Annotated in this window: 74 protein-coding genes, 1 tRNA gene and 2 pseudogenes (1 of these 77 only partly in view); 44 read left to right on the forward strand and 33 right to left on the reverse strand. The window is 63.8% G+C overall.

The genetic code is table 11. From position 1 onward, the window contains the following. Positions 1–898, reverse strand: partial view of a PEP/pyruvate-binding domain-containing protein gene (locus ACUXH0_RS02105; protein ID WP_182593544.1) — the 5' end (the start) only. It extends 1,631 nt beyond the left edge of the window; the window shows 898 of its 2,529 coding nt (coding positions 1–898); the start codon lies at positions 896–898; the stop codon falls past the left edge of the window. Further along, positions 898–1,527, reverse strand: coding sequence for a TetR/AcrR family transcriptional regulator (locus tag ACUXH0_RS02110; protein WP_024974439.1), 630 nt, complete (start codon positions 1,525–1,527; stop codon positions 898–900). The genes ACUXH0_RS02105 and ACUXH0_RS02110 overlap by 1 nt, the downstream gene beginning before the upstream one ends. A gap of 119 nt (positions 1,528–1,646) precedes the next feature. Between ACUXH0_RS02110 and pip the strand changes: the two genes are divergently transcribed. The 4 genes from pip to ACUXH0_RS02130 all read left to right on the forward strand — a co-directional run bounded on the left by pip (position 1,647) and on the right by ACUXH0_RS02130 (position 5,440). Beyond that, a complete protein-coding gene (gene pip, locus ACUXH0_RS02115) occupies positions 1,647–2,600 on the forward strand; it encodes a prolyl aminopeptidase (RefSeq protein ID WP_028866918.1) in 954 nt (317 codons plus the stop codon). A gap of 3 nt (positions 2,601–2,603) precedes the next feature. Further along, complete coding sequence (locus ACUXH0_RS02120) at positions 2,604–3,509, forward strand: LysR family transcriptional regulator (RefSeq protein ID WP_182593543.1); 906 nt, start codon at positions 2,604–2,606, stop codon at positions 3,507–3,509. Between the two features lie 103 nt (positions 3,510–3,612). Next, the gene (locus ACUXH0_RS02125) at positions 3,613–4,281 is read left to right on the forward strand and encodes an HAD-IA family hydrolase (RefSeq protein WP_028866920.1); all 669 of its coding nucleotides are present in this window, start codon (positions 3,613–3,615) and stop codon (positions 4,279–4,281) included. 10 nt (positions 4,282–4,291) lie between these two features. After that, positions 4,292–5,440, forward strand: a complete 1,149-nt coding sequence (locus ACUXH0_RS02130; protein ID WP_024974442.1) for a DSD1 family PLP-dependent enzyme — start codon at positions 4,292–4,294, stop codon at positions 5,438–5,440. A gap of 358 nt (positions 5,441–5,798) precedes the next feature. On the opposite strand, the gene ACUXH0_RS02135 is transcribed toward ACUXH0_RS02130, so the two are convergent. After that, a tRNA-Leu gene (locus ACUXH0_RS02135) sits at positions 5,799–5,883 on the reverse strand. Between the two features lie 173 nt (positions 5,884–6,056). Between ACUXH0_RS02135 and blaOXA the strand changes: the two genes are divergently transcribed. Next, complete coding sequence (gene blaOXA / locus ACUXH0_RS02140; protein ID WP_182593542.1) at positions 6,057–6,881, forward strand: OXA-22 family class D beta-lactamase; 825 nt, start codon at positions 6,057–6,059, stop codon at positions 6,879–6,881. Between the two features lie 75 nt (positions 6,882–6,956). On the opposite strand, the gene ACUXH0_RS02145 is transcribed toward blaOXA, so the two are convergent. After that, positions 6,957–7,406: a hypothetical protein gene (locus tag ACUXH0_RS02145; RefSeq protein WP_037042897.1), complete on the reverse strand. Its 450-nt coding sequence runs from the start codon at positions 7,404–7,406 to the stop codon at positions 6,957–6,959. A gap of 926 nt (positions 7,407–8,332) precedes the next feature. Here ACUXH0_RS02145 and ACUXH0_RS02150 point away from each other — a divergent pair. After that, positions 8,333–8,512, forward strand: a complete 180-nt coding sequence (locus tag ACUXH0_RS02150; protein WP_004632354.1) for a DUF3311 domain-containing protein — start codon at positions 8,333–8,335, stop codon at positions 8,510–8,512. Next, complete coding sequence (gene mctP / locus ACUXH0_RS02155) at positions 8,512–10,020, forward strand: monocarboxylate uptake permease MctP (protein ID WP_004632352.1); 1,509 nt, start codon at positions 8,512–8,514, stop codon at positions 10,018–10,020. The genes ACUXH0_RS02150 and mctP overlap by 1 nt, the downstream gene beginning before the upstream one ends. An 81-nt stretch (positions 10,021–10,101) precedes the next feature. Here the strand turns inward: mctP and ACUXH0_RS02160 are convergent, their stop codons facing one another. Next, positions 10,102–11,223 carry a sensor histidine kinase gene (locus ACUXH0_RS02160; protein ID WP_182593541.1) on the reverse strand — a complete coding sequence of 374 codons (1,122 nt, stop codon included), beginning with the start codon at positions 11,221–11,223 and terminating at the stop codon, positions 10,102–10,104. A gap of 265 nt (positions 11,224–11,488) precedes the next feature. Here ACUXH0_RS02160 and ACUXH0_RS02165 point away from each other — a divergent pair, with 265 nt between their 5' ends. Continuing rightward, on the forward strand, positions 11,489–13,876 hold the full coding sequence (locus tag ACUXH0_RS02165) for a hybrid sensor histidine kinase/response regulator (protein ID WP_182593540.1): 2,388 nt from the start codon (positions 11,489–11,491) through the stop codon (positions 13,874–13,876). Positions 13,877–14,132: 256 nt separating this feature from the next. Here ACUXH0_RS02165 and ACUXH0_RS02170 read toward each other — a convergent pair whose 3' ends face one another. Further along, positions 14,133–14,723, reverse strand: coding sequence for a flavodoxin family protein (locus tag ACUXH0_RS02170; RefSeq protein ID WP_027693584.1), 591 nt, complete (start codon positions 14,721–14,723; stop codon positions 14,133–14,135). Positions 14,724–14,841: 118 nt separating this feature from the next. Between ACUXH0_RS02170 and ACUXH0_RS02175 the strand changes: the two genes are divergently transcribed. Next, a complete protein-coding gene (locus tag ACUXH0_RS02175) occupies positions 14,842–15,747 on the forward strand; it encodes a LysR family transcriptional regulator (RefSeq protein WP_004632344.1) in 906 nt (301 codons plus the stop codon). 102 nt (positions 15,748–15,849) lie between these two features. On the opposite strand, the gene ACUXH0_RS02180 is transcribed toward ACUXH0_RS02175, so the two are convergent. Together ACUXH0_RS02180 and ACUXH0_RS02185 are read right to left on the reverse strand one after the other, a co-directional pair. Beyond that, positions 15,850–16,542: a DUF2076 domain-containing protein gene (locus ACUXH0_RS02180; RefSeq protein WP_028866775.1), complete on the reverse strand. Its 693-nt coding sequence runs from the start codon at positions 16,540–16,542 to the stop codon at positions 15,850–15,852. A 102-nt stretch (positions 16,543–16,644) separates the two neighbouring features. Further along, positions 16,645–17,616: a GlxA family transcriptional regulator gene (locus tag ACUXH0_RS02185; protein ID WP_024974456.1), complete on the reverse strand. Its 972-nt coding sequence runs from the start codon at positions 17,614–17,616 to the stop codon at positions 16,645–16,647. A gap of 97 nt (positions 17,617–17,713) precedes the next feature. Between ACUXH0_RS02185 and ACUXH0_RS02190 the strand changes: the two genes are divergently transcribed. The 11 genes from ACUXH0_RS02190 (at position 17,714) to ACUXH0_RS02240 (ending at position 28,876) form a co-directional block, all read left to right on the forward strand. Continuing rightward, positions 17,714–18,526 (forward strand): dienelactone hydrolase family protein, encoded by an 813-nt coding sequence (locus ACUXH0_RS02190; RefSeq protein ID WP_027693597.1) that lies wholly within the window; start codon positions 17,714–17,716, stop codon positions 18,524–18,526. Between the two features lie 136 nt (positions 18,527–18,662). Continuing rightward, on the forward strand, positions 18,663–21,026 hold the full coding sequence (locus ACUXH0_RS02195) for a bifunctional salicylyl-CoA 5-hydroxylase/oxidoreductase (RefSeq protein ID WP_024542593.1): 2,364 nt from the start codon (positions 18,663–18,665) through the stop codon (positions 21,024–21,026). Position 21,027: 1 nt separating this feature from the next. After that, positions 21,028–21,810, forward strand: a complete 783-nt coding sequence (locus ACUXH0_RS02200) for an SDR family NAD(P)-dependent oxidoreductase (RefSeq protein WP_024542594.1) — start codon at positions 21,028–21,030, stop codon at positions 21,808–21,810. Further along, on the forward strand, positions 21,807–22,391 hold the full coding sequence (locus ACUXH0_RS02205; RefSeq protein ID WP_024542595.1) for a MarR family winged helix-turn-helix transcriptional regulator: 585 nt from the start codon (positions 21,807–21,809) through the stop codon (positions 22,389–22,391). Before ACUXH0_RS02200 ends, ACUXH0_RS02205 begins: the two co-directional genes overlap by 4 nt. Positions 22,392–22,408: 17 nt before the next feature. Continuing rightward, positions 22,409–23,269: an enoyl-CoA hydratase family protein gene (locus tag ACUXH0_RS02210; protein WP_024542596.1), complete on the forward strand. Its 861-nt coding sequence runs from the start codon at positions 22,409–22,411 to the stop codon at positions 23,267–23,269. Between the two features lies 1 nt (position 23,270). Continuing rightward, the gene (locus ACUXH0_RS02215; RefSeq protein ID WP_024542597.1) at positions 23,271–24,446 is read left to right on the forward strand and encodes an acyl-CoA dehydrogenase family protein; all 1,176 of its coding nucleotides are present in this window, start codon (positions 23,271–23,273) and stop codon (positions 24,444–24,446) included. 31 nt (positions 24,447–24,477) lie between these two features. Next, entirely contained in the window at positions 24,478–26,094 is a 1,617-nt protein-coding gene (locus ACUXH0_RS02220; protein ID WP_024542598.1) for an AMP-binding protein, read from the forward strand. Continuing rightward, positions 26,091–26,516, forward strand: coding sequence for an acyl-CoA thioesterase (locus ACUXH0_RS02225; protein WP_024542599.1), 426 nt, complete (start codon positions 26,091–26,093; stop codon positions 26,514–26,516). Before ACUXH0_RS02220 ends, ACUXH0_RS02225 begins: the two co-directional genes overlap by 4 nt. Before the next feature lie 19 nt (positions 26,517–26,535). Beyond that, entirely contained in the window at positions 26,536–26,928 is a 393-nt protein-coding gene (locus ACUXH0_RS02230; RefSeq protein WP_004632330.1) for a RidA family protein, read from the forward strand. Between the two features lie 126 nt (positions 26,929–27,054). Then, on the forward strand, positions 27,055–28,062 hold the full coding sequence (locus ACUXH0_RS02235; protein ID WP_024542600.1) for a fatty acid desaturase: 1,008 nt from the start codon (positions 27,055–27,057) through the stop codon (positions 28,060–28,062). Continuing rightward, complete coding sequence (locus tag ACUXH0_RS02240) at positions 28,031–28,876, forward strand: phosphate/phosphite/phosphonate ABC transporter substrate-binding protein (protein ID WP_024542601.1); 846 nt, start codon at positions 28,031–28,033, stop codon at positions 28,874–28,876. Before ACUXH0_RS02235 ends, ACUXH0_RS02240 begins: the two co-directional genes overlap by 32 nt. Before the next feature lie 86 nt (positions 28,877–28,962). Here the strand turns inward: ACUXH0_RS02240 and tcuC are convergent, their stop codons facing one another. From tcuC to ACUXH0_RS02260, 4 genes are read right to left on the reverse strand one after another with little or no spacing between them, the layout of a single operon-like run. Next, complete coding sequence (tcuC, locus tag ACUXH0_RS02245) at positions 28,963–30,285, reverse strand: MFS transporter (protein ID WP_024542602.1); 1,323 nt, start codon at positions 30,283–30,285, stop codon at positions 28,963–28,965. A 58-nt stretch (positions 30,286–30,343) separates the two neighbouring features. Continuing rightward, complete coding sequence (gene tcuB / locus ACUXH0_RS02250; protein ID WP_081311572.1) at positions 30,344–31,555, reverse strand: tricarballylate utilization 4Fe-4S protein TcuB; 1,212 nt, start codon at positions 31,553–31,555, stop codon at positions 30,344–30,346. Between the two features lies 1 nt (position 31,556). Continuing rightward, on the reverse strand, positions 31,557–32,966 hold the full coding sequence (gene tcuA / locus ACUXH0_RS02255) for an FAD-dependent tricarballylate dehydrogenase TcuA (RefSeq protein WP_024542604.1): 1,410 nt from the start codon (positions 32,964–32,966) through the stop codon (positions 31,557–31,559). Positions 32,967–33,026: 60 nt separating this feature from the next. Beyond that, positions 33,027–33,980, reverse strand: coding sequence for a LysR family transcriptional regulator (locus ACUXH0_RS02260; RefSeq protein ID WP_024974468.1), 954 nt, complete (start codon positions 33,978–33,980; stop codon positions 33,027–33,029). 595 nt (positions 33,981–34,575) lie between these two features. On the opposite strand from ACUXH0_RS02260, the gene ACUXH0_RS02265 reads away from it, so the two are divergent. Continuing rightward, positions 34,576–34,944 (forward strand): hypothetical protein, encoded by a 369-nt coding sequence (locus tag ACUXH0_RS02265; RefSeq protein ID WP_024542270.1) that lies wholly within the window; start codon positions 34,576–34,578, stop codon positions 34,942–34,944. Positions 34,945–35,062: 118 nt separating this feature from the next. Here ACUXH0_RS02265 and ACUXH0_RS02270 read toward each other — a convergent pair whose 3' ends face one another. Further along, positions 35,063–35,311 carry a hypothetical protein gene (locus ACUXH0_RS02270; protein WP_024974470.1) on the reverse strand — a complete coding sequence of 83 codons (249 nt, stop codon included), beginning with the start codon at positions 35,309–35,311 and terminating at the stop codon, positions 35,063–35,065. 443 nt (positions 35,312–35,754) lie between these two features. On the opposite strand from ACUXH0_RS02270, the gene ACUXH0_RS02275 reads away from it, so the two are divergent. Then, positions 35,755–37,386, forward strand: coding sequence for a methyl-accepting chemotaxis protein (locus tag ACUXH0_RS02275; RefSeq protein ID WP_024542272.1), 1,632 nt, complete (start codon positions 35,755–35,757; stop codon positions 37,384–37,386). A 270-nt stretch (positions 37,387–37,656) separates the two neighbouring features. Next, positions 37,657–40,230 carry a 2-oxoglutarate dehydrogenase E1 component gene (locus tag ACUXH0_RS02280; protein WP_182593653.1) on the forward strand — a complete coding sequence of 858 codons (2,574 nt, stop codon included), beginning with the start codon at positions 37,657–37,659 and terminating at the stop codon, positions 40,228–40,230. Between the two features lie 94 nt (positions 40,231–40,324). Here the strand turns inward: ACUXH0_RS02280 and ACUXH0_RS02285 are convergent, their stop codons facing one another. From ACUXH0_RS02285 to ACUXH0_RS02300, 4 genes are all read right to left on the reverse strand, one after another. After that, a complete protein-coding gene (locus ACUXH0_RS02285; RefSeq protein WP_004632304.1) occupies positions 40,325–41,629 on the reverse strand; it encodes an MFS family transporter in 1,305 nt (434 codons plus the stop codon). A 199-nt stretch (positions 41,630–41,828) separates the two neighbouring features. Next, a complete protein-coding gene (locus ACUXH0_RS02290; RefSeq protein WP_182593539.1) occupies positions 41,829–43,052 on the reverse strand; it encodes an MFS transporter in 1,224 nt (407 codons plus the stop codon). A 99-nt stretch (positions 43,053–43,151) separates the two neighbouring features. Further along, positions 43,152–43,988 (reverse strand): GntR family transcriptional regulator, encoded by an 837-nt coding sequence (locus ACUXH0_RS02295; protein WP_004632300.1) that lies wholly within the window; start codon positions 43,986–43,988, stop codon positions 43,152–43,154. Between the two features lie 171 nt (positions 43,989–44,159). Continuing rightward, positions 44,160–44,702 carry a winged helix-turn-helix transcriptional regulator gene (locus ACUXH0_RS02300; protein WP_182593538.1) on the reverse strand — a complete coding sequence of 181 codons (543 nt, stop codon included), beginning with the start codon at positions 44,700–44,702 and terminating at the stop codon, positions 44,160–44,162. A gap of 134 nt (positions 44,703–44,836) precedes the next feature. Between ACUXH0_RS02300 and ACUXH0_RS02305 the strand changes: the two genes are divergently transcribed. The 4 genes from ACUXH0_RS02305 (at position 44,837) to modA (ending at position 47,901) form a co-directional block, all read left to right on the forward strand. Next, positions 44,837–45,415, forward strand: coding sequence for a GNAT family N-acetyltransferase (locus ACUXH0_RS02305; RefSeq protein WP_182593537.1), 579 nt, complete (start codon positions 44,837–44,839; stop codon positions 45,413–45,415). 241 nt (positions 45,416–45,656) lie between these two features. Next, on the forward strand, positions 45,657–46,091 hold the full coding sequence (locus ACUXH0_RS02310) for a VOC family protein (protein WP_182593536.1): 435 nt from the start codon (positions 45,657–45,659) through the stop codon (positions 46,089–46,091). Positions 46,092–46,141: 50 nt separating this feature from the next. Continuing rightward, on the forward strand, positions 46,142–47,020 hold the full coding sequence (locus ACUXH0_RS02315; RefSeq protein ID WP_182593535.1) for a LysR family transcriptional regulator: 879 nt from the start codon (positions 46,142–46,144) through the stop codon (positions 47,018–47,020). Between the two features lie 107 nt (positions 47,021–47,127). Next, complete coding sequence (gene modA / locus ACUXH0_RS02320; protein WP_182593534.1) at positions 47,128–47,901, forward strand: molybdate ABC transporter substrate-binding protein; 774 nt, start codon at positions 47,128–47,130, stop codon at positions 47,899–47,901. Here modA and ACUXH0_RS02325 read toward each other — a convergent pair whose 3' ends face one another. Next, on the reverse strand, positions 47,902–49,200 hold the full coding sequence (locus ACUXH0_RS02325) for an MFS transporter (protein ID WP_182593533.1): 1,299 nt from the start codon (positions 49,198–49,200) through the stop codon (positions 47,902–47,904). Positions 49,201–49,388: 188 nt separating this feature from the next. On the opposite strand from ACUXH0_RS02325, the gene ACUXH0_RS02330 reads away from it, so the two are divergent. From ACUXH0_RS02330 to ACUXH0_RS02355, 6 genes are all read left to right on the forward strand, one after another. Continuing rightward, a complete protein-coding gene (locus ACUXH0_RS02330; protein WP_182593532.1) occupies positions 49,389–50,057 on the forward strand; it encodes a TetR/AcrR family transcriptional regulator in 669 nt (222 codons plus the stop codon). A 93-nt stretch (positions 50,058–50,150) separates the two neighbouring features. Further along, on the forward strand, positions 50,151–51,113 hold the full coding sequence (locus tag ACUXH0_RS02335; protein ID WP_004632283.1) for an AAA family ATPase: 963 nt from the start codon (positions 50,151–50,153) through the stop codon (positions 51,111–51,113). 12 nt (positions 51,114–51,125) lie between these two features. Further along, on the forward strand, positions 51,126–52,208 hold the full coding sequence (locus tag ACUXH0_RS02340; protein ID WP_182593531.1) for a DUF58 domain-containing protein: 1,083 nt from the start codon (positions 51,126–51,128) through the stop codon (positions 52,206–52,208). After that, a complete protein-coding gene (locus tag ACUXH0_RS02345) occupies positions 52,205–54,238 on the forward strand; it encodes a transglutaminase TgpA family protein (protein ID WP_182593530.1) in 2,034 nt (677 codons plus the stop codon). Before ACUXH0_RS02340 ends, ACUXH0_RS02345 begins: the two co-directional genes overlap by 4 nt. Before the next feature lie 494 nt (positions 54,239–54,732). After that, a complete protein-coding gene (locus ACUXH0_RS02350; protein WP_182593529.1) occupies positions 54,733–55,869 on the forward strand; it encodes a collagen-like triple helix repeat-containing protein in 1,137 nt (378 codons plus the stop codon). A 162-nt stretch (positions 55,870–56,031) separates the two neighbouring features. Beyond that, on the forward strand, positions 56,032–56,340 hold the full coding sequence (locus ACUXH0_RS02355; protein ID WP_004632276.1) for a putative quinol monooxygenase: 309 nt from the start codon (positions 56,032–56,034) through the stop codon (positions 56,338–56,340). Between the two features lie 79 nt (positions 56,341–56,419). Here the strand turns inward: ACUXH0_RS02355 and prpF are convergent, their stop codons facing one another. From prpF to prpB, 4 genes are all read right to left on the reverse strand, one after another. After that, on the reverse strand, positions 56,420–57,604 hold the full coding sequence (gene prpF / locus ACUXH0_RS02360) for a 2-methylaconitate cis-trans isomerase PrpF (protein WP_182593528.1): 1,185 nt from the start codon (positions 57,602–57,604) through the stop codon (positions 56,420–56,422). Further along, complete coding sequence (gene acnD, locus ACUXH0_RS02365; RefSeq protein ID WP_182593527.1) at positions 57,601–60,198, reverse strand: Fe/S-dependent 2-methylisocitrate dehydratase AcnD; 2,598 nt, start codon at positions 60,196–60,198, stop codon at positions 57,601–57,603. Before acnD ends, prpF begins: the two co-directional genes overlap by 4 nt. A 259-nt stretch (positions 60,199–60,457) precedes the next feature. Then, on the reverse strand, positions 60,458–61,627 hold the full coding sequence (gene prpC, locus ACUXH0_RS02370; RefSeq protein WP_004632271.1) for a bifunctional 2-methylcitrate synthase/citrate synthase: 1,170 nt from the start codon (positions 61,625–61,627) through the stop codon (positions 60,458–60,460). 37 nt (positions 61,628–61,664) lie between these two features. Further along, positions 61,665–62,561, reverse strand: a complete 897-nt coding sequence (prpB, locus tag ACUXH0_RS02375) for a methylisocitrate lyase (RefSeq protein WP_004632269.1) — start codon at positions 62,559–62,561, stop codon at positions 61,665–61,667. A 193-nt stretch (positions 62,562–62,754) separates the two neighbouring features. Here prpB and prpR point away from each other — a divergent pair, with 193 nt between their 5' ends. Further along, positions 62,755–64,713: a propionate catabolism operon regulatory protein PrpR gene (prpR, locus tag ACUXH0_RS02380; protein ID WP_182593526.1), complete on the forward strand. Its 1,959-nt coding sequence runs from the start codon at positions 62,755–62,757 to the stop codon at positions 64,711–64,713. Between the two features lie 69 nt (positions 64,714–64,782). Here the strand turns inward: prpR and ACUXH0_RS02385 are convergent, their stop codons facing one another. The 4 genes from ACUXH0_RS02385 to ACUXH0_RS02400 form a co-directional block, all read right to left on the reverse strand. Next, positions 64,783–65,097, reverse strand: a complete 315-nt coding sequence (locus ACUXH0_RS02385; protein WP_004632265.1) for an AzlD domain-containing protein — start codon at positions 65,095–65,097, stop codon at positions 64,783–64,785. A 14-nt stretch (positions 65,098–65,111) separates the two neighbouring features. Beyond that, entirely contained in the window at positions 65,112–65,744 is a 633-nt protein-coding gene (locus ACUXH0_RS02390; RefSeq protein WP_259393643.1) for an AzlC family ABC transporter permease, read from the reverse strand. 64 nt (positions 65,745–65,808) lie between these two features. Beyond that, on the reverse strand, positions 65,809–66,267 hold the full coding sequence (locus ACUXH0_RS02395; RefSeq protein ID WP_004632260.1) for a DUF2000 family protein: 459 nt from the start codon (positions 66,265–66,267) through the stop codon (positions 65,809–65,811). A gap of 111 nt (positions 66,268–66,378) precedes the next feature. Then, positions 66,379–66,813, reverse strand: coding sequence for a hypothetical protein (locus tag ACUXH0_RS02400; RefSeq protein WP_259393641.1), 435 nt, complete (start codon positions 66,811–66,813; stop codon positions 66,379–66,381). 240 nt (positions 66,814–67,053) lie between these two features. On the opposite strand from ACUXH0_RS02400, the pseudogene ACUXH0_RS02405 reads away from it, so the two are divergent. From ACUXH0_RS02405 to ACUXH0_RS02415, 3 genes and pseudogenes are all read left to right on the forward strand, one after another. After that, positions 67,054–67,140: pseudogene (locus ACUXH0_RS02405) on the forward strand (helix-turn-helix domain-containing protein); the annotation flags it as partial. A gap of 113 nt (positions 67,141–67,253) precedes the next feature. Then, positions 67,254–67,949 (forward strand): HD-GYP domain-containing protein, encoded by a 696-nt coding sequence (locus ACUXH0_RS02410; protein WP_012430021.1) that lies wholly within the window; start codon positions 67,254–67,256, stop codon positions 67,947–67,949. A gap of 240 nt (positions 67,950–68,189) precedes the next feature. Next, complete coding sequence (locus ACUXH0_RS02415; protein WP_182593524.1) at positions 68,190–69,536, forward strand: GGDEF domain-containing protein; 1,347 nt, start codon at positions 68,190–68,192, stop codon at positions 69,534–69,536. 22 nt (positions 69,537–69,558) lie between these two features. Here ACUXH0_RS02415 and ACUXH0_RS02420 read toward each other — a convergent pair whose 3' ends face one another. Then, entirely contained in the window at positions 69,559–70,128 is a 570-nt protein-coding gene (locus tag ACUXH0_RS02420; protein WP_012430023.1) for a cysteine hydrolase family protein, read from the reverse strand. Between the two features lie 208 nt (positions 70,129–70,336). Between ACUXH0_RS02420 and ACUXH0_RS02425 the strand changes: the two genes are divergently transcribed. Next, positions 70,337–71,644 carry a chloride channel protein gene (locus ACUXH0_RS02425; RefSeq protein WP_024974490.1) on the forward strand — a complete coding sequence of 436 codons (1,308 nt, stop codon included), beginning with the start codon at positions 70,337–70,339 and terminating at the stop codon, positions 71,642–71,644. Between the two features lie 63 nt (positions 71,645–71,707). Here ACUXH0_RS02425 and ACUXH0_RS02430 read toward each other — a convergent pair whose 3' ends face one another. Beyond that, positions 71,708–72,187 (reverse strand): VOC family protein, encoded by a 480-nt coding sequence (locus ACUXH0_RS02430; protein ID WP_182593523.1) that lies wholly within the window; start codon positions 72,185–72,187, stop codon positions 71,708–71,710. Positions 72,188–72,427: 240 nt separating this feature from the next. On the opposite strand from ACUXH0_RS02430, the gene ACUXH0_RS02435 reads away from it, so the two are divergent. Next, the gene (locus tag ACUXH0_RS02435; RefSeq protein ID WP_170816400.1) at positions 72,428–72,586 is read left to right on the forward strand and encodes a hypothetical protein; all 159 of its coding nucleotides are present in this window, start codon (positions 72,428–72,430) and stop codon (positions 72,584–72,586) included. A 59-nt stretch (positions 72,587–72,645) separates the two neighbouring features. Here ACUXH0_RS02435 and ACUXH0_RS02440 read toward each other — a convergent pair whose 3' ends face one another. Further along, positions 72,646–73,500 (reverse strand): DUF2242 domain-containing protein, encoded by an 855-nt coding sequence (locus ACUXH0_RS02440; RefSeq protein ID WP_182593522.1) that lies wholly within the window; start codon positions 73,498–73,500, stop codon positions 72,646–72,648. 234 nt (positions 73,501–73,734) lie between these two features. Further along, positions 73,735–74,088 (reverse strand): annotated as a pseudogene (locus tag ACUXH0_RS02445) (metallophosphoesterase family protein); the annotation flags it as partial. Between the two features lie 309 nt (positions 74,089–74,397). Here ACUXH0_RS02445 and ACUXH0_RS02450 point away from each other — a divergent pair. The 4 genes from ACUXH0_RS02450 (at position 74,398) to ACUXH0_RS02465 (ending at position 81,094) form a co-directional block, all read left to right on the forward strand. Beyond that, positions 74,398–75,366 carry a restriction endonuclease gene (locus ACUXH0_RS02450; protein WP_182593521.1) on the forward strand — a complete coding sequence of 323 codons (969 nt, stop codon included), beginning with the start codon at positions 74,398–74,400 and terminating at the stop codon, positions 75,364–75,366. A gap of 66 nt (positions 75,367–75,432) precedes the next feature. After that, on the forward strand, positions 75,433–78,888 hold the full coding sequence (locus ACUXH0_RS02455) for an AAA domain-containing protein (RefSeq protein WP_182593520.1): 3,456 nt from the start codon (positions 75,433–75,435) through the stop codon (positions 78,886–78,888). Beyond that, the gene (locus ACUXH0_RS02460; protein ID WP_182593519.1) at positions 78,885–80,390 is read left to right on the forward strand and encodes a phospholipase D-like domain-containing protein; all 1,506 of its coding nucleotides are present in this window, start codon (positions 78,885–78,887) and stop codon (positions 80,388–80,390) included. The genes ACUXH0_RS02455 and ACUXH0_RS02460 overlap by 4 nt, the downstream gene beginning before the upstream one ends. A gap of 425 nt (positions 80,391–80,815) precedes the next feature. Next, positions 80,816–81,094, forward strand: coding sequence for a hypothetical protein (locus ACUXH0_RS02465; protein ID WP_024974496.1), 279 nt, complete (start codon positions 80,816–80,818; stop codon positions 81,092–81,094). A 353-nt stretch (positions 81,095–81,447) separates the two neighbouring features. Here ACUXH0_RS02465 and ACUXH0_RS02470 read toward each other — a convergent pair whose 3' ends face one another. Together ACUXH0_RS02470 and ACUXH0_RS02475 are read right to left on the reverse strand one after the other, a co-directional pair. Beyond that, a complete protein-coding gene (locus ACUXH0_RS02470; RefSeq protein ID WP_029738336.1) occupies positions 81,448–81,594 on the reverse strand; it encodes a LuxR C-terminal-related transcriptional regulator in 147 nt (48 codons plus the stop codon). Between the two features lie 240 nt (positions 81,595–81,834). Beyond that, entirely contained in the window at positions 81,835–82,905 is a 1,071-nt protein-coding gene (locus tag ACUXH0_RS02475) for an FUSC family protein (RefSeq protein WP_182593518.1), read from the reverse strand. A gap of 285 nt (positions 82,906–83,190) precedes the next feature. Between ACUXH0_RS02475 and ACUXH0_RS02480 the strand changes: the two genes are divergently transcribed. Beyond that, positions 83,191–85,362, forward strand: a complete 2,172-nt coding sequence (locus tag ACUXH0_RS02480) for a PTS sugar transporter subunit IIC/EAL domain-containing protein (RefSeq protein WP_182593517.1) — start codon at positions 83,191–83,193, stop codon at positions 85,360–85,362. Between the two features lie 15 nt (positions 85,363–85,377). Here ACUXH0_RS02480 and ACUXH0_RS02485 read toward each other — a convergent pair whose 3' ends face one another. Then, positions 85,378–85,977: a hypothetical protein gene (locus tag ACUXH0_RS02485; RefSeq protein ID WP_024974499.1), complete on the reverse strand. Its 600-nt coding sequence runs from the start codon at positions 85,975–85,977 to the stop codon at positions 85,378–85,380. Between the last annotated feature and the right edge of the window lie 535 nt (positions 85,978–86,512).

Raw genomic sequence — 86,512 nt, forward strand, 5'->3', positions numbered from 1 at the left:
GGGTCTGCAGGGCGGGGTAGGTGCAGCGGGCGGCCGTGGTGATCGGGCGCGCCTGCACGCTCCAGAAGCGCTGTCCGTCCCAGACCCATTCGATGTCGTAGCGGGGCTGGGCAAAGTCGAGCGCGCGGGCCGTGTCGCGTGCAACCGTGGCCAAGGCGATGAGCTGCGCGTCGTCCAGCACGGCACGGCGGGCGTCTTCGGTCGCGGTGTCGGCGAGTGCCGTGCCGCCTTCGGCCAGCGCGCGCGTCACGCGGCGCTTGGTGCCGATCTGGCGTTCGATCACGCGCAGCGTGTCGTCTTGCGGCGCCACTTCCAGCCGGTCGACGTCGCCATCGGCGTGGCCGCCCACCAGCGCTTCGCCCAGGCCCCAGTGCGCGTTGATGACGATGTGGTCATCGCGGCCGGTCAGCGGGTCGCCTGTGAACGCGATGCCTGCGGCCACCGCCGGCAACATCGGCATGATGACCACGGCCATCGCCAGGTCGGCGGTGTCGATGCCAAAGCGCTCGCGGTATGCCAACGCTTGCGGTGCGTGCGCCGAGTCCCACACGGCGCGTACCGCTTCTGCCAGCGCCTGCGCGCCGATGACGTTCAGGCGTGTTTCGTGGATGCCCGCGAACGAGCGTTGCGCGGAATCCTCCTGCGGCGCGGACGAGCGCACGGCCAGTGGCGCGTTCTGCCAGCCGCGCGCCGTCAGCGCTTCGGTGATGGCAGCCAGCACGGCGTCGGGCACGCCATCTCCGCGACTGCGCCCGCGGCTGGCATCTGCCACCAGCACAAAACCATCGGGCACCGGCACGCCGAGCATCGCCATCCGTCCAAGCTGCCAGCCTTTGCCGCCGGCCACTGCGGCGCCGGCCGCCGCCGCAGCCGGCCAATCGAGCACGAGCGTGTTCATCACGCCTCCTTGCGCGCCACGCCGTGCAGGAACAGATCGATGACCGCGGAGAAGCCCGCGTGCAGGTCGATGTCCGGACGCGCAAGCCAGCGCATCAGCGCACCGAGGTACAAGTACTCGAACAGCCCCGCGAGGTGCTCCGCATCGAGCCGCGTGTCGAGTTCGCCCGAGTGCTGCGCTGTGTCAATGAGTGCCATGAACACCGCTTCGAGCCCGCTGCGCTTGTCTGCGTCACGGTCGCGGGCAGCCAGGTCGGCGCTGGCAAAGCGGTAGCGGAAATACGCGGCCAGATAGGGCCGGCGCACGTTGCACCAGTCGGCCGAGGCGGACAGCAGCACCGCCAGGCGCGAGGCGAAATCCGGCTGTGCCTCGATCTGCCCACGCAATTGCGCGCCGCCTGCCGCCAGCTCGGCGTGGAACTGGTGCGCCAGCAGGGCTTCCTTGACTGGAAAGTGGTTGTACAGCGTGCCCTTGGACACATCGGCCTGCGCGGCAATCTGCTCCATCGTCACGGCGTCGTAACCGTGCTGCTCGAACAGGGAAAAGGCCGTGGCCGCCAGGTGGTCCAGCGTCTGGATGCGCTTGCGTTCGCGGCGGCCGGCTTCGATGGGGGACGGACTGGACGACATGGTGGGCTCGCTATTATTAAACGAGGTGCAATTTTATACGTCGTTCAAAAATATGTGCAAGCGGGAACCCGTCTGTAGAATCAGCCCATTCCCACGGCAACCTCTCGACAGGACCGACCATGTCTGCACTGCGCACGCTGTATCCGCCCATCGAACCGTATGAAACCGGCATGCTCGACGTGGGCGATGGCCACACGATCTACTACGAGCGCGTCGGCACGCCCGGCGCCAAGCCGGCGGTGTTCCTGCACGGCGGGCCGGGCGGCGGGGTTTCGGCAGACCACCGCCGCGTGTTCGATCCGGCACGCTACGACGTGATGCTGTTCGACCAGCGCGGCTGCGGGCGGTCAACGCCGCACGCGGGCCTGGAGGCGAACACCACTTGGCACCTTGTGGCCGATATCGAACGACTGCGCGCCATCGCCGGTGCGGACCGTTGGCTTGTCTTCGGCGGCTCGTGGGGCTCGACGTTGGCGCTCGCTTACGCGCAGAAGTCTCCGCAGCATGTGAGCGAACTGGTGCTGCGAGGCATCTACACCGTCACGCAGGCCGAGCTGCGCTGGTACTACCAGTACGGCGTGTCGGAGATGTTCCCCGAGAAATGGGCACGCTTTCAGGCACCGATTCCGGAGGCCGAGCGCGGCGACATGATTGCGGCCTATCGCAAAGTGCTGACCGGCAACGACACCGCCAAGCAGATCGAAGCTGCCCGCGCGTGGAGTGTGTGGGAAGGCGAGACCATCACACTGTTGCCCGACCCCGCCAACAGCGCCAAGCACGCCGACGACCATTTCGCGCTGGCTTTCGCGCGGCTGGAGAACCACTACTTTACGCACCAGTGCTGGCTGGAAGAGGGCCAGTTGCTGCGCGAGGCGCACAGGCTGGCAGGTATTCCCGGCGTGATCGTGCATGGACGCTACGACATGCCGTGCCCTGCGCGCTATGCGTATGCGCTGCATCAGGCGTGGCCGGATTCGGACTTCCACCTGATCGAAGGTGCCGGCCATGCGTGGTCCGAACCGGGCATCCTCGATCAGCTGCTGGCCGCAACGGACCGCTTTGCCGGCAAGTAACCCATGACGGATTCCGCCGACCTGCGCTTCCTGCTCGCCATCCGGGACAACGGCAGCCTGGTGGCGACGGCGCGGGCGCTGGACCTGACGCCATCGGCCGTGTCGCAGCGCCTGCAGCAGCTGGAGAAGAAGCTGGGCACACGGCTGATCGACCGCACCGCGCGCAGCCTGCGCTTTACGCAAGAGGGCGCGCTGCTGTGCGAGCGTGGAGCAGAGCTGATCCGCCAGCTCGATGCACTGTCGGAGGATTTGCACACGCGCCGGGGCGGCCTCGTGGGCACGCTCAAGGTGAATGCGCCGCTGGGGTTTGGGCGGCGCTACGTGGCGCCCATCATTGCGGATTTCCAGCAGCAGCATCCTGATGTCGACATCGAACTGGCGCTGTCCGATGCACCCCTTGTCGAGGCGGCGGACCGCTTTGATGTGGTGGTGCATATCGGCGCATTGCAGGTGTCGAATCTGGTCGGCCGTGCGATTGCGCCGAACGCACGCTTTGTCTGCGCGTCGCCCGCGTTTGTGAAGCGCTTCGGCCTGCCGGAAACGCCCGATGACCTTGCCGCGCTGCCTTGCATCGTGCTGCGCGAGAACAAGGAAGATGTGTCGCTCTGGCACTTCAGCAAGGGCCGCACGAGCCGCAGCGTGCGCGTGCCCAGGGCGCTCATCTGCAACGACGGCGATGTCATCCGCCAGTGGGCATGCGAGGGGCGCGGCGTGATTCTGCGCTCGGAATGGGATGTCGCCGACGACCTGCGCGCAAGCCGACTCGTGCGATTGCTGCCCGGCTGGAAGGCGCCGGACGCCAACGTGATCGCGCTCACGCACAACCGCGCGGGGTTGCCGCAACGCACGCGTCACTTCATGCAGGCGCTGCAAAGCCGTTTCAAGCCGCAGCCGCCGTGGCGCGCGTGATGTAGTGATACTGAATCTTAGATTCAAGCCAGCTTCACCAAAAGCCGGTGCGGGGTACCTACAATCGGCTGCACCGATCCCTACCGATTTGCAGGTGACCAGCGTGAACGTTTCCACCGCCTCCACCGTTTCTCCCGACACCGGCTATCCCAAGGCCATCCTGTTCGATCTCCTGACCGCGTTGCTCGATTCGTGGTCGCTCTGGAACCGCGCTGCCGGCTCCGCACAGGCAGGCCGCACGTGGCGCGCCGAGTATCTGCGGCTGACGTACGGCTGCGGCACGTACGTTCCTTATGAAGCGATGGTGCGGCAGGCCGCGCAGAACGTCGGCTTGCCGGCTTCCGCGCCCGAAGCGCTGGAAGCGAACTGGTTGCAGCTCGCACCGTGGAGTGGCGCTGCGCAAGCGCTGGCCCAGCTCCAGCCGCGCTGCAAGCTGGCCGTGGTCACCAACTGCTCGGAACGGCTGGGCCGGCAAGCCGCCGCGCTGTTGCCGATCACGTGGGATGTCGTCATCACGGCCGAGCAGGCGGGCGTGTACAAGCCCGACCCGAAGCCGTATCGCATGGCCCTCGAGCAACTTGGCGTAGACGCGGCCGACGCGGCATTTGTGGCGGGCTCCAGCTACGACATGTTCGGCACGGCGACCGTCGGCCTGCGCACGTATTGGCACAACCGGATCGGCCTGACGCCCGTGGAGGGCGCCCAGTTGCCGGAGATCACCTCGCCCACACTGGACGACCTGCTGCCTTGGGCCCGCCGTTTTGCCGCATGAGGATGCAGCCATGACCACCGACACACACGTGATTGACACCATCGACACGCCCGCAGCGTTGATCGACCTGCCGCGCATGCAGCACAACATCGCCCGCATGCAGCACCGCATGAACGCGCTGGGCGTGAAATTCCGCCCGCATGTGAAGACCACCAAGTGCCTCGACGTCGTGCGCGCACAGGTGGCGGCGGGCGCGCAGGGCATCACCGTATCGACGTTGAAGGAGGCCGAGGCCTTCTTTGCCGCCGGTATCAAGGACATCCTGTACGCCGTGGGCATTGTCGCCACCAAGCTGCCGCGTGCGATGGCGCTGCGCAAGCGTGGCTGCGATCTCAAGCTCGTGGTTGACAACGCCGAGGCCGCCCATGCGGTCGTCGACTACGCCCGCACACACGGCGAGCGCTGCGAAGTGTGGATCGAAGTCGATACCGATGGGCACCGCTCCGGCATCACGCCCGAGCAGGACGCGCTGCTGGAAGTCGGCCGCATCCTGAAAGACGGCGGCATCGACGTGGGCGGCGTGATGACGCACGCCGGCTCCAGCTACGATCTGAACGACCGCGCCGCGCTGGCTGCACTGGCCGAGCAGGAGCGCGCCGGTTGCGTGCGCGCGGCGCAGCGCTTGCGGGATGTTGGCGTGCCGTGTGCGGCGGTGAGCGTGGGCTCGACGCCCACCGCGTTGGCCACCGAACACCTCGAAGGTGTGACGGAGGTGCGTGCCGGCGTCTACGTATTCTTCGATCTCGTCATGCACAACGTGGGCGTGTGCGCGATGGACGAGATCGCACTGAGCGTGCTGACCACCGTGATCGGCCATCAGCCCGACAAAGGCTGGGTGATTGTCGACGCCGGATGGATGGCGATGAGCCGAGACCGCGGCACCGCCAAGCAGTCTCATGACTTTGGCTACGGGCAGCCGTGCACGCTCGACGGTACGCCGCTCGAAGGGCTCACGCTGATCGGCGCGAACCAGGAGCACGGCATTCTGGCGGCCAGCGATGGCTCGGCGCGTGAAGACCTCTTGGCACGCTTTCCTGTCGGCGCGAAGTTGCGTGTGCTGCCGAACCATGCGTGCGCCACGGGGGCGCAGTTCCCGGAGTACCAGGCGGTGTCGTCGCGGGGTGTGGTGCAGACGTGGGCGCGGTTCCACGGCTGGTGACCCGTCCGCACGGTGTGTCAATAACGCAAGCAGCGCCCATTACGGCGTCAGGTTGGCACGGCCAGGAAGGCTTGATGTATTCGGCGTTTGGTGACGACACCCCACGCAATCGTCGCTGCCGGGGGTGTTGTCGCGCTGTCGATGGCGGCGTTCTGAGCGGCGCTGCCGAATCGGAGCGGGGGCTGATCGCGCAAACCTGTCGATACATTGGCGGGAGCGGTGCCGTGGCTTTGCTGGCGATTCGCTGGTGCGGGGCGCAACCGCTTCGTCGCGCTGTATCCATCCGGACAACAAAAAACCCGCAAGGCTCATCGCCACGCGGGTTTTTTGTCGCCCCTGAACTGCTTGGGACTGTGTCTGGTGCCCAGGAGAGGACTCGAACCTCCACGGAGTTACCCGCTAGTACCTGAAACTAGTGCGTCTACCAATTCCGCCACCTGGGCTAGGTGAGCGGCGCATTTTACCGACCGCCGAAAAATTTGCAAGCCCCTCTTTTCTGGTTGGCAGTTGCGCCCGCGTTACAGCCGTTACGCGTGTGGCGGTCTGCAGGACGGCAACCTCGCTGCTACGCTGCCGCGCAGTTCTCTGCATTCCCCCAACATGAGGTTGATCGATAATGAAACGCTGCCACGCCGCCATCGGCGCCCTGCTTGCCGCGCTTGCAACCTTTGCCCGCGCCGAGCACCCGATCTGCACGATCGTGGCCGATGCCGCCACGGGCAAGGCCGTCTTGCACGAAGGCAAGTGCGACGAGCGCGTGACGCCCGCTTCCACGTTCAAGCTCGCGCTGGCCGTCATGGGCTTCGACCACGGCTTCCTCAAAGACGAGCACACCCCGGTTGAGTACTTCAAGCGCGGAGACCCCGACTGGGGCGGCGACGCCTGGCACCAGCCCATCGACCCGGCGCTGTGGCTCAAGTATTCGGTGGTCTGGTATTCGCAGCGCATTACGCATGCGATGGGCGCGCAGACCTTCCAGGCGTACGTGCGCAAGCTCGGCTACGGCAACATGGATGTGAGCGGCGATCCAGGCAAGAACAACGGTATGGACCGCTCGTGGATCACCTCGTCACTGAAGATTTCGCCGGAGGAGCAGGTCGGCTTTATGCGCAGGATCGTCAACCGGCAGTTGTCGGTGTCTGCGCGCACCTACGAGATGGTCGACCGTACCGTGCAGACCTGGCAGGTGCCAGGCGGCTGGGCGGTGCAGGGCAAGACGGGCACTGCCGGCCCTGCGCCGGGCAACACGTCGCCCGATGGCACGTGGGACCAGGCGCACGCTTACGGCTGGTTTGTCGGCTGGGCCAGGAAGGGCGACAAGACGTACGTGTTTGCCAACCTGATCCAGGACGATAAGGTTGAGCCGACGTCGGGCGGCATCCGCTCGCGCGATGCGCTGCTTGCCCGCCTGCCGGAAATGCTGGCCTTTGCCGGGCACTGATCGACGGCGTCATGCGTGACGGTGTTCGGCCTCGCTGCGCACCGTCGCCTCATCCACGCCCAGGCGCTGATGCAACTACTGCCAGCCCTTGGGCGTGACCAGCACCGCGCGTGAATCGCGTGCGCGCAGCATCCAGCCGACATCGCACAGCCGACGCAGGAACTGCACCCCGAGCGGTCCCGCCACGTGATGCGTGCGCTCGATCCAGTCCAGGCATTGCCGCGCCAGCCCCCGCCGTGTCGGGCGAATGGCGCGCACGTCGAGCCCCACATCGCCAAACCACGTGACGCCGGCGGGCGTGATCTCGTAGTGCTTGTCGGGCATCGACAGCAGATGGCCGCGTGATTGCAGCGCCTGCGTGACGGCCACGCCCACTTGCCCCGCAAGGTGGTCGTAGCAGCAGCGGCAGAAGCCGAGTTCGCGCGCCTTTGGGCTGGGTGTGGCGCGCCGCACGGCCGCTGCGGGGGTGATGGCCGTGAGGTGTTCCAGCGCCCCTGAGCGCTTTGCAATGTCCCCAGCGTTCACGACGGATTGCCGCAGACGAGGCCATCGGATGCACCGCCCAAAAAAAACCCGGCGAGGGGATTGCCGGGCTAAGTGGGATGTGAATGCGCACGATGGAACTACCTTACAAGTATTTTTTCAATCAGATTGAAAAAAAAATTCAAAACACCACACTTTTTTGAGTGTTTGCTCTAAAGAAACGGGTGCTTGAATAGATCCGTGTCCGGGTTTTTCCTTATGACCACGCCATTTGCGGGTTGCGGGCAAACGATTTCCTTTAGATGGAATACATACAAAAATCGCGGCCTAGAGACTAAAGAAAGGCGGGAAAAAAGCGAATAAAAAATCATTGATTGGTTTAATTCAATTTTGATAATTTAATCAAATCAATTCTGTCTTTAATTATTGATTCGATCGGATCGGTTGGCGTGAGGAGTCCCTCGGCACGCAGACCTTTGCACGAGCAGGCAATTGCATTTGCCGAATTTCGGGGCGCGTTTGCCCCCCCCGGAATTCGCAACGCGGCAGCGCTGCACCCGGCAGAAACCCTGGGCACGCCAGGGCTTATGCTGCGTCACAACAATCAACGGGGAGCCACTGCGGCTCCCCGTTGTGCTTGGTGCCATGCGGCACCGTGGTGGCCAGCGAGTTTTGCTCACGCATTCGGCGGCTGTCTGTCATGACAGGAATTCGTGAAAACCCTAGGAAACCCGCGCCCACCTTAGCGATTGGTTATTTCACGCGAAAAGTCTACGCTTACTACGTAGTACTACGTGTGGCTGCTGCGTACAGGTGCGGATGGTCTTCCAGAAGGCGCGCGATCACAGTGCGCCGGATAACAACAAAGGCGGAAAGCAATCCGTCAGACATCCGTCTGGTCACGCATCGGGCGTGGCACCTCACCTGTTCAAAACAACATCCGAAGTCCCCGAACCAGGAGACAACCCATGAAGTTCTTGCTCGCACTGCCTTTCATCGGCCTGCTGTGGGTGCCGTTCTACAACCAGGAAACGCCCGCGCTCTTCGGCTTTCCGTTCTTCTACTGGTACCAGTTCCTCTGGGTGCCGATCACCTCGCTGCTGATCTGGATCGTCTTCAAGAACGGCCAGAGCAAAGGAGAAGAATGATGGACGGACATATCAACTGGACTGCACTGGCGGTCTTCATCTTTTTCTTCGCGCTGGTCACGGTGCTGGGTTTCATCGCCTCGCGCTGGCAGCGCGGCAACTCCGACAAGGGCGCCCACATTGAAGAGTGGGGCCTGGGCGGCCGCAACTTCGGCACCTGGATCACGTGGTTCCTGGTGGGCGGCGATTTCTATACCGCCTACACCGTCATCGCCGTGCCGGCACTCGTGTATGCCGTGGGCGCGTACGGCTTCTTCGCGCTGCCGTACACGATCCTGGTGTACCCGATCGTCTTCCTGATCATGCCCAAGCTGTGGAAGGTGGCGCACGCCAACGGCCACGTCACGGCGGCCGATGCCGTGTACGGCCGCTACGGCTCGCGCTCGCTGGAGTTTGCGGTGGCGCTCACGGGCGTGGTGGCGACGATGCCCTACATCGCCCTGCAGCTCATCGGCATGGAAGTCGTGATCAAGGCGCTGGGCTTGACGGGCGAGCTGCCGCTGGCGGCCGCCTTCGTCATCCTGGCGCTGTACACGTACTCCGCTGGCCTGCGGGCGCCTGCGCTCATCGCCTTCGTCAAAGACATCATGATCTACATCGTGGTGCTGGTGGCGGTGGTGCTGGTGCCGGCCAAGCTCGGTGGCTACGGTGCGGTGTTTGCGAGCGCGCACGATGCGTTTGCCATCAAGGGCGGTGCTACGGGTCTGACGCTCAAGCCTGCGCAGTTCCTGCCGTTCGCCACGCTGGCGATTGGCTCGGCGCTGGCGGCGTTCATGTATCCGCATACGCTCACGGGCATCTTTGCCGCGCGCAGTGCAGACACGATCCGCAAGAACGCCGTCTTCCTGCCGGCCTACACGGTGCTGCTGGGCCTGATTGCGCTGCTGGGCTTCATGGCCTACGCCGCGGGCATCAAGGTCACCAACAACAACGACGTGGTGCCCGCGCTGTTCAACGCGCTGTTCCCGAGCTGGTTCACGGGCTTTGCGTTCTCGGCCATCGCCATTGGTGCGCTGGTGCCGGCGGCGGTCATGTCGATTGGTGCGGCCAACTTGTTCACCCGCAACTTCTGGAAGCCCTACGTGGCGCCGGACCTCTCGCACGCCGGTGAGGAAAAGGTTGCCAAGGTGATCTCGCTCATCGTCAAGGCGGGCGCGCTGGTGTTCATTCTGTTCCTGCCGACCAAGTTCGCGCTGGACCTGCAACTGCTGGGCGGCGTGTGGATCGTGCAGACGTTCCCGTCGGTGGTGTTCGGTCTGTTCAACATCTCGAACCGCTTCCGCGCACCGGCGCTGCTGGCCGGCTGGGCGGCGGGCATGATCGGTGGCAGCTGGCTGGCCTTCTCCGACGGCATCAAGCCCGTGCACACCTTTGTGATTGGCGGCGACAAGTACACCATCTACACCGGCCTGGCAGCACTGGCCTTCAACATCATTGTGGCGGTGGTGGTGCAGTTGCTGATGGGCAAGCGTGGGGAGGAAGCCGCTGCGCTGCGTCAGGCGGGCTGATCGACGCTGCGATTCGCCCAAAGAAGAGAAAGGGCCGGTACCTCAGGGTGCCGGCTTTTTTTTGCACGGCGACCGACAAGGTCAAGCAGCCACCGAAAAGGGAATCCGCACAGTGAAGGTCGTGCCGTGTTCCGACGATTGCACATCGATCGTCCCGCGATGCGCCTCCACAATGCAGCGGCAGATATACAGGCCAAGCCCGATGCCGGCGGCGCTCCCGCTGTGGTCCGGCCGTGTTGCGCGGGTCAGCGGATCGAACAGGGTTGGAAAAGCGGAGGGCGGTATGGGGTTGCCCTCGTTCGAAACGGCAATCGTCATCTGCCCGTCGCGCCCGGCGGCTTCGATGGCGACCCGCCCCGACCCGTAGCGCACCGCGTTGGCCAATAGATTGACCAGCAACTGGCCGATCTGGCTGCCGTCCCACTTGCCACGCAGTTCGCCCGCCAGGCGCAGGTCGATCTTCGCGTCGGGGTACGACGCGCACACTTCGTCGATGGCGTCGCTGCACAGTCGCCCCATATCCTGCGTGCTGAAACTCGTGGGCAGGAAATCGCCCAGGCGTGTGCGTGTGAAAACAAGAAGGTCGTCGATCATCTGCTGCACGCGCATCGCACCGCGCTGGATGAATGCGACCGCCCGAACGGTGCGCGAAGACAGGCCATCGTCGTGCAGCAGCGTTTCTGCGGACGCCAGGATCGCGCCGAGCGGCGAACGCAGGTCATGGGCAAGCACGCCGGCAAACAGGTCGCGCATGCGTTCGGTTTGCTGGGCATGCTGGCGCACCGATTCTGCAAGCATCTGGTCGATGGCCTCGTTGAACCGGATCATCTCCTGCAACGCCAGGGCGTGAGCCTGCGGATCTTGCTGCCACCGGCGCAGCACGCTGGCGCGCAACGCGCGGTATTCCGCCACCAGATCGTTGATGTCGAACCCGTGCGAGAGGCGGTCGTCGGCGTGCTCGTGGGCGGCTTCATTGAAGCCCGATTCCGAAGGTGCGCGGTCGCCCCACGATTTGGCGTGCTGTTGTGCAGACGTCTGCCCCTCGCGCATATCGGCAGCAATTCGCCGGAGAAGGTCGCGCGCCGAGTTGCGCAGCTGTTGATCGGAGAGACGGGAGCGGCCGCCATCGAGCTTGCGCGCGTATTCCGTCCAGTCGTCGATGAGGCCCGGGAGGTTTGCCTCGATGAAGTCGGATAGGTTCATGGGTTTCCTTGATGGTGGCGAAAGCCATGGTCGGGAAGCCGTCTCGTGCGCCGCGCCGCTGTCATCCCGATTGTTGCGGGAACGGCCAATGCTGCGCTTGTGGCTACAAGGTATGCAAACTGCGTTCCTCTGGCCAGACAGACCGGTTCGATGGAGTGGCGTTTCAGTCGCCCATCGCGCCGGTTTCGGTAAAGATGCGGGCGCGGTCCACTCATTGCTATGCGCTCCCGACACGCCTGCGGTTGCGCGCTGATCTGCCAATTCAATGAATCACGATCTCTTGTCTTCTGAGTCCGGTTTTGCGTGGCTGCGGTTGTGGGCCGAATCCACCTCGGATTTTTCCATCTTCGCGCTATCGCGCCCCGGCGTTGTCGCCACGTGGAACCCTGGCGGCGAACGGATGCAGGGCTATCGGCCGGACGAGATTATTGGTCAGCCACTCGCCCTTTTGTATCCGCCGGAGAGCCGGGCCTTGGGTGCGCCCGAAGCCGCGCTGCATGCTGCCGCCCAGACAGGGCGGCACGTCGAGGAGGGATGGCGCATCCGCAAGGACGGCACGCCCTTTTGGGCGAACGTCGCCATGACGGCGCTGCGCGACGGCAACAACGCGTTGATCGGGTTCGGTACCGTGATCAGCGACATGAGCGACAAGAAGGCCGCTCACGACGCTGTGCTCAAAAGCGAGCGGAATTTTCGGCTGCTGGTTCAGGGCGTGACGGACTACGCCATCTTCATGCTGTCGACCGACGGGCACATCACGAGCTGGAATGCCGGGGCACGACGCATCAAGGGCTATACCGAGGCCGAGATTATCGGTTCGCATTTTTCGCGTTTCTATACGCCCGAGGATGTTGCGGCCGGCGTGCCGTTCCGGGGCCTGGAGACGGCCCGGCGCGACGGGCGATTCGAAGCCGAAGGCTGGCGCGTACGGTGCGACGGAAGCCGCTTCTTCGCGCACGTCATCATCGATGCCATCTACGAAGACGGCGAACTGGTCGGCTTTGCAAAGGTCACGCGCGACATCACGGAACGACGACGCGCAGGCGAGCAGCTTGAGCAGACGCAAAGAGCGCTGTTCCAGGCTCAGAAGATGGAAGCACTGGGCAAGCTCACGGGCGGCGTTGCGCATGATTTCAACAACGTGTTGCAGGTGCTGCGGGGCAACCTCGAACTGCTCGAAAACCGGCATGGGCGCGATGCCTGGAGCGCCGAGCGGCTGAATAACGCCATCGATGCCGTCGACCGGGGTGCAAAGCTTGCCGCCCAGTTGCTGGCCTTCGGTCGCCAGCAGCCGCTTGCACCCGTTGTGATCAACCCTGCACGTCAACTGCGCGCCATGGACGATCTGCTGCGGCGCGCGCTGGGCGAGGCGATCGAGATCGAATCGGTGGTCGCGGGCGGACTGTGGAATACCGCGGTCGATCCGCATCAGCTGGAAAACGTCATCCTGAATCTGGCGATCAACGCGCGGGATGCGATGCCGGAAGGCGGCAAGCTCACGCTCGAACTCTCCAACGCCACGCTCGACGACGGCTATGTATCAGCGCTGCCCGATGTGCCGGCCGGGCAGTACGTCATGCTGGCCGTGACGGACACCGGCACGGGCATGAGCCCGGAAGTCATGGAGCGCGCCTTCGATCCGTTCTTCAGCACCAAGCGCGAAGGCGAGGGCACGGGCCTGGGGCTCAGCATGGCCTACGGTTTCGTCAAACAGAGCGGCGGCCATATTCGCCTCTACAGCGAGGTCGGAGAGGGCACGACGGTGCGCGTCTATCTGCCCCGCTCCACCGGTACGGCGGTCGAGCCCGCACGCGTCAAGGCTGGAGCGCTCAAGCACGGCAACGAGACGATCCTCGTTGTGGAAGACGACGCAAAGGTTCGCGAGACCGTCGTCGATCTGCTGAGCGGCCTCGGCTATGCCGTGCTCAAGGCCAACAATGCAGAGCAGGCGCTGGCCGTGGTCGAGAGCGGTGTGCATATCGACCTGCTCTTCACCGACGTAGTCATGCCGGGTGCCCTGCGCAGTACGGAGATGGTGCAGAGAGCAGTTCAGACACTGCCCGCGCTGAAGGTGCTTTACACCTCCGGCTACACGCAGAACGCCATCGTGCACGGTGGGCGGCTCGATCCGGGCGTCGAGCTGCTGAGCAAGCCGTACAGCCGCCAGCAGCTCGCCTTCAAGATTCGCCAGGTGCTCGGAAGCGACGCGGTGCAAGCGAGCGGACCCGAGGAAGGCGACACGCCGCCCGATCTCGACACGGGCGCGGTGTGGGAGCCGGCGCGCTTGCGCATCCTCGTGGTGGAGGACGACGCTTCATTGCGTGGCGCGGTGTGCGAGCTGTTGATGCTGATCGGGATCACGCCCCAGCAGGCGGCCAGCGGCGCGCAGGCGCTCGAAGCCCTGCAGGCGGAGGCGTTCGACGTTCTGTTTACGGACCTGATCATGCCGGACATGTCGGGGATTAAACTCGCGCAGCACGCGTTTGCGCTGCATCCGGAACTGCGGGTCGTCTTTGCCTCCGGCAACCCCATTCCCAACCACGATCGCTTTGCGTTCAGGTGGACGGCGCTTCGCAAGCCTTACACGCTCGATCAGTTGCAGCACGCCCTGCAATCGATGATGGCGCGACAGCGGGCGGCCACCGACACCTAGCCGAGCGTGGAGGTTTGAGGGCGGCATTCGGGCCTCAAGGGCCCGTGTTCCGCCGTGGGAGGCTCACGCACGGCACCCAAACTGTGCAATGCCGCTGTCTTCGCTCGAAAATCTCGACCTCCGAGAGTCGTGCGCCAGGGTCAGACTGCCGAGCGCGAGCCTCCAACCGTGGCGATCGACTGACTGAGGCTGGAGTGAGGCTCTCCGAGGTCGAAAATTTGAAGCTCGAAGTGGCGGCAGGTCCGCTTCGATCATTTCAACGTGCCTGAGCCCGCCCCGCGCGAAGCTGCGCTGCAACCTTCGCCACACGTGCGCCATAGCGGCGTGCGGTTTCCAAGTCTCCTGGCGACATTTCTTCCGGCGACGCATCGGCGGGCGTTTGCGCCATCGGCGCGATGTACGATCCCATGCGGTTCAGGTCGTCGCGCTTGGAGGCCTTTACGTTCGCAGGCTTGATATCCATGCTGACCCAGATGCCGCCGTGCTGCCCCGTGAGCAGAACGAAGTATTCGAGCGTGTTGAGCTTGTCGCCATTGATGCTGGCGCTGTTGGTAAAGCCGCCGAAGACCTTGTTCTGCCACGCGCCTTCAAACCAGGGCTTTGACGATGCGTCTGCAAATTTCTTGAATTGCCAGCTGGGTCCGCCCATGTAGGTGGGCGAGCCGAACAGGATGGCGTCGGCTCGGGCAAGCGTGGCCCAGGCGTCTTCGGCGATATTGCCCTCGGCGTCGATGGCGACGAGGTCCGCGCCGGCGCCTTCGGCAACAGCGCTTGCCATGCGGGCGGTGTGCCCGTAGCCGGAGTGATAGACGACGGCCGTTTTTGCTTGGGTGGTGATTTCAGTCATGGTGGCTTCCTGTCGTGAACGTGGTCCGCTGTGGACGACATGGGAGGCCACTTTAGCGAGCAGCGACGGCGTGATAAATGACGCCAATTTGAACGTTCTGTTCTTCCCCGGGTGAACAATGCAAAACCTCGACGCACTGTTGATCTTTGCCCGTGTGGCCGAAATGACGAGCTTTACGCGCGCGGCGGAAAGCCTCGGCATCCAGAAGGGACGCGTCTCAACGGTGATCCGCACGCTCGAACGGGATGTGGGTGTCGCGCTCCTGCATCGGACCACGCGCAGTGTGCAGCTGACTGAAGACGGCCGCGAATTCTATGCGCGCGCCCGCGACCTGCTGGCCGAAGCGCAGGAATTGCAATCGATGTTCCTGGCGAACGGCGGGCCGTTACGCGGCCGGCTGCGCGTCGATCTGCCGACCGAGTTGGCGCGCAGTGTCGTGGTTCCAGCGTTGCCGCAGCTGATGGCGGCGCACCCGGAGCTGCAACTGGAGCTTTCCAGCACGGACCGGCGCGTCGATCTCGTCCAGGAAGGCTTCGACTGCGTGATCCGGTTCGGGCCGATCACCGATGAAACCATGATTGCGCGGCCGCTCGGCAAGCTGCGCATGACCAATGCGGCAAGCCCCGCGTATCTGGCACGGTATGGCGTCCCGCATACGCTCCAAGACTTGCTCAGCCAGGGACATCAGATGGTGCATTACACGCTCACGCTTGGCGCCAGGCACGCGGGGTGGCAATACCCCGATGGCGATGGTTATGCGTGGCTTCCGTTGCCCGCCGCCATGCAGGTCAACAGCGTGCAGACGTATCACGCCGCCGGGCTCGCGGGCATTGGGTTGATCCAGGCGGGATACACCGCGCTCGCGCCACATATCGAGAGCGGTGCTCTGGTGGAAGTGCTGCCCGATCTGCGCCCTGAGCCGCTGCCTGCGTCGTTTGTCGTGGCCCATCGGCGCAACCTGTCGCCGCGCGTCCGGGTCTTCATGGCCTGGATCGAAGGGCTGTTGAAGCCCTATCTTGACTGAGTGCCGCTGGGGCGGCGCCATCATCCTTCTCTTGCGCAACATCAAGGGCGGGCCGCGTGGGGAGACCTTCCGGTCTGCCGATGCGCGGCGCGCCTTGCGCGACTAGCTCAACATCGAATCGTCATCCGAATAGTCACTACCGCCGAGGTCGCTGTCGTCGATCAGCCCGAGGCTGTCATCGCGCGACGCCGTGTTGGTCGTGCCGCTGTTGCCGTTGCTGTCGCTGTCGTAGTAGTTGTTGATGACCGTTTCCGTGGTGCCGCCCATCACCGGCTGCTGGCCGAAGAAACCGCCACCGCCGCTGTTGTGATGGAACATGTTCTCGATGCCCTGGAACAGGAGCGCGCCGCCAGCCACGCCGGCTGCCGTGGTGGCAACGCTGCCGAGCGTGCTGCCCAGGCCGCCGCTAAAGAAGCCTGAGCGCGAGGGTTGCGCCGGGGCCGTCTGGGGCTGTGGCGGCATCTGTACTGGGGCGGCTTGCTGCGGGGCGTAGGCGGGGTTGGGCGCCGGGCTGTTGGCGTGGCTGCCCCAGTTGTTGGCCGAGTCCATGAACGACGTGCTGCGGCCGGCTTGCGCGGTCTGCAACTGACTCTGCAGCGTGGCGATCTGCGCTTGCGCCGATGCCAGCGCCTGGTCGAGCAGCATGGCCCGCTGCACGAGCAGATAGGCCGCGTCCGGCTGGCGAGCCACGGCGTCCAGGATGCGGGCTTCGGCCTGCGGGTCCTTGGCCGCGGCGCGCGCCTGCGTCAGTTGGGCCAGGAAGTTTTCCAGCGCTTGCTGTTCTTGCGGGGACATGGTGTGTAGTCCTGTCTGGGTGGATGCGACGTGACCAAGTTAGGGGCCAAGTCTTAAACCAACATTAAGGCCCGGCAGCTTCTTGTGTAACCGCCTGTAACCCTAGGCTGCCGGGCGGTATTGGCTGGGGTTGGTGCCCGACACTTTGCGCATCAGGCGCCGCAGCGCGGTGGCGTCTTCGTAGCCTACGGCTTCGGCCACGCTGTCGATGGTCATGCGGCTCGATTCGATCAGCATGCGGGCGCGGTTCAGGCGCACGCTCTGCACCAGGGCGAGCGTGCTTCTGCCGGTCGCTTCCCGCACGTGCCGAGACAGCGTGCGTTGCGACATGGCCAGCTCGTCGGCCAGCGCCTGAACGCTGGGCGGGTTGGGCAGGGCGGCTTCAATGCGTGCCACCAGCCGGGCAATCAGCGCGTTGCCGTTGGCCAGCATGGCGGGCACCACAAACGGCGCTTGCGCGTGGCGGCCGTCGATCAGCAGCACACGCCCCACGGCGTCGGCCAGCGCCACGCCAAAGCGTGTGCGCAGCAGATGCAGCATCAGGTCGGTTTGCGCAAAGGCGGCGCCGGCAGTGGCGATCGGGCCGTCGGCGCACACCATGCGGTCTGCGTCGACCGTGCATGCGGGTTCCCACTGCTGCAGCGTCGGGGCCAGCCACCAAGACGTGGTGACGCAACGCCCGTGCAGCAAGCCGCCCGCCTGCAACAGAAACACCGCCGAGCACGATGCGGCCACCTGCCCGCCCGCTGCGACCTGCGCGGCCAGGGCGCGCGCTGCTCGCTGGGCATCATCCTGCGCCAGGCGCGTGGCAATCACGCCCGCATGATCCAGGCCCAGGCCCGGCACGATCCAGGTGCCCCCATCGGGGCGGGGGCGCTTTGGCAGGGCGGTGGCCTCCACTTGCATACCGTTGCTCAGTTGCGCGCTGGGCGCGTCGGCTGAGAGTACGCGCCAGGTTGGACGCGGGGCCTTCACACGCGGGGCGAGTGTCGACGCGGCCTGCAGGATGTCCAGTGTTGCCGCCACGCTGGTGGCGTAAGCGCCGGAGAGTACGAGGAGGGTGAAATCCGCCATGACCAAAGTTGCCCGAAAGATGTCGAAATCGACACTGCCAGTCTAGCGGCCCGAGGCGTTCAATGGGGGCATCTCCATTCCGCGCAAGGCCGACCGCATGACGCCCCCCATCCCGCAAGACGACCGCCTGGAAGACTTCACGCGCCGCCAGATCACCATGGATGGCATCACCAAGACCGTGTATGTGACCGGCACCGGGCCGGGCGTGATCGTCATGGCCGAAATGCCGGGCATCAGCCCGCACGTGGCGCGGTTTGCACGCTGGGTGCGCGATGCGGGGTTGACGGTCTACATACCGTCGTTGTTCGGGCGGGATGGCGCGGTGCCCGAGGCGGAGGCGGGTGCCGCGGTGTTCCGCCATGCGTGCGTGAGTGCGGAGTTCCGTGCCTTTGCGGCCAACCAGTCGAGCCCGGTCACGCAGTGGCTGCGCAGCTTGGCGCGGCTGGCCCATGCGGAGTGCGGTGGCCCCGGGGTGGGTGCCATCGGCATGTGTTTCACCGGCAATTTCGCGCTGACGATGATGCTGGAGCCGGCCATGCTGGCGCCCGTGCTGTGCCAGCCGTCCTTGCCATTGAACGCGCCGGGCGGGATCGAGATCGCGCCAGAGGAAGCGGCCGCCGTACGCCAGCGGCTGGAGCAGGAAGACCTGACCGTGCTGGCCTATCGGTTTGAGGGCGACCGCTTCTGCCGCGCCGAGCGCTTCGCTGCATATGCACAGGCGCTGGGCCCTCGCTTTGTGCCGCGCGTGCTGCCCGACAGCGCTGCGCACCCGAACCCGCCCTCGTTCTTTGCCCGGCATGTGCCTTGTCCGCACAGCGTGGTGACGGCCCACCTGATCGACGCGGCTGGCGAGCCAACGTTGGGGGCCCGCGACGAGATCCTGGCGTTCTTCCGGCAGCGCCTGTGCTGAGTGGGGACTCACATGCGGGTGTGAGCCTGGCGCCGCCCGGTTCGGTGTAAACCCCGGGGTGCCGGCTGAGCAAATTACTTTACAACTAAACTATTCATGACTAAGGTAATACCGCATCAAACGCGGAGCCGTTGTCATGAAGATTGTCTGTATTGGTGGTGGGCCGGCCGGCCTGTACTTTGCCCTGCTGATGAAGCTGCAGGACCCGTCGCACGACATCACCGTGGTGGAGCGCAACCGCCCGTATGACACGTTCGGCTGGGGCGTGGTGTTCTCTGACCAGACGCTGGGCAACCTGCAGCGTGCCGACGCCAAGAGCGCCGCGCAGATTCTCGACGCGTTCAATCACTGGGACGACATTGAAGTGCACATCCGCGGGCAGGTGGTGCGCTCGGGCGGCCATGGCTTTTGCGGCATCGGGCGCAAGCGCCTGCTGAACATCCTGCAGGCGCGCTGCGAGGAAGAGGGCGTCAAGCTCGTCTTTGAAACCGACGTGCAAGATGACACGGCCTACGCCGATGCCGACCTCATCATCGCCAGCGACGGCCTGAACAGCCGCATCCGCACCAAGTACGCCGCCACGTATCAACCCGATATCGACATGCGCCGCTGCCGCTTTGTCTGGCTGGGCACGCACAAGCTGTTCGAGGCCTTCACGTTTGCGTTTGAAGAAACCGAGCACGGCTGGTTTCAGGCGCATGCGTACCGCTTTGATGACGAAACCTCCACCTTCATTGTCGAGGCGCCTGAAGAGGTGTGGCGCGACGCCGGGTTGGAAACCATGGAGAAGGAAGACGCTATCGCCTATTGCGAGCGCCTCTTCGCCAAGTACCTCGACGGCAACAAGCTGATTTCCAATGCCACGCACCTGCGGGGCTCTGCGCAGTGGATCCGGTTTCCGCGCGTGGTTTGCAGGCATTGGGTGCACACCAACGCGCACGGCACGCCGGTGGTGCTGATGGGCGACGCCGCGCACACGGCGCATTTCTCGATCGGCTCCGGCACTAAGCTGGCGCTGGAAGATTCGATTGAACTGGCACGCAGCATCGGCCAGCACCCGGGCGATTTGCGTGCCGCGCTTGAACACTACGAGGCGGTGCGCAGCGTGGAAGTGCTGCGCATTCAGAACGCGGCGCGCAATTCGACCGAGTGGTTTGAAAACGTGGCCCGCTACGCCAGCCTGCCGACCGAGCAGTTTGCCTATTCGCTGCTCACGCGCAGCCAGCGCATCAGCCACGAAAACCTGCGCCAGCGCGACAAGCGCTATCTCGAACAGTTTGAAAACTGGATTGCCGAGCAGGCCGGCGCCCAGCGCGGGCCGCAGCACGGCCCGGTGCCACCGATGTTCACGCCGTTCACGGTGCGTGGCGTCACGCTCAAGAACCGCGTGGTGGTGTCACCCATGGCGCAGTACTCGTGCGAAGACGGCCAACCGGCGGACTACCACCTCGTGCACCTGGGCGCGCGCGCCATGGGCGGTGCCGGCCTGGTGATGGCCGAGATGACCTGTGTGTCGCCGGATGCGCGCATCACCCCCGGCTGCCCGGGTTTGTGGAACACCGAACACCGTGACGGCTGGGCGCGCATCGTGCAGTTCGTGCATGCCAACAGCGATGCAAAGCTCGGGATTCAGCTCGGCCATGCCGGTGCCAAGGGCTCGACGCGCGTGGCGTGGGAGGGCATCGATCTGCCGCTGGAAGACGGGCAGAACTGGCCGCTGATCTCCGCATCGCCCCAGCAGTATTTGGATGGCGTAAGCCAGTGGTCGTACGCCATGACGCGCGACGACATGGACCGCGTGCGTGACGACTTCGTCCATTCGGCGCGGCTGGCGGCCGAAGCCGGCTTCGACTGGCTGGAGCTGCACTGCGCGCACGGCTATCTGTTGTCGTCGTTCATCTCGCCGCTGACGAACCAGCGCAACGACGAATACGGCGGATCGCTGGACAACCGGCTGCGTTTTCCGCTCGAAGTCTTCCACGCGGTGCGTGAGGTGTGGCCGAGCAACAAGCCGATGTCGGTGCGCATTTCCGCGCACGACTGGGTGGAGGGTGGTATCACGCCGGACGATGCGGTCGAGATCGCGCGCATCTTCAAGGCCGCAGGCGCCGACATGATCGATTGCTCGTCGGGCCAGGTCAGCAAGAAGGAGCAGCCCGTGTACGGCCGCATGTTCCAAACGCCGTTTGCCGATCGCGTGCGCAACGAGGCGGGCATTGCCACCATCGCCGTGGGCGCCATCTCCGAGGCCGACCACGTCAACAGCATCATTGCGGCCGGCCGTGCCGACCTGTGTGCCGTGGCGCGCCCGCACCTCGCCAACGCGGCCTGGACGCTGAACGAAGCCGCCCGCATCGGTTATCTCGACATGCCGTGGCCCAAGCAATACCGCGCGGGCAAGCTGCAACTGGAGCGCAACCTGGAGCGCGAGCGCGCGATGGCGGCGCAGGCGGCGGGGCTGTCACCGCTGGAGCAGGCCAACCGCATGCAGGGGGTTTGAGATGGCGACCTCTGCAATGCTCGCCGGGCACCACGCCGTTGTTACCGGTGCAGGGCGCGGGATTGGCGCTGCGATTGCCGCGCAACTCGCGGCGCATGGCGCCACGCTCACGCTGATGGGCCGTAACGCCAACGTGCTGGAAGCCACCGCCAAGACGTTGCCCGATAGCGCACGCGCGCATGTCGTGACGTGCGATGTGACCGACGAGGCGAGTGTGTCGGCGGCGTTCGAATCCGCGCGCGCGGGGCTCGGCCCCATCTCCATCCTCGTCAACAACGCGGGGCAGGCGGAGAGTGCATCGTTTGCCAAGACCACGCTTTCTCAATGGCAGCGCATGCTGGCCGTCAACCTGACGGGCACGTTCCTGTGCACGCAGGCGGCGTTGGCCGATGTGCAGGCGTCGGGCCGCGGCCGCATCGTCAACATCGCCAGCACGGCCGGGCAGCGCGGTTATGCGTATGTGTCGGCGTATGTGGCCGCCAAGCACGGCGTGATCGGGCTCACGCGCTCGCTTGCGTTGGAGCTTGCCGCGAGCGGCGTCACGGTCAATGCAGTCTGCCCCGGCTATACGGAAACCAACATCGTGCGCGAGAGCATCGACCGCATCGTCGCCCGCACCGGCCGCAGCGCAGAAGAAGCGCGGGCCGAGCTGGTGAAGGGTAACCCGCAAGGCCGGCTCATCACGCCCGACGAAGTGGCGAACGCGGTCGTGTGGCTGTGCTCCGATGGCGCGTCGTCGGTCACGGGTCAGGCCATCTCGGTATCTGGCGGGGAGGTGATGTGAGCACCGAACGCACCCGGCGCAAAACCGCACTCGCCACGCGTGCCTCCGGCCATCACGCCGTCGTGCAGGCGCTGGGCGACGAACATATCGGGCTGGAAGCGCGCGCGCATGTGGACGACCACATGGACGTCAAAATCTGGCTGCGCCTGCTGGCCTGCAGCACGCAGATCGAGCAGCAGATCCGCCAGCGCCTGCGCACGCGCTTCAACACCACGCTGCCGCGCTTCGACTATCTGGCACAACTCGATCGTCACCCGGACGGGCTGCGCATGAACGTGCTGTCGCGCTACTTGATGGTGACGGGCGGCAACGTCACCGGCCTGACCGACCAGTTGGAGAAGGAAGGGCTTGTCAAACGCGAGGCGGATCCGGACGATCGCCGGTCCTTTCGCGTGCTGCTGACCGACGCCGGCCGCCGCCACTTTGCCGAGATGGCCGCCGAGCACGAACGCTGGCTGATCGAGATGTTCGACGGCCTTGGCGTCGCCAACAAAGACGCGCTGTATGCGCAGCTCGGCCACCTGCGCGTCCACCTCGCGCAGCGTGAGCAAGAGCTGGACGCCCGCGAAGATCAACCCTGAACGAACCCGACCCAATCATGACCGACCCGAATCACCCTGTGGACCCGGCCCTGCTGGCCGGCAACCGCCGCCCGCTGGCGGGCTATCAAGCCAAGCATTTCCTGTGGAGCGTGGAGGGCGGCGTGGCCACCATCACGCTCAACCGGCCCGAGCGCAAGAACCCGCTCACGTTTGATTCGTATGCCGAGCTGCGCGACCTGTTCCATCAGCTCAAGTGGGCGGATGACGTCAAGGCCGTCGTGCTGGCCGGCGCGGGCGACAACTTCTGCTCCGGCGGTGATGTGCACGAGATCATCGGCCCGCTCGTGCAACTGAGGGCGCCCGAGTTGCTGATGTTCACGCGCATGACGGGCGAGCTGGTCAAGGCGATGCGCGCGTGCCCGCAGCCGATCGTCGCTGCAATTGACGGCGTATGCGCCGGCGCAGGCGCCATCCTGGCGATGTCTTCCGACCTGCGTCTGGGCACGGCGCGCAGCAAGACGGCGTTCCTTTTCAATCGCGTTGGCTTGGCCGGCTGCGACATGGGCGCCTGCGCGATCCTGCCGCGCATCATCGGCCAGGGCCGCGCGAGCGAGTTGCTCTACACCGGCCGCTCGATGAGCGGTGAAGAGGGCGAGCGCTGGGGCTTTTTCAACCGCCTGTGCGAACCGGCCGAGGTGCTGAGCCAAGCGCAAGCCCTGGCCGCCGATCTGGCCGCCGGCCCGACGTTCGCCAACGGCATCACCAAGACGATGCTGCACCAGGAATGGACGATGACGATCGAGCAGGCGATCGAGGCCGAGGCGCAGGCGCAGGCCATCTGCATGCTGACCGAAGATTTTTCGCGGGCCTATCACGCGTTCGTCGCCAAGCAAAAACCGGTATTCGAGGGCAACTGAGATGAGCGACAAAGATTATTTGCAGTGGCCGTTCTTTGGCGACAAGCACCGCCAGCTCGAAACCGAACTCGATGCCTGGGCCACGAAGCACATCGCGCACGACCACGGCCCCGATGTGGATGCCGAATGCCGCGCGCTGGTCAAGTCGCTCGGGCAAGCCGGCTGGCTGCGCCACGCGGTGGGCGGCACGGCGCACGGCGGCGCGGCCGAGACCATCGACACGCGCGCCATCTGCCTGATCCGCGAGACGCTGGCACGCCATTCCGGCCTGGCCGACTTTGCCTTTGCGATGCAGGGGCTGGGCTCGGGCGCCATCTCGTTGCACGGCACGCCTGAGCAGCGCGAACGCTATCTGACGAAGGTGGCGCGCGGCGAGGCCATCGCTGCATTTGCGTTGTCCGAACCGGAGGCCGGCTCCGATGTAGCCGCCATGGCGTGCGCCGCGCGTGAAGACGGCACGGATTACGTGCTCGACGGCGAGAAGACATGGATTTCCAACGGCGGCATCGCCGACTTCTACGTCGTGTTTGCCCGCACCGGCGAGGCGCCGGGCTCGCGCGGCATCAGCGCGTTCATTGTCGAGGCCGGTACGTCGGGCTTTGACATTGCAGAGCGCATCAACGTGATTGCGCCGCACCCGCTCGCGCGCCTGCGTTTCACCAACTGCCGCATCCCGGCCAGCCAGCGCGTGGGCGCGGCAGGCGAGGGCTTCAAAGTGGCGATGCGCACGCTGGATGTGTTCCGCACGTCGGTGGCTGCAGCCGCGCTGGGTTTTGCGCGCCGCGCGCTGGACGAAGCGCTGGCGCGCGCCACCACCCGCAAGATGTTCAGCGGTGTGCTGGCTGATTTCCAGCTCACGCAGGCCAAGCTCGCACAAATGGCCACCGCCATCGACAGCGCCGCGCTGCTGACGTACCGCGCCGCGTGGCAGCGCGACCAGGGCCGCAACGTGACGCGCGAGGCTGCCATGGCCAAGTTGACCGCCACCGAGAACGCGCAGCAGGTGATCGACGCCGCGGTGCAGATGTGGGGCGGCCTGGGCGTGGTGAGCGAGCAGCCGGTGGAGCGCCTGTACCGCGAGATCCGCTCGCTGCGGATCTACGAAGGCGCGACGGAAGTGCAGCAACTCATCATCGCGCGCGAACTCCTGCGCGCGGCCACGCCGGCAGCGCACTGACACTGCCCAGCCCAGAGACGGAGAGCTCGCCATGCCCAGCGCCCATATCGACACCTTCGCCCGCGACCGGCTGCCCCCGGCGGAGCTGCAACCGGTGTATCGCTTTGATCTGCCGGCGCTGCAGTTTCCGCCGCAGTTGAACTGTGCGACCGAACTGCTCGACCGCCGCGTTGCCGCAGGCGAGGGCGGCCGCCTCTGCATCCAGGCGCCCGGCACCCGCTGGACATACGCCGATCTCCAGGAGCACGCCAACCGCATCGCCAATGTACTGGTCAACGAGATGGGCGTCGTGCCGGGCAACCGCGTGCTGCTGCGCTCGCCCAACAGCCCGATGCTGGCCGCCTGCTGGTTTGCCGTGATGAAAGTGGGCGCCATTGCGGTGACGACCATGCCGCTGCTGCGCGCCAAAGAGCTGGGTCAGATCCTGGGCAAGGGCGAGATCGGTTTCGCGCTGTGCGACGCGCGGCTCGTCGACGAGTTGCGCGATGCCGTGGCGCAAGCGGCCAAGCCGGTGCAGATGCTGTGTTTTCACGATGACACGCCGGAAGGGCTGGAGGCCGCCATGGCACGCCAGCCGGCCGCCTTCGCCAACGTCGATACGGCGGCGGATGACACGTGCCTGCTTGCCTTTACGTCGGGCACGACAGGCGTACCGAAAGCCACGATGCATTTTCATCGCGACATCCTCGCCATTTGCGCGTGTTGGCCGCCGCACGTGCTGCAGCCGCGCGCGGACGACATCTTCATCGGCAGCCCGCCGATGGCATTTACGTTCGGGCTTGGCGGCCTGCTGCTGTTTCCGATGAGCGTGGGTGCATCGACGGTGCTGCTGGAGAAGGCATCGCCGAACGATCTGGTCGATGGCATCCGCACGTTTGGCGCGACGGTGCTGTTCACGGCGCCTACCACGTACCGCAACATCGCGGCGCGCGGAGACGAGTTGCGTGCGACGCCGCTGCGCCGCTGTGTGTCGGCGGGCGAGGCGCTGCCGGTGGCCACCCGCACGCTGTGGAAGAACGCCACCGGCATCGAATTGATTGACGGCATTGGCGCGACCGAAATGCTGCATATCTTCATCTCCGCCGCCGATGCCGACGTGCGCCCCGGCGCCACCGGCAAGGCCGTCCCCGGATATGTCGCACAGGTTGTGGACGATGCCGGCAACCCCGTGCCGCCGGGCACGGTGGGCCGCCTGGCTGTGCAAGGTCCGACCGGCTGCCGATACCTGGCCGACGACCGCCAGCGCGCGTATGTGCGCAACGGCTGGAACCTCACGGGCGATGCCTACGTGATGGACGAGGAAGGCTACTTCCACTACCACTCGCGTACCGACGACATGATCATCTCGTCGGGCTACAACATTGCCGCGCCCGAGGTGGAAGACGCGCTGATGCAGCATCCGGCCGTAGCCGAGTGCGGGGTGATCGGCGAGCCCGATGAAGAGCGCGGGCAGATCGTCAAGGCGTTCGTTGTATTGCACCCCGGCCATCCGGCGGGGCCGGAGATGGTCAAGACGCTGCAGGACTTCGTGAAGCAGACCGTGGCCCCGTACAAGTATCCGCGTGCCATCGAATTTCGCGCGAGCCTGCCGCGCAGTGAAGTCGGCAAGCTGCTGCGTTACCGCCTGCGTGAGCACGGCAAATCATGAGTGACTACCACTTCGAGCGCGCCGCGCGCATCCGCTTTGCACACTGCGACCCGGCCGGCATCGTCTACTTTCCGCAATACCTTGTGCTGTTCAACGGCCTGGTCGAAGACTGGTTTACCGACGGCCTGGGTGTCTCGTATGCGCAGATGCTGGGCCCGCGCCGCATCGGCCTGCCCATCGTCAAGCTGCATTGCGAGTTCAGCGCCATCAGCCGTATGGGCGACGATGTGCAGTTCAAGCTGAAGCTGGAGCGGCTCGGCAATGCATCGCTCACGTTGGGCCTGGATTGCTGGGCCGGCGACGAACAGCGCGTGCGCTCACAGCAGGTGCTGGTATTTACCGATCTCAATACGCATCGCGCGATGCCGATGCCGCCCGATGTGCGGCTGGCGATCGAGGCGAGCGTTCAACAGTCCCGATAAAAGTAGAAGGAATCGCATCATGGAAGTACTCCTCCCCCCTAACTGGCCGCGCCCCAAGGGCTATGCCAACGGTGTATCCGCGCGCGGGCGCATGGTGTTCGTGGCCGGCATGATCGGCTGGGATGCGCAGGGCGTGTTCCACACGGATGACCTGGCCGGTCAGGTCCGGCAGGCGCTGCAGAACATCGTCGACGTGTTGGCCGCCGGCGACGCCAAGCCCGAGCACATCGTGCGCATGACGTGGTACGTGACCGACAAGAAGGCTTACGTGGCGGCCTATCCCGAGATCGGCAAGGCGTTCCGCGAACTGATCGGCAGCTTCAGCATTGCGATGACGGCAGTGGAGGTGGGAGCGCTGGTCGAAGACCGCGCGAAGGTGGAGATCGAGGTGACGGCGGTGGTGCCGGATTAGGGCGATCCGCAAACGTCATGTGCGCTGGGGATTGCTGCCACATATCGTTATCGGCAATCCTTCGTTCCGGTCGCGCGGGGCCGGCCCGTATGCTGTGCTTTCGTTCCACCACGCAAGCATGCACGCATGGCCATTTATCTTGACGACCGACAGCGCACGGAGCTGGCGCGGGCCGCCCGTCACTGGCTGTGGCGCACGGAGCTGCCGACGTGGCTGCTGATCGCCACGGTCTATGCAACCTGGTTTGGCGTTGCCACGCATGTGCGGCAACTCGGTTTGCTGCTGGCGTGTGTGCTGCTGACGTTATGCACCACGTGGTACCTGTCGTTGCAGCACGAGCTGCTGCATGGTCACCCGACACGCTTGCCGTGGCTCAATGCCTTGCTCGGCGCCGCGCCGCTGGGCATCTGGCTGCCATATGGCCTGTACCGGCGCCTGCATCTGCGGCACCACGAGGCTGAACTGACGCACCCGGACACCGATCCGGAGAGCTACTTCCTCTACGCCGTCGATTGGCATGCGGCCAGTCCGGCAATGCGCAAGCTGTATGCCGCGCGCAATACGCTGGCCGGGCGGATGTTGCTGCAACCCGCGTTCTCGATTCTCACCATTGCAGCGGATGCTTGCGCAAAGCTGCGCTCGGGCGACTGGCGCGACGCGCCCATGTGGGCGGCCCACCTGCTTGCGGTCGCGGTGCTGCTCGTCTGGCTGCAGACGGCCTGTGGCCTGCCTGCCTGGCTCATGCTGCTGGGCGTGGCTTATCCGGCGCTGTCGTTGGCGGCGATCCGCTCTTTCCAGGAGCATCGCCCGGCGGATTCCCACGCCACCCGAAGCGTCATCAACGACGCCGGCTTGATGTGGCGGTTGCTGTTTCTCAACAACAACTACCATCTGGTGCACCACGACCTGCCTTCCGTACCGTGGTTTGCATTGGCATGGGTCTACCGTCGGCGCGCTGACGACTACCTCGTGCGCAACGGCGGCTTCCATGTCCGCGGGTATCGGGAATGGCTGATCCGCTACGCGCTGCGTGTGGCGGCGCCGGTAGCGCATCCGCTGTTCCATGGTCCTTCCGATCGGCACATGTATGCGCCGCGTTCCTATGGCGGGTATCGCGAATATGGCGAAGCGTGAGCGCTGGGTGGCAGCCCTCCCGATGTACAACGTCTCTGCGTCGTTGCGGGACGACTGGGCCACGCTGATCGAGCGAACAGCCCAGGCGCTCGGCCGTGGCATGTCGCCCGTGATGCTGGACACCGTGGACCCGGGCGAGAGCCCCGACGCGCTGCACGCTTTCTGGCGACGCGACGACGTGTTGCTGTCGCAAACCTGCGGCTACCCGTTGATTCGCGGGTTGGCATCGCGGGTACAGCTGATCGGCACCCCGCGCTTTGTGGTGCCCGGTTGCCAGCAGGAAGCCTATAGCAGTGCAATCGTGGTGCGCGCCAAAGATGGCCCCGCCACCCTGGCCGCATGCCGGGGGGCGCGCGTGGCCTGCAACAGCCCCGATTCGCACAGCGGCATGAACGCGCTGCGCCACGCCGTTGCGCCGCTGGTGCGCGGCGCGCGGTTCTTCGGGGCCGTCGTGCACACGGGCTCGCACCTGCGGTCGCTGGCGGCGGTGGCCGACGACGAGGCCGACGTTGCCGCCATCGACTGCGTAACGCTGGCCTTTGCCGCAGAGCACAGGCCAGACCTGGTTGCGGGGCTACGGCAGATCGGCTCGACACGGCATGTGGCCGGCCTGCCCTTCATCGCCTCACGCCGCGCGGGCGACACGCTGGTGCAGCGCGTGAGAAACGCAATGCGCCAAGCCTTGCACGATGACGCCGGTCTGCGCGCCAGGCTCCGCCTGGAAGACATCGTGCCGACCACGTTGGCGCATTACCGGCCCATCGCCGTGATGGCACGTGAGGCGCGCATGCGTGGGTATGGGGAACTGGGGTGACGTTTCAGCGGAGCAACAACGCACCCAGCGCAACGCTTGTGATGGAAGCGCCATGCACCTCACGGCAGCCTTCGCAGTGACGTGCGCTACGGGGTCGGCGAAGCTACGGGATCTGCACTTCGCCGCTTTTGCCGATACAGCCCCAGGGTCGCGCACAGCCCGCACAGTGCGGCGAAACTGAGCCAATAGCCGGGCGCCGCCTTGTCGTGTGTCACTTCGATCAAGTAGGTCGACAGCGCTGGCGTGAACCCGCCGAAGACGGCTGTTGCCAGGCTGAACGCCAGCGAAAAGCCGGCTACACGCACCTCGACCGGCATGACCTCGGTCAGCGCGGCGACCATGGCGCCGTTGTACATGCCAAAGAAGAACGAGAACCAAAGGAGCACGGTCAGCATTCGGCCAAAGCTGGGTGCATGTGCAAGCCAGGACAGCGCCGGATATGACGTGCAGATGGCCAGAAGGGTAATCGCCATCAAGATGGGTTTGCGGCCGGTGCGGTCTGAAATGGCGCCGCCGATTGGCAACCAGATGAAGTTCGATAGCGCAACGAGCAGCGTCACCATCAGGCTGTCGCTTGTCGACAGCTTCAGCACGGCCTTGCCAAAGGTCGGCGTGTACACAGTGATGAGGTAGAACGTCGTGGTGGTCATCGCCGTGAGCAGCATGCCGCCGATGACGATCTTCCAGTGACGCACCAGCATCGCGAACACTTCGGCCGACCGAGGATGATGACGCCTTGCTTCAAAGGCCGCCGTTTCTTTCAGTGAGCGGCGCAGCACGAACAGGAATGGAACGATGGCACAACCCAGAAAGAACGGGATGCGCCATCCCCACACGGCCAACTGCTCTGCGGCCATCCACTGATTGAGTGCATAGCCCAGGGCAGCCGCCACGATGATGGCCACTTGCTGGCTGCCGGATTGCCAGCTCGTATAGAAGCCCTTGTTCCCAGGCGTTGCGATCTCCGCCAGATACACGGAAACACCGCCGAGTTCGGCGCCCGCCGAGAAGCCCTGCAACAGTCGGCCGATCAGCACCAGCACCGATGCAGCGATGCCGATGGACGCATAACTGGGCACGCAGGCGATCAGGATCGTCCCGCTTGCCATGATCGCCAGCGTGACGATCAGACCTTTACGCCGGCCGACCTTGTCGATGTACGCACCCAGAAAGATCGCGCCCAGCGGGCGCATCAGGAACCCGGCGCCGAACACGGCGAAGGTCAGCATCAGCGAGGCAAACTCGTCCGCCAAGGGAAAGAAGACCTTGGAGATTGCGGTGGCGTAAAAGCCGAAAAGGAAAAAATCAAACTGCTCGAGAAAGTTGCCGCTCGTCACGCGTAGCACGGCGGCGGCCTTTGATCCGTGCGAGCTGGCGTGCTCCACGGCGAGTTGATGAGTGGGGTTCACTGCAGTGTCTCCTGTTGTATAGCGCAGCGGCGAGATGCGCCGCCTCGCTGCTTATGTGCTAATCCGCGCCGAGCGTGACGTTGTTTCGTTGCCGTCTTTCAATCGAGGATTTCAATAGCGCGGCGGATCGGTACACGCCATGCGCGAACTTTCCATATGGCAGCGTCGCGAACAGTGCGACAACGATGCCCAGATGGATCGCCAGCAGCGTCGGCATCGCCGCTGTGCTGCGCCCGGCCAGAAGCGCGAGCCCTGAAGCGCTGGTCATCAGAAGCAACGCAATGAACCCCCTGTCCATCGGGCGTTGCGCCGCATCGCCTTGCTCGGGGTGACGGCGCAGGTTGAGCCAAAGCAGGCCGGCTGGCCCGACGACCAGGCCGATACCGCCAACGGTGCCGAGCAGCACCGGCAAGCTGAGTAACGGGTAGGGCGCGTGGAGCCCGCGCAGGTAGTGATACAGCGTGGCAACCGCCGTTGCGGCAAAGCACAGCAGGAAGCCATAGAACGTCAGGTGGTGAAAGCGCCGCCGTGCCAGGGTGAAGGCATCGTCAGACTCGTTGCAGCCGTCGCCGTGTCCGCCGTCCAGGTACTTCAACGTCAAGGCGTTCTTTGCTGCTTCGGCCAGAGCAGGTGCGCTGGTTGCCCCGCTGCCTTCCGATACGTCATGCCAGAACCGCGTCACACCCATCCCGAGCGCTATCGCGGCGAAGAGAAACACCACGCCAAAGATCGCGACCAGCAAGTTATGTGGAAAGACCGCATAGAAGTTGCCGGCGGCGGCACCTCCCACCCTGTGCAAAAGACCGTACATTGCGGCGCCAAGCAACAGGAACATGGCCAGGCCGGCCGCGAGCGCCACGGATACCGTCACTCCGTTACGCTGATACAGGGCGCCCAACGACGCGGGCCACGCGTACTGCGTGTAGGTTTCCAGGCGGACCTTCGCCATTGCCTTGGGGACGTTGACGCCAAATTCGTGCGGTGGCGCGTACTGGCATGCGTGGTAACACGCGCCGCAGTTGTGGCACAGGTTGGCAAGGTAGTTGACGTCGGCCTTGCCGAACGCAAGGCGCCGTGTCATGGCAGGAAAGACGGCACAGAACCCTTCGCAGTAGCGACATGCGTTGCAAATCTGCATCTGCCGCGCCACTTCGATTTCGTTTGGCGTCATCGCCAGGATGGGAATCACGCGTGATGCCCGGCGACGCGTCTCGCGTGCTGAGGGGGCGGCGTCGTGTGAAGGGCGGTCCGTCCGCGCGGCGGCGGGCATGTCAGGCTTGTGCACGTTCGACTCCGGATGTTTGCAACGCGTGGCGCGCGGCCTGGGTGCCGGCGATGCGGCCGAAGGCAGTGCCGATCGACATGCCGACCCCCGCCGTATAACCCTTTCCAAGCACGTTGCCCGCCATCATTTCGCCAGCGACGAACAGGTTGTCGCTCGGTGCGCCCCCGAAGTGGACCTGCGCCTGATCGTTGGTCTTCAGACCCAGGTAGGTGAACGTGATGCCCGGTCTCAGCGCGTAGCCGTAGAACGGAGGCACGTCAATCGGCTGGGCCCAGTGCGTCTTGGGCGGGGCCACGCCTTCGGTATGGCAGTCATCGAGCGCGGTGTGGTCGAAAGTGCCAACGCGGCACGCTTGGTTGTAGCGATGCAGCGTCTGCATGAACTGCGCCTCAGGAAGATTGAGCTTGCGGGCCAGTTCGGCCAGGGTTGCCGCCTTCTCGCCGGGAAAGACCGGTGGCATGAAGCGGCCGATCGCCTTCGCGTCGATGATCGAATAGCCGATCTGCCCTGGTTGTTGTGCCACGAGCCTGCCCCAGATGGCATAGCGCTTGGGCCAGAAGTCCTCGCCTTCGTCGTAGAAGCGCTGGGCATTCCGGTTGACGACGACGCCTAGCGAGACGCAGTCGATGCGCGTGCAGATACCGCCGTCATACAGCGGGGCTCGCGCATCGATGGCGACGCAATGCGATTGCGACGGATCGCCGATGGTGTCTGCGCCCGCATCGATCATGAACTTCAGCAGCACGCCGCGATTGAAGCGCGTACCGCGGATCAAGAAGTTGTCGGCAGGCCATTCGCCACGTTCGTTCTGTCCCCAGGCCTCTCGCAGCCATTCGCGGTTCGATTCGAAGCCACCGGCAGCGAGCACACACGCACGTGCCTCGAAGCGCTGCGTGCCGCTGCGCGCCGCAACGAACCGACCGCCATCCAGTTCGATGGAGTCGACCGGCGTTTCATAGCGGATGCGCACGCCAAGTTGTTCTGCGCTGCGGTAGTAGGCGTTGATCAGCGCTTTGCCGCCGCCCATGAAGAAGGCGTTGGTGCGGGCAACATGCAGCGCGCCTGACAGCGGCGGCTGGAAGCGCACGCCGTGCTTCTGCATCCAGGGGCGGCAAGTCGACGAGGCACGGATCGTCAGGCGGGCAAGATGCTCATTGGTCTGCCCACCCGTGACTTTCAACAAGTCGTGCCAGTATTCCTCTTCGGGATACGCATCGACGAGCACGTCTTGCGGCGCGTCGTGCATGCAGCGCAGGTTGCGCGTGTGCTGTGAATTGCCGCCACGCCAAGCGCGCGGCGCGGATTCGAGCATCAGCACCGATGCTCCTGCCTCCCGCGCCATCAGTGCTGCGCAGAGCGCGGCGTTCCCGCCCCCGATGACCAGTACGTCAACCATACATGCCTCCTTGCGGGAGCACTGTATGGCGCGTTTTCGTCAGCCGCCATCAGCAGGGCGTCAACGGGTCTTCAAGTTTCGTGAAGACCCTTCGCCGCGCAGGCGCGCGCCGGGCCAGCGTCCTTCGTGAACAAGTTGCCGCGCGACATCTGCAAGCACCACGCGCGCCGCCAGCCCTGCAGGCGAAAGTTCTTCGTCCGACACGCTGGTGATCATGTTCGGCCGCGCCGCAAAAGCTTCAGCAAGAGGCACGCTGGCCAAAGAGGCATTTTCTGCGCGCGCCAGGGCTGCGCCCGGCTGGATCGTCGCGCCCATGCCGCTGCGCACGAAGTCCATCAGCAGCGCCAGGCCGTCGACTTCGGCGACGATGCGCGGCTCATATTTGGCACGCTTGAATGCCTCTGAGAGAAGCGAGCGCAATCCGTGCGGGCCGCTGGGCAGGATCAGGCCCAGGTCGCCCAGTTGCCCGAGCCGAGCGCTAGTTCCCGTGGGCATACCGTGCAGATTCTCTGCCCCGATGACGAAGAGCCGCTCATCGAGAAGGGGCAGCACGCTCCATCTCTGTGACGGCTGCTCCCGGAAGAGGACGGCAAGATCGATCTGCCGGGCGCTCAACATCGACTCCAGATAGCCTGACAGGCTTTCGACCATACGCAAGCGAACATCGGGATAGCGCTCGCGCATCGCCTGCATGAATGCAATGCCAAGTACGCTGGCGGTGCTGGGCGCCATGCCGATACTGACGTGGCCTGAAAGTCTGGCCGCACGCGCGGCCTGCGCGGCGTCGTCGACATGACGCAATGCGAGCTGCGCCTGTCGCCAGAAAGCGAGACCTGCGTCGGTCGGTATCACGCCGCTGGAGGTGCGTTGCAGCAGGCGCGTCGCCAGTTCGCTTTCGAGTCGGCTGATCTGCTGGCTGAGCGCGGACGTAACCACGCCCAATTCCAGCGCGGCCTTGCCCATGCTTCCGTGCTCGACAACGGCCAGGAAGTATCGAAGCTGTCTGAGTTCCATGGGGAGTCCGGGATCGCGAGGAGACCCGAATTCTCGCAGGTTCCGCACATCGCGAGGGACGTCATGGCGAGCGTGGGCTGGGCGATTGACGTTCGAGACGCCTCAGGGGTGTCCTTGCGACGTGTCGCTCTCGGACTGTCGAGATCGAATGTTTGAGATCCACGCACGCACCTAAAACGGCGGCGCTCGGCTGTCTGCAGGACAACGGCGAGAAGCAAAAGGTCGGACGTGCTTGGCGGAGGGCCAACCGCCGCTCGCATTGGACCAACTTGCGTAGTGCGTGCTCGGCCATCGGAGCCCGGAGGTTGGGTGCACAGAATCGGAAGTTGGAAGCGGCTCCCATCGCTATAATCCACCCCGCTGCCGCACCAACGGCAGCCGGGTTTGGCGACCTGCATAGCAGTTCTTAGAGAGGCTATCGCGCAAGCGATGGTCCGCTCCTGCTCGCTTGTGTTGTTTATGGCGGGCCGGGCGGGGAGACCTTCGGGTCTGCCGGTCGTTCTCTAAGGGCCGGTTCGCCAGCCCCGCCGTCAGGCCCGCCACCCCTCGTCTGGCGACGAATGGCGTGCCTCCACTGCAACTTAGAGAGGCCGACATGCCATCTGTCAAAAGCGGGCACCGCCCCGCGTCTTATCCATCTCCACCCGAACCACCCACGCACGCGCCTACGTCATCCGACGCAGGCCCGCTCACCAAAAATCGCACTTATCTGAACGGCGCTATGGCGGCGCAGGCGTACCTCAAGCGGATACGCACAGCCATGCGCACCCACGGCCAGTGCCGCCCGGGCATGCTGCGTGAGGAGCTTCAGCACCTCTCCGCACATTCGTTCCCGCCGGCCTTTATCAAAGGCTTTGTGGATGCGATTGATGCGTACGTTTCGATGTCGCTCGGGGGCCGCGACGTCGATCCGCAGACGTGGGATGTGTTAGCCGCCATCGAGCGGCGTGGCTACAGCCAATAACAACGGATTGACGCATTCCCGTGACGGGCGGGAATGCCAGGTTTTTCCAGAACGCCCGCAGCAATTCGCACGGCCGCCGTCACAGCCGCTCTATCGGCGTTCCCGTCTCCTTAACTGTTCAAGAACGACATCGCACGGATTTACCGGCGCGCTTGGCGCGAGGGCCGCGCTCGGTCAGCGGATTTCCGTGTTCGTTGACCTGGGAATAGATCGCGGCCAGGGCAGGTTGAACCTTGCGCATGCGGATCCGGTAGAACATCAACGCAGCCGACATCACAGCCAGCAAGACACCGGAGGCCGGTCCGATGATGTTGGCGCGCTTCCAGCGTGGTGCATCATCAGCCGGGCGGCGCGCGTGACCGCACACTGGGTAGCTCGATTTCCATCCGCATACGAGAATTAAAATAATTTCATATCGAAAGTTTTCGCGCCGCCACGATTCACAAAAGCGCAGATTTGGTGCGCGTTCATTCTCTTGATTTTGCTCGGATGTGCCGCCAAGCCAATACTGGCGCCACGCAGCTCACGATCAGCACGGACCCCTTCCGCCGAGAGCACAGGTTTGAAGCGCGCCGCTGCCCTGGCATCGCATTCAAGATTCCTCCTGCCGTGCCGTCATTTCCCATCAAAGCAGCCTGGGCAATCTTGCGGCGCGACGGCTTTGAAGATCGGTCAACGACAGCCGCACATGTCTTCAAGATGCTCCTGCTTCAACGCATGCACCTGATTGCATCGCCAGATGGCCACGGCGATGGCGTTGCCCAGGGCATGACGTCTCTCTCTGACGCCGCTGAAACAGGAATGAAGCAAATGAGAATCTCGGATATGAAGATCGGGGTGCGCCTTGGTGCAGCGTTCGCGCTTGTGGTGGCGCTGCTGATCGGGACTGCCGCGGTGGGCATCCAACGGCTGGACGACAACAACACGAAGATGGGCCGGATCGTCAGCGAGCGCTATTCGCTGATCGCGCTGAGCAACCAGATCAAGAACAACGGTTACAAGGCCAACGGCATTCTCAGCAATCTGCTGCTGGCCACGTCGGCCGACCAGAAAGCGAAGTACATGAACGACTACGCAGCCATCCGCCAAGCCAACGGGCAGGCGTATGGGCGGCTGGAGAAGATGCTGACGACCGATGCGGGCAAGGCGCTCTTCAAGGAACAGTTCGAGGCGCGCTCCGCTTACGGTGCGAGCGTGCGCAAGTTCTTTGAGCTGATCGATGCCAACAAGCCCGAAGACGCACGCGTTCTGTACCAGGGCGACATGAGCCGCCTGCAAGACCAGTACTACGTGCTGGTCGACAAGATGGTGGATCACCAGGCCAGCGAGATGGAGCACGACGTGGGCGAAGCCGCCGCACAAGGTGCCAACGCGAAGATCCAGATGATCGTACTGGCCGTGCTGGCAACGCTGCTTGCCATTGCAACAGGTGGCTTCATCACCCGCACGATCACCGGCCCGATCCACCGTGCCGTGCATCTGGCCGAAGCCGTGGCGCAGGGCGATCTGACGCACCGTCTGGAGGTCGGCGCGCAAGATGAGATCGGCCGCTTGCTGGCTGCGCTCAAGCACATGACCGAGAACCTGCATGGCATCGTCGGCCGTGTGCGCGGCGGAACGGACACCATCACGCGCGCATCGCGCGAGGTGGCCAGCGGCAACATCGATCTGTCCAGCCGGACCGAACAGCAGGCCAGCTCGCTGGAAGAAACGGCGGCGGCCATGGAGCAGCTCACCTCCACCGTCAAGCAGAACGCCGACAACGCGCAGGAAGCCAGCCGCCTGGCGTCCAACGCATCGCTGGTGGCCGCCAAGGGCGGCGATGCCGTTGGCGAGGCGATCGAGACCATGAGCACCATCAATGCGTCGTCACGCAAGATCGTCGACATCATCGGCGTGATCGACAGCATTGCGTTCCAGACCAACATCCTGGCGCTGAACGCCGCAGTGGAAGCCGCGCGCGCGGGCGAGCAGGGCCGCGGCTTTGCCGTGGTGGCTGGCGAGGTGCGCAACCTCGCGCAGCGCAGTGCCGCAGCGGCCAAGGAGATCAAGGCGCTGATCGAAGATTCGGTCAGCCACGTCGGCACCGGCACCGCCAAGGTGGAAGAGGCCGGCCAGATCATCCGCGACGTGGTGGCCGGTATTCAGAACGTGACGAACATCGTTTCCGAGATCAGCGCATCGAGCCGTGAGCAGAGCGAAGGCATCGAGCAGATCAACGAGGCCATCACGCAGATGGACAAGGTCACGCAGGAAAACGCCTCGCTGGTGGAAGAAAGCGCGACATCGGCGCAGGCCCTGCAGGACCAGGCCGATCAACTGGCCGAGATGGTCAGCGCCTTCAGGCTGCATGGCGACATGCCGGGCCATGCGCATGGCGTGCAGGGCGAGACGGCCACCGTGGCGCAGGCTGGCTGGGCGCGAGCACAAACACTTTCGTAATTCGTAGTCGTCGTTGTCGCAGTGATGTTGCAGTCAGCAGTCCAACGGAGGAGGCACGGGCCATCGCCAGGCGGCTCGTCACAGAAGGAATCGACGTAGCGCCTGCCTTGGCGTTTCGAACGGTCCCGCCATTTGCCGAACAGGTGTCTGCTGCGCAACCGCTGTGCTGGTTGGAGGATTGCGCGCGCGGGTGCGCCGGAGTGCCGATGGTGGGGTCAACCCACGGTGTCTCTTATCTCCTGAACAACCATGTCTTCGCACGCTCCTCAAATGGCCGACCCGGGTTCGGCCGCAGCGTTTGACCCGTCCAACGCGCCGGCCGGCACTGCCGCGGCGGCGCCCCCATCCACCGCTGTCACGCAGTTGATCGATGCCTATCGCAAGCATGGGCATCGGCGCGCGCGCCTGGACCCGCTCGCACGCGCGCCCCTGCCCGACGTGCCCGAGCTTCGCCTGCGGTTTCATGGCCTGGACCCTGCGCAAAAGCGCGAGCCGGCAAGCACCGTCCTGCCCACTGCGACGACGATGCAGGCGCTCGAATGGCAGCTCAAGCGGGTGTACTGCGGCACGACCGGTCTCGATTGCAGCAGCGTGCGCAAGCGCCAGCGCCGTGCGTGGCTCTACGCCCGCATGGAGGCAGAGTTGCTGGCGCCGCCGCTCGCCCCCGACCGCAAGCGTTGGCTGCTGCGCCGGCTGGTGGCGGCGGAGATGTGGGAGCGTCTTGCCGGTGGCACGTTCGCGCACGCCAAGCGGTTCTCTCTGGAGGGCTGCGAGAGCCTGGTGCCGCTGCTCGATACGCTGGTGGAGGAGGGCGCCGGCCACGGCGTGCGGCAGGTGTTTCTCGGCATGCCGCATCGCGGGCGCTTGAACGCGCTCGTCAACGTGATGGGGTTTGACGCGCGAGGCATGCTCGATCGGCTCGATCCTGATTCGGAAGTCGCATTCAGCCAGCGGGATCTGCCATATCACCTCGGTGGTCGTGCGCATCGGTTGGTGGGCGACGACGAGGTGGCGCTGGTGCTGGCGCCCAATCCATCGCATCTGCAGAGCGTGTACCCCGTGGTGTGTGGCATGGCCCGCGCGCATGTGGACGAGCACCCGGGCACACCGTGCCTGCCGGTGATGGTGCACGGCGATGCGGCGTTCGCGGGGCAAGGCGTTGTCATGGAGACCCTGAACCTGACCCGCCGCAGCGGCTACACGGCAGGCGGTGTCGTGCACGTGATCGTCAATAACCAGATCGGCTTTACAACACCCAACGTGATGGACGTGCGTGCGCACGACTACTGCACCGACGTGACGCGCATGGTTGATGCGCCGGTGCTGCACGTCAACGCCGACGACCCCGAAGCCGTCGTGCGTGCCGCACGGATTGCCATTGCGTACCGGATGGAGCATGGCGCCGATATCGTCATCGATCTGATCGGCTATCGGCGCCTTGGGCATTCGGAGCACGACACGCCCGCCGTGACGCAGCCCGCGCTGCACGCCGCCATTGCGGCGCACCCGACCGTCACGGAGCAATATCACGTTGCCAGTGCGGAATCGACGCGCTTGGCGGATCTGCGCGAAGCTGCCGTGCGTGACTTGCGGGCTGCCCCGGGCAAAGCGCCGCGTGCAGCCGACGTTTCGACGCTGCACAGCGCCGCGCGCCGCCAGCTTCAGCCGTTGTCATCGCAGCGCGTGCAGGCATTGACGCAGACGCTGACCACACCGCCCGACGACGTGCTCCTGCACGACGTTGTGCGCGGACTGTGCGAGCGCTGGCGCGCTACGGTCTCGAGCGACGCGCATACGGTCGACTGGTGCCTGGCTGAAAACCTTGCCCATGCCACGCTGCTGGAAGACGGGCACAGCATCCGGCTGTCCGGCATGGATGTGGGGCGCGGCACGTTCATGCATCGGCACGCGGTGTGGCAGTCGCAGGCGTCACTGTCCGACGACGGCGACCGGTACGTTCCGCTGCAGCACGTGGCGCCGTGCCAAGGCACCTTCGACGTCATCAACTCGCCGTTGTCGGAAGAAGCCGCGCTGGGCTTCGAATACGGCTACAGCGTACAGACCCGCACGCGGTTGACATTGTGGGAGGCGCAGTTCGGCGACTTCGTCAACGGCGCGCAGGTTTTCATTGACCAGTACATCGCTTCGGGGGAATACAAGTGGGGTTGCCAGTCTGCACTGGCGATGCTGCTGCCGCACGGCCACGAAGGTGTCGGGCCAGAGCATTCCAACGGATTCCTGGGGCGTTTTCTGCAGCTTTGCGCGGATGACAACATGCGCGTGGTCATGCCGTCGACGTCGGGCCAATGGTTCCACCTGTTGCGCGAGCAAGCCGCGCTGGCAACGCCCAAGCCGCTGATCGTCATGTCTCCGAAGACGGAACTCCATGGCAACGGGCGTTCGCATTCGCCCCTGCAGGACCTGATCGACGGGCGTTTCATGCCGGTGCTGGCCGACGCCTCGGCGGTCGACCCGCAAACCGTCACGCGTGTGGTCTTGTGCAGCGGTAAGTTCTTCTACGAACTGCACGCGCAGCGCGAGCGCGAGGCCCGCGCGGATGTGGCGCTCGTCCGTGTGGAGCAGCTCTATCCGTTTCCGCAGGAGGCACTTGTGGCCGCGCTGGCGGCATTCCCTAACCTGAAGGAGATCGTCTGGGCGCAGGAGGAGGACACCAACCAGGGCGCATGGCGCTTCGTGCGCGACCCGCTGGTGGCGTGTCTACCGGAGGGGAGCCGACTGGCCAGTGTGTGCCGCAGCGCGACGCCGTCGGGCGCGCATGCGTCGGTGCGCGCGCACCAGGCGGAGCAGCGTCGCCTGGTGGCTGCCGCGTTCGGCGCGTTGTGATAGCCGGAAGCTGATGCAGGAAGCTCGACCGCGACCGCCGTTTGAGACATCGGTGGTCGCGGTATGCCCTTGTTGTTGAAGCGCCGGGCCGCGATTACGGCGTGTGGCGCAGATACCCTTCCTTGCTCGGATCGGGCATGAAGTACGTCACGACGAAAGACACCGCGCACAGCGCCGTCACATACCAATAGAACGTCGATTCGGTACCGGCCTGCTTGAACCACAGCGCCACGTATTCCGCCGAGCCGCCGAACACCGCGTTGGCAATCGCATACGACAGGCCCACGCCCATGGCGCGCACCTCTGGCGGGAACATCTCGGCCTTGATCAGCCCGCTGATCGACGTATAGAAGCTGACGATGGCCAGCGCCACCGTGATGAGGCCGAAGGCAGCGAGCGGGGTCGTCACCGTGGCCAGCGCCTTCATGAGCGGTACTGTGCCCAGCACCGAGAGTGCCCCGAACAGCAGCATCGAATTGCGGCGGCCGATGCGGTCGGACAGCGCGCCAAACACGGGCTGCAGCACCATGTAGACGAACAGAGCACCCGTCATCACGTTGGAGGCGGTCTTGGTCTCCATGTGTGCCGTGTTGACGAGGTACTTCTGCATGTACGTCGTGAACGTGTAGAAGATCAGCGAGCCGCCAGCGGTAAAGCCGATCACGCGCAGGAACGCGCCCTTGTGCTGCCACGCGCCGCGGATCGTGCCCGCGTGCTCCGCCGTGCGCGCCGAGGCGGTCTGCGTTTCGTGCAGCGATTTACGCAGGTACAGCGCAATCAGCGCCGTCAGTGCGCCCACCACAAACGGAATGCGCCAGCCCCAGGCTTTCAGTTCGGCCGTCGTCAGCAGTTGCTGCAGGATCACCAGGACGAGCACGGCGCACAGCTGGCCGCCGATCAGCGTCACATACTGGAACGAGGCGAAGAAGCCGCGCCGGCCCTGCAGTGCCACCTCGCTCATGTACGTCGCGCTGGTGCCGTATTCCCCGCCCACCGACAGGCCCTGGAACAGCCGCGCGACGAGTAACAGGAACGGGGCCAGCGCACCGATCTGCGCATACGTTGGCAGCACCGCGATCAGCAGCGAGCCGCCGCACATCATCAGCACCGAGATCATCATCGCCCTGCGCCGGCCGTGCTTGTCGGCAATGCGGCCGAACAGCCAGCCGCCGATCGGCCGCATCAGGAAGCCCGCCGCAAACACGCCTGCCGTGTTCAGCAATTGTGTCGTGCGGTCACCGCTGGGGAAGAAGGCGGGCGCAAAGTACAGCGCGCTGAACGCGTAGACGTAAAAGTCGAACCATTCGACGAGGTTGCCCGACGACGCGCCGACGATGGCAAAGATACGGCGACGTGTGTCGTGCGGGTCAACCGCGTGCGGGGTGGCAGTGCTATCCATGAGGGCGTCTCGGTGTGGTCGGTGTGGTTGTTCTGTGGGCAGCCTAAGCTGAACCTCAGAATTGTAGCGACATGTCGCAGGTTGTCGCGCCCGGAATTGCCCCGATGGGTGAGATGGTGTGTTGCGGCAGGTGTGCAGGAGGCGTGCTGAGGTCACGCAGAAACGGGTACGCCCAACACGCGTACCCGGTCGATTTCGCTCATCGTGCGCCCTGCCGCGCGTTGAACACCACGCGCAACCCGAGCGCCACCAGCGCCGCCGCTGTGCAGAACGCCATCAATCCAGTCCAGCGCGCGCTCGTCCACGCCAGGCTCGCACCATACGCGCCCACCGACATGCCGATGAACAGCGCCGTCATGAACACCGCGTTGATACGGCTGCGCGCTTCGGGTGCCAATGCATAAATGATGGTCTGGTGCGATACCAGCGCAGCCTGCACGCCCACGTCAAAGACGAGCGTGCCGATCACGATGGCGATGAGCGATTGCGGGAACATTGCCATCGCGGCAAACGTCACCGCCATGAGCAACGCACCACCCGCAGCGATGTGGCCGGGCGCAACGCGGCCCGACAATCGCCCGGCAATGCTCGCGCCCAGTGCGCCCGCTGCACCGGCCAGGCCAAGCAGGCCCGCTTGACCCGTCGACAGGCCGAGCGAACTCGTCAGGTGCAATGCCACGGTCGACCAGAAGCCCGAGAACGCAATGCCGATGAATGCCTGCGTGATGGCCGCCGCGCGCAGCCGCGGGTGCTGTGCGAACAGCGTGCCCAACGAACGCAGCAGCGTGAGGTACGGCTGCCTCATGGTTGCGGGCGGTGCCACACCAAAGTGGGCGGCGCGCACGGCAATCGCCAGCCCGACAATCGCTACCGCCGATACGCCAAACGCCGCGCGCCAGCCGAAATGGTCCGCCACGATGCCGCTGAACACGCGCGAGCTGACGATGCCGATCAACAGCCCCGTCATCACCGTGCCGATGTTGCGATTGCGGTTGTGGTCGGTGCTGATGGCCGCGGCGCTGGGCACGAAGTCCTGCGCGATGGTGGCCGACAGCCCCACCGCAAAGCCCGCTGCCGCAAGCAGTGGGAGGTTGGGCGCGAGGCAGCTGGTGATGAGCGCCAATGTGAGCAGCAGCGCCTTCCAGAGGATGACGATGCGGCGATCGTAGCGGTCGCCCAGCGGGCCGAAGAAAAAGATGCCGCTGGCGTAGCCCGCCGCCGTGAGCGTCGGCAACACGCCCAACGCGTGCGGCGCGATGGCGAGGTCGCGGCCGATGAGGCCCAGTAGCGGGTGGTTCAGGTAAATGCACGCCACGCTGATGCCCGCGCCGGCCGTGAGCAGGCGGATCAGCCCTCGGGTGTCAGGTGCGGCAGGTGCCATGGTGGTATTGGCAGGCGTTGGGGACGCAGGCGAGGTCGACATGGGAACCTCATGAGGAAATTGCTGCATCGCAGCGAAGCGGCGATGCTAACAACTTTCCTGGGGGCCTGCTGACGGCCAATAACCTTGCTGGTGGTGGTGTCAGGCGCGCTGGCCGGCGGGGGTGGAGGCCGAGGCGGGTGCCTCCTCCACGTCCTCGCTGTGGCCACCGTGCACGTCGTGACCGGCGTTGTCGATCCACAGGCGGGCGCGGTCCTCGCCCACGCGCGACAGCTCCATGCGGTATTCGTAGCGGTCGGGCCGGTAGAGGCCCTGCAGCAGTTGCACGGGGCGCCCGCTCATCTCGCGCACGATGCGCTGGACGGAGAGCAGCGGCGCGCCCACCGACACATCCAGATATTGCGCCGTCGCCACATCGGCCAAACGTGCCGACACCACCTGCGACGCACGATCGATCCGCACGCCCGAGCCCTCGATCAGCCGCAGCAGCGACTGGCTGGCCAGGCGTTCGAGCGTGAGCTTGCTCGTCACGTCCAGCGGCAGCCACGTCGTGATGAGCGCCATGGGCGTGTCTTCCAGGTGGCGCACGCGCACGAGTTTCTTGATCGGCGTGCCAGGCGCGATTTCTAGGCATTTGGCCTCGTCGGGCGGGGCCAGCACGTCTTCAAATTCGACGACGACGGCGGAGGTGCGCTCGCCCACGTCAATGATGTTCTGCAGCAGCGTCTGGGCACCGCCGCCCATCGTCACCGGGTCATCAGGCTTGACGACAAATGTGCCCATGCCGCGATGGCGGCGCACCAGACCTTCCTTGACGAGGTAGTCGAACACGCGCCGCATCGTGACCCGCGACGCGCCGAACTGGCGGGCCAGTTCGATCTCGCCCGGCATCGGGCCATCGCTGAACCGGCCCTCAAGAATCTGTTGGCGCAGGACGACGTAGATCTGGTGGTAGAGCGGTACCACGGCATCGGGCATGGCAGTCGGGGTTCCGGGCGTGAGCAGAGAGGTACAGGGCGAAATCAGGAGGGGCAACCATCAGCCGATGGCGGCAAGGCGCGGGATGTGTTGGAAAGCCGGGTCGAACGCGGCCGTTTGCCCATTCATCCCCGACGATAGGGGGTTATGCCGGGCCTGTAAAGTTGTGTGTTACCCGTTGGCCGGCGGCGTATCAGCGGCCGTGGCGGCACGATTTTCCCCCCGTCCATAACGCGGATTGCGCTCGCGCATCGAGTTCTTGGGCGCAACGGGCTCGCCCAGCGCATTGACCAGCGCGACGTGGATCGGTGTGCCGCTTTCCCGGTCGCGCAGCAACATGGGGCCTTCGCCATCGGGCGTGAGGTAACGGTCGCCCCATTGCATGAGCGCGACGATGGCAGGCAGCAGGTCCACGCCCGCCCGTGTCAGCCGGTAGGCATCGCGCACGCGGTCGCCCGGCTCCTGGTAAGGCACACGGCGCAGGATGCCGTACGTCACCAGCGCCTTGAGCCGCGACGACAGGATCGCCGACGAGCATCCCGTGCGGCGCAAAAACTCATCAAACCGCGTCACGCCGGAAAACGCCTCGCGCAGCACGAGCAGCGTCCATTTCTCACCGACGATCGATACGGCGGCCGCGATCGAGCACGGCTCTTCCATCGACGTTACAAGCTCGGATGCGGTTGGGACGGGGAAAGGTTCCGGAATTCTCATGGCAAAAGCATAGTCAATTCTGACTTTACTTGCAAAAGTCAGGGTTTCTGCTAATCTAGCTTCAAATTAGAAAGTCAGGCGGTGATCCCGTGCTGGCATGCAATAACAACGATCCGTCGCGTGAGGAGATCCCCATGCTTTACACCATCCACCGTTACCCCGCCGAATGGATCGACCGCTGGACCATGCACGACGGCTCCATCGCCACCGTGCGCCCGATTCTGCCGCAAGACGCTCCGCTTGAGGCCGCTCTGGTCGAGGGGCTGTCGTCCGAGTCGCGCTATGCGCGCTTCCTGGTGGGCGGCGGCCGGCTGACCGACGAGATGCTCGCCACCTACACGCAGATCGACTACGTGAACCACATGGCGCTGGTCGTGAGCGTGGCGCGCCCCGACGGCACCGGTGAAGACCTGATCGCCGATGGCCGCTTCGTCGTGGAAGACGGTGTGGCCGAGTTCGCCATGCTGGTGGCCGACGCGTGGCAGGGCAAGGGCGTCGGGCGACGCCTGTTTGCCACGCTGGTTCGCGCGGCGCGGGTGTCCGGCGCGCGGGAAGTTTTCGGCGAGGTGTTGTCCATCAACCGCCGCATGATCAGCCTCGCGCGCGATGCGGGTTTCCGCGTGGCCAACGTGCCGGGCGACGCCACGGTCTGCACCGTGCGCCTGCCGCTGGCGCAGGCCGAAATGGCCGTGACGTCGTTCGCCTTCGCCTGATATTCGCCTTCGCGCACCTGCACGCACTGCGGGTGCGCTTACCGTGTGTCTCTTTCGCCGCCGTCGGGCGGCTTCTTTTTTGCCTGATTCATCAAATTTAATGTTGCTCAGCGCAAAAAAACATCGCTTTTGTGCATGAGTGGATGCGCATAGACTCGTTCGCGTGGCTCGGTGCGTAAGCGGCCCCCCCGCTGCGCGCCGGTGCTGCCTGATTTCAACTCTTCCCGGCCTGCGCCCACACATGAGCAACGTCACGCCTGTGCTTGCCCCATTCCACCTCGCCTTTCCCGTGCACGACATTGCCGCGGCCCGCGCCTTTTACGGCGGCATCCTCGGCTGCCCGGAAGGCCGCAGCTCGCCGGACTGGGTGGATTTCAACTTCTACGGCCACCAGATCGTCGCCCATCTCGCGCCGGATGAAATCGGCCACCGCAAGACCAGCGCCGTCGACGGCGACAACGTGCCCGTGCGCCACTTCGGCGTGGTGCTTTCCATGGCCGAATGGGAAGCCGCCGCCGACAAGCTGCGTGCCGCCGGTATCGAGTTCATCATCGAGCCGCATATCCGCTTCAAGGGCGAAGTCGGCGAGCAGGCCACGATGTTCTTCCTCGATCCGTCGGGCAATGCGATGGAGATCAAGGCGTTCGCCAACATGGCGTCGCTGTTTGCCAAGTAAGGCGGCGCGGCGCGCGTATCCTTGCGCTTCTTCACTGATCCGCGTGCCCCATGCTTCGAGAACTCAAGACTTTCATCGCCGTCGCCCGGCATGGCACGTTTGCGGGCGCGGGCGAGCGCATCGGCCTCACGCAGTCGGCGGTGAGCGCGCAGATCCAGCGGCTGGAAGAATCGCTCGGCTTTCAACTCTTCGATCGCACGGGCCGCTCGGCCACGCTCAACGCCGCCGGGCGCGATGCGCTGGCCCTGGCTGAACACATCGTCACGCTGTATGACCGTCTGGGCGACCAGGCCGGCGGCAACGAGCAGCGCGGCCTGGTCCGTATTGGCGCGATTGCTTCGGTGCAGACGTCGTTTCTGGTGGATGCGCTGGTGCAGTTTCGCAGCGAATTCCCGCATTGCCGTGCGCGCATCGTGCCCGGTGTCTCGCTTGACCTGCTCGGGCTGGTGGATGCCGGCGAGATCGACCTGGCCGTGCTGATCCGCCCCCCGTTTGCGGTCCCGGCCGATCTGGAATGGCGCACGCTGGTGGCCGAGCCCTTCGTGCTGCTGGTGCCTGCCGCCGTGCCCGGCGACGACTGGCGCGCGGTGCTCGCACATCAACCGTTCATCCGCTATGACCGCCGCTCGTTCGGCGGCCGCCGCGTCGACCAGTTCCTGCGCGACCAGCGCATCACCCCGCACGACGTGATCGAACTCGACGAGTTGCAAGGCATGACGCAACTCGTGGCGCGCGGGCAGGGCGTGGCACTGGCCCCGCAAACCGCCGCACAAGGCACCTGGCCGTCCGGCACGCGCGCCGTCAGCCTGGGCGACGCCACGTTCTACCGCGAGATCGGCCTGATCGAGCGCCCGCGCCATAGCCGCCAACCCATTGCGGGGCGGCTTGCCGATTGCATTGACGAAGCCGCCCGCGCCGAACGCACCTGAAGCCTCCATGGTGCGCGCGTGATATCCGGCATTCCGGTCGCGCGTTGACCAAGCGTTATATCGACTCGTATATTACGATCGGTTATTCATCCACTTCCGGATTTTTCATGCAACGTTTCTCGGTTCGCGCGCACGTGCGCGCCATTGGCTTGGTCGCCGCGCTGTCGCTGGGTTTTGCAGCGCCAGCCCGGGCGGCGGACCTCGTTGTCTCTGCCGCCGCCAGCCTGACCAACGCCTTCAAGACGATCGCCCAGCAGTACGAAAGGCTGCATCCGGACACCAAGGTTGTGCTCAACTTCGGCGCGTCGGACGTGCTGATGCAGCAGATCGTGAAGGGCGCCCCGGCTGACGTGTTTGCCTCCGCCGACCAGGAAGCGATGAACAAGGCGGTGGCTGAGAGGGTCATCAAGGCGGAGACGCGCCGCGACTTTGTCGCCAACCAACTCGTGCTGATCGTGCCGGCCACCGGCACGGTGCCCGTACATGCGCTGGCCGATCTGACGAGGCCCGACGTGAAGCGTGTCGCGATCGGCAATCCGGCGTCGGTGCCGGTGGGCCGCTATGCCAAGCGTGCGCTGGAAGCGGCCAAGCTGTGGGAGCCGATGGAGGCCAAGGCGGTGCTGGCGCAGAACGTGCGCCAGGCGCTGGACTATGTGTCGCGCGGCGAGGTCGAGGCCGGCCTGGTGTTCTCGACCGATGCCGCCATCGCCGCCGACAAGGTGAAGGTGGCGAGCACCGTGCCGCTGGATGTGCCGCTCACCTACCCGATCGCCGTGACGTCGGGCACGAAACAGCCGCAGCAGGCGGCCGACTTCGTGGCCTACGTGCTTTCGCCGGCGGGCCAGGCGGTGCTGGGCAGGTACGGTTTCCTGAAACCTTGATTACGCGGTAGCCGGTTGACCCGCACGCTCGGCGTCCTTCTTGGGCGTGCGGTGAATGCGCAGCACCAGGAAGGCGCCCGCCACGCACAGCCCGCCCGAAATCATGGAAGCGAGCGTGTAGTTGCCCAGCGAGGCGCGCATCATGCCCGCACCCAGCGTGGCGAATGCCGCGCCCAACTGGTGCCCCGCGACGATCCAGCCAAACACGATGGGCGCGGCGGCCTTGCCGAACACGTCGTTGGTCAGGCGCACGGTGGGCGGCACGGTGGCAATCCAATCCAGGCCGTAGAAGACGGCGAACACCGGCAGGCCGAAGAACTCGAAGCCGAACGCATACGGCAGGTAGATCAACGACAGCCCGCGCAGGCCGTAGTACCAGAACAGCAGCACGCGGCTGTTGTAGCGGTCGGACAGCCAGCCCGACAGCGTGGTGCCGACCAGATCGAAGATCCCCATCGCAGCGAGCAGGCTTGCGCCCTTCACTTCGGAGAACCCGTGGTCTGCGCACATGGCGATGAAGTGCGTGCCGATGTAGCCGTTGGTGCTCGCCCCGCAAATGAAGAAGCTCGCAAACAGCAGCCAGAAATCGCGCTTGCGGGCCGCCTGCACGAGTGTTTGCATGGCCAGGGTGATCGGGTTCGCGCGCGGGCCTTGGGCGGCTTCCGGCGCATCGGCGGGTTCGCCATACGTGCGCAGGCCCACGCTCTTGGGCGATTCCGGCAGCAGCAGCCATACCACCGGCAATAGCAGCGCAAGCACGCCGGCCACGATCAGCACCACCGGGCGCCAGCCGTAATGCTCGACCACCGCCGCCATCATCGGCAGGAACACGAGTTGCCCCGTCGCCGAGCTGGCCGTCAGGATGCCCATGGCCAGCCCGCGATGCGAAGTGAACCAGCGGTTGACTACCGTCGCGCCCAGCGTGATGGCCGCCACGCCCGTGCCGCCGCCCACCATCACGCCCCACAGCAGCACCATCTGCCACGGCGCATGCATCATCGCCGAGAGTGCCGTGCCCGCCACCAGCACCGCCAGCGCACCGAGCACCGTCGGGCGGATGCCGAAATACTGCATCGATGCCGCAGCAAACGGCCCCGTCAGCCCGTACAGCGCAATACCGATCGAGATGGCCAGCGAGATCGTGCTGCGGCTCCAGCCGAATTCGTGCTCGAGCGGCAGCATCATCACGCTGGGCGTGGCACGCGTGCCGGCCGCGCACAGCAGGATCAGGAACACCACGGCCAGCGCGAGCCAGCTGTAGTGAAAACGTGGGGCGATGAGGCGGGCAAGTCGCTGCATGAGGTGTCCGATGGTTTCGATTCTTTCTTCGATTCGATTCTTGTGGGGGCGACAATATCGCATTCGTTACCGGTCGGTAACAACGTGGTTGCGATAGTAGGTACCGGTCGGTAACATGTCAAGCAGCATTCGAATGACACCGGCGTGGCTGGGGGTTTGCCTCCCGCCGCGCCTGCAGGAGCACCACCATGGCCACCGCCGCCCGTCGCGGACCTCGCGCACTTTCCACCGTTGACACCGGTGATCAACCGAAACCGGCTCCGCGCCGCATCAGCGGTGAGGACGCGCACGCCAGCCTGCTCGAGGCGGCTCGTCAGCTGTTTTACTACGAAGGCGTGCGGGCCGTGGGCGTCGAAGCGGTGGTGGAGAAGGCCGGCGTCAACAAGATGAGCCTGTACCGGCAGTTCAAGTCGAAGGACGATCTCGTCATCGCGTACCTGGAGCGCAGCGACGAGAGCTTCTGGGGTTACTTCAACGCCAGCGTGGCCAAGCACCCCGACGATGCGCGCGCGCAACTGCTGCAGTTCTTCATCGATGTCTCCGAACGCGCTTCGCGCCCCGGCTACCGGGGCTGCCCGTTTGTGAATGTGGCGGCGGAGTTTCCGGGCATGACGCATCCGGCGCGGCAGTTTGTCCAGCACAACAAGGCGCTGCTGCTCGCCCGCCTGCGGGACCGCGCCCAGGCCGCCGGCGCGACCGACCCCGATGCGTTGGCCGACGACCTCGCTTTCCTGATCGAAGGCGGCTATACGGCCAGCCAGACCTTCGGCACCGATGCACCGCGCCTTATCAAGAGCCTGCCGCGCACGGCACGCGTGTTGCTCGATGCGGCTATCCCCGCGCGCAAACCGGACTGATGTTGTAGCGCGCTCACGCACGCGAAACATGGGCGCACGGGTGTCGTGCGATGCCGCTACACTCGCTGGCATTGTTGCCTCGGCTGCACCTCGATGACGCCCAACCAAGTCCCGCTCTCTCCCGTTCGTACGACGCCCGCCACGCCGCTGACCTTGCCGGCGGCGTTGTCGCAGGCGCAACGCGCGCTTGATCGCATCGTGCTCGGCAAGCCGCTGCAGATCCGCCTGGCGCTGGCGTGTCTGCTGGCACGCGGGCATCTGTTGCTGGAAGACCTGCCGGGCGTGGGCAAGACCACGCTGGCGCATGCGCTGGCCCGTACGCTCGGGCTGCAATATCAGCGCGTGCAGTTCACGAGCGATCTGCTGCCCACCGACCTGATCGGCGTGTCGATTTATGTAAAAGAAAAGGGCGCGTTCGAATTCCACCCGGGGCCGCTGTTCGCGCAGGTGGTGCTGGCGGATGAAATCAACCGCGCCACGCCCAAGGCGCAAAGCGCGCTGCTCGAAGCGATGGCCGAAGGGCAGGTCACGCATGACGGGGCGACGTATTCGCTGCCCGAGCCGTTCTTCGTGATCGCCACGCAGAACCCGTTGAACCAGATCGGCACGCATCCGCTGCCGGAGTCGCAGCTGGACCGCTTCACGATGCGGCTCTCGCTGGGTTATCCCGATCAAAGCTCGGAGCGTGCGCTGTATCTAGGGGGCGGTGCGCCGCAGGACATCGAAGCCGTGCTGACGGCTGCGCAAGTGGTTGCGCTGCAGGCCGCCGCCGATGCCGTGCACGTGGCGCCGGCGCTGGTCGACTACGTGCTCGCGCTGGTGAATGCCACGCGCACAGATGCGCAGGTGCAGATGGGCCTGTCGCCGCGTGCGGGGCTGGCATTGCTGGCCGCGGCGCGCGCCTGGGCGCTCATCGATGCCCGCGATGCCGTACTGCCCGAAGACGTGCAAGCCGTGTTCAAGGCCGTGGCGGCGCATCGCCTGCTGCCGACGGGCGGCACGCTGTCGGCGACCGCGCTGGCGCAGCGGCTGCTCGATACGGTCGCCATCCCCTAAGCAGGCAGCGCCATGGCGCGATTGAGTTCTCTGCTGCTCGCGCCGTTGCGTCTGCTCGGTGCCGGCCTGGCAATGCTGCCCGGCGTGCGCTTTGCACGGGCACGCGTGCAACGCTTTCTGCAGCGGCCGCGCACGCCACGCGAAGGCCGCATCCGCCTGGACCGCAATCACGTCTACATCCTGCCCACCGCGGCCGGCGGCGGCTTTGCGCTGCTGCTGGTCGTGATGCTGCTCACCTCGCTCAACTACAACGTAAGCCTGGGTTTTCTGCTGACCTTCGTGCTGGCCGGCGTGGGCGCGTCCGCCATGTGGCAGACGCATCGCAACCTTGTCGATCTGGAAGTGCGCGGCGCGGCGGGCGAAGCGGTGTTTGCAGGCCATGCGTTGAATGTGAGCGTGGCGTTGGCCAACGTCACCCCGTGGGCGCGCGTGGGTGTGGATGTGAGCGCCGCGCAAGCCGCTGCCGTGGAAACCTCGCTCGACGCGCAGGACGCCATCGTGGCCGCGCTGTCTTTCGCCGATCAGCCGCGCGGCTGGTTCAAGGTGCCGCGCCTGACGGTGTCGACGCGTTTTCCGCTTGGCCTGTTTCGCGCGTGGAGCTATGCCGATGCGCCGCTGACCTTGCTCGTCTATCCCGCGCCGGAGCCCTCCGCTCCGCCGCTGCCGGCGAGCTTTGCGCCCGACCCTGGCGACGAAGACGACACGCGCGCCGCCCGCACCCACGTCGAAGAAGCCGCAGACCAGTTGCGCACTTACCGCCCCGGCGACGCACTGCGCAGCATTGCGTGGAAGCACAGCGCGCGGCTCGACACATGGATGAGCCGCACCGGCCAGCAAGTGCGCCACGCGCAATGTGTGCTCGCGTGGGAAGCGCTGCCACCGTCGATGAACGTTGAACAACGCCTGTCGCGCCTGTGCGCCTGGGTGCTGGCAGCCGAGCACGCGCCCGCCGGCGATGAGCCCGAGTACACGCTGAGCCTGCCTGGTGTTGTCATCGGCCCGGCACGCGGTGTCGCGCATCGGGATGCGTGTTTGCGTGCCTTGGCGTTGTGGGGTAAGCCGGCGATGCCGGAAGCCGAAGGCGAAGTCACATGACCACTGCCACCATCGGCACCGAAGCGGCCGCCTTTGGCTCCGCCCGTGCGCTGACCCATCGCGAGCACGGCTGGCTGATCGCTCAGCTTGCCGTCGTGCTCGCGCCGCTGCTGCGTGCGCTGCCGCTGGTGACCTGCGCTGTGTTCGGCGTGCTGCTGCTCTGGCGCGCGCTGTTGTGGGTACGGCGCGCGCCGTTACCTGGCAAATGGGTGTTGGGGCTGACGGGCGTCGCCACGCTTGTCGTGACGCTGGCGCTCGCCATGCGCACCGGCGGAAACATCGGGCGGGACTTGTCGGTGGCGCTGCTTGGCGCGTTTCTCGTGCTCAAGCTGATGGAATCGCACACGGTGCGCAACGGCGTGCTGGTTACGCAGTTGTGCTGTTTCCTGCTGCTCTCGCAGGTGCTGTTCGACCAGCCGCCGTGGCTGGCCGCCACCATGCTGGCGACCGTGGCGCTGCTGTTGCGCAACTGGCTGTTGCTGCTGCATCCGCAGGCGCGTGCGCGCGTGTCGCCGGTGCGCGTGCTGGCGCGTTTGGTACTCATGGGTCTGCCGTGCGCGGCGGTGCTGTTCCTGCTGTTCCCCCGGCTGGATCATCCCCTGTGGCGCCTGCCGCAAACTGCCGACACCGCCGTCAGCGGCCTGTCGGACCGCATGGCGCCCGGCTCCGTCGGCCAGTTGATCCTCTCAGATGAGCTTGCCTTCCGCGTCGATTTTGTCGGCGCGCCGCCACCGCTCGACACGCTCTACTGGCGCGGCATGGTGCTGTGGCGTTTCGATGGCCAGACATGGACGGCCGCGTCAATGCGGCAACGTCCCGCAGCTGAAAGCGTACCCAATTCTGCGGACGCAACCGGCGGTGCGCCCGGCGTGTTCGACTACAACATTACGCTGGAACCGACGCGCCAGCGCTGGCTGTTTGCGCTCGATCGCGGCCAGTCGATCGAGGCGCGCGACGGCACCGGCCGCAGCATCGACGGCGAATTCATCAGCACGCAGCCGGTCGACCAGCGTGTGCGGTATCACGCGCGCTCGCGGTTGCCGGAGCGCAATCGCGCCGACGACGCCCGCCCGCTCGACCCGCTCACGCAGCAGATGGCGCTGGCGTTGCCGCCGGGCAACGGCCAAGCGCGTGCGCTGGCAGCGCAATGGGCAGCGCTGCCGCCTGCCGAGCGCGTATCTGCCGCACTCAAGCTGTTTGGCAGCGCACCGTTTGCCTACACGCTTGAGCCGGAACCGCTGCAGGATCAGCAGATCGACGATTTCCTCTTCCGCACGCACCGCGGTTTCTGCGAGCACTACGCGGGCAGCTTCGTCTTCCTGATGCGTGCGGCGGGCGTGCCGGCGCGTGTGGTGGTGGGCTACCTCGGCGGTGAGGTGAACGCCGTGAGCGGCGACATCATCGTGCGCCAGTCCGATGCACATGCCTGGGCTGAGGTGTGGCTCGACGGGCGCGGCTGGGTGCGCGTGGACCCCACCGCCGCCGTCGCGCCGCAACGCGTCGAACGTGGCCTGGCCGCCGCCGTGCCCGCGAGTGAATTCCGCTCGCGCCGCGCAGAAGAACCCGGCTGGCTGCGCAGCGTGCGGTGGGGGCTGGATGGCCTGATCAGCGGCTGGAACAGCTGGGTGCTCGGCTATGACCGCAACCGCCAGGCGCGCCTGTTCGCGTGGCTGGGGCTCGATGCGGCGGACCCGCGCGCGGTGCTATGGGGCGTGTCGGGTTTGTTCCTGCTCGCTGCGCTGCCGCTCCTCTGGCAGCAGCGCAAGCCCAAGCCTGATCCCGTGCAGGCCCAGTGGCAGCGGTTGTGTGACCGGCTGGCGCGACATGGTTGCACGCGCGGCGCTGCCGAAGGCCCGATGGCCTACGCCGAGCGCGCTGCCGCGCAGTTTCCGCAAGCGGCGCAGGCATTGCGCAATGCCGCCGCCGGCTACGTCGCCCTGCGTTACGGCCGCGACGACGGCGATGCGCAGGCGCGTGCCCAGCGGTTCACGCAATGGCGCGAAGCCGTGGCGCAAGTCCGGCTCGGCTGACGCGGCGCAGCGGTTGATCGGCTTAAACATCGCGCCCCAAAAAGCGGGCGCCCACGCGGTTGATCGAGCGCTCCGGTCATTCACTTGTGATGCTGCGTGATCGGCATTGCGCAAAGCGTCGCGCTGCCGATTCGCGCCCCAGGGCTTTCAATGCCGCGCCTGCCGGTTTTTCGAATGGCTTCGAGATAACACCGGGTCATGGATTTAACTCATTTTGAGTAATTTAGAGCAAAGCCTTCAAACATAATCGTCCGAGCGCGTCAGCGCGCGAACCTTTGCGTCATGGTGACACCGCGTCCGGCGGGCATCTTCTGATGCAGATTGGCGTCATGACCAGGTTTTCGGCGTTTGACAATGTTTGCAATTGCCTTCGACTCGGTTAATAGACTGAACTTGAACGTGCCACCAGGTTAATCGTGGGATGCACCGATAAAACACCGAGTAGGGCGGGGCTGCGCGCATTATCAAGCGCATATTTGAAACGGGAGGCAGACATGAAGACATTGCAACGAGGGACCCTGGTTTCGGCGGCCTTGGCCGGCCTGCTTGTGCTGGGCGGTTGCGCCAGTTCGGGCTCGGGCGATATGAGCGGCACTACTGGGAGCGGCGGAAGTTCGGCCAACAATGGCGGTGGCTCCGGTTCCAACGGTTCGGGTGGCACGACGACTACCGCGTCCACCACGCCCACCGGCGACGTGGCGAACAAGGGCGGCGGCGTGCTGACGGCCACGGGCAATGCCGTCAGCGGTCTCGGCTCTACCATCGGCGGCAGCAATCTACCGGGGGCATCGGCCCTGGGCAATGTGGTCGACAACGTAGGCAATACGGTGTCGGCTCTGGGCACCGGCGTGCAGTCGGGCCTGGGCAGCATCGGTACCAACCCGAATCCGATCGGCACCACGGTATCGAGCACTGGCAACGTGGTGACGCAAGTGGGCAACACCGTCGATGCCACGGGTGCGCTCGTCAGCAGTCTCGGGTCGGGGCCGCTGCAGCCGCTTTCGCCGGTCACGTCACCGGTGGGTGGCGCGGTTTCGCAGGTCGGGCAAGCGGTGGCCGGCGCGGGCGGCACGCTCGGCACGGCGCTGTCGACCGGGCCGGTAGAGCAGGTCACGCAGCAGCTCAGTTCCGCTGTGGTACCGCTCACTTCGCAGGTGACCACCGCTACGCAGACGCTGGGTAACACGACAGGCCTGGGCGCTCCGGCAACCAACCTGCTGCAGACGGTGGGCGGCGGCGTAGCGAATGTGGGCACGTCACTGACGGCGACCAACGCGCCGGTCGTCTCCGGTTTGGGCGGTGTGGTCACGGCCACGGGCAACACGGTGGCTGCGTTGGGCGGGGTGACCTCCACGCCGGGCGGCGCAACGGCGGCCAACCCGCTGGCACCGACCACCGGCGCAGTGGGCGGCGTGGGAGGCGGCAGCAATCCGCTGGGGGGTGTGACGGGTGCCTTGGGCGGTGCAGCCGGCGGCGGTACGACGGCAGGGGGTGCGACCGCGCCGGTCGGCTCGCTCGTCACCAGCGTCGGCACTTCGCTCACGTCCACCGGGGCTGCGACGCCGCTTGCGCCCGTCACGGGCGCTGTGGGTGGCGCACTGACCACAGTAGGCGGCGCGTTGCACCACTGAGCGGATGCAACATGGCGGGCCGGCCTGTGCGCTTGGCCCGTCATCGAGCCATTTCAGCCGCGTGCGGAACGGCTCGTACGCGTGTTCGTATGACGCGGCCCGCTGCTTTCGGCATACAGTACGCCTGACCGCGCGCTCTTCCGCGCGTATCAGGAGACTTCAATGATCCAGTACGCATTGTTCGCCCGACTCATTGCCAAACCGGGCAAGGAACAGGCAGTGGCCGATTTTCTTTCGGCCGGCCTGCAAATGGCCAACCAGGAAACCACCACCCCGATCTGGTTTGCGCTGCGCCTTGCGCCCAACGTATTCGGCATCTTCGATGCCTTTGCCAGTGAGGAAGACCGCCAAGCGCATCTGGACGGCCCGATCGCCAAGGCGCTCATGGCCAACGCGGCCGAGCTGCTGGCCTCACCGCCCGAGATTGCGTCGATCGAGGTGCTCGGCCTGAAGAACACCGGCGCAACCTGAGTTCCGAGAGAAAAAAGAAACCGCCGCATCCAGCCGTCAGCCGGATGCGGCGGTTTTGCTTTGCATGCGTGGTCAGCCTTCAGCCCGGCACGCGCACCCAGCCTTCCATCAACACGCGCGCGCTGCGGCTCATGATGGCCTTGGTGACGGTCCATTCGCCGTCAACGAGCTTGGCTTCCGCGCCCACGCGCAGCGTGCCCGACGGATGCCCGAAGCGCACCGCGCCACGTTCTCCGCCGCCTGCCGCCAGGTTGACGAGCGTGCCAGGAATGGCCGCCGCCGTGCCGATGGCGACCGCTGCCGTGCCCATCATTGCGTGGTGCAGCTTGCCCATCGACAACGCACGCACCAGCAAGTCCACATCGCTTGCGCCGACTTTCTTGCCGCTTGATGCCACGTAGTCCTTCGGCGGCGCGACGAACGCCACCTTGGGCGTGTGCTGGCGCGTGGCGGCTTCTTCAATGCTCTTGATCAGCCCCATGCGCACGGCGCCGTGCGCGCGAATGGTCTCGAACATCGCCAGCGCTTTCGCATCGCCGTTGATGGCGTCCTGCAGCTCGGTGCCGGTGTAGCCGATGGCCTCTGCGTTGATGAAGATCGTCGGGATGCCCGCGTTGATCATCGTCGCCTTGAGCGTGCCCACGCCGGGCACCTCCAGGTCGTCGACGAGGTTGCCGGTGGGGAACATCGCACCGCCGCCGTCACCTTCCTCCTCGGCAGCCGGGTCGAGGAATTCGAGCTGCACTTCCGCCGCCGGAAAGGTCACGCCATCCAGTTCAAAGTCGCCCGTCTCCTGCACCGCGCCGTTGGTGATGGGCACGTGCGCAATGATGGTCTTGCCGATGTTGGCCTGCCAGATGCGCACGATGGCGGTGCCGTTCTGCGGCACACGGCTTGCATCGACCAAGCCGTTGCTGATGGCGAACGGCCCGACCGCTGCGGAGAGGTTGCCGCAGTTGCCCGACCAGTCGACAAACGGCTTGTCGATGGAGACCTGACCGAACAGGTAGTCCACGTCATGATCCGGGCGCGTGCTCTTGCTGAGGATCACCGTCTTGCTGGTGCTCGACGTGGCGCCACCCATGCCGTCGATCTGCTTGCCGTACGGGTCGGGGCTGCCGATCACGCGCATCAGCAAGGCGTCACGCGCGGCGCCCGGCTGCTGAGCGGCCTCTGGCAGGTCTTGCAGACGGAAGAACACGCCCTTGCTGGTGCCGCCACGGATGTAGGTGGCGGGAATCTTCACTTGCGCGGGATGGCTCATGCTGCCTCCTTGGAAGACTCAAGGAAGTCCTGTGCGAAACGCTGCAGCACACCGCCGGCTTCGTAGATCGAGACTTCCTCATCGCTGTCCAGGCGGCACGTGACGGGCACTTCCACGCGTTCGCCGTTCTTGCGGTGGATGACGAGCGTGAGGTCGGTGCGCGGTTTGCGCTCGCCGATCACGTCAAAGGTTTCGGTGCCGTCAATGCCGAGCGTCAGGCGCGTGGTGCCCGGCTTGAACTCCAGCGGCAACACGCCCATGCCGATCAGGTTCGTGCGGTGGATGCGCTCGAAGCCTTCGGCCACGATGGCCTCCACGCCGGCCAGCCGCACGCCCTTGGCGGCCCAGTCGCGCGAGCTGCCCTGGCCGTAGTCGGCACCGGCAATCACGATCAGCGGTTGCTTGCGGTCCATGTAGGTTTCGATCGCTTCCCACATGCGCGTCACCTTGCCTTCGGGCTCGATGCGTGCCAGCGAGCCCTTCTTCACCGCGCCGTCCACCACGGCCATTTCGTTGATGAGCGTCGGGTTGGCAAACGTCGCGCGCTGGGCGGTCAGGTGATCGCCGCGGTGCGTGGCGTACGAGTTGAAGTCCTCTTCCGGCAGGCCCATCTTGGCGAGGTATTCACCGGCGGCGCTGCTGGCCAGAATGGCGTTGGACGGCGAGAGGTGATCGGTCGTGATGTTGTCGCCAAGCACCGCCAGCGGGCGCAAGCCCTTGAGCGTGCGCTCACCGGCCAGCGCGCCTTCCCAGTATGGCGGGCGGCGGATGTAGGTGCTCTGCGGGCGCCAGTTGTACAGCGGGCTCACGTTGGCAACGGATGCGCTGCGCTGCTCGAACATCGGGATGTACACCTTGCGGAACTGCTCCGGCTTGACCGAGGCGCGCACGATGGCGTCGATCTCTTCGTCGGTCGGCCACAGGTCTTTCAGCAGGATCGGCTTGCCGTTGGCATCGGTGCCGAAGCTGTCGCGCTCGATGTCAAAACGCACGGTGCCGGCAATCGCGTAGGCCACCACCAGCGGCGGCGAGGCGAGGAACGCCTGCTTGGCATACGGGTGGATGCGGCCGTCGAAGTTGCGGTTGCCCGACAACACGGCGGTGGCGTACAGGTCGCGGTCGATGATCTCTTGCTGGATCTTCGGGTCCAGCGCACCGCTCATGCCGTTGCAGGTCGTGCACGCAAACGCGACGATGCCGAAGCCCAGCTTCTCCAGTTCGTGCTTCAGGCCGGCTTCTTCCAGATACAGCTCCACGGCCTTGGAGCCCGGCGCCAGCGAGCTTTTCACCCACGGCTTGCGGGTCAGGCCCAGGCGATTGGCATTGCGCGCCAGCAGCGCTGCGGCAATCACGTTGCGCGGGTTGCTGGTGTTGGTGCAGCTCGTGATGGCGGCGATGATGACCGCGCCATCGGGCATCTGGCCCGGTGTCTCTTCCCACTTGCCGGCGATGCCCTTGGCGGCCAGGTCGGTCGTTGCCACACGTGCGTGCGGGTTGGACGGGCCGGCCATGTTGCGCACTACGCTCGACAGATCGAAGCGCAGCACGCGTTCGTATTCGGCGTTCTTGAGCGTGTCGGACCACAGGCCTGCGGTCTTGGCATACGTCTCCACCAGCTTGACCTGTTCGTCGGTGCGGCCGGTCAGGCGCAGGTAGTCGAGCGTGTTGTCGTCAATCGAGAACATTGCCGCGGTGGCGCCGTACTCGGGGGCCATGTTGGAAATGGTGGCGCGGTCGCCCAGCGTCAGCTTGGAAGCGCCTTCGCCGTAAAACTCGAGGTAGGCGCCCACCACCTTCTGCTTGCGCAGGAATTCGGTCAGCGCCAGCACGATGTCGGTGGCGGTGATGCCGGGCTGGCGCTGGCCGGTCAGCTCCACGCCGACGATGTCCGGCAGGCGCATCCACGAGGCGCGGCCGAGCATCACGTTTTCGGCTTCCAGGCCGCCCACGCCGATGGCGATCACGCCCAGCGCATCCACGTGCGGCGTGTGGCTGTCGGTGCCGACGCAGGTGTCGGGGTAGGCCACGCCGTCGTGCGCCTGGATGACGGGCGACATCTTCTCCAGGTTGATCTGGTGCATGATGCCGTTGCCCGCCGGGATCACGTCGACGTTCTTGAACGCGAGCTTGGTCCAGTCGATGAAGTGGAAGCGGTCTTCGTTGCGGCGGTCTTCAATGGCGCGGTTCTTGGCGAAGGCATCCGGGTCGAAGCCGCCGCACTCTACGGCCAGCGAGTGGTCGACGATCAACTGCACCGGCACCACCGGGTTGACCTTGGCGGGGTCGCCGCCCTGGTCGGCAATGGCGTCGCGCAGGCCGGCGAGGTCGACCAGCGCGGTTTGGCCCAGGATGTCGTGGCAGACCACGCGCGCCGGGAACCAGGGGAAGTCCAGATCGCGTTTGCGCTCGATGAGTTGCTTGAGCGAGTCGGTGAGCGCGGCCGGGTCGCAGCGGCGGACCAGATTCTCGGCGAGGACGCGGGAGGTGTAGGGGAGCTTGTCGTAGGCGCCCGGTTGGATGGCTTCCACAGCCTCACGTGCGTCGAAGTAATCGAGCTTTGTGCCGGGGAGCGGTTTGCGGTGGGTGGTGTTCATGGTAGTGGTACATCCCTTGTTTCATCCCCTGCCGGGGCTGACTCACTTTCTTTGTCTTGCCAAAGAAAGTAAGCAAAGAAAGGCGCGCCCGATGCGGCGACCCCCTCCTTGAATTTATGTCGCAAGGAGGAGAAGGGGAAAACTCGCTGCGCTCAGACAGTTCCCCTTCTTTTTTCCTCCTTGCAACAAAAATTCAAGGCGCCGCATAGGGCAGGAACGTCAAAGGCCAAACCGTCTGAGTGCGTGCGGTGGCGTTCTCTTACGGGCGTTTGCCGATCGGTACGAACTTCAGGTCGTCGGGGCCGGTGTAGTTGGCGCTCGGGCGGATGATCTTGTTGTCGATGCGTTGCTCGATAATGTGCGCTGCCCAGCCGGACGTACGCGCGATCACGAACAGCGGGGTGAACATCGCGGTCGGCACGCCCATCATGTGGTACGACACGGCACTGAACCAGTCCAGGTTCGGGAACATCTTCTTGATGTCCCACATCACGGTTTCCAGGCGCTCGGCAATGTCGAACATCTTGGTGTTGCTGGCTTCCTTCGACAGCTTGCGCGCCACTTCCTTGATGACCTTGTTGCGCGGGTCGGACACGGTGTACACCGGGTGGCCGAAACCGATCACGACTTCCTTGGCTTCCACGCGGCGGCGGATGTCGGCTTCGGCCTCGTCCGGGGTGTCGTAGCGCTTCTGGATTTCGAAGGCGACTTCATTGGCGCCGCCGTGCTTCGGGCCGCGCAGCGCGCCGATCGCGCCGGTGATGGCCGAGTAGATGTCCGAGCCCGTGCCGGCAATCACGCGGCCGGTAAACGTCGATGCGTTGAACTCGTGCTCGGCATACAGGTTGAGCGAGACGTGCATGGCATCGACCCACGACTGCGACGGTTCAACGCCGTGCAGCAGGTGCAGGAAGTGGCCGCCGATGGAGTCGTCGTCGGTTTCGACTTCGATGCGCTTGCCGTTGTGGCTGTAGTGGTACCAGTACAGCAGCATCGAGCCGAGCGATGCCATCAGGCGGTCCGCGATGTCGCGTGCGCCGGGGGTGGCGTGGTCGTCCTTTTCGGGCAGCACGGTGCCCAGCACCGACACACCGGTGCGCATCACGTCCATCGGGTGGGCGGAGGCGGGCACCCATTCCAGGGCGGCCTTCACGTTAGCGGGCAGGCCGCGCAATGCCTTCAGCTTGGCCTTGTAGGCAGCAAGTTCCGCCTTGTTGGGCAGCTTGCCGTGCACCAGCAGGTGGGCGACTTCTTCAAACTCGCACGCCCCGGCCAGGTCGAGGATGTCGTAGCCGCGATAGTGCAGGTCATTGCCGGTGCGGCCAACGGTACACAGGGCGGTGTTGCCGGCCGTCACGCCCGACAGGGCCACGGATTTCTTCGGCTTGAAAGCGCCGGCGTTCGGCGTGCTGTTATCGGCTTCGCTCATGGTGGTGGTCTCCTTGGATGCGTTGAGTCTGTAGGCGTTATTTCTGTGCGGCAAACAGCGCGTCGAGCTTGTCTTCGTACGCGTGGTAGCCGAGATATTGGTACAGATCGGCGCGCGACTGCATGGTTTCCACGGCCGCCTTCTGGGTGCCGTCACGCATCACGGTCTGATAGAAGTTGAGCGCCGCAGCGTTCATTGCGCGGTAGGCGCCGCAGCAGTACAGCGCAATGTCCACGTTGGCGCTGCGCAGTTCGTCGGTGGTAAAGAGCGGCGTGCTGCCGAACTCGGTCAGGTTGGCCAGGATGGGCACTTTTACAGCGGCCTTGAAGCGGCGGTAGTCGTCCAGCGTCTTCATGGCTTCCGGAAAGATCATGTCGGCGCCCGCTTCCACGTAGGCGACGGCGCGCTCGATGGCGGCGTCGATGCCTTCGGAGGCGGCGGCATCGGTGCGGGCCATGATGACGAAATCGTCATCGGTGCGGGCATCCACGGCGGCCTTCACGCGGTCGACCATTTCGTCGGTGGAAACGACTTCCTTGCCGGGGCGATGACCGCAGCGTTTCTGGCCAACCTGGTCTTCCAGGTGCACGGCGGCCACACCCGCCTTGATGAACGAGCGAATGGTGCGCGCAATGTTGAAGGCGCCGCCCCAGCCGGTGTCGATGTCGACCATCAGCGGGATCTGCACCGCGTCGGTGATGCGGCGGGCGTCGATCAGTACGTCTTCCATCGTGCTGATGCCCAGGTCCGGAATGCCCAGCGAGTTGGCCGCCACGCCGCCGCCCGACAGGTACACGGCCTTGAAGCCGGTCTGCTCGGCCATCTTGGCAGCGTAGGCGGTAATGGCGCCCACCACTTGCAGCGGTTGGGATTCGGCCACGGCAGCACGGAACTTGGCGCCGGCGCTGGTGGGGTGTCGATGGGTTGTGCTCATGTGTGGCTCCAGAAAGATTGGCCTAAGAGAGCAGGAAGCGGGCCACCCAATCGAGTGGACGTAACCCCTTGATTTGTATGGATGTGACGTTACCGCCCGGGCGCACACCATTTCAAAGATGAAATATGTGATTTCAATATGGAAATGCACGGCGCATAATGCTCGGACTGCCGTTTTTTCGCCGCGCCGCACCATGAGCCCCACTGCAACCGACCTGACCGACCGCCCCCGCATCTGGGCTTGCGGCATCAGCCGCCTGAGCGATCTCTTCCTCGATATTGCCGCCGAGTACAACGACCGCGCCGAGCTGCGCGTCATCACACGGGGCTTTGAAGACATCGTGCGCGAGATCGACGCCGCTGGCGCCGAGCGGCCCGACGTGGTGGTGGCGGGCGGCTCCAACGGCGCCTATCTGAAGCCGCGTCTGTCGCTGCCGGTGGTCGTCATCAACCCGACGGGCTTTGACGTGATGCATGCGCTGGCCCGCGCCCGGCGCGACGCGGAATCGGTGGCGCTCGTCACCCACGGCGACACGCCCGAGGAGGTGCGCCGCTTTGTCGCCGCCTATGGCATGGACGTGGTGTTTGCCTCGTACACCTCGCGCCAGGGCGCGGAGAGTTGCGTGCTGGACCTGCGCGACCGCGGCGTGGGTGTGGTGGTTGGCCCCGGTCTGGTGACGGACCTGGCAACGCAGGCGGGCATGAACGCCGTGTTCCTGTATTCGCGGGACTCTGTGCGTGCGGCATTCGATACCGCGCTGGAAGTCGTACAGGCCACGCGCCGCGAAACCCTGCGCCGCCAGCGGTTGGACAACCTGCTGCAGCATCTGCGTGACGGTGTGGTCGCGCTGGATGCGCAGGGTCGCGTGGAGGCCATCAACCAGCGGCTGGCCACCGCGTTGGGCATCGAGGCCAAGCAGGCCATCGGGCAACCGCTGCTCAGCATTGCGCCCAACCTGCTCGGCTTGCTGCCCGATACCGACGGCGACACGCTGGGCACCGTGCAGGGCGTGAACTACGTCATCCACCGTGGCCCGCTCACGAGCACCGGCACCGGCGCCGCAGAAGGCACGGTGTTCACCTTCCAGGAATCCCGCGCGGTGGAGCGGCTGGACCGCACGCTGCGCTCACGCCAGCGCCCGCAGCAGTTCAGCGCGCGCTATCGGCTCGAAGACCTGGTGGGCGAATCGCTGGCGATGGAACGCGTGCGTACGCTGATACGCCGCTATGCCAAATCCGACGCCACCGTGCTCGTGCTGGGCGAATCCGGCACGGGCAAGGAGATGGTCGCGCAGGGGATGCATCAGCTCAGCGCGCGGCGCGATTTTCCATTCGTCGCCATCAACTGCGGCGCGTTTCCCGAAGCGCTGCTGGAAAGCGAACTGTTCGGCTACGAAGAGGGCGCCTTCACCGGCGCGCGCAAGGGCGGCAAGACGGGGCTGATTGAAGCCGCGCACCGCGGCACACTGTTTCTCGATGAAATCGGCGAGATGCCGCTGCCGCTGCAAAGCCGCCTGCTGCGCGTATTGCAGGAGCGCGAGGTAGTGCGGCTGGGTTCCACCGAGCCCACCCGCGTCGATATTCGCGTGGTGGCCGCCACGCATCGCGCGCTGACGGACGCCGTGCAAGCCGGCACCTTCCGCGCGGACCTGTACTACCGCCTCAATATCCTCAGCATCGCGCTGCCCCCACTTCGCGAACGCCCCGACGACGTGATGCCCCTGGCCGTTGAACTGCTCGTGCAGGCCGCGCGCCGCGATCCGCGCCTGCTGCTGCGCATTGCCGACACGGAAGAGGCTGCCCGCGTGCTGGCCGGTGTTGCCGAGCCGCTGCGGCGCTACGCCTGGGCCGGCAATGTGCGCGAACTGCAGAGCGTGGTCGAGCGGATTGCCGTTGAACTGGCTTACACCGACGACGCCAGCGCCGTCACACAAGATGTGCTGCGCCTCATTGCACCGGAAGTATTTGCTCACGCCACGCCCGGCAAACCGGCAGTACTGACCCTGCGCGAGCGCAGCCGTGGCGTGGAAGCGGAAGAGATACGCGCAGCGCTGGCGGCCCACGACGGCGATCGGGATGCCGTATGTGCCGCGTTGGGGATCAGCAAGACGACGTTGTGGCGGCGGTTGCAAGAGGTGGCTTCGATACGGTAATTCGCTCGCTCCAGCGCTGCCCACCGGCACCGCCGCGACACGTCGGTCAACGTGACGCTATGCAGAGTGTCAAAGCAGGGAGCGAAGCAACGTCAGCCCGCCGATGCCAGCTACAACGCTGAGCAACGAGTTTCGCCACATCAGATAGGTCAAGGCAACACCACAGAGCGCGATCAATTCCACGCCAAGCTGGCTGGGCATCATGCTACCTGCAAGCGCGTTCGCAACAAGGATGACCATCACGCAGAGCGGTAATTCGCGATTGAGTTGCGTAACCGCTCGGCTGCGTAGCACATCGCGGTTGATCATCAACGGCGATGCCCTGAGAAGGATCGTCAGTGCGCTCATGATGCCGACTGCGATCCATTGTTCAATACTGCTCATTACGTGACGCTCCTTCAGGATGCTTCCAAGGCGCTACCACGGACCAGTGCGCGCGCTAGCAACGTGACCAGTCCCAATCCGAGGGCTGTGACCAACAGATAGTCTGTCGCGAGTCGCGTCGCTATAAAGTAAGCCAATACGCCTACCAGTGCCGGGGCCAGTTTTCTTTGCGTCAGGTACTGTTCGATGGCGAGAATGGTGAACAGCGAAGGCAGCGCAAAGTCCAGGTTGGGAATCCAATTCGCAACCTGTTGTCCGAGCAGCACACCAAGGGCGGTTCCCGCGATCCAATAGACGTGATGGATCAACGTCACTGCCATGGCGAATTGCTGCCGCTTATCTGTGGGAAGGGTAGTAAGAACGGAGTAGTTCTCGTCGGTTAGCGCTGCAACGATATAGGCCCGGTGCCAGGGCCGCGCAGGCAGGTGCTCAATCAGCGGGATGGCGTAGAGAACATGGCGCAGGTTGATCAGCAGCGTGGTCATGGCAAATGTGCCGAGCCCCGTGGCGACACTCAATAACGGCACCGCCGCAAATTGAAGTGCGCCGGCAAAGATAAAGACGCTCATTGCAATCACTACAGCGGGTGACAATCCCGCTTGCGTGGCCAGGACGCCAAAAGCAAATCCTGTGGGCAAATAGGCCATCCCCACTGTTGTGGTCAGTCGGAGAAGAACGCCCCAGTCAGATGCCTGCGTGGCCGAGCGCCCCTCATTTCGCCGGTGCGACACGGGAGGTCTCCGATTCCTTGTACAGGGAGAACGACTTGATAAGCGGGCGAATCGCTTCTTCACGGCCAAACAGCGCAATGCAGATCACCTTGTTATGCTCAGGAGTCGCAGCCAGCGTTGCTGCCTGCTGACTCTCAGCGCTGGCGCCGATCATGGAGTCAATGAAGATGTTGTGCGGGATGCCTGTGTCGCGCAGGGCGCAAATCAACTTCTCCAGGGCCGATGAGCGTTTCGCTCGCAGTACGATGGCAGGAAACTCGCTGATGTGGCTTTCCGACGAAAAGGCCGGGCTCGGATATGCCAACAGCTTCCATGCGTCCCGATTGTTCGATCCTATGAGCCCCAGCACGGCGTGCGCGACGGCATTGATGATCGTAGGGCCAGGAAACTCCGAGTTCACGACGATCACGGTCTTACTTGTGTTGTCTGCGTATGCCATCTTATTCAGCTGCGACGAGAAGTTGTTGATCAGCGTGTGTAGCCGGCGTTTTGCCTGCCGACCTTGAAGGGGCAGGCTGTGCGGATTCAAGCCAGCGGAATTGATGTTCGATCATGTTCGAGATGCCCCACAATTCCCGTTTGGCAAAGCCGGGCCGGTCGCCACAGGCAATTGCGGCTTGACGCAGGTATAGGCTCCGCGGCCAGTCAGCTTGGCATAGACATTATTTAGTGCTGTGCTGTAAAAAAGACGATTGTGAATGGCGTGGTGCAAGTGAGTGACCTGCAATTTGCGCAGAATTCCAACTAGAACGATCCAAAGCGCAAAGATAATAGGCCATGCGGCCGGGGTATCCCATTCTGCAAGTGAAGCGAGAATTTGAATGGCAAGAATGCCAATCAACGGCGTGATTGCAATATCCGCTGTCTTTGGAAAGAAATATGATTTTTCTGATTCCTTGAGTGGTTTCCCAGTGAGCCACGTGAGAATTGGTTGCAATAAATCTGGAACCCTGTTCATTGATTCGCGAACACCCTTTTGGAACATTTTGTCCCCCTATTAATCGTTTGGTTTGATGCGGAAATGCGTGGGGGCGATAATAGTGCACTGTCGAAAAAGCGGATTTTTGTTTGCAAAATTCAATTATTCTGTTGCTCATTTGAGGCGTTATTGGTTCTTCATGTTTTGATTATTGCGTTGCAAGGGCTAGCCTGCTAAGTGTCAATAAGCGAGCAAGTGGATCGATGCGGACGCCGTCGATAAGCTCGACACAGTGACGTAAGCCACGCCGCCCACGGCGGCGATCGGGATGCCGTATGTGCCGCGTTGGGGATCAGCAAGACGACGTTGTGGCGGCGGTTGCAGATGGGCTAGATCAAAATTGACCAGCGTAGGTGGTTGCGGTCGACCGGCGCGATGACTATCGTGCAATCCTCCATCGAGCCTCATTGCGTGTCGACAGGCGCGCGACCAAGAAGGTCAACACCATGGCACAACAAAGCCGCCCCCACATCATTCTCGCCAGCCTCACGCTTGCTGGCGGGTCGCGCTATCCGTCTGCCCTGGGCCATCTCGTCCGGACGGCCGCTGTTGCGGCGTATCTGGCAAACGTTTTGGAGCTGGACGACGCGGAACAGCGGCACATCTATCTTGTGGCGCCCGTGCACGACATCGGCAAGCTGGGCATTCCGGATGACGTCCTGCTCAAGCCCGCCGCCCTGACCGACGCAGAGCACGAGATCATGCAACGGCACTCCAACATCGGTGCCGACCTGCTTGCAGGGACGGCCGACCCGATCCTGCAGTTGGCAGCCAGCGTCGCGCGCCATCATCACGAGCATTTCGACGGCAGCGGCTATCCGGCCGGCCTCGCGGGGGAAGACGTCCCGCTTGCCGCGCGCATCGTGGCCGTTGCCGATGCGTTTGACGCCATGCTGGAGCCGCGCGTTTACCGCGAAGGGATGTCGGAGGATGACGCGGTCGGTGCGGTGGCAGACCAGAGTGGCCGGTACTTTGACCCCACGCTGGTGGAATGCTTCCTGAAGAACGTGCTGGGGGTTCGGCGCGCTCGTGCTGCTGCAGAAAGCCTGGTGCAGCAGTACGGCGACGTGTCGGGCGTCATCCGGTTCTATGGAGCTCGAGACCAATCGCCGGCATTCCTGAGGTATATCCAAACGCTTTGACAAGCAGCGCGCAGCGCAGCGCATAGTTGCTGACAGCGCATGCTCGGGGCGACGAAACGCCGTTCGTGGCAATCATTCCAGACGGGGCCGCACTCTTCGCGCGGATGCTTGCCGCGACACCGAATCTGGCGGAATCCACTCGTGCAGCGCAAGGCGACATAACCCTTTGGACGGCTTTTCGCTTGGGCCGGAACCGTGGAAAATCGCGCTCCAACCCCGCTCGCCAACCTGTAGTTCGGAATGACAGAAAACAATCCCTCGGAGACCGCCCGGCACGCCCTCAAGCTGCTGGCCTCACGCAGGTTGGCGCCCACGCCAGACAACTTCGCCTCGATCTATTACGAAATCGCCGGCAACAAGCCCGACGCAGACCCCCCGGATGCCGAGCGGATGGCGCTCGTGCGTGAGTTGCGCGAGCAGCTTGCGCGCACGGTCGAATGCTGTCTGCCAGTGCTCGGTGAAGACGATGCCAGCATCGGCCCCGCGGCCTGGGCGCTGATCCGGGCCTGCCGGTCCGAATTCGAAGGCCTTGGCAGCCTGAACGGCAAGCTCTCGACGTTCAACCACCGGCTCTCACTCGCGGCGGAAGATCAGAGCGAGATCCGCAGGGCATTGCTGAGCCTGCTGCAACTGGCGTTTGAGAACATCGCCGAGCTGTCGTTGGACGACCGTTGGCTGCGCGGCCAGATCGAAGCCCTGATGAAGGCCAGCGAGGCCCCCGTCAGCCTGCGCCGGCTGGACGATCTGCGGCGCCGCCTCATGGAGGTGATCCAGAAGCAAAGCTCGCTGAAGTCGAAGTCGATCGAAGCCCAGGAAGAAATGAAGCGGCTGCTGGCCGCCTTCATGGAGCGCCTGTCCGTTGCCGCAGAAACCTCGGGCGAGCATCACCGCCAGATGGAAGCCTGCGCCAAAAAGATTGAATCGGCCAACAGCATCGCCGAGATTGCACCGGCCATTCAGGATGCGCTGTCGGCCACCCGCTGGATGTCGCTGGAGTCGGCCCGCAACCGCGACGTGCTGTCGGCGATGAAGGTCAAGGCCGAAGAGGCCGCCGCCGAGGTGGCGCAACTGCGCAAGGCGCTCGACATGGCATCGGCGTCGGCGCGTCACGACCTGCTGACGGGCGCGCTCAACCGCAAGGGTCTGGAAGAGGCGCTGGAGCGCGAAGTTGCCCGCGCGGCCCGCCAGAACACGGCACTCTGCATCGCGTTCCTGGACATCGACGACTTCAAGTCGATCAACGATACGCACGGCCACAGCTTTGGTGACGATGCGCTGTCGCACCTGGCCCAGGTGGCCCGCGAATCGATGCGCCCGCAAGACACGCTCGCCCGCTTTGGCGGCGAAGAATTCGTGATCCTGATGCCGGACACGTTGCTGGAAGAGGGCGTGCAGACCATCGTCCGCCTGCAGCGCGCGCTTACGCAGCGCTTCTTCGCGGCGGGCGACACCCGGCTGTTCATCACCTTCTCTGCCGGGGTGGCGGAAGTCGGTAAGAACGAACCGCCCATGGCAGCCATCCAACGCGCCGACCGCGGCATGTATCAGGCCAAGCGCGCCGGCAAGAACAAGGTGGTCAGCGTCTGAGCGTGCCGACTACCTGTCGCGATCAACCCAGCATCGATAGCGCATCCGCCAGCGACAGCACCGTCGTGCGCGATTCAAACGCCGTCGCGAAAAGGTGCTCGTGCACGATCGGGTCCGGGTCGTAGCAGCAGTCCTTCACGGTGAACAGGCGGTAGTCCGCATCGCTTGCATGCGCAATGGAAGACAGCATCACGCCCGTTGACGCAACCCCCACCATGATCAAGGTATCGATGCCACGGGCGGAGAGCCGCACCTGCAGATCGGTTCCGTAGAAGACGCTGGCGCGGTGCGCGATGATGATCGACTCATCCGGCTGCCGGCCGAGTTCCGGCGAGATGCGGTCTTCAACGAACAGCCCCAGCTGCTTGACGCCTTGCCCGTTCTTGTTCAACGGGCTAATTTCCGGATAGCCGGGGCTGAAGTGGAACTTCGCAAAATAGACGCTGATGCCCGTGGCCCGCGCCGCGTCGCACAGCTTGCGGGTGTTGGCGAGCAGCGCAGGCGCGACCGACGGGAACAACGCCATGATGTCGGTCTGGTAGTGCATGACCAACAACGCCGTTTGCTTGGGAACAAGCGCGAATGTCGACATAGGGCTACGCGATGACGGATGGGGGGCGGTCGACTCTATCACGGGCACCTGTGTGGATTGGCCACAGTCGACCACGCCTTCCGTTGCGGGCCGGCAGCGCAAGGTTAGCCGCGCCGGATCACGCTGCGCGCCATCAAGGCGCACCACGAAGCCGCCTTGCGCCCGGTCCTATAATCTCCGCTTCCTCGACCTCCATATCCCTAGCACCATGTTTTCGCCTCTCCACATCGCAGATCGATCAGCGCGTCGGGCCAGGAGACTCTGGGCGAACTACGGCATCTTCTGGCTCGGTGCCGTTCTCGTGGGTCTCGTGTCCGTCGCCTACGCCAAGCTGATCGATGTTGGCTTCGAGCTTTTCCGGAACATGGTGTCGCACGCGCTCTGGCTGCCGATCGTCATCACGCCGGTGGGGGCGGCACTGGCCATCTGGCTGACGCGCCAGTTCTTTCGCGGTGCCGAGGGCAGTGGCATTCCGCAGGTGATTGCGACGCTGGAGGATGGGCGGCTCTCCAGTTCGCTGCTCTCCCTGCGCATCATGTTCGGCAAGATCGTCGTCTCGTTCCTGGGCATCTTCTGCGGCTTTACGATTGGCCGTGAGGGGCCCACGGTGCAGATCGGCGCATCGCTCATGTACGCCATGCGCCGGGGCTATCGTCGAAGCAGCAAGCATATCGAACGGCAACTCACGCTTGCAGGCGCAGCGGCCGGGCTTGCCGCCGCGTTCAACACGCCACTGGCGGGCGTCGTGTTTGCCATTGAAGAACTGACGCGCAGCTTCGTTGCCCGCAACAGCGGCACGCTCATCACGGCCATCATTTTTTCCGGCGTGGTCGCTTTGGGCTTGCAGGGCAACTATCTGTACTTCGGGCGCATCCAGGCCATTGGGCAATTTCATCTGGCGCTGGTGCCTGTGGTGATTGCCGCCAGCGCCATCTGCGGTGTGGCGGGCGGCGTGTTCTGCTGGCTGCTGCTCAACATACCCCGCTGGATGCCTGCGCGGCTGGTTGACCTCCGGCAAGCGCAACCGGTGTGGTTCGCCTTCCTGTGCGGAGTCGCCATTGCACTGATTGGCCTGGTATCAGGCGGCATCACGTTCGGCAGCGGTTATGCAGAAGCGCGGGGCCTGCTGGAGACCCATCAGGCGCTCTCGCCGTTCTACGCGGTGCTCAAGTTCTGCGCGCTCATCGCGTCGTACCTGTCCGGCATTCCGGGCGGCATCTTCGCGCCGTCGCTGGCCATTGGTGCGGGGCTTGGCAACATCATGTCGCTCGTGACATCGGCGATCCCGCTGCCCAGTCTTGCCGCGCTCTGCATGGTCGGCTACCTGGCGGCGGTCACGCAGTCGCCCATCACGTCGTTTGTGATCGTGATGGAGATGATCGACGGCCACGAGATGGTCTTGCCGCTCATGGCTGTGGCGTTGCTGTCGAGCCAGGTATCGAAGGCGCTGACGCCGTCGTTCTATCACACGCTTGCGCATCGGTTTCGTGCGTTGGTGTCGCGCCCGGCGGCGTAGAAAACCCAGCCCGGAACAGCGCCGCACGCAGCGTCGCTGCTCCGGTTTCAGCACCCGGCAACGTCACCCCCGCCGCGCCGCCTCAATCGCCGCGATGTCGATCTTGCGCATCGTTATCATCGCGTCGAAGGCGCGCTTGGCCGCTGCGTGGTCCGGATCGGTATAGGCCGCAGTGAGCGCGCGCGGCGTGATCTGCCACGACAGCCCCCACTTGTCTTTGCACCAGCCGCAGGCGCTCTCCTGCCCGCCGTTGCTGACGATGGCGTTCCACAGCCGATCGGTCTCGGCCTGGTCGTCGGTGGCAATCTGGAACGAGAACGCCTCGCTGTGCTTGAACTGCGGGCCGCCGTTCAGCCCCAGGCACGGAATGCCCGCCACGGTGAACTCCACCGTCAGCACGTCGCCCTCCTTGCCGGCCGGGTAGTTGCCCGGCGCGCGGTGCACGGCGGTGACTTTGCTGTCTGGGAAAGTCTGGGCGTAGAAGTTGGCCGCGTCCAGCGCATCGCGGTCGTACCACAGACAAATCGTGTTCTTGCTGACCATGCGTGTCTCCTCACCGGGCGGGCGCCGGCATGTGCGGTCGAGGCGGTCCACAGGTTGCGCGCCCGTGATGTGACGTGGATGCCATTGCCACTGCCGTGGCTTGCACGCACTCACATTCCTACGCTTGCGGCGGGTACTGATTCTCGTAGGTTTGACGCCCGCGTTGAGTGTTCAATGAATGCCGCCAAAACAGCATTTACGCATTTGGAACTCTAGGCAATGAACGTATAGTGCGTGCCCATGAAACGAGACCTGTTTGCTGAACGGAAAGAAGGAATGGATGCGCTTGCCGCAGAACGCGAAGGCAAGGCGACTCTCCCAAAACTCAAGGCGGGTAAGCCCGAGCCGGTGGAGGTAAATTCGAGCCCCGAAACCCTGCAGATGCCCGACGACGTCTAATACGACGCCCCAACAATAAAGCCGCCCCAAAGGCGGCTTTGTTTTTTTGGTAGAGCCTCTCAGCTCGCCCCACCCGTTGTCGAACTGGCGGGTTCGGATGCAGGTGCCGGGCTCGGTGCCGCTGCGGGTGCAGGCGCAGGCGGCGTAGTCACCGCCGGTGCCGATGCCGGTGCAGCTTCAGCAGGCGCCTTCGGTGCCGGTGCAGCCGCCGGAGCCGAAGCCGGCGCCGCCACCGGCACAGGCGGCGCGGCCGGCGTGGGCACCACGGGCGTCGTCATCTTCATCGGTTCGCCTTGCGGCGTGGGCGCAGGCTCGGGCAGCGGGGCCACGTGTTCCTTCTCTGCCGCCTTGGCGACCTTGCGGTCCTGGCGGGCGGGGTCGATCTTCAGGAAGTGGTCGACCAGGTTGAAGTAGCGCTCGTAGAACACCCCGGCCGGAATCGTCTCGCTGGCCACCTTCACCATCGAATCGTCCCCCGAGCCAATGGGCAGCGACACCGAGCCCAGGATGCTCAACCCCACGCTTGCCGACGTGCTCGTCTTCTTGAGCGTGTAGCGGTCTTGCACCGCGTTCACATAGGCCGTGCTGGAGGTGCCGTCCGCATTGGCCTCCGCGCACACCACGTGGAACGAGATCACCACGTGCGAATCGTTGCTCGGCTGGAAGTTCTTGCTGCCGTCGATCGTGTCTGCGTGCGGCGAACTCGACACATACCCCTGACTCAGCAGCGCCCGGCGCGCCGCCTCGCACGTGGCGTCAGACTTGGCGTGGAAGGTGCGCGCGTAGGGGCTTGCCGTCGCATCGAACTGCTCCTGCTGATAGAGCGGCGTGGGCGCAGAGCTGCACGCAGCCAAAGCGGCAGCGATGCTGGCAGCAGCGCACAAAACGGACAACGGACGGAAGCGGTAGGGCATGGCGTTGGGCAAAAGGGCTTGGCCGGATGGTGTAGCAGCCCGGCGGTGGCACTCCAGGTGCGGCGCAAGTTTTGTGCGCGGCAGGCAGTGGCGGCGTGGGCGGGTGGCCGGGCGTCATTATAAGTTTGTCGGGTGACACGTCACCCCGCGACATGCGCCCATTCTGCTCGCGCGACATCTTTGGCATCGCGGGTAACGGTTTCATTAGGCCTTTGAGCATGCCTAGCCCTGGGGTTACACCTTGCCAGTGCGCAGCGCAACCGCCCAATCCTGCCGGCCCCGCTGCTCCGCAATCGCCGCTGCATCGTTTCACGCGTATTCAACCGCACGGAACTCGGCAGTCCATTCACCTTCGTGTTCAGTCACGATGGCATAGCGCGCATGCGGGCTGCCGGTTTCAATCGTGTGGGCAAAGGGGTAGGCATCGCTGTAAGCCTGCAGGCCGACGCTGCCCGGGTTGACGATAAAGCGGCCATCCATCAGCTTCATCGCACGTGGCATGTGGGTGTGGCCGCACAGCACGAGCTTCGCGCCGGCATCTTCTGCGCAATAGGTGCCGCATCGCGCCCGACAGTTTTGCGGGAGTACGAGCCAAACCGCCGCGTAGCCAAACGCCGCCGCACAGCAGCGCTTACCGGCAACCTGGCGCCGCTCGTGCCCCGCACATGAGTCATTTTTAATTCAGATTTTTACCAAATATAAATCTGGCGCCAGGCTTCGATCTTTATCCAACCCCCGCCCAAAAAACCTCCAAAAACCCCACCAACGGGGGCAGCGCAATCCCGATGCATCGCCTATGCTCATTCCCATTAAAAAACGGCGCCCTGATTTGAAGCGGATTATCAGAGAAAGCACCTAGTCCTAAATATCTAAAAGGCATTCGGCCGGGGGCGGTAAATGGGGCGGAGGAGAAAACAAGCATCCACCAGCGACGTGCTGTTGGCGCTGCCGTGGTGGATGCTGGCCATTGGCGCGGCGGCCAGTTACCTGATTTTTCACAACATCCTCCCGGCGGCGTTTAGCGCCAATCCGCTGTTGAGCGGCGTCGGGATGCTGGCGCGCGGGCTGGCCTGGATGCCCGCGCTGCTGCTCGGCTTCTTTGCCGTGCTGTCTTACCTACGGGAGCGCAGCCGGCAGGCCGATGCCCGGCTAGGGCCCCCGCGCACTGAACCCTCCGGGCGATCCCGCCCGCCCAAGGCACCGCCCCAGCCCGCCCGCAACGCAGCGGGCAGCAACACACCCAACCCGCCTAACTCCACTCGCAACACCACCCCGCCCCCGCAAGCCCCCACGCCGTCAGAACCCGCCACGCCCCAAAGCTGGACGCTGGAGGCCATCCAGTCGCTCGAGTGGAAACGGTTCGAGCTGCTGTGCGTGCAGTACTACGAACAGATGGGGTTTGCCGTGAAGACGGTGCCGCACGGCCCGGACGGCGGTATTGACGCCACGCTGTACAAGGCCGGCCTGGACGCGCCCGTGGCGGTGGTCCAGTGCAAGGCGTGGTCCAAGCCCGTGAAGGTGGAACAGGTGCGGGCGCTGGGCGGCTCCATGCTGGCGCACAAGGTCAAGCGGGGCGTGTTCTGGTCTTTGTCCGGTTATGTCGGCAACCCAGTGCAGGAGTTTTCAGAGCTTGCCGGTATCCAGCTATTGGACGGGCCAGCGGTGCTTGAGCGCATCCGCGCGCTGGCCGAAGACAAAAAGGCCGCGCTGCTGGCGAAGGTGTTTGAGGGGGATTACCGCACGCCTTCCTGCCCGGCTTGTGGGGTGAAGCTGGTGGCGCAGAATGGAAAGAGTGGGGCGTTTTGGGGGTGTAGTAATTACCGGACGGGGTGTCGGTATACGTTGCAGATGGGGCGGGCGGTATGAGATGAGCGCGCGTGCTTATCACGAACACCGATGATGAGAAAAAATTAAAATCGTTGAGGATTCAGAATGGACCCCACAGAGGAAGTTCTGCAGAGAAGCGTCGAAGGTAACGATCTTCCCATTAGGGAGGGTGTGATAATAGATCAACGATTTAAAATTAGTGGTGCAGGAATGTCAGGTGGTATGTCGACAGTTTTTCCTGCTGTTGGTTTGGTAGATAAATGTCAGCGCGCGATTAAGATTTCTCATTCCGAAAGCGATCGGGAACGTTCTAATCTGTCATTTGAAAGGGAGGGGAGAGCTTTAGCGGATCTATCACATCAAAATATTGTAAAGCTGATCGACAAAGGATATGCCTTCGATATTCCGTATCTCGCTCTTGAGTGGTTGCCTGGAGGAGATCTTGCTCGGCGCATACAAGATAGTGGTCCGGCCAGCTGGGGCGACTTCTACGAGCTTATTGGCCGGCCGCTGTTAAGTGCACTGACGTATGCGCATCAAAGGAGATGGGCACATCGGGACCTAAAACCCCAGAACGTTCTTTTTGATGAAGACGGCACACCCAAGATCGTCGACTTCGGCATTGCACGCAACACTAACCAGCCTCAGCTAGGGCTGACTTTCTTTCAGGCTGGCTCACCGCCTTACACCCCACCCGAGGCCGACGACGGATATCGGTCAGAGCAACGGGATCTCTACTCATGGGCCGCTATTGCGGTCTCATGTCTTGCTGGCTCGGTCTTCCGTACCGCCGATGACATGCTCTTGGCGCTCGAAGCGCTGCGAGAAACAGCGGCGCCTAGAACGATTCTGCGTACAGCCCTGTCGCAGTTGGCTGGCGACCGCTACCGATCAGCATCCCTCCTCCTAGCAGACCTTGATACGTACCACGCAGCAGCGATCGAAAAGGCCCAAGCGCCGATCTACGTGTTCTTGGAAATAGGAGAATTTAGTATCCAATCTCTGAGGACAGAATTTCCCGCTCTAAACGATAGCGAGTGTATTTCATACATCGTCGCGGATCTGAATACGGCGTGGTCAGCGTTTTGTGATCAACAAGAAAAGAAGGTGCAGATATTTGGCGCCACCATTAGAGTGCGCTGTGAAATTCTTGAGCAGGTATTGCGAGTGGAACATTTAGTGATTCATACCCCGGATAGAGCCCGCGAGCTTAGAGAAGAAAATCCTACAATTGCTGGCGTAAAGTTTTTTTCTGGGGCTGTTCGTGATTACAGAACCGCACGCGACGGGTTAAGAAATTTTATAAATAGGCTCGAGGTCGTGGATAGTGCTAGAGCGCAGGCGGCTGAGGCGAAACGACGGGAGAAGTGGTTCGATTGCTGGGCCGCATTTCTGCGCGAAAGAGAGCGCGGTATTAAAGTTAAACAGAAAGAATTTGTTGCGCGCCGTATCGATGAAGAAGATGAGTTTTTCGTTGCAACGATTGCAGGGGACTTTGAATTAGAAGAGTTGGGACCATCGCTAGTTCTGCAAACAGCGAGTGGGAAGCCGATCATATTGGCTGTGGTCGATGCGAAAGCGGATCAAGTAAAACTCGCTTTGCGGTCAGGCAGGCGGGGTGATGTGCCAAAAGCAAATGTAGTCCTTCAGACAAATTTTGAAGCTGAAAGAAAGTCTCTTCAGAAACAGCGCGCGGCGTTGGATGACATCAGGGGCGGTAGGGCAGTTAGTCCAGACATCGGCAAGGTGCTATCGGAACCGGAAACTGCCGCCCCCCCCCAGCCTGCGGGATTGCATTTCCCGCCACACTTGAGTGACGACAAGCGCCAAGTTCTCGATAAGGCTATGGAGGTCAGCAGCGTGCTTGTGGTGAATGGACCACCAGGGACAGGTAAAACCACAGTCATTGCCGAGCTTATAAGTTCGTACCTTGGGAGATATCCGAACCGTCGAATATTACTTTCGTCGCAGACCCACGTCGCTCTCGATCACATTATTGCAAAGCTGGACGAGAAAGGTCTGACAGATCATGTTGTTCGCATAGTTTCCTTCGGCTCCGAAAATGTTCACAAAGTGAGCAAGTTGGTTGGTTCTTTGACGCTAGACCGGAAAGTTAGGGAATGGTGTTTGAAGGCCGAGGAGCGTTCTGAGAGATTTATAGAATCCTTGGCGCAGAGTAAAGGAATTGACGCTTTCGAGGTCAAGACGGAATTGCTTGGAAGAAGCTACATGGAAGCGCGCAGGGCTCTTCAGAAGCTCAGAAAAGATCTAGTAGAAGTCAAAAACAAGAAGCGCGAAATCGATGGGAAGCGAATAAGGAAAGTGTCGGAAGGAAAGTTATTGGATCCGCTAGATATTCTTCGGCAAACGGAGCAGACGTTAAATGAAGAAGACGAATTGCAGTCCAATATTGGATCACTAGAGGCAAGAATTTCCAGACTTCTGGCCAGTCTCAATAAACTGGATGGTCTAGGGAGCGTATTCAGTGATGCGAAGGACTCTGATCTGGAAGGGCTTTTGGACGGCCTTGTAAGCCATAGCGAAGCCAGAAAAGAGTTGTTGCCCATGATGCAGCTTCATTTGGATTGGATAAATCGCCTGGGGTCTGAGAGGTCTTTCCACGGTGCCGTGCTGCACGAGGCGCGTATCGTTGCGGGGACGTGCATTGGATTAGCCGGCACTCCTGCATTTCAGCAAGATCAATACGATCTTTGTATCGTTGACGAAGCCTCAAAGGCGACCGCGACAGAAACGCTCGTTCCAATGTCGCGTAGTCGCAGAACCATCTTAGTAGGTGATCCTAAACAGCTCCCTCCTTACATAGAGTCGTCGCAGAATCAAAATGGCGATTCGCTCTACTCCGATGATGCGAAAAAAAGCCTCCTTCAAGTTTTGCTAGATCAATTGCCCTCAGATAATGTTGAGGAGCTTGTTGAGCAGCGTCGAATGTGCAGCACCATCGGGGAACTCGTCAGCCAGGTTTTCTATGGCGGCAAATTAGTGAATATTCGAGAGGACAAGGATCGGGATTCGGTCATTGCGAAAATATATCCACACCCTGTTACTTGGTTCTCAACATCAAAACAGAAGAAACGTGGGGAGACACCAGTCTCTGGTGGTAGCTTCGAAAATGGAATCGAGGTGCAGCAGGTAATAGAGCAACTCAAGGAAATTGGGCGGCAAACCCGGAAGGCGACGTCAAAGATCGAAGTCGCCATTATTGCCGCATATTCTGCACAAGTTGCCCTTCTTCGTGATCGGATATCGCAGCATATTGGAGTGCACCCTGGATTCTCGGTTGAGGTAAATACTGTAGATGCTTTTCAGGGGCGTGAGGCCGATGTATGCATCTACACGGTGACGCGATCCAATGATTTCAGCAAAATTGGATTTCAGCGAGAAAGGGAAAGAATAAACGTCGCGTTATCGCGCGCGCGCGATGCCCTTGTAATAGTTGGCGACGCGGATTTTTGTCATAAGGCGAAAGGTCAGAATCCTTTTCAAGCTGTCATAGATCACATTCGTGCCAATCCCGATTTCTGCCTGTTAAGGAATATATGAGAGATCAAGCAGAGGTGGCGCGTCGGCTGGAGTCAGTCACCGGCGACATAATGATTGATTATTTTCCATTGCATTTGCCTGTGCAACTACTAATGGTGGATGTAATTGGACTCGAGCAGCGGCCAGTTCCAGCGTCTACGGAGTTTTGCCTTCGAGCGGTGGAGACCGGCCTTTCAGAGCCGGGGGAAATCTGCGGATTCCTCGGTTTGGAGGCTGCGTATGGGGAAAAACTTCTCGAAGCGCTGAGTGACAACGATTATCTAGAAAAAGACGTATTCGGTCGATTTCATCTCATTAAGCGAGGAAAAGAGTTGCTGAAGCAAGGTGTGGAAGCAAGCCCATTGGATCGCCGAATTTATGTTTTATGGGATCCAATTCAGAGAGTTGTGCTCGATAGAACGTTGGTGTACACAAAGCAAAGGATAGGGGGGGATGGGATGATTGCCCCTATCTCGAATGCATTTTTGCAGCCTGCTGGTAGCGATTTGGAAGTTGCCGATATTAATAGGCTTAGAATGGCGGCGATCGCGGGAAACGATTCTGATCTAACGAAATTCGAGGTGCTGCGGGTTACCGGCGTGTATAGAACATTCGGACGGTATAGGTTGTCATTGGCACTGATTTTCAAGAATCAAGATGGGGAATTATCTTTCAGATTGGCGATGAATGGGTCAATCGACAATGAGTTAACGGAGGCGTGTGCAGGTATTGGTCTTCCAAAACTCATTGGGGTGGACAGATCGATTGCGTCTCGGCCCGGCGTGCAGGCAACTCGGAAACGTCATCGAGATCTATTGTGCGGCGATGGAAGCGGCAAAAATGTTGCGCAACAACTTCAGCGTCGTAGTGTGGTGTTGTTCAATATTCAAAGTCTTGAAGTGAGGTTGGCTGAAGAAGTCAATGCTGCTCTTAGCGCTAGGCGGGATTCCTATATTGCAGAGCTGCAAGAAATTAATCGTGAACTGGAAGGTTTGCCCGTTGTTCCTGTCCGTTGTTACGAGGTCGAGTATTACTTGGTTCAAGCACTGGATAACGCGAAATCTTCAATTACATTGACGACAACCATTCCATCATCAGACAAGATAGATGGGGAAATTTTGGGGCGACTTCGTGCGTGTCTCGCAAGAGGAGTTAAGGTAAATTTGTTTGTGTCTGACCGTCTTGGTGTTAATGATGCGACGATTGCAACTATTGATCGGCTATCAAGGGATGGGGAATTGCATTTCAATTTTCTATCAAATGATCAGAGATCTGTTTTTGAGATCGAGTGGGATGATCGGCACCTTGTTTTCTCTAATGAGCCTTCTCTCGGCCATAGGCGACGGCCAATCACACCGCGGGAGTTTTCCGGTTTCTATGTAACGGATAGCGCGGCAATTTCTCGATATAAATCAGAGTTTCTTAGTTTTTCGGAAAAAGACTTTCTTGTCAATTATAGATCTTTGGCTAAATTAAATGAGAGTTATGCTCGGCATAAAAAATCGAAGGGTAAGGTGAAATAGGTTGCAATGACTGTATTCGACCTTATTGCGAACGTTGAAGATGCGTCTCGGGCGGGTTTGCAATGCCCGCTTGCTCGGTAAGGAGCCGTCCGGCTAAACTCCCTCCCGCTGCGGCAACAACCGCAGCCGAGACTGCAATCTCGATCGATCCGTCCGGAAGAAACATCAAGTTTCTACCGCTGCTGTCGTTCGCCCCTACGGGCGGGCCTCGGCAGGGAGGGCTTCGGCCCTGCCGTCTTGATGGATCGTCGGTATTGCAGACCTTGTCGTGTGCCCGCCCACCCTCACCGGTGGGTGGCTCCTCACTCAACCAGAGGCAAGACAATGGATCAACCGACCCAAGCTGTACCCATCCCACGTGGGCGTCGCCCCGCAAACTGTCACTTCACCTGCATCGCGCAACGTCCACCGTCCGGAGGTGCCCGATGAGCCTTCAAGACAATCTCCTGTATGCACAAGGCGCCCTGAGCGCGCGGGAATATCTGCGGCGCACACAAATGGACATGAAGGTGCACCGGCAGTTCGAGCCCAAGACGCTGCGCTGGGAATATCAACTGCACATCCAGGACAAGGCCGCTGAATACCAGGCCGGGTTTCTGGACGCGATCGGGGCGTACATGCTGACCTCGCTCGATGGCGTGACGGTCGACCTGTACCGGTGGGAAGTGCTGCAGGTGCTGGACCGTGTGAACCGCAAGAAATAACTAAAACAGCAGTAAAAGCGAACCCGCGACGGGCGGGGGCGCTAGCGTCGGGCGCAACGCCCAACCCTTTACGTGCCGAGCCAAACAGGCCGAGCACGACACTCAAAGGCCCGACCGCCACGGTCCGAGGCCCATACGCCGAGCGCCAACATCCAAGCGCCGCTCGCAGACATTCAAATTTTCGAGCTCAAACACTCGCGCGGCGAGCGTAGAGAGACGCGTGCCGACGTGGAGTTCTGAACTTGGCACGCTGGGCTCAGAGGTCAGCCGGTGGGTGTCAGTATTTCCGTATTCGCGCGCAGGCGGGCATTCGGCGCCTTTCGTCACCACCCCTGCACCCCGTCGTGGCCCGCCTACCGGCTGCGTTGATGAATCGTTGCCAGTTCCGTGCGGTTTCGTGCCCCCATGCGCACGAGCCGTTGGCGCATGTGGCTTTTAACGGTTTCGACGCTGATGTGCAGCCGTTCTGCGATCTGGGAGTTCGAGCGGGCGCACGCCACCTTCTGACGACATCCTGCTGTCGCCGCGCCAGGTTGGCGACCAGCTCACCTTCCTGGGCAGCGATGGGGGCCATCCATCGTTCAACGGCTGCATCCAGGGCTTCCGCGTTCAAGCTGGCGCATTGAGTGCTGTGGAGTTTGCGGCGCTGGCCCGGTGAGGTGATGCGGCATTGCTCGGCACTGGTCGCGACCACAGCTGGGGCAACTCGCAAGGGGCGCGCCTAGCCGGGCGCCCCTGCTTCACCCGATATTCCACTGCGGCGCAATCGCCAGCAGTTGCTGCCGCAGGTTCTCGATCTCGTTGGCAAAACCTTCGGCCAGCGCGCTTTCCACCGTGGGCGTGCCGGGGGCATGGCTTACCTCGGCGGAGTCGGCCGCGCGGGGTCGTGCCAGACGCGCCAACGTGCCAAACCGCAACGCGCGCGACATGCCGATCAACGTGTCGCGAGTGCGCCGGGCGCCCACGCCGGGCAGGGCGCCTGCAGGCGGCGCACCCAACGTCCCGCGCGTTGCATTGAGCAGTTCCAGCGTGCTGATGCAGATGCGCAGGCTTCGCTGGATGTCTTCCAGCCGCTCCAGGGGCACGTCAATCTCTTTGGACACCGATGGCATGAGCGAGCGCAATTGCACCAGCAGCGTATTGAGCTTGCCGAGGTGCTTGCTCCGCTCGCTCGAGGCTTCACCGGGCTGGCCGAGGCCGGCAACCGCCCGGGCGCATTCGCGCAATGCTTCGGCCAGCCGGTAGCGCCACGAGTACGTGGCGTACAGCGGCAGTGCAAAAGAGAACAGCAGCGCAATCGCAATCCCCACCAGCACGTTGAGCGTGCGCCAGGCGCCGTCGAGCAGGTTGTTGTCACCATGCCCGACCACGATGACCAGCGTGATGGCGGCCAGCAGCGCGATATAGCCGCCCTTGCCGATCGCGTGATACGCGCAGACGCCGCACGCGATGGCCGTGAGTGCGTATGTGAGCGGCAGATGCCCAAGCCACGTCTGCTGGACGATGAGCAGCAGACCCGCGACGGCGCCGATGAGGGTGCCCCACGCGCGCTCTGCCGCGCGCTTGCGGATGTTGCCGTGGTGCTGCAGGCCGGCAATGACGATCAGCAGCGAGATGGTGGCCCACTCCCCATGCGGCCATCCCAAGCCCGACGTGACGGCAATGGAGAGCAGCACGCCCAGGCCGACGCGCGTGCCATGGATGTACCGCGCATGCCGATAGCGCCGGTGCGGATCGCGCACGAGGCGGAGTAGCGAAAGAAAGGGTGCAGGGTGTTTCACGTTGCGGGGTGCACGAATGGAAATTGACATAAGCAAGATCGTTGCAGATTCTGGGGTGCGCCGTACACAGAATGGGCGCCATGTCGGTGCCGATGCCTTGCCGTGGTGCGTTTTGGAGGCAACCGGCACGGCAAGACTTCGGGTTTCCCCTAGGTATTGCACGAAGCTTGCCATGTGCGGGTGACCATTTTGCGTATTGCGCAAAATGACGCTTAAGTGCGTGCCGAGTCATGTCGATTAGGATTCGTAGCTCCATAGGCAACACTTCGGGCTGCCCCGGGATTTGCCGATCCACCTCGAACAAGATCGAGTCCTATGACGACGCAGGCGCTATCGCCCTGGCTGAGGTTGTTGAGCGCCGCTGAGCGCTTCGACCGCGGGCCGTATTTCATTGCCATTCGGCGCGGGCTGGCGCTCTCGTTGCCGCTCATCATGGTGGGCGCGGTGGCGCTGCTGTTGCGCAACCCGCCCACCGCCGGCATGCGCTACCTGCTGCTGGAGGCCTTTGGCACGCGGCTGGATGCCTTTTGCGACAGCGTGCTGGCCGGCACGATCGGCATCGGCTCGCTGGTCGCGCTGTTCGGGTTTGCCGATGTGTTGGCGCAGTTACACAACCAGCGCGCCGGGCACCGCGTGGTCAACCCCACCGTGGCGGCCGTGGTGGTGGTGTCGTGCTTCTTTACGCTCATCGCGCCGGCTGCGAACGCATCGTTGATGGCGTGGCTCTCGCTGGGGCAGGGGCTGTTTGGCGCGTTGGTGGTGGCGTCGCTGGGCGGCAGCCTGTTTCTCAAGCTGTGCAGCATCCGGCGTTTGCGCATTCCGTCCCACCATTTGAGCAACGATCTGCTGGTGGGCGATGTTCTGTCGGTTGTGCCGGCCGGCATGCTGACGATCCTGACGTTTGCCCTGCTCAAAGCCGGCATGGCGTGGGCGGGCTGGCTGCACTTCATGGCGATAGTCGACCCGCTGCTGGCGTGGCCGTATTCGGCAGTCTCCAATAGCCTGCTGTTTGGTTTGGGCTATGAGACGGCGGCGCAGGTGCTCTGGCTGTTCGGCATCCACGGGCCGAACGCGCTGTACACGGTGCACCAGCACATCCTGGAGCCCGCCGCGCAGGCCAATGCGGCGGCGGTTGCCAGTGGTGGCCAGCCGCCGTTCATCTTTACCTATCACTTCTTCGCGGTGTTCGCGCGCATGGGCGGCTCAGGCGGCACACTCAGCCTGATCTTGGCGCTGCTCATCTCCAGGCGCATGCAGCGCGGCCGCAAGATGGCGCTGGTCGTCATGCTGCCGGCATTGTTCAACGTGAACGAGCCCCTGCTCTTCGGGCTGCCGCTGGTGCTCAACCCGGTCTATGCGATTCCGTTCCTGCTCACGCCGGTGGTGCAGATCCTGATCGCCTATGCGGCCACCGTTGCCGACCTGATGCCCAAGACCAGCTACCCCGTGGCGTGGACCACGCCGGCGCTGTTCAGCGGTTACGCGGCTACGGGCTCGGTGTGGGGGGCGGTGGTGCAGCTCATCGGCTTGGTGGCGGGGGCGGCGATCTACCTGCCGTTTGTCCGCATGGCGGATGTTCTGTCCGCACGGCGCAGTCAGGATGTGCTTGCGTCTTTGCTGCAGATTGCCGAGTCGGCCGAGGTGAGCCTGAAGGGCCGGCGCTGTCTGGACCTGCCCGGCGACGAAGGCCGCATGGCGGTGGCGCTGGCCAGCGACCTGGAAGACGCCATCAAGAGAGAAGGGCAGATCTTTCTGGAGTTTCAGCCGCAGGTGGATTGCTCCACCGGGCGCGTGTTCGGCGCCGAGGCGCTGCTGCGCTGGCAGCATCCGGTGCTGGGGCGCGTGGCCCCGCCGATCGTCGTGGCGCTGGCCGATGACATTGGCCAGATCGATCAGTTGGGCCTGCGGGTTCTGTCGCTCGCGTGTCAGCAGCGCGCGGCCTGGCGCGGTGTCTTGCCGGACGATTTCGTGGTCGCCGTGAATCTGTCACCTCGGCAGTTGCTGGACTGCAGGCTGTACCGGAACGTGCTCGACATCCTGCATCGCGAAGGGTTGTCGCCCACGCAGCTCGAACTGGAGATCACCGAATCAACGATGCTGCTGCCGGATATCACCGCCATCGGCAACCTGAAGCAGCTGCGCGAGGCCGGCGTGAAAGTCGCGCTCGACGATTTCGGGATGGGCCATACGTCGCTGCACTACCTGCGCGAGCTGCCGCTGGATACCGTGAAGATCGACCGCTCGCTGGCCGACGTGAGCGCGGGCAGCGTCAACGAACACATTGTGCGCAGTATTGCCAGCCTGAGCCGCACGCTGAACCTGTCGACGGTGGTGGAAGGCGTCGAGACGGAGCAGCAGCTTGAGCGCCTGTCGGCCTTGGGCTGTGAACGGTTTCAGGGGTATTTCTTCAGCCGCCCGCTGGCGCCGAGCGTGTGTCAGCAGTTTGTGCTGGATGCCAACCTGCGGCCGTTGGTGCACGCGCTTTGAGAGCGCGTGCGCGGCTTAACGGTATTTGCCCACAAAGCTCTCGCAACGACGGACGCGGCCAACCTTCGCAGCCCATCGATAGAGGCCTTCCACCAGGCTCTTGTTGACCGTGACGGGTTGACCGTTGATCTGCCCGAGCACTTCCGATTGGTTCGGGTAGGGCTTCTCGAACAGCAGCTTCATCTCGCTGCCGCCGCCCAGCGCCAGGTAGACGGCTTCGCGCGGCTCGAACTGCAGCGCGAACGAGTTGCTGCGCACGCTGGCGCTTTCCACGGACTCGGCAAAGTTGGCGATGAGCGCGGCGTCTTCGGTGCTGTATTCGCATCCGGCGTCTTTCAGTTGCGCTTCGTCCACGGCCTTGAGCGACGCCATGGCGGGGTCCATCAGATACAACGTGATCGCACGCGCCTTGCGCATCCGCGCGCTCAGCCCTTCGGCCGCCCAATAGCTTTGTTCGACCTTGACGACGGGCTCCGCCCTTGGGGCGGGCTCGGAGCTGGACGCTTGCGCTTGCGGTGCTTCCGGCATGGGTGCTTCCGCTTGCAGTGTGCCCGCTTGAAGGACTTCCGCCTGGAGCGCTTCGGTTTGGGGCGCGTCGGTCAGGGGCGCTTCCATTGAGATTTGTCCGAAGGCCATTTGGCTCATGCTGCAAGCACAGGCCAAGACCAGAGAGATGATCTTTTTCGACAACTCCTACCCCTTTGAAACGTACGTTGTTGTGTTGTGTTGCGTTGCGTTCTGGATGTTAAGCCGAAGAGATGACGGAACAGCTTGGCTTGCCTGTGACGGCACAAGCGGTGCTGGGCAACCGCTGCGTGAATGATGTCGTGGACTGCAGTGCAGGCGTGCCATTGACGGATCGCACACGGTGCCTGCGGTTCTAATGCTTCCGAGCCACGCATCCAATGTCACCCGCATCGCTATGCCAAGTGTTGCATAAAGAAGACCGAGATTTCCTCATCCCGAAGCATTGTGGCTTTGGCCGACAGCATGTGCCCTTCTTCCGGAAAAAGCAGCTGCTCTGCCGTTTTTCCTCCAGCTGCATTTCGTTCGGACTGACCTGCTCCCCGCGATTAGTACGTTGACGATGTAGAGTCCGTTCCCAAGAGAGGAACGGTCATGAAGAAGCGATTCACCGAAGAACAGATTA

It is taken from the genome of Ralstonia sp. 110700041-2, assembly GCF_056280165.1.

Coding starts and splice junctions, on each gene's coding strand:
- ACUXH0_RS02455 (WP_182593520.1), top strand. CDS start 75,433: ATGGACCCCACAGAGGAAGTTCTGCAGAGAAGCGTCGAAGGTAACGAT.
- ACUXH0_RS02280 (WP_182593653.1), top strand. CDS start 37,657: ATGGCCGACCCGGGTTCGGCCGCAGCGTTTGACCCGTCCAACGCGCCG.
- ACUXH0_RS02215 (WP_024542597.1), top strand. CDS start 23,271: ATGAGCGACAAAGATTATTTGCAGTGGCCGTTCTTTGGCGACAAGCAC.
- ACUXH0_RS02430 (WP_182593523.1), bottom strand. CDS start 72,187: ATGGTCAGCAAGAACACGATTTGTCTGTGGTACGACCGCGATGCGCTG.
- pip (WP_028866918.1), top strand. CDS start 1,647: ATGTCTGCACTGCGCACGCTGTATCCGCCCATCGAACCGTATGAAACC.
- blaOXA (WP_182593542.1), top strand. CDS start 6,057: ATGAAACGCTGCCACGCCGCCATCGGCGCCCTGCTTGCCGCGCTTGCA.
- ACUXH0_RS02225 (WP_024542599.1), top strand. CDS start 26,091: ATGAGTGACTACCACTTCGAGCGCGCCGCGCGCATCCGCTTTGCACAC.
- tcuB (WP_081311572.1), bottom strand. CDS start 31,555: ATGCCCGCCGCCGCGCGGACGGACCGCCCTTCACACGACGCCGCCCCC.
- ACUXH0_RS02480 (WP_182593517.1), top strand. CDS start 83,191: ATGACGACGCAGGCGCTATCGCCCTGGCTGAGGTTGTTGAGCGCCGCT.
- ACUXH0_RS02475 (WP_182593518.1), bottom strand. CDS start 82,905: ATGTCAATTTCCATTCGTGCACCCCGCAACGTGAAACACCCTGCACCC.
- ACUXH0_RS02450 (WP_182593521.1), top strand. CDS start 74,398: ATGGGGCGGAGGAGAAAACAAGCATCCACCAGCGACGTGCTGTTGGCG.
- ACUXH0_RS02150 (WP_004632354.1), top strand. CDS start 8,333: ATGAAGTTCTTGCTCGCACTGCCTTTCATCGGCCTGCTGTGGGTGCCG.
- ACUXH0_RS02385 (WP_004632265.1), bottom strand. CDS start 65,097: ATGAGCAGTATTGAACAATGGATCGCAGTCGGCATCATGAGCGCACTG.
- ACUXH0_RS02170 (WP_027693584.1), bottom strand. CDS start 14,723: ATGACTGAAATCACCACCCAAGCAAAAACGGCCGTCGTCTATCACTCC.
- ACUXH0_RS02190 (WP_027693597.1), top strand. CDS start 17,714: ATGACGCCCCCCATCCCGCAAGACGACCGCCTGGAAGACTTCACGCGC.
- ACUXH0_RS02355 (WP_004632276.1), top strand. CDS start 56,032: ATGATCCAGTACGCATTGTTCGCCCGACTCATTGCCAAACCGGGCAAG.
- prpB (WP_004632269.1), bottom strand. CDS start 62,561: ATGAGCACAACCCATCGACACCCCACCAGCGCCGGCGCCAAGTTCCGT.
- ACUXH0_RS02110 (WP_024974439.1), bottom strand. CDS start 1,527: ATGTCGTCCAGTCCGTCCCCCATCGAAGCCGGCCGCCGCGAACGCAAG.
- ACUXH0_RS02400 (WP_259393641.1), bottom strand. CDS start 66,813: ATGTTCCAAAAGGGTGTTCGCGAATCAATGAACAGGGTTCCAGATTTA.
- ACUXH0_RS02185 (WP_024974456.1), bottom strand. CDS start 17,616: ATGGCGGATTTCACCCTCCTCGTACTCTCCGGCGCTTACGCCACCAGC.
- ACUXH0_RS02440 (WP_182593522.1), bottom strand. CDS start 73,500: ATGCCCTACCGCTTCCGTCCGTTGTCCGTTTTGTGCGCTGCTGCCAGC.
- acnD (WP_182593527.1), bottom strand. CDS start 60,198: ATGAACACCACCCACCGCAAACCGCTCCCCGGCACAAAGCTCGATTAC.
- ACUXH0_RS02415 (WP_182593524.1), top strand. CDS start 68,190: ATGACAGAAAACAATCCCTCGGAGACCGCCCGGCACGCCCTCAAGCTG.
- ACUXH0_RS02290 (WP_182593539.1), bottom strand. CDS start 43,052: ATGTCGACCTCGCCTGCGTCCCCAACGCCTGCCAATACCACCATGGCA.
- ACUXH0_RS02425 (WP_024974490.1), top strand. CDS start 70,337: ATGTTTTCGCCTCTCCACATCGCAGATCGATCAGCGCGTCGGGCCAGG.
- ACUXH0_RS02350 (WP_182593529.1), top strand. CDS start 54,733: ATGAAGACATTGCAACGAGGGACCCTGGTTTCGGCGGCCTTGGCCGGC.
- ACUXH0_RS02340 (WP_182593531.1), top strand. CDS start 51,126: ATGGCGCGATTGAGTTCTCTGCTGCTCGCGCCGTTGCGTCTGCTCGGT.
- prpC (WP_004632271.1), bottom strand. CDS start 61,627: ATGAGCGAAGCCGATAACAGCACGCCGAACGCCGGCGCTTTCAAGCCG.
- ACUXH0_RS02310 (WP_182593536.1), top strand. CDS start 45,657: ATGAGCAACGTCACGCCTGTGCTTGCCCCATTCCACCTCGCCTTTCCC.
- ACUXH0_RS02120 (WP_182593543.1), top strand. CDS start 2,604: ATGACGGATTCCGCCGACCTGCGCTTCCTGCTCGCCATCCGGGACAAC.
- ACUXH0_RS02435 (WP_170816400.1), top strand. CDS start 72,428: ATGAAACGAGACCTGTTTGCTGAACGGAAAGAAGGAATGGATGCGCTT.
- ACUXH0_RS02130 (WP_024974442.1), top strand. CDS start 4,292: ATGACCACCGACACACACGTGATTGACACCATCGACACGCCCGCAGCG.
- ACUXH0_RS02235 (WP_024542600.1), top strand. CDS start 27,055: ATGGCCATTTATCTTGACGACCGACAGCGCACGGAGCTGGCGCGGGCC.
- ACUXH0_RS02335 (WP_004632283.1), top strand. CDS start 50,151: ATGACGCCCAACCAAGTCCCGCTCTCTCCCGTTCGTACGACGCCCGCC.
- ACUXH0_RS02345 (WP_182593530.1), top strand. CDS start 52,205: ATGACCACTGCCACCATCGGCACCGAAGCGGCCGCCTTTGGCTCCGCC.
- prpR (WP_182593526.1), top strand. CDS start 62,755: ATGAGCCCCACTGCAACCGACCTGACCGACCGCCCCCGCATCTGGGCT.
- ACUXH0_RS02160 (WP_182593541.1), bottom strand. CDS start 11,223: ATGAACCTATCCGACTTCATCGAGGCAAACCTCCCGGGCCTCATCGAC.
- ACUXH0_RS02325 (WP_182593533.1), bottom strand. CDS start 49,200: ATGCAGCGACTTGCCCGCCTCATCGCCCCACGTTTTCACTACAGCTGG.
- ACUXH0_RS02220 (WP_024542598.1), top strand. CDS start 24,478: ATGCCCAGCGCCCATATCGACACCTTCGCCCGCGACCGGCTGCCCCCG.
- ACUXH0_RS02315 (WP_182593535.1), top strand. CDS start 46,142: ATGCTTCGAGAACTCAAGACTTTCATCGCCGTCGCCCGGCATGGCACG.
- ACUXH0_RS02240 (WP_024542601.1), top strand. CDS start 28,031: ATGGCGGGTATCGCGAATATGGCGAAGCGTGAGCGCTGGGTGGCAGCC.
- ACUXH0_RS02465 (WP_024974496.1), top strand. CDS start 80,816: ATGAGCCTTCAAGACAATCTCCTGTATGCACAAGGCGCCCTGAGCGCG.
- ACUXH0_RS02265 (WP_024542270.1), top strand. CDS start 34,576: ATGCCATCTGTCAAAAGCGGGCACCGCCCCGCGTCTTATCCATCTCCA.
- ACUXH0_RS02180 (WP_028866775.1), bottom strand. CDS start 16,542: ATGTCCCCGCAAGAACAGCAAGCGCTGGAAAACTTCCTGGCCCAACTG.
- tcuA (WP_024542604.1), bottom strand. CDS start 32,966: ATGGTTGACGTACTGGTCATCGGGGGCGGGAACGCCGCGCTCTGCGCA.
- mctP (WP_004632352.1), top strand. CDS start 8,512: ATGGACGGACATATCAACTGGACTGCACTGGCGGTCTTCATCTTTTTC.
- ACUXH0_RS02410 (WP_012430021.1), top strand. CDS start 67,254: ATGGCACAACAAAGCCGCCCCCACATCATTCTCGCCAGCCTCACGCTT.
- prpF (WP_182593528.1), bottom strand. CDS start 57,604: ATGAGCCATCCCGCGCAAGTGAAGATTCCCGCCACCTACATCCGTGGC.
- ACUXH0_RS02285 (WP_004632304.1), bottom strand. CDS start 41,629: ATGGATAGCACTGCCACCCCGCACGCGGTTGACCCGCACGACACACGT.
- ACUXH0_RS02330 (WP_182593532.1), top strand. CDS start 49,389: ATGGCCACCGCCGCCCGTCGCGGACCTCGCGCACTTTCCACCGTTGAC.
- ACUXH0_RS02485 (WP_024974499.1), bottom strand. CDS start 85,977: ATGGAAGCGCCCCTGACCGACGCGCCCCAAACCGAAGCGCTCCAGGCG.
- ACUXH0_RS02230 (WP_004632330.1), top strand. CDS start 26,536: ATGGAAGTACTCCTCCCCCCTAACTGGCCGCGCCCCAAGGGCTATGCC.
- ACUXH0_RS02195 (WP_024542593.1), top strand. CDS start 18,663: ATGAAGATTGTCTGTATTGGTGGTGGGCCGGCCGGCCTGTACTTTGCC.
- ACUXH0_RS02420 (WP_012430023.1), bottom strand. CDS start 70,128: ATGTCGACATTCGCGCTTGTTCCCAAGCAAACGGCGTTGTTGGTCATG.
- ACUXH0_RS02175 (WP_004632344.1), top strand. CDS start 14,842: ATGCAAAACCTCGACGCACTGTTGATCTTTGCCCGTGTGGCCGAAATG.
- ACUXH0_RS02300 (WP_182593538.1), bottom strand. CDS start 44,702: ATGAGAATTCCGGAACCTTTCCCCGTCCCAACCGCATCCGAGCTTGTA.
- ACUXH0_RS02295 (WP_004632300.1), bottom strand. CDS start 43,988: ATGCCCGATGCCGTGGTACCGCTCTACCACCAGATCTACGTCGTCCTG.
- ACUXH0_RS02200 (WP_024542594.1), top strand. CDS start 21,028: ATGGCGACCTCTGCAATGCTCGCCGGGCACCACGCCGTTGTTACCGGT.
- ACUXH0_RS02165 (WP_182593540.1), top strand. CDS start 11,489: ATGAATCACGATCTCTTGTCTTCTGAGTCCGGTTTTGCGTGGCTGCGG.
- ACUXH0_RS02390 (WP_259393643.1), bottom strand. CDS start 65,744: ATGGCCTATTTGCCCACAGGATTTGCTTTTGGCGTCCTGGCCACGCAA.
- ACUXH0_RS02460 (WP_182593519.1), top strand. CDS start 78,885: ATGAGAGATCAAGCAGAGGTGGCGCGTCGGCTGGAGTCAGTCACCGGC.
- ACUXH0_RS02260 (WP_024974468.1), bottom strand. CDS start 33,980: ATGGAACTCAGACAGCTTCGATACTTCCTGGCCGTTGTCGAGCACGGA.
- ACUXH0_RS02210 (WP_024542596.1), top strand. CDS start 22,409: ATGACCGACCCGAATCACCCTGTGGACCCGGCCCTGCTGGCCGGCAAC.
- ACUXH0_RS02395 (WP_004632260.1), bottom strand. CDS start 66,267: ATGGCATACGCAGACAACACAAGTAAGACCGTGATCGTCGTGAACTCG.
- modA (WP_182593534.1), top strand. CDS start 47,128: ATGCAACGTTTCTCGGTTCGCGCGCACGTGCGCGCCATTGGCTTGGTC.
- ACUXH0_RS02275 (WP_024542272.1), top strand. CDS start 35,755: ATGAGAATCTCGGATATGAAGATCGGGGTGCGCCTTGGTGCAGCGTTC.
- ACUXH0_RS02305 (WP_182593537.1), top strand. CDS start 44,837: ATGCTTTACACCATCCACCGTTACCCCGCCGAATGGATCGACCGCTGG.